This is a genomic window from Micromonospora profundi (assembly GCF_011927785.1).
Taxonomy (GTDB): Bacteria; Actinomycetota; Actinomycetes; order Mycobacteriales; family Micromonosporaceae; genus Micromonospora; species Micromonospora profundi.
In genome coordinates this window covers 2,241,431-2,354,418 of the sequence record NZ_JAATJK010000001.1, presented here as the reverse complement: position 1 = coordinate 2,354,418, position 112,988 = coordinate 2,241,431, and the positions used below count along the sequence as shown (strand labels likewise).

General features: G+C 71.4%; 114 protein-coding genes, 1 tRNA gene, 2 pseudogenes and 1 riboswitch. Of the genes and pseudogenes, 63 read left to right on the top strand and 54 right to left on the bottom strand.

Translation table 11 applies throughout. The features are described from left to right. The first annotated feature begins 866 nt into the window (after positions 1-866). The 7 genes and pseudogenes from F4558_RS10420 (at position 867) to selB (ending at position 10,860) form a co-directional block, all read left to right on the top strand. Positions 867-1,457, top strand: coding sequence for a hypothetical protein (locus F4558_RS10420; RefSeq protein ID WP_167943889.1), 591 nt, complete (start codon positions 867-869; stop codon positions 1,455-1,457). 510 nt (positions 1,458-1,967) lie between these two features. Beyond that, positions 1,968-5,219: pseudogene (gene fdh, locus F4558_RS10410) on the top strand (formate dehydrogenase); the annotation flags it as partial. An 88-nt stretch (positions 5,220-5,307) separates the two neighbouring features. Then, positions 5,308-6,453 (top strand): 4Fe-4S dicluster domain-containing protein, encoded by a 1,146-nt coding sequence (locus F4558_RS10405; protein WP_245241301.1) that lies wholly within the window; start codon positions 5,308-5,310, stop codon positions 6,451-6,453. A gap of 245 nt (positions 6,454-6,698) precedes the next feature. Continuing rightward, the gene (gene nrfD, locus F4558_RS10400) at positions 6,699-7,655 is read left to right on the top strand and encodes an NrfD/PsrC family molybdoenzyme membrane anchor subunit (protein WP_082377755.1); all 957 of its coding nucleotides are present in this window, start codon (positions 6,699-6,701) and stop codon (positions 7,653-7,655) included. Between the two features lie 34 nt (positions 7,656-7,689). Next, a tRNA-Sec gene (locus F4558_RS10395) sits at positions 7,690-7,785 on the top strand. A 19-nt stretch (positions 7,786-7,804) separates the two neighbouring features. Next, on the top strand, positions 7,805-9,103 hold the full coding sequence (gene selA, locus F4558_RS10390; protein ID WP_053661023.1) for an L-seryl-tRNA(Sec) selenium transferase: 1,299 nt from the start codon (positions 7,805-7,807) through the stop codon (positions 9,101-9,103). A 2-nt stretch (positions 9,104-9,105) separates the two neighbouring features. Next, positions 9,106-10,860 (top strand): selenocysteine-specific translation elongation factor, encoded by a 1,755-nt coding sequence (gene selB / locus F4558_RS10385; RefSeq protein WP_167943885.1) that lies wholly within the window; start codon positions 9,106-9,108, stop codon positions 10,858-10,860. Positions 10,861-10,915: 55 nt separating this feature from the next. On the opposite strand, the gene F4558_RS10380 is transcribed toward selB, so the two are convergent. Continuing rightward, positions 10,916-11,950 carry an NAD(P)-dependent alcohol dehydrogenase gene (locus tag F4558_RS10380; protein ID WP_053661027.1) on the bottom strand — a complete coding sequence of 345 codons (1,035 nt, stop codon included), beginning with the start codon at positions 11,948-11,950 and terminating at the stop codon, positions 10,916-10,918. 96 nt (positions 11,951-12,046) lie between these two features. Here F4558_RS10380 and F4558_RS10375 point away from each other — a divergent pair, with 96 nt between their 5' ends. The 4 genes from F4558_RS10375 (at position 12,047) to F4558_RS10360 (ending at position 14,536) form a co-directional block, all read left to right on the top strand. After that, positions 12,047-12,655 (top strand): TetR/AcrR family transcriptional regulator, encoded by a 609-nt coding sequence (locus F4558_RS10375; RefSeq protein WP_053661029.1) that lies wholly within the window; start codon positions 12,047-12,049, stop codon positions 12,653-12,655. 72 nt (positions 12,656-12,727) lie between these two features. Next, positions 12,728-12,925 carry a hypothetical protein gene (locus F4558_RS10370; RefSeq protein ID WP_030492010.1) on the top strand — a complete coding sequence of 66 codons (198 nt, stop codon included), beginning with the start codon at positions 12,728-12,730 and terminating at the stop codon, positions 12,923-12,925. A 71-nt stretch (positions 12,926-12,996) separates the two neighbouring features. Next, positions 12,997-14,301 carry a hemolysin family protein gene (locus tag F4558_RS10365; protein WP_053661031.1) on the top strand — a complete coding sequence of 435 codons (1,305 nt, stop codon included), beginning with the start codon at positions 12,997-12,999 and terminating at the stop codon, positions 14,299-14,301. Between the two features lie 49 nt (positions 14,302-14,350). Further along, a complete protein-coding gene (locus tag F4558_RS10360) occupies positions 14,351-14,536 on the top strand; it encodes a hypothetical protein (protein WP_053661398.1) in 186 nt (61 codons plus the stop codon). A gap of 5 nt (positions 14,537-14,541) precedes the next feature. Here the strand turns inward: F4558_RS10360 and F4558_RS10355 are convergent, their stop codons facing one another. Beyond that, complete coding sequence (locus tag F4558_RS10355; protein WP_312877302.1) at positions 14,542-15,192, bottom strand: HhH-GDP family DNA glycosylase; 651 nt, start codon at positions 15,190-15,192, stop codon at positions 14,542-14,544. Positions 15,193-15,336: 144 nt separating this feature from the next. On the opposite strand from F4558_RS10355, the gene F4558_RS10350 reads away from it, so the two are divergent. Then, positions 15,337-15,543 carry a hypothetical protein gene (locus F4558_RS10350; protein ID WP_053661400.1) on the top strand — a complete coding sequence of 69 codons (207 nt, stop codon included), beginning with the start codon at positions 15,337-15,339 and terminating at the stop codon, positions 15,541-15,543. On the opposite strand, the gene F4558_RS10345 is transcribed toward F4558_RS10350, so the two are convergent. From F4558_RS10345 to F4558_RS10335, 3 genes are all read right to left on the bottom strand, one after another. Next, positions 15,540-16,016, bottom strand: coding sequence for a hypothetical protein (locus F4558_RS10345; RefSeq protein WP_053661035.1), 477 nt, complete (start codon positions 16,014-16,016; stop codon positions 15,540-15,542). The two genes, F4558_RS10350 and F4558_RS10345, sit on opposite strands and share 4 nt — an antisense overlap. Next, a complete protein-coding gene (locus F4558_RS10340) occupies positions 16,013-16,225 on the bottom strand; it encodes a hypothetical protein (protein ID WP_053661037.1) in 213 nt (70 codons plus the stop codon). Before F4558_RS10340 ends, F4558_RS10345 begins: the two co-directional genes overlap by 4 nt. Before the next feature lie 71 nt (positions 16,226-16,296). Then, positions 16,297-17,178, bottom strand: coding sequence for a universal stress protein (locus F4558_RS10335; protein ID WP_053661039.1), 882 nt, complete (start codon positions 17,176-17,178; stop codon positions 16,297-16,299). Positions 17,179-17,290: 112 nt separating this feature from the next. Here F4558_RS10335 and F4558_RS10330 point away from each other — a divergent pair, with 112 nt between their 5' ends. The 15 genes from F4558_RS10330 to F4558_RS10260 all read left to right on the top strand — a co-directional run bounded on the left by F4558_RS10330 (position 17,291) and on the right by F4558_RS10260 (position 28,929). After that, on the top strand, positions 17,291-18,037 hold the full coding sequence (locus tag F4558_RS10330) for an SAM-dependent methyltransferase (protein WP_053661041.1): 747 nt from the start codon (positions 17,291-17,293) through the stop codon (positions 18,035-18,037). Between the two features lie 71 nt (positions 18,038-18,108). After that, complete coding sequence (locus F4558_RS10325; protein WP_053661044.1) at positions 18,109-19,287, top strand: PP2C family protein-serine/threonine phosphatase; 1,179 nt, start codon at positions 18,109-18,111, stop codon at positions 19,285-19,287. A 53-nt stretch (positions 19,288-19,340) separates the two neighbouring features. Next, positions 19,341-19,808, top strand: a complete 468-nt coding sequence (locus F4558_RS10320; RefSeq protein WP_167947354.1) for a MarR family winged helix-turn-helix transcriptional regulator — start codon at positions 19,341-19,343, stop codon at positions 19,806-19,808. Between the two features lie 288 nt (positions 19,809-20,096). Further along, complete coding sequence (clsA, locus tag F4558_RS10315; RefSeq protein WP_053661047.1) at positions 20,097-20,729, top strand: cardiolipin synthase ClsA; 633 nt, start codon at positions 20,097-20,099, stop codon at positions 20,727-20,729. Then, positions 20,726-21,679: a DUF881 domain-containing protein gene (locus tag F4558_RS10310; RefSeq protein ID WP_167943883.1), complete on the top strand. Its 954-nt coding sequence runs from the start codon at positions 20,726-20,728 to the stop codon at positions 21,677-21,679. The genes clsA and F4558_RS10310 overlap by 4 nt, the downstream gene beginning before the upstream one ends. After that, entirely contained in the window at positions 21,676-22,008 is a 333-nt protein-coding gene (locus F4558_RS10305) for a small basic family protein (RefSeq protein ID WP_007460356.1), read from the top strand. Before F4558_RS10310 ends, F4558_RS10305 begins: the two co-directional genes overlap by 4 nt. Positions 22,009-22,018: 10 nt before the next feature. Then, positions 22,019-23,023, top strand: coding sequence for a DUF881 domain-containing protein (locus F4558_RS10300; RefSeq protein ID WP_053661051.1), 1,005 nt, complete (start codon positions 22,019-22,021; stop codon positions 23,021-23,023). Between the two features lie 57 nt (positions 23,024-23,080). Then, complete coding sequence (gene gcvH / locus F4558_RS10295) at positions 23,081-23,461, top strand: glycine cleavage system protein GcvH (RefSeq protein WP_053661053.1); 381 nt, start codon at positions 23,081-23,083, stop codon at positions 23,459-23,461. 217 nt (positions 23,462-23,678) lie between these two features. Beyond that, positions 23,679-24,131: an oxoglutarate dehydrogenase inhibitor Odhl gene (gene odhI / locus F4558_RS10290; protein WP_007071101.1), complete on the top strand. Its 453-nt coding sequence runs from the start codon at positions 23,679-23,681 to the stop codon at positions 24,129-24,131. 50 nt (positions 24,132-24,181) lie between these two features. Next, positions 24,182-24,883 (top strand): transcriptional regulator FtsR, encoded by a 702-nt coding sequence (gene ftsR / locus F4558_RS10285; protein WP_197281691.1) that lies wholly within the window; start codon positions 24,182-24,184, stop codon positions 24,881-24,883. Positions 24,884-25,065: 182 nt separating this feature from the next. Further along, positions 25,066-25,530: a bifunctional nuclease family protein gene (locus F4558_RS10280; protein ID WP_007460347.1), complete on the top strand. Its 465-nt coding sequence runs from the start codon at positions 25,066-25,068 to the stop codon at positions 25,528-25,530. 194 nt (positions 25,531-25,724) lie between these two features. Beyond that, on the top strand, positions 25,725-26,306 hold the full coding sequence (locus F4558_RS10275) for a MerR family transcriptional regulator (RefSeq protein WP_053661057.1): 582 nt from the start codon (positions 25,725-25,727) through the stop codon (positions 26,304-26,306). Between the two features lie 360 nt (positions 26,307-26,666). After that, positions 26,667-27,065, top strand: a complete 399-nt coding sequence (locus tag F4558_RS10270; RefSeq protein ID WP_053661403.1) for a group I truncated hemoglobin — start codon at positions 26,667-26,669, stop codon at positions 27,063-27,065. 2 nt (positions 27,066-27,067) lie between these two features. Next, on the top strand, positions 27,068-28,237 hold the full coding sequence (locus tag F4558_RS10265) for a globin domain-containing protein (RefSeq protein ID WP_053661059.1): 1,170 nt from the start codon (positions 27,068-27,070) through the stop codon (positions 28,235-28,237). Continuing rightward, the gene (locus F4558_RS10260) at positions 28,234-28,929 is read left to right on the top strand and encodes a DivIVA domain-containing protein (protein ID WP_053661061.1); all 696 of its coding nucleotides are present in this window, start codon (positions 28,234-28,236) and stop codon (positions 28,927-28,929) included. The genes F4558_RS10265 and F4558_RS10260 overlap by 4 nt, the downstream gene beginning before the upstream one ends. Before the next feature lie 42 nt (positions 28,930-28,971). Here the strand turns inward: F4558_RS10260 and F4558_RS10255 are convergent, their stop codons facing one another. After that, on the bottom strand, positions 28,972-29,628 hold the full coding sequence (locus tag F4558_RS10255; protein ID WP_167943882.1) for an NAD(P)H-binding protein: 657 nt from the start codon (positions 29,626-29,628) through the stop codon (positions 28,972-28,974). Between the two features lie 92 nt (positions 29,629-29,720). Between F4558_RS10255 and F4558_RS10250 the strand changes: the two genes are divergently transcribed. Both F4558_RS10250 and gcvP read left to right on the top strand, forming a co-directional pair. Then, complete coding sequence (locus F4558_RS10250) at positions 29,721-30,560, top strand: NAD-dependent protein deacetylase (protein WP_167943881.1); 840 nt, start codon at positions 29,721-29,723, stop codon at positions 30,558-30,560. A gap of 60 nt (positions 30,561-30,620) precedes the next feature. Beyond that, positions 30,621-30,719: riboswitch (glycine riboswitch) on the top strand. A 73-nt stretch (positions 30,720-30,792) separates the two neighbouring features. Further along, positions 30,793-33,615, top strand: a complete 2,823-nt coding sequence (gene gcvP, locus F4558_RS10245; protein WP_167943880.1) for an aminomethyl-transferring glycine dehydrogenase — start codon at positions 30,793-30,795, stop codon at positions 33,613-33,615. A 147-nt stretch (positions 33,616-33,762) separates the two neighbouring features. Here the strand turns inward: gcvP and F4558_RS10240 are convergent, their stop codons facing one another. Then, positions 33,763-33,963: a DUF5999 family protein gene (locus F4558_RS10240; RefSeq protein WP_053661069.1), complete on the bottom strand. Its 201-nt coding sequence runs from the start codon at positions 33,961-33,963 to the stop codon at positions 33,763-33,765. A gap of 123 nt (positions 33,964-34,086) precedes the next feature. Between F4558_RS10240 and F4558_RS10235 the strand changes: the two genes are divergently transcribed. Both F4558_RS10235 and def read left to right on the top strand, forming a co-directional pair. Further along, entirely contained in the window at positions 34,087-35,307 is a 1,221-nt protein-coding gene (locus tag F4558_RS10235; RefSeq protein WP_167943879.1) for a chorismate-binding protein, read from the top strand. A 4-nt stretch (positions 35,308-35,311) separates the two neighbouring features. Continuing rightward, entirely contained in the window at positions 35,312-35,821 is a 510-nt protein-coding gene (gene def / locus F4558_RS10230; RefSeq protein ID WP_053661073.1) for a peptide deformylase, read from the top strand. Positions 35,822-35,825: 4 nt separating this feature from the next. Here the strand turns inward: def and F4558_RS10225 are convergent, their stop codons facing one another. Together F4558_RS10225 and F4558_RS10220 are read right to left on the bottom strand one after the other, a co-directional pair. Next, positions 35,826-36,611, bottom strand: a complete 786-nt coding sequence (locus tag F4558_RS10225) for a GNAT family N-acetyltransferase (protein WP_167943878.1) — start codon at positions 36,609-36,611, stop codon at positions 35,826-35,828. Next, positions 36,596-37,369: a sulfite exporter TauE/SafE family protein gene (locus tag F4558_RS10220; protein WP_304438239.1), complete on the bottom strand. Its 774-nt coding sequence runs from the start codon at positions 37,367-37,369 to the stop codon at positions 36,596-36,598. Before F4558_RS10220 ends, F4558_RS10225 begins: the two co-directional genes overlap by 16 nt. A gap of 183 nt (positions 37,370-37,552) precedes the next feature. Here F4558_RS10220 and F4558_RS10215 point away from each other — a divergent pair, with 183 nt between their 5' ends. From F4558_RS10215 to F4558_RS32105, 3 genes are all read left to right on the top strand, one after another. Next, on the top strand, positions 37,553-38,332 hold the full coding sequence (locus F4558_RS10215; protein ID WP_053661077.1) for an endonuclease/exonuclease/phosphatase family protein: 780 nt from the start codon (positions 37,553-37,555) through the stop codon (positions 38,330-38,332). A 112-nt stretch (positions 38,333-38,444) separates the two neighbouring features. Then, on the top strand, positions 38,445-40,544 hold the full coding sequence (locus F4558_RS10210) for a M14 family zinc carboxypeptidase (RefSeq protein ID WP_167943877.1): 2,100 nt from the start codon (positions 38,445-38,447) through the stop codon (positions 40,542-40,544). Between the two features lie 83 nt (positions 40,545-40,627). Next, on the top strand, positions 40,628-41,269 hold the full coding sequence (locus tag F4558_RS32105) for a fasciclin domain-containing protein (RefSeq protein WP_167943876.1): 642 nt from the start codon (positions 40,628-40,630) through the stop codon (positions 41,267-41,269). Here F4558_RS32105 and F4558_RS10200 read toward each other — a convergent pair whose 3' ends face one another. Next, the gene (locus F4558_RS10200) at positions 41,270-42,286 is read right to left on the bottom strand and encodes a tyrosine-type recombinase/integrase (RefSeq protein WP_167943875.1); all 1,017 of its coding nucleotides are present in this window, start codon (positions 42,284-42,286) and stop codon (positions 41,270-41,272) included. It abuts the gene before it with no gap. A gap of 86 nt (positions 42,287-42,372) precedes the next feature. On the opposite strand from F4558_RS10200, the gene F4558_RS31515 reads away from it, so the two are divergent. Further along, positions 42,373-43,107: a hypothetical protein gene (locus tag F4558_RS31515; RefSeq protein ID WP_245241300.1), complete on the top strand. Its 735-nt coding sequence runs from the start codon at positions 42,373-42,375 to the stop codon at positions 43,105-43,107. A gap of 28 nt (positions 43,108-43,135) precedes the next feature. On the opposite strand, the gene F4558_RS10190 is transcribed toward F4558_RS31515, so the two are convergent. Continuing rightward, the gene (locus F4558_RS10190; protein ID WP_167943874.1) at positions 43,136-43,336 is read right to left on the bottom strand and encodes a hypothetical protein; all 201 of its coding nucleotides are present in this window, start codon (positions 43,334-43,336) and stop codon (positions 43,136-43,138) included. 331 nt (positions 43,337-43,667) lie between these two features. On the opposite strand from F4558_RS10190, the gene F4558_RS10185 reads away from it, so the two are divergent. From F4558_RS10185 to F4558_RS10175, 3 genes are all read left to right on the top strand, one after another. Next, the gene (locus F4558_RS10185) at positions 43,668-46,094 is read left to right on the top strand and encodes a PKD domain-containing protein (protein WP_245241665.1); all 2,427 of its coding nucleotides are present in this window, start codon (positions 43,668-43,670) and stop codon (positions 46,092-46,094) included. A 35-nt stretch (positions 46,095-46,129) separates the two neighbouring features. Continuing rightward, a complete protein-coding gene (locus tag F4558_RS10180; RefSeq protein ID WP_167943872.1) occupies positions 46,130-46,639 on the top strand; it encodes a hypothetical protein in 510 nt (169 codons plus the stop codon). Between the two features lie 71 nt (positions 46,640-46,710). Continuing rightward, a complete protein-coding gene (locus F4558_RS10175; RefSeq protein ID WP_167943871.1) occupies positions 46,711-47,463 on the top strand; it encodes a FadR/GntR family transcriptional regulator in 753 nt (250 codons plus the stop codon). 7 nt (positions 47,464-47,470) lie between these two features. Here the strand turns inward: F4558_RS10175 and F4558_RS10170 are convergent, their stop codons facing one another. The 16 genes from F4558_RS10170 to F4558_RS10095 form a co-directional block, all read right to left on the bottom strand. After that, a complete protein-coding gene (locus tag F4558_RS10170; RefSeq protein WP_167943870.1) occupies positions 47,471-48,682 on the bottom strand; it encodes an LLM class flavin-dependent oxidoreductase in 1,212 nt (403 codons plus the stop codon). Then, the gene (locus F4558_RS10165; RefSeq protein WP_053661096.1) at positions 48,679-49,425 is read right to left on the bottom strand and encodes an alpha/beta fold hydrolase; all 747 of its coding nucleotides are present in this window, start codon (positions 49,423-49,425) and stop codon (positions 48,679-48,681) included. The genes F4558_RS10170 and F4558_RS10165 overlap by 4 nt, the downstream gene beginning before the upstream one ends. Beyond that, positions 49,422-50,267, bottom strand: a complete 846-nt coding sequence (locus F4558_RS10160) for an alpha/beta fold hydrolase (protein ID WP_053661098.1) — start codon at positions 50,265-50,267, stop codon at positions 49,422-49,424. The genes F4558_RS10165 and F4558_RS10160 overlap by 4 nt, the downstream gene beginning before the upstream one ends. Before the next feature lie 29 nt (positions 50,268-50,296). Next, positions 50,297-50,812, bottom strand: a complete 516-nt coding sequence (locus F4558_RS10155; protein ID WP_167943869.1) for a flavin reductase family protein — start codon at positions 50,810-50,812, stop codon at positions 50,297-50,299. Next, a complete protein-coding gene (locus F4558_RS10150; RefSeq protein ID WP_167943868.1) occupies positions 50,793-51,659 on the bottom strand; it encodes an FAD:protein FMN transferase in 867 nt (288 codons plus the stop codon). Before F4558_RS10150 ends, F4558_RS10155 begins: the two co-directional genes overlap by 20 nt. Positions 51,660-51,788: 129 nt before the next feature. Next, on the bottom strand, positions 51,789-52,664 hold the full coding sequence (locus F4558_RS10145; protein ID WP_167943867.1) for an HpcH/HpaI aldolase/citrate lyase family protein: 876 nt from the start codon (positions 52,662-52,664) through the stop codon (positions 51,789-51,791). Beyond that, the gene (locus tag F4558_RS10140) at positions 52,661-54,127 is read right to left on the bottom strand and encodes a dihydroorotase (protein ID WP_053661104.1); all 1,467 of its coding nucleotides are present in this window, start codon (positions 54,125-54,127) and stop codon (positions 52,661-52,663) included. Before F4558_RS10140 ends, F4558_RS10145 begins: the two co-directional genes overlap by 4 nt. A gap of 41 nt (positions 54,128-54,168) precedes the next feature. After that, entirely contained in the window at positions 54,169-55,587 is a 1,419-nt protein-coding gene (locus F4558_RS10135) for an MmgE/PrpD family protein (protein WP_167943866.1), read from the bottom strand. Then, positions 55,580-56,434, bottom strand: a complete 855-nt coding sequence (locus F4558_RS10130; RefSeq protein WP_167943865.1) for a cyclase family protein — start codon at positions 56,432-56,434, stop codon at positions 55,580-55,582. Before F4558_RS10130 ends, F4558_RS10135 begins: the two co-directional genes overlap by 8 nt. 28 nt (positions 56,435-56,462) lie before the next feature. Beyond that, positions 56,463-57,662 (bottom strand): CaiB/BaiF CoA transferase family protein, encoded by a 1,200-nt coding sequence (locus F4558_RS10125; protein WP_053661110.1) that lies wholly within the window; start codon positions 57,660-57,662, stop codon positions 56,463-56,465. Positions 57,663-57,760: 98 nt separating this feature from the next. Beyond that, the gene (locus tag F4558_RS10120; protein ID WP_167943864.1) at positions 57,761-59,032 is read right to left on the bottom strand and encodes an MFS transporter; all 1,272 of its coding nucleotides are present in this window, start codon (positions 59,030-59,032) and stop codon (positions 57,761-57,763) included. Then, positions 59,019-60,443, bottom strand: coding sequence for an aldehyde dehydrogenase family protein (locus tag F4558_RS10115; protein WP_167943863.1), 1,425 nt, complete (start codon positions 60,441-60,443; stop codon positions 59,019-59,021). Before F4558_RS10115 ends, F4558_RS10120 begins: the two co-directional genes overlap by 14 nt. After that, on the bottom strand, positions 60,436-62,169 hold the full coding sequence (locus F4558_RS10110) for a thiamine pyrophosphate-dependent enzyme (RefSeq protein WP_167943862.1): 1,734 nt from the start codon (positions 62,167-62,169) through the stop codon (positions 60,436-60,438). Before F4558_RS10110 ends, F4558_RS10115 begins: the two co-directional genes overlap by 8 nt. After that, positions 62,166-63,239 carry an ABC transporter substrate-binding protein gene (locus F4558_RS10105; protein WP_053661119.1) on the bottom strand — a complete coding sequence of 358 codons (1,074 nt, stop codon included), beginning with the start codon at positions 63,237-63,239 and terminating at the stop codon, positions 62,166-62,168. Before F4558_RS10105 ends, F4558_RS10110 begins: the two co-directional genes overlap by 4 nt. Positions 63,240-63,358: 119 nt before the next feature. Continuing rightward, complete coding sequence (locus tag F4558_RS31510) at positions 63,359-64,231, bottom strand: ABC transporter permease (protein ID WP_053661411.1); 873 nt, start codon at positions 64,229-64,231, stop codon at positions 63,359-63,361. Between the two features lie 21 nt (positions 64,232-64,252). After that, entirely contained in the window at positions 64,253-65,050 is a 798-nt protein-coding gene (locus F4558_RS10095) for an ABC transporter ATP-binding protein (protein ID WP_053661120.1), read from the bottom strand. A 175-nt stretch (positions 65,051-65,225) separates the two neighbouring features. Here F4558_RS10095 and F4558_RS10090 point away from each other — a divergent pair, with 175 nt between their 5' ends. Then, positions 65,226-65,846: a cysteine hydrolase family protein gene (locus F4558_RS10090; RefSeq protein WP_053661122.1), complete on the top strand. Its 621-nt coding sequence runs from the start codon at positions 65,226-65,228 to the stop codon at positions 65,844-65,846. Here F4558_RS10090 and F4558_RS10085 read toward each other — a convergent pair. From F4558_RS10085 to F4558_RS10075, 3 genes are all read right to left on the bottom strand, one after another. Further along, complete coding sequence (locus F4558_RS10085) at positions 65,777-66,706, bottom strand: IclR family transcriptional regulator (RefSeq protein WP_082377744.1); 930 nt, start codon at positions 66,704-66,706, stop codon at positions 65,777-65,779. The two genes, F4558_RS10090 and F4558_RS10085, sit on opposite strands and share 70 nt — an antisense overlap. 73 nt (positions 66,707-66,779) lie before the next feature. Then, a complete protein-coding gene (locus F4558_RS10080; protein WP_157553080.1) occupies positions 66,780-67,979 on the bottom strand; it encodes an FAD-dependent oxidoreductase in 1,200 nt (399 codons plus the stop codon). Positions 67,980-67,981: 2 nt separating this feature from the next. Then, entirely contained in the window at positions 67,982-68,773 is a 792-nt protein-coding gene (locus F4558_RS10075) for a maleate cis-trans isomerase family protein (RefSeq protein WP_167943861.1), read from the bottom strand. 172 nt (positions 68,774-68,945) lie between these two features. On the opposite strand from F4558_RS10075, the gene F4558_RS10070 reads away from it, so the two are divergent. After that, positions 68,946-69,779, top strand: a complete 834-nt coding sequence (locus F4558_RS10070) for a GNAT family N-acetyltransferase (RefSeq protein ID WP_197281680.1) — start codon at positions 68,946-68,948, stop codon at positions 69,777-69,779. A gap of 19 nt (positions 69,780-69,798) precedes the next feature. Here F4558_RS10070 and F4558_RS10065 read toward each other — a convergent pair whose 3' ends face one another. The 4 genes from F4558_RS10065 to F4558_RS10050 form a co-directional block, all read right to left on the bottom strand. Further along, positions 69,799-70,713 (bottom strand): hypothetical protein, encoded by a 915-nt coding sequence (locus tag F4558_RS10065; RefSeq protein ID WP_053661128.1) that lies wholly within the window; start codon positions 70,711-70,713, stop codon positions 69,799-69,801. Next, a complete protein-coding gene (locus tag F4558_RS10060; protein ID WP_053661417.1) occupies positions 70,710-72,068 on the bottom strand; it encodes a hypothetical protein in 1,359 nt (452 codons plus the stop codon). The genes F4558_RS10065 and F4558_RS10060 overlap by 4 nt, the downstream gene beginning before the upstream one ends. After that, positions 72,065-72,370, bottom strand: coding sequence for a DUF6403 family protein (locus F4558_RS10055; protein ID WP_053661129.1), 306 nt, complete (start codon positions 72,368-72,370; stop codon positions 72,065-72,067). The genes F4558_RS10060 and F4558_RS10055 overlap by 4 nt, the downstream gene beginning before the upstream one ends. Positions 72,371-72,501: 131 nt before the next feature. Then, positions 72,502-73,230, bottom strand: a complete 729-nt coding sequence (locus tag F4558_RS10050; protein ID WP_053661131.1) for an SDR family oxidoreductase — start codon at positions 73,228-73,230, stop codon at positions 72,502-72,504. Positions 73,231-73,317: 87 nt separating this feature from the next. Between F4558_RS10050 and F4558_RS10045 the strand changes: the two genes are divergently transcribed. From F4558_RS10045 to F4558_RS10035, 3 genes are all read left to right on the top strand, one after another. Further along, a complete protein-coding gene (locus F4558_RS10045) occupies positions 73,318-74,151 on the top strand; it encodes a patatin-like phospholipase family protein (protein ID WP_053661134.1) in 834 nt (277 codons plus the stop codon). Positions 74,152-74,197: 46 nt separating this feature from the next. After that, a complete protein-coding gene (locus tag F4558_RS10040) occupies positions 74,198-74,659 on the top strand; it encodes a peroxiredoxin (RefSeq protein ID WP_053661135.1) in 462 nt (153 codons plus the stop codon). Positions 74,660-74,742: 83 nt separating this feature from the next. After that, complete coding sequence (locus tag F4558_RS10035; protein ID WP_053661137.1) at positions 74,743-75,429, top strand: hypothetical protein; 687 nt, start codon at positions 74,743-74,745, stop codon at positions 75,427-75,429. 6 nt (positions 75,430-75,435) lie between these two features. Here F4558_RS10035 and F4558_RS10030 read toward each other — a convergent pair whose 3' ends face one another. After that, positions 75,436-75,888, bottom strand: a complete 453-nt coding sequence (locus F4558_RS10030) for a MarR family winged helix-turn-helix transcriptional regulator (RefSeq protein WP_167943860.1) — start codon at positions 75,886-75,888, stop codon at positions 75,436-75,438. Between the two features lie 96 nt (positions 75,889-75,984). On the opposite strand from F4558_RS10030, the gene F4558_RS10025 reads away from it, so the two are divergent. The 4 genes from F4558_RS10025 to F4558_RS10010 all read left to right on the top strand — a co-directional run bounded on the left by F4558_RS10025 (position 75,985) and on the right by F4558_RS10010 (position 78,102). Then, positions 75,985-76,431: a MarR family winged helix-turn-helix transcriptional regulator gene (locus F4558_RS10025; RefSeq protein ID WP_053661142.1), complete on the top strand. Its 447-nt coding sequence runs from the start codon at positions 75,985-75,987 to the stop codon at positions 76,429-76,431. A gap of 236 nt (positions 76,432-76,667) precedes the next feature. After that, positions 76,668-77,006, top strand: a complete 339-nt coding sequence (locus F4558_RS10020) for an ArsR/SmtB family transcription factor (protein ID WP_053661144.1) — start codon at positions 76,668-76,670, stop codon at positions 77,004-77,006. Further along, entirely contained in the window at positions 77,003-77,479 is a 477-nt protein-coding gene (locus tag F4558_RS10015) for an SRPBCC domain-containing protein (RefSeq protein ID WP_053661146.1), read from the top strand. The genes F4558_RS10020 and F4558_RS10015 overlap by 4 nt, the downstream gene beginning before the upstream one ends. Next, positions 77,476-78,102, top strand: a complete 627-nt coding sequence (locus F4558_RS10010; protein WP_167943859.1) for a dihydrofolate reductase family protein — start codon at positions 77,476-77,478, stop codon at positions 78,100-78,102. Before F4558_RS10015 ends, F4558_RS10010 begins: the two co-directional genes overlap by 4 nt. Here F4558_RS10010 and F4558_RS10005 read toward each other — a convergent pair. After that, positions 78,099-79,292, bottom strand: a complete 1,194-nt coding sequence (locus tag F4558_RS10005; protein ID WP_167943858.1) for a GNAT family N-acetyltransferase — start codon at positions 79,290-79,292, stop codon at positions 78,099-78,101. The two genes, F4558_RS10010 and F4558_RS10005, sit on opposite strands and share 4 nt — an antisense overlap. Positions 79,293-79,546: 254 nt before the next feature. Here F4558_RS10005 and F4558_RS10000 point away from each other — a divergent pair. After that, positions 79,547-80,281, top strand: a pseudogene (locus F4558_RS10000) (class I SAM-dependent methyltransferase); the annotation flags it as partial. Positions 80,282-80,316: 35 nt separating this feature from the next. Here the strand turns inward: F4558_RS10000 and cydB are convergent. Further along, positions 80,317-81,315 carry a cytochrome d ubiquinol oxidase subunit II gene (gene cydB, locus F4558_RS09995; protein WP_053661149.1) on the bottom strand — a complete coding sequence of 333 codons (999 nt, stop codon included), beginning with the start codon at positions 81,313-81,315 and terminating at the stop codon, positions 80,317-80,319. A 15-nt stretch (positions 81,316-81,330) separates the two neighbouring features. Continuing rightward, complete coding sequence (locus tag F4558_RS09990; protein WP_197281682.1) at positions 81,331-82,746, bottom strand: cytochrome ubiquinol oxidase subunit I; 1,416 nt, start codon at positions 82,744-82,746, stop codon at positions 81,331-81,333. 234 nt (positions 82,747-82,980) lie between these two features. On the opposite strand from F4558_RS09990, the gene F4558_RS09985 reads away from it, so the two are divergent. Then, positions 82,981-83,754 (top strand): lysophospholipid acyltransferase family protein, encoded by a 774-nt coding sequence (locus tag F4558_RS09985; RefSeq protein WP_167943857.1) that lies wholly within the window; start codon positions 82,981-82,983, stop codon positions 83,752-83,754. Between the two features lie 31 nt (positions 83,755-83,785). Here the strand turns inward: F4558_RS09985 and F4558_RS09980 are convergent, their stop codons facing one another. Then, positions 83,786-84,622, bottom strand: a complete 837-nt coding sequence (locus F4558_RS09980) for a nitroreductase/quinone reductase family protein (RefSeq protein ID WP_167943856.1) — start codon at positions 84,620-84,622, stop codon at positions 83,786-83,788. A 332-nt stretch (positions 84,623-84,954) separates the two neighbouring features. Between F4558_RS09980 and F4558_RS09975 the strand changes: the two genes are divergently transcribed. The 6 genes from F4558_RS09975 to F4558_RS09950 all read left to right on the top strand — a co-directional run bounded on the left by F4558_RS09975 (position 84,955) and on the right by F4558_RS09950 (position 93,552). After that, the gene (locus F4558_RS09975; RefSeq protein WP_053661156.1) at positions 84,955-85,722 is read left to right on the top strand and encodes a glycerophosphodiester phosphodiesterase family protein; all 768 of its coding nucleotides are present in this window, start codon (positions 84,955-84,957) and stop codon (positions 85,720-85,722) included. A 17-nt stretch (positions 85,723-85,739) separates the two neighbouring features. Next, positions 85,740-87,131: an MFS transporter gene (locus tag F4558_RS09970; protein WP_167943855.1), complete on the top strand. Its 1,392-nt coding sequence runs from the start codon at positions 85,740-85,742 to the stop codon at positions 87,129-87,131. 57 nt (positions 87,132-87,188) lie between these two features. Continuing rightward, the gene (locus tag F4558_RS09965) at positions 87,189-87,902 is read left to right on the top strand and encodes a thymidine kinase (protein ID WP_167943854.1); all 714 of its coding nucleotides are present in this window, start codon (positions 87,189-87,191) and stop codon (positions 87,900-87,902) included. A 95-nt stretch (positions 87,903-87,997) separates the two neighbouring features. Next, positions 87,998-89,899, top strand: coding sequence for an MFS transporter (locus F4558_RS09960; RefSeq protein WP_167943853.1), 1,902 nt, complete (start codon positions 87,998-88,000; stop codon positions 89,897-89,899). Further along, the gene (locus F4558_RS31505) at positions 89,896-92,889 is read left to right on the top strand and encodes an ATP-binding protein (protein ID WP_167943852.1); all 2,994 of its coding nucleotides are present in this window, start codon (positions 89,896-89,898) and stop codon (positions 92,887-92,889) included. The genes F4558_RS09960 and F4558_RS31505 overlap by 4 nt, the downstream gene beginning before the upstream one ends. Before the next feature lie 3 nt (positions 92,890-92,892). Further along, positions 92,893-93,552: a hypothetical protein gene (locus F4558_RS09950; protein WP_167943851.1), complete on the top strand. Its 660-nt coding sequence runs from the start codon at positions 92,893-92,895 to the stop codon at positions 93,550-93,552. On the opposite strand, the gene F4558_RS09945 is transcribed toward F4558_RS09950, so the two are convergent. Further along, a complete protein-coding gene (locus tag F4558_RS09945; protein WP_053661169.1) occupies positions 93,549-94,007 on the bottom strand; it encodes an Rv0361 family membrane protein in 459 nt (152 codons plus the stop codon). The genes F4558_RS09950 and F4558_RS09945 overlap by 4 nt on opposite strands. Positions 94,008-94,155: 148 nt before the next feature. Between F4558_RS09945 and F4558_RS09940 the strand changes: the two genes are divergently transcribed. Both F4558_RS09940 and F4558_RS09935 read left to right on the top strand, forming a co-directional pair. Continuing rightward, positions 94,156-95,859, top strand: a complete 1,704-nt coding sequence (locus tag F4558_RS09940; protein WP_167943850.1) for an acyl-CoA dehydrogenase family protein — start codon at positions 94,156-94,158, stop codon at positions 95,857-95,859. 29 nt (positions 95,860-95,888) lie between these two features. After that, positions 95,889-97,058, top strand: coding sequence for a PQQ-binding-like beta-propeller repeat protein (locus tag F4558_RS09935; protein WP_167943849.1), 1,170 nt, complete (start codon positions 95,889-95,891; stop codon positions 97,056-97,058). Between the two features lie 3 nt (positions 97,059-97,061). On the opposite strand, the gene F4558_RS09930 is transcribed toward F4558_RS09935, so the two are convergent. The 7 genes from F4558_RS09930 to F4558_RS09900 all read right to left on the bottom strand — a co-directional run bounded on the left by F4558_RS09930 (position 97,062) and on the right by F4558_RS09900 (position 102,025). Further along, a complete protein-coding gene (locus F4558_RS09930; RefSeq protein ID WP_167943848.1) occupies positions 97,062-98,060 on the bottom strand; it encodes a tyrosine-type recombinase/integrase in 999 nt (332 codons plus the stop codon). A gap of 141 nt (positions 98,061-98,201) precedes the next feature. Then, positions 98,202-98,627 (bottom strand): Hsp20/alpha crystallin family protein, encoded by a 426-nt coding sequence (locus F4558_RS09925; protein ID WP_053661177.1) that lies wholly within the window; start codon positions 98,625-98,627, stop codon positions 98,202-98,204. A gap of 102 nt (positions 98,628-98,729) precedes the next feature. Beyond that, positions 98,730-99,224 carry a GNAT family N-acetyltransferase gene (locus tag F4558_RS09920; RefSeq protein ID WP_167943847.1) on the bottom strand — a complete coding sequence of 165 codons (495 nt, stop codon included), beginning with the start codon at positions 99,222-99,224 and terminating at the stop codon, positions 98,730-98,732. Positions 99,225-99,283: 59 nt separating this feature from the next. After that, positions 99,284-99,799 carry a DUF2087 domain-containing protein gene (locus tag F4558_RS09915; RefSeq protein ID WP_167943846.1) on the bottom strand — a complete coding sequence of 172 codons (516 nt, stop codon included), beginning with the start codon at positions 99,797-99,799 and terminating at the stop codon, positions 99,284-99,286. A gap of 64 nt (positions 99,800-99,863) precedes the next feature. Next, positions 99,864-100,466 (bottom strand): GNAT family N-acetyltransferase, encoded by a 603-nt coding sequence (locus F4558_RS09910; protein WP_167943845.1) that lies wholly within the window; start codon positions 100,464-100,466, stop codon positions 99,864-99,866. A gap of 24 nt (positions 100,467-100,490) precedes the next feature. Continuing rightward, on the bottom strand, positions 100,491-100,997 hold the full coding sequence (locus F4558_RS09905) for a DinB family protein (RefSeq protein WP_167943844.1): 507 nt from the start codon (positions 100,995-100,997) through the stop codon (positions 100,491-100,493). Next, complete coding sequence (locus F4558_RS09900; RefSeq protein WP_167943843.1) at positions 100,994-102,025, bottom strand: aldo/keto reductase; 1,032 nt, start codon at positions 102,023-102,025, stop codon at positions 100,994-100,996. The genes F4558_RS09905 and F4558_RS09900 overlap by 4 nt, the downstream gene beginning before the upstream one ends. Before the next feature lie 113 nt (positions 102,026-102,138). Between F4558_RS09900 and F4558_RS09895 the strand changes: the two genes are divergently transcribed. Next, complete coding sequence (locus F4558_RS09895; RefSeq protein ID WP_167943842.1) at positions 102,139-103,689, top strand: ArnT family glycosyltransferase; 1,551 nt, start codon at positions 102,139-102,141, stop codon at positions 103,687-103,689. Positions 103,690-103,716: 27 nt separating this feature from the next. Here the strand turns inward: F4558_RS09895 and F4558_RS09890 are convergent, their stop codons facing one another. From F4558_RS09890 to F4558_RS09870, 5 genes are all read right to left on the bottom strand, one after another. Continuing rightward, positions 103,717-104,943, bottom strand: coding sequence for an MFS transporter (locus tag F4558_RS09890; RefSeq protein WP_167943841.1), 1,227 nt, complete (start codon positions 104,941-104,943; stop codon positions 103,717-103,719). 82 nt (positions 104,944-105,025) lie between these two features. After that, positions 105,026-106,216, bottom strand: coding sequence for a sigma-70 family RNA polymerase sigma factor (locus F4558_RS09885; protein ID WP_312877301.1), 1,191 nt, complete (start codon positions 106,214-106,216; stop codon positions 105,026-105,028). Between the two features lie 77 nt (positions 106,217-106,293). Next, positions 106,294-106,650 carry a YciI family protein gene (locus F4558_RS09880; protein WP_053661190.1) on the bottom strand — a complete coding sequence of 119 codons (357 nt, stop codon included), beginning with the start codon at positions 106,648-106,650 and terminating at the stop codon, positions 106,294-106,296. A 443-nt stretch (positions 106,651-107,093) separates the two neighbouring features. Then, positions 107,094-108,116: a hypothetical protein gene (locus tag F4558_RS09875; protein WP_053661192.1), complete on the bottom strand. Its 1,023-nt coding sequence runs from the start codon at positions 108,114-108,116 to the stop codon at positions 107,094-107,096. After that, positions 108,113-108,469, bottom strand: coding sequence for a PadR family transcriptional regulator (locus tag F4558_RS09870; RefSeq protein ID WP_053661199.1), 357 nt, complete (start codon positions 108,467-108,469; stop codon positions 108,113-108,115). The genes F4558_RS09875 and F4558_RS09870 overlap by 4 nt, the downstream gene beginning before the upstream one ends. Positions 108,470-108,614: 145 nt before the next feature. Here F4558_RS09870 and F4558_RS09865 point away from each other — a divergent pair, with 145 nt between their 5' ends. Continuing rightward, on the top strand, positions 108,615-109,337 hold the full coding sequence (locus F4558_RS09865; protein ID WP_053661201.1) for a hypothetical protein: 723 nt from the start codon (positions 108,615-108,617) through the stop codon (positions 109,335-109,337). Between the two features lie 141 nt (positions 109,338-109,478). Here F4558_RS09865 and F4558_RS09860 read toward each other — a convergent pair whose 3' ends face one another. Next, positions 109,479-110,144: an amphi-Trp domain-containing protein gene (locus F4558_RS09860; RefSeq protein WP_053661203.1), complete on the bottom strand. Its 666-nt coding sequence runs from the start codon at positions 110,142-110,144 to the stop codon at positions 109,479-109,481. 131 nt (positions 110,145-110,275) lie between these two features. Here F4558_RS09860 and F4558_RS31920 point away from each other — a divergent pair, with 131 nt between their 5' ends. Together F4558_RS31920 and F4558_RS31500 are read left to right on the top strand one after the other, a co-directional pair. Further along, positions 110,276-110,404: a hypothetical protein gene (locus F4558_RS31920; RefSeq protein ID WP_255353067.1), complete on the top strand. Its 129-nt coding sequence runs from the start codon at positions 110,276-110,278 to the stop codon at positions 110,402-110,404. Beyond that, positions 110,386-110,553, top strand: coding sequence for a LysR family transcriptional regulator (locus tag F4558_RS31500; protein WP_231640251.1), 168 nt, complete (start codon positions 110,386-110,388; stop codon positions 110,551-110,553). Before F4558_RS31920 ends, F4558_RS31500 begins: the two co-directional genes overlap by 19 nt. Positions 110,554-110,985: 432 nt before the next feature. Here F4558_RS31500 and F4558_RS09850 read toward each other — a convergent pair whose 3' ends face one another. Then, the gene (locus F4558_RS09850; protein ID WP_053661204.1) at positions 110,986-111,546 is read right to left on the bottom strand and encodes a DUF1062 domain-containing protein; all 561 of its coding nucleotides are present in this window, start codon (positions 111,544-111,546) and stop codon (positions 110,986-110,988) included. 302 nt (positions 111,547-111,848) lie between these two features. On the opposite strand from F4558_RS09850, the gene F4558_RS09845 reads away from it, so the two are divergent. Then, positions 111,849-112,358 carry a hypothetical protein gene (locus F4558_RS09845; protein ID WP_167943840.1) on the top strand — a complete coding sequence of 170 codons (510 nt, stop codon included), beginning with the start codon at positions 111,849-111,851 and terminating at the stop codon, positions 112,356-112,358. A 44-nt stretch (positions 112,359-112,402) separates the two neighbouring features. Continuing rightward, a complete protein-coding gene (locus F4558_RS09840; protein WP_209273243.1) occupies positions 112,403-112,978 on the top strand; it encodes a maleylpyruvate isomerase N-terminal domain-containing protein in 576 nt (191 codons plus the stop codon). Positions 112,979-112,988 lie beyond the last annotated feature (10 nt).

Here is a 112,988-nt window from a genome sequence, read left to right as displayed (position 1 = left end):
TCGCTCACCGCGCAACTATCGCCCCGGAATGACTCCCGCGTAGTGGCTGCCCGAGATGGCGGGGTGCGTCGCGGCTGGGGGGCACCGTGCCCGGCTCGCGGTCTTGGGCGGTCCGCCGAGGTGGCCGGGCATGTTGCGGGTAGTCGCGACCGGGGTGGGGCCACCGTGCCCGGCTCCGGGCGGTCAGGCTTGATCCCCTGGGCCGGGCACGGAGGCCCCACCCGGTCCGTGGTCCGCCGTCTCTCGCCTCTTGCTGCGCCCTTGATCGACTCGAGATCATTGATGTCGGGGTGTCCCGATGCGGCGGATACCCCGGTTCCCTTGATATCGAGTGGATCATCGCCGCAACGGCCAGTCTGACCCGACCGGGCCGTGTCATCCTGGGCGGTATGTCCGGTCCTGGGTGGTGTGGGGTGTGACCGGTGGCATCCTCAGGCCGGAATCGTGGCGGCCCCGGCCGGGTTACATACCCTGACGGTCGCAGTACCACCGGCCGCAGGCCACCCCCTCGCGGGGATGCATCGCCTGGCCCGCTCGGCGCCGGGTTGCGCGACTGCTCGGCCCGCTGGACGCCGGGTTGCGTGACTGGCTGGCGCGGGTGGAATGCCTGGCCCGGCCCGGTGGTTGTAGACCTCCGAACGACCGTGGCGCCGGCTCGACGCGGCTGCCGATGGATGGCCCGCCCCGGGAATGGCCCCGGCCCCCGGGTCGTTACACATGGACCGGCCGCTAGAGGCGCCCCCGCGCCCGGCCGCCGTGAATGACTTTCCCCCCTTTGTTGTTTGTGCAGTGCCGGACGAGGTGCTCACACCCGTGCGCCGCCCCCCGGTGTGTGGGTGTTTCCTACCCCCGAAGGAGCTACCCCCATGAACACGATCATTCGTAAGAGCATGCTGTCCGTTGCTGGTCTCGCCTTCGCCGGCGGTATCTTTGCCGGCCCCATCGCCGGCCACAACGCCGCCGACGCTGCGGTGGGTGTCAAGCCGGTGGCGGTGGTGCAGGCCGACAAGCCTGATACCGGCAAGTTGATCCCGCACGGTACGCAGGGCGCGCAGTCGCGGATCGCCCTCAACGACGAGCAGACCGCGAATGTGAAGGCGATCATCGCTGCGACGAAGAAGGCCGGCATGCCTGAGCGGGCTGCGGTGATCTCGATCGGTACGAGTCTGCAGGAGTCGAAGTTGGAGAACCTGGGTCACCTGGGTGACCGCAACGATCATGACTCGCAGGGTTTGTTCCAGCAGCGTCCGAGCTCGGGTTGGGGTACGCCGGAGCAGATCACCGACCCCGACTACTCCACCACCGCGTTCCTGAAGGGTTTGAAGCAGGTTGACGGGTGGCAGGACATGCCGTTGACCGTGGCCGCGCAGACGGTGCAGGTGTCGGCGTACCCGGACGCCTACGCGCAGTGGGAGCAGCAGGCCGCTGACCTGGTCGCCCAGTACTGGAACAGCTGACCCACCTCACAGCACCGCAAGATCCGCTGGCCGGCACCCCACTCCGGGGTGCCGGCCAGCGGCATGTCCACCGCCCGCATACCCGCCGTCGCTGAATCTTGGACAGTTTCCGTTAGCCACGGACGGAAGCTGTCCAAGATTCAGCCCCGCGACGGGTGCGGGTGCCGCGCGACGGGCACAGCAGGTGCGGGTGCCGCGCGGCGGGTGCGGGTTGGGAACAAGGTTGTGGTGGGGCGGGTTGTGGACAGTGTCGGTGTGATCCAGTGTCCCCGGGCCTCACCTAATATCGCCGTCGCGGAATACCGTCAGGCTGGAGCCGCGTCGCGCCACTCGCCGAGAGGCGACCTGCACACCGACACCGGTGCCGCCCCCGACCCACCCGGTCGGGGGCGGCACTGTTTCTGCGTCCGACGACTGGAGCCTGTGCCCGACGACTGGGACCTCGGTTCGCGAAGGCCGCTCGTCTGACCTATGTTCGTGGGGTCGCTCGCGTGGGAGGGGGTGTCGGGGATGGGTCTGCGGACGTTCATCGAGGGTTGGCCGGTTTATCGGCAGCTCACCGGCACGGACCCGCTCGGCCGGGGCGTCGCGGCGCAGTCCACCCGTACGGCAGAGTTGACCGCCCGCACGGAGACCGCCGACAGTGTCGCCCGGTCCGTGTGTCCGTACTGCGCTGTGGGTTGTGGTCAGCGGGTGTTCGTCAAAGACGGGCGGGTCAGTCAGATCGAGGGTGATTCGGACAGCCCGATCTCGCGGGGTCGGCTGTGTCCGAAGGGCTCGGCGAGCAAGAGCCTCGTGACGAGCCCGCTGCGGCAGACGAAGGTCCGCTATCGCCGCCCGTACTCGACGCAGTGGGAAGACCTGGAGCTCGACACCGCGCTCGACATGATCGCCGACCGGGTGCTCGCCGCACGCGAGCAGACCTGGGAGGACGTCGACACGCAGGGCCGCCCGCTCAACCGCACGCTGGGTTTCTCCAGTCTGGGTGGGGCGACGTTGGACAACGAGGAGAACTACCTCATCAAGAAGTTGTTCACCGCGGCGGGCGCGTTGCAGATCGAGAACCAGGCGCGTATTTGACACTCCGCCACCGTCCCCGGTCTGGGGGCCAGCTTCGGTCGTGGCGGTGCGACGGACTTTCAGCAGGACATCGCCAACGCTGACGTCATCGTCATTCAGGGCTCCAACATGGCCGAGGCACACCCTGTGGGTTTCCAGTGGGTGATGGAGGCCAAGCGTCGTGGCGCCAAGGTGTTCCACGTCGACCCGCGGTTCACCCGGACCAGTGCGGTGGCGGACAGCTATCTGCCGATCCGGGCGGGTACGGACATCGCGTTGCTGGGTGGGGTGGTGCGCTACATCCTGGAGAACGAGCTGGACTTCCGGGAGTACGTGCTGTCGTACACCAACGCGGCGACGATCATCAGCGAGCGGTTCAGCGACACCGAGGACGGCGACGGGTTCTTCTCCGGCTTCGACCCGGAGACCGGAAGCTACGTCCAGGACAGCTGGCAGTACGCGGGCCACGAGGACTCCTCGGGCAGCGGGCACACGGCCAAGGAGCGCGACTCCGCAGCGGGGATGGAGCACGAGTCGCACGGTGCCCAGGTGGGCGGGCAGACCCAGCGCGACGAGACGTTGCAGCATCCGCGCTGCGTGTACCAGATCCTGAAGCGACACTTCTCCCGCTACACGCCGGAGATGGTGGAGCGGGTCTGCGGCATCCCGCAGGAGAAGTTCCTGGAGCTGGCGCAGGCGTGGACGCGCAACTCCGGCCGCGACCGCACCGGCATGCTGATCTACTCGGTGGGCTGGACGCAGCACAGCGTTGGTGTGCAGTACATCCGGACCGGCGCGATCATCCAGTTGCTGTTGGGCAACATGGGTCGCCCCGGTGGCGGGATCATGGCGTTGCGGGGCCACGCCAGCATCCAGGGGTCCACCGACATCCCGACGTTGTTCAATCTGCTGCCGGGCTACCTTCCGATGCCGCACCACGCCGATCACCCGACCTTCGACGAGTGGGTCGACAGCATCCGCCACCCGGGCCAGAAGGGCTTCTGGGGCAACGCCGAGTCGTTCGCCGCCAGCCTGCTCAAGGCGTACTGGGGTGAGGCCGCGACACCGGACAACGACTTCTGCTACGGCTACCTTCCTCGCCTGACCGGCGATCACGGCACGTACCAGCAGGTGTTGAACATGATCGACGGGAAGATCAAGGGCTATTTCCTGCTGGGTCAGAACCCGGCGGTCGGGTCGGCGCACGGGCGGGCGCAGCGGCTCGGCATGGCGAATCTGGACTGGCTTGTGGTCCGGGATCTGTTCATGATCGAGAGTGCGACGTTCTGGCAGAACGGTCCCGAGGTGGCCACCGGAGAGATCGTCCCGGAGGAGTGTCGTACGGAGGTGTTCTTCCTGCCCGCCGCCTCGCACGTGGAGAAGGAGGGCACGTTCACCCAGACGCAGCGCCTGTTGCAGTGGCGCGAGAAGGCCGTCGAGCCGCCAGGCGACGCCCGCTCCGAGCTGTGGTTCTTCTACCACCTCGGCCGCAAGCTGCGCGAGAAGCTGGCCGGCTCCGACCTGCCGCGCGACCGCTCGTTGCTCGACCTCACCTGGGACTACCCCACGCACGGTCCGCGTGACGAGCCGAGCGCCGAGGCGGTCCTGCGCGAGATCAACGGGTACGACGTCACGACCGGCCGACCACTGTCGAGCTTCGCCGAGGCCCGCGCGGACGGCTCCACAGCGATCGGCTGCTGGATCTACACGGGCGTGTACGCCGACGGCGTCAACCAGGCCGCCCGCCGTAAGTCCCGGCACGAGCAGGACTGGGTGGCCGCCGAGTGGGGTTGGGCGTGGCCGGCGAACCGGCGGATCCTCTACAACCGCGCCTCGGCCGACCCGGACGGTAAGCCGTGGAGCGAGCGCAAGAAGTACGTGTGGTGGGACCCGGACAAGGGCGAGTGGACCGGCTACGACGTACCGGACTTCGAGAAGACCAAACCGCCGTCCTACCGGCCGCCACCCGGCGCGTCCGGCACCGAGGGCATCGCCGGTGACGATCCGTTCGTCATGCAGGGCGACGGCAAGGGCTGGTTGTACGCGCCCAGCGGCGTCCTGGACGGGCCGCTGCCGACGCACTACGAACCTGTCGAGTCGCCGGTGCGCAACCCGCTGTACCGGCAGCAGGCCAACCCGACCCGCAAGTCGTACGCGCATCCCGTGAACTCGGTGAACCCGAGCCCGCCGGAGGAGCACAACCAGGTCTTCCCGTACGTCTTCACGGTCAGCCGGCTCACCGAGCACCACACGGCGGGCGGGATGAGCCGGACGGTGCGACCGCTTGCCGAGTTGCAGCCGGAGATGTTCGTGGAGGTGTCACCGGAGTTGGCCGCCGAGACCGGGCTGGCGCATCTGGGGTGGGCGCACCTGGTGAGCGGCCGCGCTGTGATCGAGGCGAAGGTGCTGGTGACCGACCGGCTCACGCCGCTGCGGGTCGACGGTCGGACCATCCATCAGGTGTGGTTGCCGTACCACTTCGGGTTCGAGGGTCTGGTGACCGGCGACTCGGCGAACGACCTGTTCGGCATCACCCTCGACCCCAACGTGCTCATCCAGGAGAGCAAGATCGGTACCTGCGACGTGCGGCCGGGCCGTAGGCCCACCGGGTCGGCGTTGCTCGACCTGGTCGCTGACTACCAGCGCCGGGCGGGGATCACTCCGGGAGGGCACGCGCCGGCCGTGACCATTGACAAGGACGGGGAGGCGCGGGGTGCTTCCTGACCCGAACAGCCTGTACGGGCCGCTCGACCCGGCGCCGGACGCCGGCTACGAGGACGCGCCGCCGCGGATGGGGTTCTTCACCGACACCAGCGTGTGCATCGGCTGCAAGGCGTGCGAGGTTGCCTGCAAGGAGTGGAACGGGGTGCCCGGCTCCGGCCTGGACCTGCTGGGAATGTCGTACGACAACACCGGAGCGTTGACCGCGAACTCGTGGCGACACGTCGCTTTCATCGAACAGCCCCGCCCGTCGGGGCATGGGAGTGCGCCGTTCACGGGTACCCCGACCGGCGGGACGGCCAGCGCGGCGTCGGCGACCGTCGCGGCCGGCACTACCGGCCCGACCGGCACTCAGCCGGGCCTGCCGCCCGGTTCACCGCCGGCCGCTGCCCGCATGTCCGTCGGCGACCAGGACGGTGCCGGCGTGTCCGTCGGCGACCACGGCGGTGCCACCGGCGGGCCGGTCGACGTGCTGGGCGCTCCCTTTGCTGCCGGTCCGGCTGGCGGCTCGGCTGCCGGCGCCTCGAATGCCGCAGGCAGGGGCACCGCCGACGCCCCGCCCGCCACCGGCCGGGCTGCCGGTCCGGAGTTTCTGGGGATGCCGGGTGCGCAGCCGCCGGGTCGGGGAACGGGCGCGGAGGGGCGTACGGATTTCCGCTGGTTGATGATGTCGGATGTGTGTAAGCACTGCACGCATGCGGCTTGTCTGGATGTCTGTCCTACGGGTTCGTTGTTTCGGACCGAGTTCGGGACGGTGGTGGTGCAGGAGGACATCTGTAATGGGTGTGGGTACTGCATTTCGGCGTGTCCGTATGGGGTGATCGATCAGCGTAGGGGTGATGGTCGGGCGTGGAAGTGCACGCTGTGTTATGACCGGTTGGGTGCGGGGATGACGCCGGCGTGTGCGCAGGCGTGTCCGACGGAGTCGATCCAGTACGGGCCGTTGGATGAGTTGCGGGAGCGGGCTGCTGTGCGGGTGGCGACGTTGCATGGGCGGGGGGTGTCCGAGGCGCGGTTGTATGGGCATGACCCGAACGATGGTGTGGGTGGTGATGGGGCGTTCTTTTTGTTGTTGGATGAGCCGGAGGTGTATGGGTTGCCGCCGGATCCGGTGGTGACGACGCGGGATCTGCCGGCGATGTGGAAACGCGCAGGCCTCGCCGCACTGGCCATGGCGGCGGCTACCGTCGTCGCGTTCGCCGGGAGATCCTCGTGAGTCCACACCGCCCGCAGGTCGGCGACCTGTTCCGCCGCTTCCGCGACCGCCAGGCCGCCGACAGCGCCCGCGACCGCCAGGCCGCCGACAGCGCCCGCGACCGCCAGGCCGCCGACAGCGCCCGCCGCGGCCCCCAGGCCGACGAGCGCCCAGGCCAAGCCGCCGACCCCAACCGCCAAGCCGTCGACCAACTCCCCGCCCGCAGCCCCAAACGGCGGGGTGGCCGGCGCGGCGGTGGCGAGGACATCCGGGTGCCGGAAGCCGAATTCACCTCGTACTACGGCAGGCCGATCCTCAAGCCGCCGGTGTGGAAGTGGGACATCGCCGCGTACCTGTTCACCGGCGGGCTGGCCGCCGGCTCGTCACTGCTCGCCGCCGGGGGACAGGTCACCGGGCGGCCGGCGCTGCGCCGAGCGGGCCGGGTCACGGCCCTGGCCGCCGTGAGCGCCAGCGCCGTGTTCCTGATCCGGGACCTGGGCCGGCCGGAGCGGTTCCACCACATGCTGCGGGTGGCAAAGCCGACCTCGCCCATGTCGGTGGGCACCTGGATTCTCACGGCGTTCGGGCCGGCCGCCGGTGTCGCCGCGATCGCCGAGGGCGCCGGCCTGCTGCCCCGGCGTGGGCTGCTCGGGCTCGTCGGCCGGGCACTGCCACCCGCCGGGCACGCCGCTGGGCTGGTCGCCGCCGCCACGGCTCCGGCGCTTGCCACGTACACAGGGGTGTTGCTCGCCGACACGGCGGTGCCGTCGTGGCATGAGGCGTACCCCGAGTTGCCTGTCGTCTTCGCGGGCAGCGCGTTGGCCAGCGGCGCCGGCGTGGGTCTGCTCGCCGCGCCGCCCGCCGAGGCCGGGCCGGCCCGGCGGATGGCGGTGGCCGGCGCGGCCCTGGAACTGTACGGCGCGCACCGGGTGGAGACCCGGCTCGGGTTGCTCAGCGAGCCCTACCGGCAGGGCCGGCCCGGTCGGTTGCTGCGCGCCGGTCGGCTGTTGACCGCCGCCGGGGTCACCGGGGCGGTGCTGGGCCGGCGCAGCCGGGCGGTCGGTGCGCTGTCCGGTGCCGCGTTGCTGGCGGCGTCGGTGGTCACCCGGTTCGGCATCTTCTACGGCGGTGTGGTGTCGGCGCGCGACCCGCGTTACACGGTGGTGCCGCAACGCGAGAGGGTGAACGCGCGGCGGACCAGGACGGATCTGCCGGCTGACTGAGCGGCCACGTCGGCGTTGTGATCGAATGTCCGACGGAGGCGTTCAGGCGGCTGGTGCCCCTCCCGGTCTTCAAAACCGGTGTGGTCCGGGACCCGGGCCAGGCGGGTTCGATTCCCGTCCGTCTCCGCCAAGCGGCAGGAGATGAGGCGATGCGCGACGGCGATCCGCGACGTCGGGTGCCCCGCACCGACACGTTGCTGGCCGACCCGCAGTTGGTCGCGGCAGCCGCGTCCCTGGGCCGGGACCGGGTCAAGGCGCTCGTCGTCCGGGCGCAGGAGCGGGCCCGCCGAGGTGAGATCAACCCCGACGAGGTACGGGACGCCGCCGTCGCCGCGTTGCCGGCCCCGGCGCCCCGTGCGGTGCTGAACGCCACGGGCGTCGTGCTGCACACCAATCTGGGCCGGGCGGCGTTGTCGTCCGCCGCTGTGGCAGCAGTCGTGGCAGCCGCCGGTCACACCGACGTCGAGCTGGACCTGACCACCGGGCGACGTGCCCGCCGGGGCCGGGACGCCCTCGACGCGCTCGCCGCCGCCGTGCCCGACGCGGACGCCGTGCACGTGGTCAACAACGGCGCGGCCGCGCTGGTGTTGGCCGCCACCGCGTTGGCCGCCGGTCGGGAGATCGTGGTCAGCCGGGGCGAGCTTGTCGAGATCGGGGACGGGTTCCGCCTGCCCGACCTGCTGGAGAGCACCGGCGCCCGGCTGCGGGAGGTGGGAACCACCAACCGCACCACACTCGCGGACTACGCCGCGGTGATCGGCCCGCAGACCGGCTTCGTGCTCAAGGTGCATCCGTCGAACTTCAAGGTCACCGGCTTCACCTCGGCCACGTCGGTACGACAACTGGCAACGCTCGAGGTGCCTGTGGTCGCCGACATCGGCTCCGGCCTGCTCGCCGCGGACCCGCTGCTGCCCGACGAACCGAACGCGGCGGACACCCTGCGCGCCGGGGCCGCGCTCGTCACCGCCAGCGGCGACAAGCTGCTCGGCGGCCCGCAGGCGGGGCTGCTGCTCGGCGACGCCGAGCTGATCGACAGGCTGCGCCGCCACCCCCTGGCCCGTGCGCTGCGCGTCGACAAGCTCACCCTGGCCGCGCTCGGCGCCACAGTGCACCAACCCGACACGCCGACCCGGATGGCGCTGCACGCCGACCCGGGCGCCCTGCGCGAGCGGGTGGAGCGGTTACGCGACAGGCTCGGCGCCGACGGCCGCAAGGCCGAGGTGGTACCGGCCGTCGCCGTGGTCGGCGGGGGCGGCGCACCCGGTGTCGAGCTGGGCTCGTGGGCGCTGAGCCTGCCCGAACGGTACGCGGCGCCGCTGCGTACCGGAGAGCAGCCGATCCTCGGCCGTGTGGTGCGGGGTCGGCTTCTGCTCGACCTGCGCTGCGTACCCGCCGACGCCGACGAGGCCGTCCGGATGGCCGTGCTGCGGGTACCCGGGGACGACTGAGCATGTTCGTCGTCGCCACCGCCGGGCACGTCGACCACGGCAAGTCGACGTTGGTCCGGGCGTTGACGGGTATGGAGCCGGACCGGTGGGCTGAGGAACGCCGCCGGGGCATGACAATCGACCTGGGTTTCGCCTGGACGACGCTGCCGTCCGGCGCCACGATCGCGTTCGTTGACGTGCCCGGTCACGAGCGGTTCGTGCCGAACATGCTCGCCGGTGTCGGCCCGGTGCCCGCCGCGCTGATCGTGGTGGCCGCCGACGAGGGTTGGATGCCGCAGTCCACCGAGCACCTGGCCGCGCTCGACGCGCTCGGCGTCGCGTACGGCCTGCTTGCGGTGACCCGCGCGGACCTGGCCGACCCGGGACCGGCGACGGCCCAGGCCCTCGCCGAGATCGCCGGGACAAGCCTCGGCGCGGTGGAGGCGGTGGCGGTCAGTGGTCTGACCGGCGCCGGCCTGCCGGACCTGCGTGCCGCCCTGGACCGGCTGGCCGTCGGCCTGCCCGCCCCGGCCGTGGACGACCCGGTCCGGCTCTGGGTGGACCGCAGTTTCACAGTGCGCGGCAGCGGCACCGTGGTCACCGGCACGCTGGGCGCCGGTCAGCTGCGGGTGGGCGACGAGTTGGAGGTGGCCGGCACTCAGGAGACGGTCCGGGTCCGCGGTCTGCACTCGCTGGGCGAGGCCCGGCCGGACGTGGCGGCGGTCGCCCGGGTGGCGGTCAACCTCCGGGGTACGTCGCGCGACCGGATCGGCCGGGGCGACGCGCTGCTCACCCCGGGCCGGTTCCACCGCACCGACCTCGTCGACGTGCGGCTCACCGGTGACCCGGCCGCCGACCTGCCGGCAGCCCTCACCCTGCACGTCGGGTCGGCGGCGGTGCCGGTGCGGGTCCGACCGCTCGGCGCGGACACCGTGCGGCTCCGGTTGGCGCGGCCGCTGCCGCTGCTGGTGGGCGACCGGGCGCTGCTGCGCGATCCGGGCCGGCACCACGTGGCCGGCGGCGTACGGGTGCTGGACGTCGCGCCCCCGCCGCTGGCCCGCAGGGGTGCTGCCGCTGCTCGCGCGCAGGTCCTCGCCGACCTGGACGGTCGACCCGACCTGGCTGGGGAACTGCGCCGCCGTCGACTGGTCCGCGCCGGCACGCTCATCCGCATGGGCGTGCCGGCGCACGGCGAGCCGGTGGCCGGTGACTGGCTGGCCGACCCCGCGCACTGGCGGCGGCTCGGCGACCAGGTGACCGAGGAGGTCACCCGCTACGCGCGGGAACACCCGCTGGAGCCGGGCATGCCTGTGGAGGTGCTGCGGCAGCGCCTGGCACTGCCCGACCGGGTGCTGGTCGAGGCCCTGATCCGACCGCCTCTGCGTGTCCACGCGGGTCGGGTCGGTGCGGCGGGCGTGGCCGATCTGCCCGAGCCGGTGGCCCGGGCCGTGCAGCGGGTCCGCGACGAGTACGGCGACAGGCCGTTCCGCGCCCCCGAGGCGGACCACCTCGTCGACCTGGGCCTGGGTCCCCGGGAGATCGGCGCCGCCGTGCGCGCCGGGGCTCTCCTGCGGCTGGCCGACAACGTGGTGCTGCTGCCCGACGCGCTCGACGACGCGGTCCGGGTGTTGGCCGGGCTGCCCCAGCCGTTCACCCTGTCGGCGGCCCGGCAGGCGCTTGGCACCACCCGCCGGGTGGCGGTGCCGCTGCTGGAGTTGCTGGATCGCCGGGGCGCGACCCGCCGACTGCCCGACGACGCCCGGATCGTCGTCACCTGAGTGCGTCGCGGAATCCCGGGCCTGCCGCACGTCCTGGCCCGGGTCGAGCGCCTGATCAGTCCAGGTCGGACATGTCGAGCACGAAGCGGTAGCGGACGTCGTTTCGCCGGAGGCGGTCGAGTGCCGTGTCCACCTGCGCCGACGGGAGGACCTCGACGTCGGCGGCGATGCCGTTGTCGGCGCAGAACTGGAGCATCCGGGCGGTCGCGGGACGGCCTCCGCTGCCCGCGGAACTGAGCTTCTTGCGTCCGATGAGCAGGTCAGTGGCCTCGACGGTGACCTGGCCCAGGTAGCCGAGGAGGCTGAGGGTGCCGTCCATCGCCACAAGCTTCAGGTACGGGGCGAGGTCGTGAGGTGCGGAGATGGTGTCGATGACGACGTCGAAGGTGTCGCGTGCCGCGGCCATCTGCTGCGTGTCGGTGGAGTCGATGAGGTCGCGGGCGCCGAGCCGGCGGGCGTCGTCGCGCTTGTCCTTGGTGCGGCTGATGGCTGTCGTGGTGGCGCCGAGCGCCACTGCCATCTTGACAGCGAGGTGGCCCAGGCCGCCGAGCCCGGCCACGGCGATGCGACTGCCGGGGCCCACTCCGAGGGAGTGCAGGGGTTCCCAGACGGTGACGCCCGCGCACAGGAGTGGTGCGGCGGCGGCCGGGTCGAGGCCGGAGGGGAGGGGGTAGGCGAACGCGTCGCGGACGACGTACTCGCGGGAGAAGCCGCCCAGTGTGGTCGACCCGTCCTGCCGGTCGGTGCCGCCGTAGGTCAGGGTCGGGAAGGAGTGGCAGAAGTTCTCCTGGCCGGCCCTGCACATGCCGCACGTGCCGCAGGAGTCGACGATGTTGCCAACCGCGACGTGGTCGCCGATCGAGAAGGCGGTCACCTCGGGGCCGGTCGCGGTCACCACGCCGGTGAACTCGTGACCGGGCACCAGGAGTGTTTGCCTGTCGTGGTCGCGCAGGGCGTGCAGGTCGCTGTGGCACACGCCGCAGTAGTCGACCCGCACCGCGATGTCGTCCGGTCGCAGGTCGCGGCGCTGGATGTCGGTACGCCGCAGTGTGGCCGGGCCGGCGGCCCGCCATCCGGTGGTGGTTCGCATGTACGTCAACCTTCCAACAGACTGTTCGGTCTGTTTCAACGTAGACGTGAATTCGCCCTGCGGCAAACCAACCGGTCTGTTTGCTAAAGTGGGAGCATGTCGGCACAGCCCCAGACCTCGCGAGGCGCCGCGACGTACCAGCGCATCCTGGACGCCGCCACCGAGGAGTTCGCCCAACACGGCATCGCCGGGGCACGCATCGACCGCATCGTGTCGGCCGCACGTACCAACAAGGCGCAGCTCTACGCCTACTTCGGTGACAAGGAACGCCTCTTCGACGCGATCTTCCTCAGCTCGCTGGAGCGCATCACCAACGTCGTGCCCATCGACGCCGACGATCTCGCCGACTGGGCCGTTCGCCTCTACGACGAATACCTGCGCCGTCCCGACCTCATCCGGCTGGCGACCTGGACCCGGCTGGAGCGCCGGCCCGCCGGGCACCTCGTCGAGACCCACGAGCACTACGACGATCGCAAACTGGCAGCCATCGCCGAGGCCCAAGCCGCGGGCCGGATCCGCGCGGGCGACCCGTTCGACATCCTGGCCATGGTGATCGCCATGTCCATGGCCTGGTCGCCGGTCAGCAACGTCTACGCGGCAAGTGACCAGGAGCCCGACGACGTGCACGACAAGCGCCGCGCCCTGCTGCATGACTGCGTCCGGAGAGCCACCGCTCCGGCCGAGCAGGATCGACCGCGCCGCTGACCGCTGCCGCTCGCCTGCGCTCCGGTGCTCCAACCGACCCCGCAGTCGGCGACGGTCACCTACGGTGACGGCATGGACCCTTCGGCGGTCTGGCGGGACCGGCAGCACAAATGGCGGATCGAGGCGTACCGCGCGCCGGACCTGCGGTTCGCCATCTACGCCACGAACGGCCCCACCGAGTCGGTTCCGCTGTGGCTGTTCGGCATGTCGGCGCTGGCCCGGTGGCTGATGACGCACTCCATCTCGCTGGACGACCTGGAGGTCGACTGAGCGCCCCGAAACCGGACCAGGGCCGGGTGCGCTGCGGTTGAGTGACCTGAGGTGGCGAACGGGGGTACGCGATGGGCAGCCAGCTCGGGCAGTTGGTGCTGGTGGCCGTGCTGATCCTTGTCAACGCGGCGCTCTCCGGCAGCGAGATGGCGTTGGTGACGCTGCGAGAGGGGCAGCTGCGGCGGTTGGGGCGGCGAACCCGTACCGGCGAGCGGCTGGTGCGGCTGTCGCGCGATCCGAACCGCTACCTGGCCACCATCCAGTTGGGCATCACCCTGGCCGGGTTCCTGGCCTCGGCGGCGGCTGCGGTGTCGCTTGCCCAACCGCTCGTGGCGCCGCTGGGTTTCCTCGGCGCGGCGGCCCGCCCCGCCGCGATCGTGGTGGTGACCGTGGCGTTGACCTTCGTGACGCTGGTGTTCGGTGAGCTGGCGCCGAAACGGTTGGCAATGCAGCGGGCGGAGCGGTGGGCGCTGCTCAGCGCCCGGCCACTGGACCTGCTCGCCCGGGTGTCCCGACCGGCAGTCTGGCTGCTCAGCTGGGCCACCGACGTGGTGGTCCGGCTGGCCGGCGGCGACCCCCGGGCCAGCCGTGAGGAGATGACCGAGGACGAGCTGCGGGAGATGCTCGTCAGCCGGCGTGGGCTCTCGGCGCAGCAGCGGGAGATCCTGACCGGTGCCTTCGACATCGCCGGCCGGACGCTCCGCGAGATCCTGGTGCCCCGGCGGGAGGTGACCACCCTGCCGGCCGACCTTCCCGTAGGCGAGGGTGTCCGTCGGCTGGCCGCCGCCGGACGGTCCCGCGCGCCAGTGACCGGTCCCGGCGGGCTTGACGACGTGATCGGCGTGGTGCACATCCGCGACCTGGTGCAGTCGGGCGTGGGCACTGTGCAGGAGCGGGGGAGGCCGCCACTGCTGTTGCCGGTCACCCTCCCGGTCGCCGACGCGCTGCGCCAGTTGCGCCAGGAGCACCAGCAACTGGCGCTCGTCGTCGACGAGCACGGCGGCATCGACGGCATGATCACCCTGGAGGACCTGCTGGCCGAGGTGGTCGGCGAGTTGTACGACGAGACCGACAGGGACGTACAGGACGTGACACCCGAGCCGGACGGGTCGCTGCTGGTGCCCGGTGACTTCCCACTGCACGACCTGCCCGACCTGGGGGTGCGTCTGAGCTTTCCGCTGTCGCGGGAGTACACGACGGTGGCCGGTCTGGTGCTGGCGCGGCTGGGTCATCTGCCGCGTGCGCCGGGCGAGACGGTGCGGCTGCCCGGGTTGACCATCGAGGTGGTGGAGGTCGCCGACCGGGCGGTACGGCGGGTGCGGCTACGCGGCTTCGTCGTCGACAGGCACGCCGGAGGCCACCCGGACGGTGGATGATCCGTCCAAAACATCCCGAAGTGGCGTCGTGCTGCCTACGGTGCGGTATGTGAAGGACCAAGGTTTTCGCAAGGTGGTCACAGTGCTCGCCGGCCTCGCGGTGATCTACTTCGGCAGCGCGGGCCGCAGCCCCGAGGAGGGCCGAGGCATCTCCGGCGGGGTGATCGTCCTGGCGCTGCTCGCCGCGCTGCTGGTGTGGCACCTGACCCGACCGGGTGACAAGACGGTCAAGTGAGCGCCTCAGCCGGCGGCGACGCGGGTGATTTCGCCTGCGGATTCCTCCCCGAGCGCCACCCGGACCAGTGCCGAGGCGAGGCGGCCGAACTCCGGCCCGTCGACAAGCCCGGCCAGCCGGTCCGGTGAGCCGGGCAGACCGAGCCGCTTCGCGCCGGCCAGCGCGCGCCGGTCGGCGTACGGGCGCAGGTCGGACCAGACCGTCTGTGCCTCGCGCAGGTAGATGTCCGCGCCGGTGGGCCCGATGCCGGGAAACTCGGTGAGCCGTCGGCGCAGCCCGGCCGGGTCGCCCTGAGCCTCCCGGTGCAGCCGCCGCAGGTCGCCGTGCCAGCGGTCCAGGCACAGTCGCGCGCCGGTGCCGAGCATCGTGGCGGTCCGCTCGTCGTAGCGGCGGTAGTGACCCCTGCCGAGCGCGTCGACCCGCTGCTGCCAGGTGGCCGCCTCCATCGCCTGCGGCGTGCGGTAGCCGGCCGCGAACAACTCCCGTGCGGCGTCGACAGCCACGCACGCCCGGATCCGGGTGCTCAGGAGGGTGGCCAGCACCAGCAACTGGTACAGCGGCCCTGGTCGGTCGGCGAGCCGGATCCCGGCCTCCTCCGCGTACGTGTCGCCCCGCCGGTCCAGCAGGACCCGCACCACCGCTCGATCGTCGCCCACACCGGGTGGGTACCCGCCCCGCGACCGGCTAGCCCTCACGTCGGCAGCGAGCCGGTGCGCGGGGCCGGAATGCCGTCGGGCGGGGCGGGTATGCCGGCGGTGGAGGCGGTCGATGCCGCCTGCCGTACCTGGAGGGAGACACTCGTGGTCAACCCGCAGCAGGAGGAGTTCCGGCGTAACGCCAAGGGAGCTACCAGTCAGGACAGCAAGGGGCCCACGCCGACCGGGCACCCGCGCAACAGGGGTTCGTCGCGCGGAGACGCCGGTCGGCCGGTGCCCAAGGGCCAGGTGTCGCCGTACGGCCCGGCGGGTGAGCCGGTCGCCGAGGACGACAGCGACACCCGGGCCTAACTGTCGCGACGTGACGGCCGCCGCAGCCTGTTCCAGGTTGCGGCGGCCGTCAGCCCGTACGCCAGGTGCGGAACGATGTCCGAGACCCAGTCGGAGCGTCCCCACGTCCGCGGGTTGCTGATACCCAGGGCGGTGATGGACCCGTCGGTCATGGCCATGACGCCAGCGCCGAGCACACCGGTGGCCAGTGGCAGTGACTGCCGCCGACCGCCGGCGTAGAGCGCGAACGCCATGCCGGCCGCGATGCCCAGCCCGTAGCCGATCAACGGCCCCAGCCCGGAGCGGCGGGTCGCCGCCCGGGGCTCCGGTCCGAGGTCCACGTGCGCGATGTCGGCCAGCCGGCCGACGGTCTGCTCCGCGGTGGTGCTCGCCGGCCGTGCCCGCAGGGCGATGTCCAGGTAGCCGACCACGTTCAGCGCTGTGCTGCCGACGGCGCCCGCGATGGCGCCGTCGGCCAGGTCGACCCTCCTCACTTCGGATCGCCCGGTTCGCGCTCACCCTTGGGGCCGTAGGTGCGCTCGCCGCGCACGACGCCCCGCTGGCCGCGATCCTCCTGGAGGATCTTGTTGGCGACCTGGTTCGCCTTACCGTCGGGCACCCGCCGTCCGGAGTCGTCGATGGCGTTGCGCAGCCGCGCCCGCTGCTTGTCGTACGCGTTGCTTCCCGGCCGTGGTCCTGGCATCTGCTGCCTCCTTCGTCGCCGTTGGCGTACCGCGGCCGTCTACCCGTCCTGCGGCGGGTCAACCCCGGTGGTCAGCGGGGCGCGCGGACGATGGCGACGGGACAGTGGGCGTGGTGCAGCACGGCCTGGCTCACCGACCCCAGCAGCAACCCGGTCACCTCGCCTCTGCCGTGGCCGCCGACGACGACGAGTTGGGCGGAACGGGACGCCTCGGTGAGCACGGTGCGGGCCCGGCCGCGGGTGGCCACCCCGGTCAGTCGCAGCCCGGGGTGGCTCTCGACCAGCCCGGCCAGCCATCCGGCGAGCACCTGTTCCTGCTCGGCGCGCAGCCCGTCGGCGTCGTACACCAGGGGTTGCATGTCGCCGGGGCCGCGGCTGCCCGGATGGCGGTAGGCGTGCACGGCGTGCAGCGGCACGTCGCGCGTCAGGGCGGTCTCGGCCGCGAATTCGGCGGCGAGTCGGGACGCCGCCGAGCCGTCCATCCCCACCACCACCGGCTCGTCCGGGCGTTGCTCGCCGCGGGTCACGAGGACCGGGCAGTCGGCGTACGCGGCGACCTGCACCGCCACCGAGCCGATGATCAGCGCGGTGAAGCCGCCCATTCCCCGGTCGCCGAGCACGATGAGCGCCGCGCTGGGGGACTCGCCGATCAGCACCGCTGCGGCCTCGCCGTCGATGATCTCGCCGGAGATCGACAGGCCGGGCACGGTGGCCTCGGCTTCGGCCACAGCGGCGGCGACAAGTTCCTCTGCCTGGTGGCGCAGACCGCCGCCGGGCGGCGCGTCCGGAGCGGGGGAGTCCGGCACGTGCAGCAGCGGCCAGATGAAGCCGTGGACGACCCGCAGCGGCCGGTGCCGGCGGGCTGCCTCGGCGGCGGCCAGGCGTACCGCTCGTAGGGACTGCCCCGAGCCGTCCACGCCGACCACGACCGCCGCGCTGTCCGCCGAGTTCACTGTCCACCTCCTGCCCGGCCAGTATCGCGGGCGTGGCGGCTCGGCGGAGCGATACCGCCGAGCGGGTCCGGGTCGGTACGCTGATTGCCGACCGCCGGAGGGAGCGTCGTCGATGGGTGAACCGGCCGAGCCGAGCACCGCCCGCATGATCGACTTTTGGTTGGGCGGGGAGCATCATTTCCCGGTCGACGTGGCCGCCGCGCACGCCTTCGAGCAGGCGTACGGGCCGTGTGCGCCGGTCTTTCGCGAGCTGCGGGCCTTCCTGGGCCGGGCGGTGCGGGCGATGAGCGAGCAGGGCGTGGACGGTTTCCTGGTCTTCGGCGCGGGGGTGCCCACGATGGGCAACGTGCACGAGGTCGCCACCGACGCCACAGTGCTCTACACCGACGTGGATCCGGTCACCATCCGGTTGGGGCAGAGCATCCTCGCCGACAGCGACCGGGCCGGCTACGGCCGCGGTGACGCCACCGACATCGGCACCATCGATCCGTCGCAGCTGCACCGTTTCGTCCCGGGCTGGGGGCGGCGGCCGGTGGGGGTGGTGTTCCTCGGGCTCGCGGCGTTCCTCGACGACGACACGCTGACCCGGACGCTCGACGAGCTGTACGCGGCGGCCGCGCCGGGCAGCCTGCTGGCGGTGGATTTCGACACCGAGGAGTTGGCGGGCTATCCGCAGGCGCTGGCGATGATGGGGCCGGCGTTCCGGATGCGTCCTCCGGCGGCGTTCGCGCCGCTGCTGGGCCGGTGGCGGCCGACGTCCGACGGGATCGTTCCGGTCAACAGGTGGCGACCGGACGGCCCGCCGGTGGAGGTGCCGGACGCGTTCCACGGGGTGCTGGCCACGCGCGACGCCGACTGACCCGCGCCGACCGGCTGTCCGGCGGCGTCCGTATGATGCTTGCCCTGTAGCAAGTTTCTGGAGGAGCGAGCATGGTGGACGCGCCGGACGTGGTGTCGCGCGCGCTGCGGGAGGCCCCACCGGACCAGTTGGCGGAAGCCGCGGACCGGGCGATCCGTTCGGCGCTGGGCGCGGTACGCACCGACGTGTTCGTCGCCGACTACCGGATCAGCGGGCTGTGGCCGGTGCTGGACCCGGATCTGCCGGCGGCAGGCTTCCTGGCCTGCCACAGCGTGGCACAGCGCTGTTTCAGCAGTCAGCAGCCGGTGCGCGACGGCGCCGAGGGCGGCGGGTGTCGGCTCTACCTGCCGCTGACGGTGTGGGGGGAGCGGCTCGGTGTGCTGCTCATCGAGTTGCCGTCGGTGCCCGGCCCGGCCCTCACGGGTCGCGCCACCGACATCGCCGGCGACCTGGCGGTGGCGTTGCGGGCCGCCGATCGCGAGACCGACCGTTACCGCCGGGTTCGTCGGCGTGAACGGCTGAGCATGGCCGCGGAGATGCAGTGGGACCTGCTGCCGGGTCGCAGCGTGGCGCACCGCGCGTTTGACCTGGCGGGTCAGCTGGAGCCGGCGTACACGGTCGGTGGTGACCACTTCGACTGGTCGTTGGACGGTGACCGGCTCACGCTGACGGTGCTCAACGGTGAGGGCAACGGTCTGGCGGCGTCGCTGCTGACCTCGGTGACAGTCAACGCGATGCGCAACGCGCGGCGTTCTGACGGTGGTCTCGTGGAGCAGGCGGAGCTGGCCTCGGACACGGTCTTCTACCAGCACCGGGGGCATCGGCACGTGGCGACGTTGCTGCTGGAGCTGGACATCCCGACGGGGCTGATGCGGGCGGTCGACGCCGGGTCGCCGCACATGTTGCGGATGCGCGGCAAGACGGTCGAGCCGATCAGCCTGGAGCAGCAGTTGCCGCTGGGAATGTTCGCCGAGACCCGTTACGAGGTGCAGGAGTTCCAGCTCACGCCGGGGGAGCGGGTCTTCGTGGTCAGTGACGGCGTGTGGGCCGCGGAGCCGGCCGGCCGGGAGCCGTACGGTCAGAGGGCGATGGCGCGTTCTCTGCGTGCCACGCGGTTGCAGCCAGCGGCCGAAGCGGTTGGTACGGTGATGCGCGAACTGCACGCCTATCACGCGGATTCCGACTTGCGCGACGACGCGGTCGTGGTCTGCCTGGATTGGCACGGTCCGCGCGAGCGGAACGGCGGATGAGGATCAGCGCCGCGCCGGGCGGGCACCAGCGCGACGACGGCAGGGGACATCAGGTGGATCGACCTGTGGATCTCGCCTCGGCGATCGACGCGGCCGCCGAGACGCTGATCGCCGTACTTGAGTCGGCGTCGTTGCGGCATCCCGTGCCGCCGACCCAGCTGCGGGTGCTGGCGCTGATCAGCAGCCGGCCGGAGACCAACGTCAACGGGTTGGCCGAGTTGTTGGACGTGGTGCCGTCGTCGGCCAGCCGGCTCTGTGACCGGTTGGAGGCGACGGGTCTGCTGCGCCGGGTGGCCGACCCGCGGGATCGGCGGGAGGTGCGGCTGGTGCCGACGGCGGCGGCGCAGACCCTGCTGTCTGAGCTGGCGCAGCGGCGCCAGCACGCGGTGCAGGTGGTGTTGGATCGGATGCCGCCCCGGATGCAGCAGGACCTGTTGCAGGCGTTGCATGCCTTCGCCCGGGCGGCCAGCCAGACGGTGCCGGAGCAGCAGCCCGATGCGGCGGCCGTGCAGACGGCCTGAGCGTTCAACCTTGAACTAGCATCCTAGGACGCTCTACGCGTGGTGATCCACGCCACAACAGGTGAACGCCGCACCGATGAGCGAGCAGCGGCACCCGGCGCTCGGGCACGAGCCCGATATAGTGGCAGCGCACTCACCCGGCCCGTGATCATCGAGATCGCGGGCCGCATCAGGGAACGGGTCCCGCCCCGGGGCCGCAGGGGAGCCGGCGTTGCCGGCCCGACAGCGCGTACGACCTCCGCCGCGCCGATGACGGCCGGTGCCGGAGCGTGCCGTGGAGGAGGTTCGGTGTCGAGTCGGCCGGCTCGGGCAGAGCATCCGCGGGACATCGACGACCAGGCCCCGAGCAACCAGGTGCTCACCCTGCCCAACCTGATCAGCTTCGGGCGGCTGCTGGGCGTACCGATCTTCCTGTACCTGTTCCTTGTGGAGCGCGCGGACGTGGCGGCCGTGATCGTGCTGGCCATCGGCGGCACGACCGACTGGGTGGACGGCTGGATCGCCCGCCGGATGCGCCAGGTGAGCCGACTGGGGGAGTTGCTCGACCCGCTGGCAGACCGGCTCTACATCCTCGCCACCCTTGTCGCCTTCACCGTGCGGGAGGTGGTGCCGTGGCAGTTCACCGCGGCGCTGCTGGCGCGGGAGTTGCTGCTGCTCGGCTCGCTGGCGGTGCTGCGCCGCTACGGGTACGGCCCGCCCCCGGTGCACTACGTCGGTAAGACCGCCACGTTCCTGTTGCTGGCGGCGTTCCCGGTGCTGTTGTTGGCGACCGCGGCGAGCGGGGTGGCCACGGCTGCCGCCGCCATCGGCTGGGGCCTGGCCTGGTGGGGTCTGGTGCTCTACTGGGTGGCCGGCGCGATGTACGTGGTGCAGGCGGCACGGCTGGTGCGCGCGGCACGCGGGCCGGGAGCGGCGGCGTGAGCGCGACCCCGCCTCAGCGGCCGGAGCGGCCGCGTCAGGATCGGGTGTACGCGCCGGACTTCCTCACCGAACTGTTCCGCAATCCGCTGGACCCGGGGTACGCCGACGCGGCGACGGCACGCCGGCGCAAGGGTGTGCCGACGCCGGAGCGGGGTTGGCGGGCCTGGTCCGGGCGCTCGGTGAGCCTGGCCGTGGTGGTGGTGCTGGGCTTCCTGTTCGCGGTCGCCTACCGGCAGACGATGGCCGACGAGCCGGGGCGCGCGCAGGCCCGTTCCGGGCTGGTGGCGCAGATCAAGGACCGGGAGAGTCAGACCGACAGGTTGTCGCAGCGTGCGGACCAGCTGCGCGAGGAGGTCAGCCGGCAGCGGGACGCGGCGTTGAGCGGGTCGACGGCGGCGCGACTGCGGGACCTGGAGGCGAGCACCGGGCTGGGCCGGGTGCGCGGCGACGGCGTGGTGGTGCGGTTGGCGGACGCGCCAGGCAACGCGGACGCGGTGACCGGTGCGGGGGCGGGGCCGCCGCGGGTGCTCTACAGCGATCTTCAAGGTGTGGCGAACGCGTTGTGGAGTGCCGGTGCGGAGGCGATCGCCATCAACGGACAGCGGCTGACCTCGACGTCGACGATCCGTTCGGCGGGTGAGGCGATCCTTGTGGATTTCCGGCCGGTGACTGGACCGTACGAGGTGTCGGCGATCGGACCGGGGTCGATGCGTCGCCAGTTCGAGGCGAGCCGTAATGCGGCGTTGATGCGGGAGGTCGCGCAGCAGACGGGCCTGTCGTTCGGTGTGCGGGGCGCTGAGGACCTCACCCTGCCGGCGGCGCCGGAGCCGCAGCTACGCTACGCCAAGCCGTCGGTCAGTCCGAGCCCTTCTGTGTCGGGTGGCCGGTCCGGCAGTCCCGGGTCGTCGGGTCCCTCGGCGACCGCTAGCCCTTCCGGAGGTGGCCGATGATCGCGGTGCTGGCGTTGCTCGCCGGTGTGGTGCTCGGGGTGTGGCTTGATCCCACGGTGCCGGCGGCGTTGCAGCCGTACCTGCCGATCGCGGTGGTTGCCGCGTTGGATGCGGTGTTCGGTGGGGTGCGGGCGAAGTTGGACCGCATCTTCGACGACAAGCAGTTCGTGGTGTCGTTCATCTCGAATGTGCTGGTGGCGGGCCTGATCGTGTACCTGGGTGACCAGTTGGGGGTGGGCGGGCAGTTGTCCACCGGTGTGGTCGTCGTGCTGGGTGTGCGGATCTTCGGGAATGTGGCGGCGATCCGCCGGCACCTGTTCCGGGCGTAGGTTTGATGCGATGAGCGACGAGCAGACGGAGACGGGGACGGGTTGGCCGCAGCCGGCGGGTCCGGCGCGGCCGGGTGGCCCGGCGGGTGAGCCGGACCCTCGGCCGGATGCGCCGGATCCGGACGAGCTGAGTCCGTTGGCGCCGCAGGGCCCGGTGGAGGCGGAGCCTCCGGCCGGGGAGCCTGGTGTGGCGCCTGTCGATGACGGTGCGACGGTGGACCTGAGCGCGGTGTCGCGGTCGGAGGAGCCGGTCGAGCGGTCCGACGGGTTGGCGGAGCCGGCTGTGCAGCGGTCGGGGGAGCCGGTGGTTGCTGGCCGGTCGCGGTTGAGTACGGCAGGGGTGATGATCGCGGCGTTGTTGGCGTTGCTGGGTTTCACCCTCGTGGTGCAGTTGAAGACGACGTCGACGGATCCGACGTTGGGGGCGACGCGGCAGGAGGACCTGGTGCGGATCCTGTCGGATCTGGATGCGCGGGAGAACCGGCTTCAGCAGGACATCCGGGCGTTGGAGGACAGCCAGCGGCAGTTGGCCTCGGGTGAGCAGGGCCGCCAGGCGGCGTTGGACGAGGCGACACGTCGGGCGGACGAGCTTGGTGTTCTGGCGGGGACGTTGCCGGCGGTGGGGCCGGGTCTGACGGTGCAGTTCATCAGTGGGGCCAAGCCGATCTCGGCGACGCGGGTCTTGGACGCGGTGCAGGAGCTGCGGGGCGCTGGCGCGGAGGCGATGCAGATCTCCGGTGGTGACCGGACGGCGGTCCGGGTCATCGCGTCGACGTACTTCCTGGACGGGGAGAACGGGTCGTTGGTGGTGGAGGGGCGGCGGTTGGCGCCGCCGTTCACGATCACGGTGATCGGTGATCCGGCGACGATGCGTACGGCGTTGAACATTCCTGGCGGGGTGGTCGCGTCGGTCCGGGGTGACGGCGGTAACGTGACGTTTGGGGAGCGTGAGGTTGCCGAGGTTTCGGCGCTGCACGCGCCGATCAGGTTGGAACACGCCCGTCCGGTCTCCTGACCGGCGCGGCCGCGCCGGGCCGGTGGTCCGGGGCACCGATGGATGAGGACGCGTCTGGTGATTCCCGAGGATCTGCGATACACCGCCGAGCATGAGTGGGTGGCGGGTGAGGGCACGGGTTCGGCCCGGGTCGGCATCACGCACTTCGCGCAGGACGCGCTTGGCGACATCGTGTACGTGCAGTTGCCTGAGGTCGGTGCGGTGGTCGCGGCCGGTGATTCGTTGGGTGAGATCGAGTCGACGAAGAGTGTGTCGGAGATCTACGCGCCGGTGGCGGGTACGGTGGCGGCGCGCAACGAGGCGCTTGGCGACACGCCCGAGTTGATCAACTCGGATCCGTATGGTGCGGGTTGGTTGGTGGAGATCACGCCGAATGACCCGACGGCGTTGGACGGGTTGCTGACTGCGGGCGCGTACCAGAAGATCACCGAAGGCTGAGTGTGCTTGATCCGGCGGGCGGGTTGTCTGCGCGCGTCCGGTTGCCCTGCATTTCGGCGCTGGCTAGGCTCGCCCAGTCGACCGAGAAGAAACCATTAGTTGAGCGTTGCGGAATTGCCTTCCCGGGCACGGGGAGCCAGCCGCCGGGTGTTCGAGTGCCCGGCGGCCAGACCCGCCATTACCCGACGCCGACCGAACAGATCCGTGAGGTGGTCCCATGACGCGGCCAGACGACGAGTTCCCCCCGCTCGACGTCACTTCGACGCTCAATCTCGGCTCGCTCGACGAAGTGCTGGAGGGCCCGGACACCGACGTGGTGCCGAGCCGGATGTCCGGTTCGTTGCCGCCCGGTATGGCGCTGCTGGTGGTTCGTCGGGGTCCGAATGCGGGTGCCCGGTTCTTGTTGGACCACGATGTGACGACCAGTGGCCGGCACCCGGACAGTGACATCTTCCTGGACGATGTGACGGTGTCGCGGCGGCATGCTGAGTTCCACCGGGACGGTGGCACCTTCACCGTGCGGGATGTGGGCAGCCTCAACGGCACGTATGTGAATCGTGAGCGGGTCGAGGCGGCCACGTTGAGCAATGGTGACGAGGTTCAGATCGGTAAGTTCCGGGTGGTGTTCATCGCCGGTCCGCGCCCGGAGGAGGAGGCCGGCCGGGGGTGAACGAGCCTGCGGCCTCCACGCCACCCGGGGCGGCCCGGTCCCAGCCGTTGATGAGCATCGGTGAGGTGCTGGGGCAGTTGCGGGTGGATTTCCCGGACACCACGATTTCGAAGCTGCGGTTCCTCGAGGCCGAAGGCCTGGTTGAGCCGCAGCGGACGGCGGCTGGTTACCGGAAGTACAGCTGGGACGATGTGGCGCGGTTGCGGTTCGTGCTGTCCGCGCAGCGGGACCGGTATCTGCCGTTGCGGGTGATCCGTGAGCAGTTGGCGGAGTGGGATTCGTCCGGTGAGCAGCCGGGGCGGTCGCGGCCTTCGTTGGTGGCGGTGGGTCCTGATGGTGCGGTGCCGGGTCGGGAGTCGGCGGAGCCGGCCGAGTCGTCGCAGGTGCGGCTCGGCCGGGCTGATCTGGTGGCCCGTAGTGGGATCGACGACTCGACGTTGGTGGAGTTGGAGCGCCTCGGTGTGCTCGTGTCGGATCCGCCCGGCTGGTACGACGGGGATGCGTTGATCATCGCGTCGGCGGTGGCGGGGTTGGCGGCGTACGGGTTGGAGCCGCGGCATCTGCGGGGTTACCGGAGTGCTGCCGATCGTGAGGTCGGTTTGTTCGCTCAGTTGGTGGCGCCGTTGGCGCGGCAGAGTGATCCGGCGGCGCGGGCGCGGGCTGCGGAGACGGCGCGGGAGTTGGTGGCGTTGTCGGAGCAGTTGCATGCGGCGTTGGTGCGGGTGGGTCTGCGGTCGACGTTGGGTCGGTGATGTGCCGGCTGGGCGGTGGCGGAGCGGAAAGATCTCTTTCGGGAAGAGTGCCGTAGGCTTGCCGGGGTAACCCCTTTCTGGCGCGGGCGTGGTGCTGTAGCGCATGGGACGGCCGTGTTGCGGTCCGTGTACCGTGCAGGGAAGGGCGCGGTGCGTAGGTTGACGACGACACGGAGGCGGCGGTGCGCGAGCTGAGCGTGGTCGGAGTTCGGGTGGAGCTGCCCAGCAACCAGCCGATCGTCCTGCTCAGGGAGGTCGAGGGCGACCGCTATCTGCCGATCTGGATCGGCGCGGTCGAGGCCACGGCCATCGCTTATGAGCAGCAGGGTGTGAAGCCTGCCCGCCCGTTGACGCATGATCTTCTGCGGGACGTGTTGGCGGCGTTGCAGGCGCCGTTGCAGGCGGTGGAGATCACTGAGCTCAAGGAGAACGTGTTCTACGCGGATCTGTTGATCGGCGATGGGGTGCGGGTGTCGGCGCGGCCGAGCGATTCGATCGCGTTGGCGTTGCGGGTTGGTGCGCCGATTCGTTGTGCTGAGCAGGTCCTCAGCGAGGCGGGGATCGTTATCCCTGACGAGCAGGAGGACGAGGTGGAGAAGTTCCGCGAGTTCCTGGAGCAGGTGCGTCCGGAGGATTTCGCGGGCTGACGGGGCTCGGTTCCCGGGTGGGTGTCACTGTTGGTGATGCCCCGGGGCGGGTTGGTGATCTTTCTCGGGTGGCTGTGCGGCGTGTCGCGCCTGTTTCTCCGTGGTAACTCCTGAGCGTGGCGATAGGGTTGCCGTGTCGAGGGGTGCGCGTCCCGGAAACGACGCGTCGCCGCACTGACGGGGAGGTTGTCCGGATGCACGAGCCGCAGGATTCCGATCCGGGTGCACAGTTGAGTGAGCCGGGTGTCTCGGCGACTGAGAGTGATGGCTCGGTGGGCTACCGAGGTGTGACGGCTTGTCACGCGGTGGGCATCAGTTATCGGCAGTTGGATTACTGGGCGCGGACGACGCTTGTGGTGCCGAGCGTGCGGGACGCCTCGGGTTCGGGGACGCAGCGGTTGTATTCGTTCCGGGACCTTGTGGTGTTGAAGGTCGTGAAGCGGTTGTTGGATGCGGGGGTGTCCCTGCAGAACATCCGTAAGGCGATCGAGGCGTTGCGGTCGCGTGGTGTGGAGGATCTGGCGGGGATCACGCTGATCTCTGATGGGACGACCGTGTACGAGTGCCGGTCTCCGGAAGAGGTGGTCGACCTGTTGCAGGGTGGCCAGGGTGTGTTCGGGATCGCGATCGGTGGGGCTTTCAAGGAGATCCAGGGGTCGTTGTCGCATCTGCCTGCGGAGCCGGCGAGTGGCCCTGCGGAGCCGGCGGTGGCGTCCGAGGTGGAGTCGGTGGCCGACGAGTTGGCGGCCCGGCGGGCGCGGCGGCGCGCGGGCTGAGTCCCGTCCCCGCTGTTGCGGGTTCCTTTCGCAGTCCTGTGATCGACTCGCCTTTCTGGAAATCGCGGTGTCGGGGCGCCTCGGGCGCCCCGATTTCCGGGAAGCCGAGCCGAGGCGGTGGTGTTGCCCCGGGTCGGGTCCACTGTGGGGTGCGGTCATGGGCCCTGACCTGGCCGTGGTGACGCTGCGTGTGTGGCGTTGTCGGGAATCGGATAGGGGGGCCCTGACCGGGCGTCAGCGGCACGCTATCGTCCGACACGGTCCATCGGTGTGGCGCCGTGGCGTGAGGGTGGTGCGCCGGTGGCCGTTGCCCCTGCGCGCTGACCCGGCGCGACCCCTCCATTCCTGGAAGGAATGACCGTGACGGTTACGCAAGAAACCGCTCCCTCCTCGCACTACGACCGCATTGGCGGTGCGAACGCTGTGAAGGCGGCCGTCGAGCTGTTCTACGACAAGGTGCTCGCCGACCCTGAGCTGGCGACCTACTTCACCTCTGTGGACATGGCGGGTCAGCGGCGGCATCTCGCGCTGATGCTGGCGGTGGTGCTGGGTGGCCCGGACGAGTACGCGGGCCGTGGGTTGGCCGAGGCGCACCAGCCCTTGGGTATCACTGCGGAGCAGTACGCCAAGGTCGGTGGGCACCTGAGCGCGGCGTTGACCGAGCTGGGGGTTCCGGAGGACATCCTGACCGACGTGCAGGCTGTGCTGGCGCAGGTTCAGGACCAGGTGGTGGCCGCCGGGACGCGTCCGGGCGCCTGAGCGTGGACGCGGCCCGACTCAAGCAGAGCTGGTCGCTGGTCGCCGGGCACGGCGATCAGGTTCCGCTCTTTTTCTATTCGACGTTGTTTCTGGCTCACCCGGAGACCCGGCAGATGTTCCCCACGAACATGGCCGGTCAGCGGGACCGCCTCGTCACCGCGTTGGGGCACATCGTGTCGCATGTGGACCAGGTGGACCAGCTGGTGGGTTATCTGCAGGATCTGGGGGCGGACCACCGGAAGTTCGCGGTCCGCGCCGAGCACTATCCGGCGGTCGGTGAGGCGCTGCTGGCGACGTTGCAGCATTTCCTGGCGGAGCAGTGGACCGACGAGTTGGCCCAGGACTGGGCCGCGGCGTACGGGCTGGTCGCGCAGGTGATGACGGAGGCGGCGCAGGCGGCGGAGGCGGTGAATCCGCCGTGGTGGGTGGCGGAGATCGTGGCTCACGAGCGGCGGGCGTTCGACGTGGCGGTGTTGACGGTACGTCCGCAGTACCTGTTGCCGTTCACGCCGGGTCAGTCGATCGGTGTGTCGCATCCGTCGGTGCGGTCGTGGCGGTACTACTCGCCGGCGAACGCGCCCCGCGCGGACGGCACGTTGGAGCTGCATGTGCGGGCCGCGCCGGGTGGTGCGGTGTCGTCGCGGCTGGTGTACGGGTCGTCGGTGGGTGACCGGGTGCACCTGGCCGCGCCGGTGGGGGAGCGGTTGGCGTTGTGGTCGGCCGGCTCCAGCGATCTGTTGTTGCTGGCGGCGGGCACCGGCTGGGCGCCGGTGAAGGCGTTGGTGGAGCAGGTCGCCGCGGAGGGTTCCCGCCGTCGGGTGGACCTGTACGTGGGGGCTCGTTCGCGCAGCGAGTTCTATGACAGCGACGCGATCGACAAGTTGGCGTCGTCGTGTCCGTGGTTGACGGTGACGTATGTGGTGGGTGCGGATGTGAACCGGCCGGGGGAGTTCGTGCACGCGGTGGACCGGGCGTTGAGCGATGCTGACTGGCGTTCCCGGCACGTGTACGTGTGTGGGTCCGACGAGATGGTGTCGCATTCGGTGCAGGCGTTGGCGCGGGCGGGTTTCCACGCCGGTCAGGTGCACCACGAGGGTTTGGGCGCGCAGTGGTACGGCCCGGCGTGGCGTACGGCGGTGCGGCAGCAGTCGAGTGAGAGGGGTGAGCAGTGAGCGCGACCCCGATCAGCCGGTACGACGGTGTGCAGGTCTCCGGTGGTGTGCAGGTGCGGATGACGGCCGACCGGGTCCGGCGGTGGGAGTTCGGTGCGGCGCCGTTCGCGAGGCGCGGCTATGACAGCGCCGACGTGGATCGGTTCCGGGTGCAGGTCGCCGACGAGTTGGATTTGATGGCGACGCAGATCGCGAATCTGCGGGCGGAGAACGAGCGCCTCACCGACCGGGTGGAGTTGCACCGGCACGGGGTGATCCCGAGCGCGGGTGCGGTGGCGAAGACCCCTGCGGCGAAGGAGGTGAATCTGCTGTCGGCGGCGCAGCGGGAGGCGGAGCAGATCATCGCGCAGGCGCACGACTACGCGCGGCGGGTCGCCGAGTACGCCCGGGTGCAGTACGAGAGTTACATGCGGGCGGCCGCGGAGGAGGCGAAGCTGGAGGCGGAGCGGGCGGTGGCGGACTACCGCGCGTCGGCCGGGCCGAGCTTCGACGATTCGGTGGCGACCCGGGAGGCGTTGCGGATCTTCGGGGAGATGATGGTGTCGCACATGCAGGCGGCGGCGCGTCATCTCGACGAGGGCAGTGAGCAGTTGGCGCGGACGATGGATCGGATCGCCGCGCAGACACCGGGTGCGCCGTTCGTGGACGGTGCGCCGGGTCAGACGGCGTTGCCGCGGCACCACCAGCGCTGAGGTGTGTGACCGGTGGGGTCCGCTGATGACGGACCCCACCGGTCAGGTGCGGGCGGCGGTGACGGCGTCGGCGATGGGTGTCGGCCCGGCGACGAGTTCCAGTGTCGCGCCGACGGTGTGGGGTGCGTCCAGGAGCGCGGCGAGGACGAGGGCGACGTCGGCGCGGCTGATGGCGCCGCTACCGGCGTGGCGGGTGAGGGTGACGTGGCCGGTCGGGTCGTCGTCGGTGAGGCGGCCGGGGCGCAGCACCGTCCAGGCGAGGTCGCGGGCGCGCAGGTCGTCCTCGGCGGCGCGTTTGGCCAGCAGGTACGCGGCCCACACGTCGTCGGTGCCGGGGCTTGGTGGCTTGTCCACGCCCATGGAGGACACCAGCAGGTAGCGGTGGACGCCGGCGTGGGTGGCGGCGTCGGCGAGGAGCGCGGCGGCGCCCCGGTCGACGGTGTCCTTGCGGGCGGCGCCGCTGCCGGGGCCGGCTCCGGCAGCGAAGATCACCGCGTCGGCGCCGTCGAGGTGCGCGGCGAGGTCGGTGACGTCGGCGTGTTCGAGGTCGCAGACGACGGGGGTGGCGCCGGCGTCGCGCAGCGCGGGCGCCTGGTCGGGGTTGCGGATGAGGCCGACAGGGGTGTCGCCTCGGTCGGCGAGGTGACGCTCCAGCAGTCGGGCGATCTTGCCGTGGCCTCCGGCGATGACGATGCGCATCGTTTCAACGTACCGGCCGGGGCCGGTCGCGGCTCGTGCACGGCCGAGGGCGGGGTTGGTCGGCGGTGGGCGGGTTGAGGCAGCATGGTGGGGTGACCGACAGCCTCGATGCGTTGACCTCGCTGCTGGCAGGCGGGCGGGTGGTGGTGCTCAGCGGGGCGGGCCTGTCCACCGAGTCGGGTATCCCGGATTACCGGGGGCCCAGCGGGGTGGCCCGCCGGCACACGCCCATGACGTTCCAGGCGTTCACCGGCGATGCGCTGGCGCGGCGGCGGTACTGGGCGCGCAGCCATCTGGGGTGGCGGTTGATCGCGCGGGCCGCGCCGAACGACGGGCATCGGGCGGTGGCGCGGCTGCAACACGCCGGCCTGGTCGACGCGGTGATCACCCAGAACGTGGACGGGTTGCACGGCGCCGCCGGCAGCGCTCCGGTGGTGGAGTTGCACGGCCGCCTCGACGAGGTGACATGCCTGGACTGCGGCAACCTGACCTCCCGGGAGGAGGTGGACCGGCGGCTGCGCGAGGCGAATCCGGACTTCGTGGCGCAGGTCGACGCGGTCAACCCGGACGGTGATGTGGATCTCCCCGACGAGCAGGTGGCGGGGTTCCGGCCGGTGGACTGCGGGATCTGTCAGACAGGCATGCTGAAACCGGACGTGGTGTTCTTCGGCGAGACGGTGCCGCCGCAGCGGGTGGCGCGGTGTTTCGACCTGGTGGAGCGGGCGCGGGCGTTGGTGGTGTTGGGCTCGTCGTTGACGGTGATGTCGGGTCGCCGGTTCGTGATCCGCGCGGCGAACAACGGCATTCCGGTCGCGATCGTCAACCAGGGGCCGACCCGTGGTGACGGGTACGCCACGGTGTGCGTGGACGCGCCGTTGGGCGTGGTGCTGCCCGTCCTTGCCGAGCGGGTCGCCGCCGGGGCGTCGGTGTGATGGTCCGGGGGTAGGACATCGGTTGGAAACACCGGCGCTGGTAGCGTTGACCACGCCGGTAACACCCACGTGGGAGAGACCGCCCGACAGCACCCGGGGCGGCGCCGAAGGGGCAAATCCTCCCCGGAACCTCTCAGGCAAAAGGACCTCGTGGGCAGGCACTGTGGAGCGCCCTGTGGGGTGCGACAGAGGGGGAGGCCGACACGTCGACCTCGCCCCGGGAGTGCCACTGATGACCGTTGAGCAGTTCGCCACCCGTCACATCGGTCCCGGACCGGACGATGAGCGCCGCATGTTGGAGGTCGTCGGGCACGGCTCGGTCGACGAGCTGATGGACGCGGCGATTCCCGAGGTGATCCGCTGGCACGGCACCCTGGACCTGCCGGAGGCGGCCACCGAGGCCGAGGCGATCGCCGAGCTGCGGGCCCTGGCGGCGCGTAACACCGTGGCCGTGTCGATGATCGGCCTGGGCTACCACGGCACGCACACCCCGGCGGTGATCCGCCGCAACGTGCTGGAGGACCCGGCCTGGTACACGGCGTACACGCCGTACCAGCCGGAGATCAGCCAGGGCCGGCTGGAGGCGTTGCTGAACTTCCAGACCATGGTCACCGACCTGACCGGGCTGGCCACCGCGAACGCCTCGATGCTCGACGAGGGCACCGCCGCCGCGGAGGCCATGACCCTGGCCCGTCGGGCGTCCAAGAGCAAGAGCCGTGTGTACGTCGTCGACGCCGACACGCTGCCGCAGACCATCGCGGTGATCGCCAGTCGGGCGGAGCCGCTGGGCATCGAGGTGCGGGTCGTCGACGTCGACCACGATGAGCTGCCGCAGGAGTTCTTCGGCCTGCACCTGCAGTACCCGGGGGCTTCCGGGGCGATCCGTGACCATTCCGCGCTCGTGGAGGCCGCGCACACCGTAGGGGCCCTGGTCACCGTCGCCGCGGACCTGCTGGCGTTGACGTTGCTGCGCGCGCCGGGGGAGATCGGCGTGGACATCGCCGCCGGCACCACGCAGCGTTTCGGCGTACCTATGGGCTTCGGTGGGCCGCACGCCGGTTACCTGGCGGTGCGCTCGGGCCTGGAGCGGATGCTGCCCGGCCGCCTTGTCGGTGTGTCGCGTGACGCCGACGGCAACCCGGCCTACCGGCTGGCGTTGCAGACCCGTGAGCAGCACATCCGGCGGGAGAAGGCGACGAGCAACATCTGCACCGCCCAGGTGCTCCTCGCGGTGATGGCCGGCATGTACGCCGTCTATCACGGCCCGGACGGGCTGCGGGACATCGCGACGCGTACCCATGACATGACGGCGCGGCTCGCGGCCGGGCTGCGCGCCGGCGGCGTGCGGGTCGCAGACGTCGCGTTCTTCGACACGATCACCGCGACCGTGCCGGGCCGGGCGGAGCAGGTCGTCGCGGCCGCCGCCGAGCGTGGGGTGAACCTGCGGCTCGTCGACGCCGACCGGGTGGGCATGTCCTGCGACGAGACGACGACTGTGGCGCACCTGGAGGCGGTGTGGGCGGCGTTCGGGGTGCCCGCGTTCGACGGCGATGGCGACACGGCGCTGCCGGGCGACCTGGCGCGGGCGAGCGACTTCCTCACCCACCCGGTGTTTCGCAGCCACCACTCGGAGACGGCGATGCTGCGCTACCTGCGGCGGCTGTCGGACTTCGACTACGCCCTGGACCGGGGCATGATCCCGCTGGGGTCGTGCACGATGAAGCTCAACGCGACCACCGAGATGGAGCCGATCTCCTGGGCGGAGTTCGCCAACATCCACCCGTTCGCGCCGGACGCGCAGACCGCCGGCTACCGGGAGATGATCGGCCAGCTGGAGTCGTGGCTGGCCGAGGTGACCGGCTACGACGCGGTCAGCGTGCAGCCCAACGCCGGGTCGCAGGGTGAGCTGGCCGGACTGCTGGCGATCTGCTCCTACCACGCGTCGCGGGGCGAGTCGCACCGCGACGTGTGCCTGATCCCGTCGTCGGCGCACGGCACCAACGCGGCGTCGGCGGTGATGGCCGGCATGCGGGTCGTCGTGGTGGCCTGCGACGACGACGGCAACGTCGACCTGGTCGACCTCGACGCGAAGATCGACAAGCACCGCGACGCGCTCGCCGCGATCATGGTGACGTACCCGTCGACGCACGGCGTGTACGAGACGGGCATCGCGTCGCTGTGCGCGAAGGTCCACGACGCCGGCGGCCAGGTGTACGTCGACGGGGCCAACCTCAACGCGCTCGTCGGTTTCGCCAAGCCGGGCAAGTTCGGCGCGGACGTGTCGCACCTGAACCTGCACAAGACGTTCTGCATCCCCCACGGCGGTGGCGGCCCCGGTGTGGGTCCGGTGGCGGTGCGCTCCCACCTGGCGCCGTTCCTGCCCGGCGACCCGCTCGGCGCGCACGCCGACGCCACGCCGGCGATCTCGGCGGCGAAGTACGGGTCGGCGGGGATCCTGCCGATCCCGTGGGCGTACCTGCGGATGATGGGCGCGGCCGGCCTGACCCGGGCCACCGGTGTCGCGGTCCTCGCCGCGAACTATGTGGCGGCGCGGCTGCGCGGGCACTATCCGGTGCTGTACGCCGGCAACAAGGGCCTGGTGGCGCACGAGTGCATCCTGGACCTGCGGCCGTTGACGAAGGCGACGGGGGTGAGCGTCGACGACGTGGCGAAGCGGCTCATCGACTACGGCTTCCACGCCCCGACGATGTCGTTCCCCGTGGCGGGGACGCTGATGGTGGAGCCGACCGAGAGTGAGGACCTGGCCGAGCTGGACCGGTTCTGCGACGCGATGATCGCGATCCGCGCGGAGATCGACAAGGTGGGAGCCGGGGAGTGGCCGGCGGGGGACAACCCCCTGGCGAACGCGCCGCACACCGCGGCGATGGTCAGCGGTGACGAGTGGCCGCACCCGTACCCGCGGTCGGTGGGCGCGTACCCGGCGGGCGTGGACCGGGCGGGGAAGTACTGGCCGCCGGTGCGGCGCGTCGACGGCGCGTACGGCGACCGGAATCTGGTCTGCTCGTGCCCGTCGCCGGAGGCGTTCGAGGACTGACACCGCCGGAGGCGGTCAAGACCGGCGACGGCGGGCCGGGGCGGGCGGTGTGCCGCCCCGGCAGCCGCGCTGACCTGGGCTCGGGTGTCCCGTACCGGGGGACTAGCCTGGGTCGGCGGCGGCGATTCGGTGACGCTGGGTGGTCAATCAGGCCGCGAGGGCGTGTCGGGCGGGGCCGCGGTGCGGGGCGATGCTGCTGCCGTCGGGGAGCAGCTCACCGGTGTCCTCGAAAACGATGACACCGTTGCAGAGCAGGCTCCAGCCCTGCTCAGGGAAGCAGGCGAGGACCCGGGCGGCGTCCCGGTCAGTGGCTTCGGCGGAAGGGCAGGTCGGCTGGTGCTGGCACATCGGGTTCTCCGGACTGTGGGGGCACTGTGTCATGGTTCACATGACCAGTGACGCACAGTACCAAGTGAAAGTGTCCAGCATCGAGCAGGTGTCGGTCTTGTGTACGGGAAATCCACTGAACGGATGAGGAAGATCAGTCCATACGGCGTGGAAACGCTCCCAGAGGTGCTGGTCGATGCGCCCGCCGCCCCCGCTGGGTGCCGCGGGGCGCTCGTGGAACGCGCCCGTCTGCACTGGCGCCGCACCGACGGAGGCGACCCCGCCGCGCTCGCGCAGGAGTTCCTCGCCGCGCACGGGCTGCCCCTGCACGACCTGGCCCGACCCACACCCACCGGCCACCGCACCGACACCGGGCTCTGCGGCGCCGCCCTGTACCTGTCCGCCGCCGCCGGCGCGTACCTGACCGGCGGCCCACAGGGCAACGCCGAGCCCGCGCCCACCCTGCCCGACCTCGCCGTCGTCGTCTACCACCACCGCCCGAGCACCACACCGGTCAGCGGCCCACCCGCCGGCTGGTGGCTCGGCGACTGGGCCGAGAGCTGGACACCCGCCCAGCACGCCCACGCCGTCGACGCCGTCCGCGCCGCCATCGGCCGCGGCGACGTCTACCAGACCAACCTCGTCGGCCACGCCGCCGCCCGCTACACCGGCGACCCGATCCCCGCCCTGCGGCGCCTCGGCGCGCTCCCCGGCGCCCGCTACGGCGGCGTGCTCACCGGCGACGGCTGGGCCATCGGCTGCGCCTCACCGGAAACCCTCATCGAAGCCCACGACGGGCAGCTGATCACCCGACCCATCAAAGGCACCCGCCCCGCCACCCCAGCCGGCCGCGCCGAACTGCTCGCCAGCGCCAAGGAACGCGCCGAACACATCATGATCGTCGACCTGGAACGCAACGACCTCGCCCGCGTCGCCCGCACCGGCACCGTCGTTGTCGACGACCTGTTCGCCGTACGCCGCTGGTGTGACCTGTGGCAGGCCGAGTCGACAGTCCGCGCCCACGCCGCCGACGGCCTCGGCCTGGCCGACCTGCTGCGCGCCACCTGCCCCGGCGGCTCCGTCACCGGCGCACCCAAACACGCGGCCCTCACCCAGATCGCCGCCCTCGAACCCGTCGGCAGAGGCGCCAGCATGGGCGCGCTCGGCTGGATCGCCCCCGGCCGCGTCGACCTCGGCCTGACCATCCGCACCGCCGCCGCCGACGGCGAGAAGCTGCACACCTGGGCCGGCGGCGGCATCACCTGGGACAGCGACGCCCACGCCGAGGTCGCCGAAGCCGCGGCGAAAACCGCACCGATCCGCGCGACCCTCGCCGGGCGACGGCCACCACCGCCGATACGCTGACCCCATGACCATGCGGCCCATCCGGATCATCGGCGACCCCGTCCTGCGCACCGAATGCGAACCGGTGACCAGCTTCGACGCCGAGCTGCGCGCCCTCGTGGCCGACCTGATGGACACGCTGCTCGGCGCACCCGGCCGCGCCGGCGTCGCCGCACCCCAGATCGGCGTCAGCGCCCAGGTGTTCGTCTACGACGCCGACGGGCACCGCGGCCACCTCATCAACCCCACACTGGAACTGTCCGACGAGCTCCAGGACGACGAGGAGGGCTGCCTGTCCATCCCCGGGCTGTACTTCCCGACCCGACGCGCCCTGCACGCCACCGCCCACGGCGTCGACCAGCACGGCGAACCACTCACCATCGAAGGCAGCGGCTTCCTCGCCCGCGCCCTGCAACACGAGACCGACCACCTGCGCGGCACCCTCTACGTCGACACCCTGCGCGGCGACATCCGCCGCCGTGCCCTGCGGGAAATCCGCGCCGGCCGGTTCGACTCGCCCAGCCGCCCCCGCTGACCGGCTACCGGGCCGTCAACACACACTCGTCGTAGTCGGCCACCCGGGTGAACCCCACCCGCTCGTACAGCCGCACCGCCGTCGTGTTGTCGGCCTTCACGTTCAACGTGACGTGCTCGACGCTCTCCCGCAGCCGGACACACAGCGCCGCCACCACCGCCGCGCCCAACCCCCGACCCCGCCACCGCGGATGCGTCGTCACGTTGCCCAACGCCGCCACCCGGTAGGCCCGCGAGAACACGTGCACCCCCGCCACCGCCACCAGCTCACCGCCGTCGCGCACCCCCAGGTACTGCCCGGTGTCCAGCATCCGCGCGTCGAACCAGTTACCCGGGTACGCCCGCGCGTACAGCTCGCGCAACTGCGGCAGATCCGCAGCACCCAACTGCGCACCGGCCGGCGTCACCGCCGCCAGCCGCGCCGGATCAGTCAGCGCCATCCGTAGATGCCGACCGACCGAGCCGACCCGGAACGACCCGTCCAGCGCCCCGGTGAGACCGGGGGACAGGTGCGCGTACAGCCGGGCCGGCAACACCGGCGCCGCCTCGGTCAACAACGCCGCCAGCTCCGCGCGCCCGGCCGGCGCCGCGAACGCCACAAGCGTCGGCGGATCCACACCGTGATACAGCAGGATCACCTGCTCGCCCCGACGAAACCACGACGTGTACGGCCAGAAGAAATCGTCCAGATCACCCAACTGGTACGCGTGCAACACGGGATCCCGCCCCAGCAGCCGCGCCAGAACCGCCCGGTCGTGCTCGGCCACCACCGGCATCAGCGGGCCATCCACTGGTCGTAGCCCAACTTCGCCACCAGCGCCAACACCACCACCAGCAGGACCACCCGCACGAACCCCGAGCCGCGCCGCAACGCCATCCGCGCACCCACCACCGCCCCGGCGATGTTGCACACCGCCATCGCCGCGCCCAACAGCCACCACACGTGCCCGGTCACCCCGAACACCACGAGCGCACCCAGGTTCGTACCCGCGTTGACCACCTTCGCCATCGCCGACCCGTGCACGAAGTCCGCGCCCACCACCATCGTGAACGCCAACACCAGGAACGTGCCCGTACCCGGCCCGATCAACCCGTCGTACAGGGCGATGCCCACCCCGGCCACCGCGATCACCACCGCCACCCGTACCGGAGTGCGCCGCGCCGGCTGCGCCACCACCCCCAGCCGGGGCCGCAGCAGCACGAACAACGCCACCGACACCAGCACCACCAACACCACAGGCCGGTACGCCGACGCCGGCACCGCGCCCGCCAACGCCGCACCCACACCCGCGCTGAGCACCGCGAACCCTGCCGCCGGCCCCACCACCCGCCAGTCGATCTTCGTGCGCCGCGCGTACGTCGCCGCCGCCGTCGCCGTACCGAAGATCGCCGCCAACTTGTTGGTGCCCAACGCCGTCGCCACCGGCAACCCCGGCGCCGCCACCAGCAACGCCGGCAGCAGCAGCAACCCACCACCGCCGACCACGGCATCGACCCACCCGGCCATCGCGGCAGCGGCCAGCAGCGTACTCAGCGTCACGGCGTCCACGGCCGGCAATTCTCCCCACCCAACGCCCCTGACCGGCGCGTTAGTGGCCAGCCTCACCCCGTCACCGACCCCGCGCCCGCCGCAGCCACACCCCCAACGCGCCGATCGCCACGAACACCAGCACCGAACACAGCAGCAGCTTCACCACCGGGCAACCATGCCACGGGGACGTAGGGTGCAGGGGTGCGCCTGGCCACCTTCAACCTGCTGCACGGACGGTCCCTCACCGACGGGCTCGTCGACCCCGACCGCCTCGCCGACGCCGTCCACGCCCTCGACGCCGACGTCCTCGCCCTACAGGAAGTCGACCGCGACCAGAGCCGCAGCGGCCACCTCGACCTCACCGCCATCGCCGCCCGCGCCCTCGACGCGCCCCACCACCGCTTCGCCGCCGCCGTCGTCGGCACCCCCGGCGAACAGTTCCGGCCACTGCGCCACGACGACGACGGACACGGCGAACCCTGCTACGGCATCGGCCTGATCAGCCGCCACCCCGTCCGCAGCTGGCACGTCACCCGACTCAAACCCGCACCCGTACGATCCCCGGTCTACGTCCCCGGCCCCGGCGGTGGCCTCATCCTGCTGCACGACGAACCCCGCGTCGTCCTCGCCGCCGTCCTGGACACCCCCCACGGCCCACTCACCGTCGCCGCGACCCACCTGTCCTTCGTCCCCGGCTGGAACGCCCACCAACTCCGCCGCACCATCAAGGCGCTACGCGCCCTGCCCGGCCCCCGCGTCCTGCTCGGCGACCTCAACCTGCCCGCCGGCCCGGCCCGACTCATCACCGGCTGGCGCCCCCTGGGCCGCCGCCCCACCTACCCCTCCGGGCAGCCCCGCGTGCAACTCGACCACATCCTCGCCGACCGGCACGCCCTCGCCGAACTCCCACCGGTACGCGCCGTCACCGCCCCGCTGTCCACCATCTCCGACCACCGCCCCCTGCTGGTCGACCTCGGCTGAAAGCGGGCACTTCCGCCCGGCGAGCCGCAAGATTCGCTCAAGATCATTGCATCGACGTACTCCGACAACCATGCTGAGCGGGTCGCGCCACGATCAACTAGTCGGAGGCCACATGAGACGCAAGCGACCCACCCTCATTGCCATATCCACAGTCATCGCACTCACGCTGACCATCTCACCCACCCCCGCCAACGCCCAGAGCGCCGCGCAACCCAACCAGGTCGCCGACCTCACCGTCCGCCAGAGCGACGGGTACGCCACCCTCGCCTGGCAGCACGTCGACGGCGCCACCGACTACCAGATCGAACGCACAGCTGTCGACGCCAACGGCAACCCCACCGGCGCACCGACAATCGTGGGCATCTGGCGACCCAACCGCCAGGTCAACCAGCAATCACCCACCTTCGCCGACGCCGGATTCAACCCCGGCGACCGGTTCCAGTGGCGGGTACGCGCCCGCGCCGGCACCACCGAACAGCCCTACTCCGAGCCGGTCGTCGCCACGACCACCGCGCCCTGGGGCAACCCCGACACCCCCGGCGAGCAGCTGCGCACCCAGTGGGAGACCACCCGCGGCGCGCAGTACACAAACGACGTCAACGAGTACGCCTACACCGAGGCCATCGACGCCCTCAGTGACCGCGTCCGCGTCGTCGAGCTCGGCCGCACCCTGCAGAACCGGCCCATCAACATGATGGTCTTCGGCAACCCGCCGGCGGCCACCCCGGAGGCCGTCGCCGCCACCGCACCCGTCGCCATCAACTGCAACGTGCACGGCAACGAGCCCGGCGACCGCGAAGCCTGCCTCATCATGGCCCGGCAACTCGCCTTCAGCACCGACCCCCGGATCATCGACCTGCTCAGCCGCACCAACGTCCTGATCGTCCCCACCATCAACGGCGACGGTCGGGCCAACAACACCCGCGGCAACGCCGCCGGCCAGGACCTCAACCGCGACTACTCGCTGATCCGTCAGCCCGAGACCACCGCGTACATCAAGATGGTCCGCGACTACCGGCCCGTCGCCGGCTACGACGGCCACGAGTACGGCAACGCCCGCGCCGGTGACCTGCCGATGCTGCCGCCGCGGCACCAGAACGTGCCCCAGTCCATCTTCGACCAGTCCCAGGACATGATCGAAGGCCACATGTACACAAAGGGCGCCGAAGACGGCTGGTGGGCCTGCCCCTACGGCTGCGAAGGCGGCAGCACCGTCGGCAACAGCGAGGAAACCATCCTGCGCAATACCCTCGGCCTGAAGAACGTCGCCAACTCCCTGCTGGAGCTGCGCAGCTCCGGCGGACAGACCCGACCCGACGAGGGCAACACCGCAAACAACCGGCGCCGCAAGACCTACTCCGCGCTGTGGACGTTCCACCAGTTCCTCGACTACCACCGCGCCAACAAGGCGGAGATCCTCGCCTCCCGCGCCGAGGGCATCGAGGGCCAGGCCGCCAACAACGGCCGCCTCGTCTTCCGCGGATCCCGACCGATCCCGGCCTACCCTGCCCCGCACCCGGGCGACAGCCCGCCGGGGCTCGACGCTCCCCGCGCCGACCTCATCCTCGACGACGCGCCGTGCGCCTACAAGCTCACCGAAGCGCAGTACAACGGCACCCGCACCGACGGCCCCGGCGGCGTCGGCGCCACCGTCGCACAGCGCATCGCCGCACACGGCTGGAAGGTCATCAAGACCGCCGACGGCTACTACGTGCCCCTCAACCAGCCCGAACGCGGCCTGATCCCGCTGCTGCTGGACACCAAGGGCGTGGAGAAGCTCGTCGACGGCGAGCGCATCTACCCGAACCTCACCGGCCGGCGCAACGGGCCGCTGACCATCTCCGGCTTCACCTGCGCCGACGACGCCACCATCAACGGCCCGGTCACCATCCGGGCCGGCGCGGCACTCGTTGCGACCGGAACCACAATCAGCGGTCCGGTCACCGCCAACGGCGCCGCCGGTGTCCTGCTCGCCGACGGCACCGTCAACGGCCCGGTCCAGATCGCCAACACGACCAACGCCGTCTCCCTGATCGACGTCTCGGTCTCCGGCCCGGTCAACATCACCGGCACCGGCGCCGACGTGCCACTGCTGGCCGGCAACACCATCCGCGGCCCGCTCAACTGCACCGCGAACAGCACCGCCCCGACCAACCTCGGGGTCAGCAACACCGTCCACGGCCCGCGCAACGCCCAGTGCGCGGCACTGTGACACCCAGCTAGCCGTACCGGCGGCGCGGGCATCCAGCCCGCGCCGCCGGCACACCCATCGGCCCGACACCTTTGGAGTACGCCGTGTCGCAACCCGCCACCTCGAACGGCACCCGACCGCGGCGCTACCGCCTGCTCGCGCCCGCCCTGCTGCTCGCCCTCACCGCGTGCAGCAGCACCTCCGCCGACCCTCGCCCGGTCGCGGTAGCCGAGATCACCGGCCCACTCTGCGCCGCCCTGCCCACCGGTGACGACCCCGGCAACCCGACATTCCTCGCCGGTCAGCCCGTCGACGAGGCGCTGCGCTGGATGCCCACCCTCACCACATTCGAGGCGGCCCTACGCGCCAGCGGCGTACTCACCGAACTGCCCAAGGACGGCCTCACCGTCCTCGCGCCGTCCGACGACGCCTTCGCCGCGAAGTTCTCCGAGGACAACTGGGACGACCTCATGGTCCGACACACCGACCAGCTGCGCCCCCTGCTCAAGGCACACCTCGTCGCGGGAACCCACTCGATCGACGACCTGCTGAAGGCCGGCACCGCCACCACCCTCGACGGCACCACCATCACCGTCACCGGCACCGCCCCCACCGTGCGCCTCGCCGACCGCGCCGACACCGTCTGCGCCGACTACCGGGCCACAAACACCCGCATCCACATCATCAACGCGGTCCTCGGCACCCTGCCCACCACCGCCAACGACTCCGACCACAAGGCCCACTGATCACCGCGCCGCCGGCTCCTCCCGGCCGGCCGGCAGGAGCGCCGCCAGAGCACGGTTCGTCCGGTTGGCCCGCACCGCGTCGCGCTGCTGCCCGGCAGTCACCTCGATGTACGTCTGCGACGACGCCAACGACGCGTGCCCCAACAACCGCATGATCTCCGCAGCGCTCGCCCCGTCCTCGGCCAACCGCGTCGCGAACGTGTGCCGCAGCGCGTGCAACCGCGCACCCCGCGGCACCCGGTCACCGATGCCCGCCCGCCGGTAACACGACTCCACCAGATACTGCAGCCCACCACGGCGCAACGGCTCACCGCGCCGGTCCACGAGCAACGCCGAGTCGGGGCGTACCGACCGGGACCCGAAGCGCCGCGCCCGACTGTCCAGATAGTCCACCAGGACACGGTCCAGATCCGCCTCGATCGGCACCACCCGGGGCCGCCCGCCCTTGCCGGCCACCTCGATCCGCCGCTCACCGGGCCGGCCACCCAACGAGTCGACACGCAGCGCGAGCAGCTCCGCCAGGCGCAGCCCGGCGCAGAGCGCCACCGCCAACACCGCGACGTCCCGCTCCGGCCACGGGTCACGCTGCCGGCCCTCGTCACGGGCTGCGGAGGCCAGCAGCACCTCGGGGGTGTCCGCGCCACGCAACGGCTTGGGCTGGGGGAGTAGCGCCCGGGGACGCCCGACCGCCGGCATCGGATTGCCCGCCACGACACCGTCGGCGACCAGGAATGTGAAGAAACTGTTCCAGGTGGACCAGGCCCTGTGCACCGACGCGGCGGCCCGGGGCGCGGCGAACCGGGCGAAGGCCGCCCGCATCACCCGGGGGGAGAGGTCGGTGATCGACAACGCGTCGAGGGGGAGGGGAGTGGTGGCGTCCTCGGCGACCAGGGCGGCCACCGCGTGCAGGTCCCGCCGGTACGCCGCCAGGGTGTGGGGGGAGGGCTTGCGGGTGGCGCGGGCGGTCAGGAACTCCTCGATCAGAACCATGAGCGATTCGTCCTTTTTGTCATGCATAAGGGATATTATGCATGATTTTCGCGTTGCTCGGAAGGGGGGAGAAGGGGAGTGGCGAGCGGGCTGGGGCACGTATCGTGCGCGACATGACGTCGCCCGTCGCCGCATGTCCCGACTGCGGTCGACCCGGCATGCCGACGGTGTACCGGGAGCCGTACGACACTGCGGAGTGGGTCTGCGCCGAAGGGCACCGGTGGCGGGCTGTTGACCGGCCCGGGTGGGCGCCGTGGGCAACGCCGGCCGCTGTCAGCGGTGACCGCGCGTCGACCCCGGATCTCGTGGACGTCGTCAGGGACGGGCGGAGGTGGCGGATCGGCACTGCCAGCGACGTCGCCTGGATCGCGGGCCGCACCTCGTCCGGCGGCCGGTCCGTCACCACGGCGATTCCTGCGGTGTTCGAGGCGTACGCCACCTTCCATCCGCCCGACGACGTCAGCTTCGACGCCCACGAACGTGCCGTCGTCGACGAGTTGACGGCACGTACCCCGGATCAGCCCTGGTGGCTGGGCTACCTGGACACCGGCGCCCACGACATCGTCTTCCCGGACGCCGCGAAGGTGTCGCTCTACTGGGGCTGGTCGTACGTGCTCGTCGAGGCCGGGCCCGAGCAGGCGCTCACGTGGCGGACCGGGCACATGCGCGGCGACGGGCGGTTGCCCGACCTGTTCTTTCCGGCGGATCGCTCCTGGCTCGTCTCCGCCCTGTGGGACGACACCTGGACCGATGTCGGTGGCAGCGCCGCGCTGCTCGCGGGCCTGCGGCGCAACCCGTTGGTCACGGCGCGGCTCGTCCAACCTGACGAGGCCCTGACCCGCCAGTGACCCCTTCCGAGGGGACCGCGAAATCACGCTACTTTACATAATGTGCATTATCGAATCTCAGCGTGAGGCGGGTCAGAGCCTTTTCCGCGATGCGTCGGCCCAGGCCGCTCGGCTGGTCGGAGCCGGTGAGCGCGACGACCGGGATGGCGCTGTCCAGTAGTTCCCGGCGGACGCGTTCGGTCTGCTGGACGAAGCGTTCGTCCGGGCCGGGCGATGGGTCGCTCGTCATCCCCGGCTCATCCTCGGTGTGGCGCGGCTGTCCCCCCTGCGGCTGGTCATCATGGTGCCAGAGCCGGTGATCAGGTGATGGTGGACGCATCTGATCATGCGAGTGCGTCTCGGACGTTAATGCATATCCATGTAGCTCACTTTCTGCGTAGCATCCGTTACGAACCCGCCGGAGGCATCGGTGCCCCCGCGGGTGGCACGGGGGTGCCTCTACCCCGCCGCAGTTCCTACCGGAACCCACGCACCGCGGCGGTCCTATGGTCCGGCGACGGCTGCGTGACGGCTGTCAGGAGAACGTGTTGGCATTCAGCGGGTGGCATCGCCTGGTGGCGATGTTGGCGATCAGCACACTGGGGGTGGGACTGCTCGTGGCGCCAGCCTCGGCGGAGCCCACCTCGACGACGTACGGGCCGGACAACCCGGTCCGCCTGGAATCTTTCTACGAGCCCACCCCCGACGGGCGGGCGGCGGCCGACCTGTCGGCACCTACCTCACGCGCCCCGCTCGCCTCCAGCTCCGTCCGCAGGCCACCGGCCTCACCGGACGCCGACGGACGAGCCTCGGAGTGCATGGACCAACCCGGCGTCGGGAGCGTGGAGGGGCGTACCCACAACCGGTTCCTATGGTGCCAGTCCATCTTCGTGGGCAGCAGGGTCTACAGCATCGACCGCAAGGTGTACGTCGGCCAGGCGGTCTTCGCCATGAACGCCGTGGCGTACGGCCGGGACGACGGCAACCGCACGGTGGAGGTCTTCTTCCGGTCCGTGCCCGGCAGTCTGCGGTATCTGGAGGGTGACCGGGGCGAGTTGGCCAACGCCATCATGATGGTGTTCGCCGACTGCAAGCAGTGGCTCACCGGCTGCTCGGCGGGTGGACCGTCGGCCGCGAAGAGGTTCGCCGACTGGAACGTCGACGGATCCTGGCATTCCTGGACGATCGCCTCGTCCGAGTTCCAGGGCGTGGGGCCGGACAAGGTCAACCGGCACGACTGGGCGCTGACCATCGACGCGTACGCGCCTGGCACGCCGGACGCCGGTGGGGAGGCGCTGCCGTCGCACCGGATCCGTTGTGACACCGCGCAGGTCGGGTTCTCCACGCGGCCGAAGGCCTGCATCATGGACGACGTCATCCCCCACCTGCAGTACTCGTTGCAGAGCGCGAACTACGCCCAGGTTTCGGCGCACGTTCACTGTGCGATGACCCCGGGCTGTCAGACCTGGCCGGGGCCGCGTAGCGACCGGGTGATTCCCGGCCGGTACACCGGTAGCCGCGACGATCCGGGCCTGCATCGGATCACCGAGGATTTCCCTGTCGACGCGTCGGACAACAGGACGTTCTACTCGAAGAACTCCTCGGCCAAGAATGCTGCGTGCGCGACGCTGCCGGCGTACATCCTGGACCGGACGACCCAGCAGTGCGACGAGTTCCCCTTCGCCTCGACCATCGAGGGGGCGGGTAAGGGTGACGGCAACTTCTCCGTCCTCGGGGTGACAAGCCGGCACAACAGTTGCGCCGGTAACGCCCTGGCCAGGTACTACCGGCAGGACCGCATCCTGGTCTGGCAGCCGGGGTTGCCGAACGAGGCCCTCGACACGTACTACGTGGAGATCACCGACGTGCCGACGAGCAGCACCGACGAGTGCCTGCCGCCGCAGGACGACCCGGCCGAGCCGAACTCGCCGCCGACGGCGAACGCGGGGCCGGACACCACAGGCGACGAGGGTTTCACGATCGTGCTGGGTGGCTCGGTCAGCGACCCCGACGGCGGGCCGCCGACGGCGCAGTGGACGTACGCGCTGGGCCCGGACGCGGATCCCGGCATGTCCTGCACGTTCCACGACTCGCGCAGCGCCAACACCACTATGCGGTGCAACGACGATGGAGCGGTCACTGTCACGTTGACGGCGTTCGACGGGGTGAACGCGGCGGTCAGCGACAGCGCCCTGGTCACCGTACGCAATGTCGACCCGAGGCTGCGGCGGCTCGGCGAGCTGGCGCCACCGAGGGTGGCCGCGGCGGAGGATGTCGAGTACGGCATCACCGCGCCGCAGCCGTGGCAGGTGTTCCGGGTAGGCGATGCGGTGCCGTTCAAGGCCCGTTTCCTCGATCCGGGTGACAACGACACCCACTCCTGCGCGATCGAGTGGGACGACGGGCAGACCAGCACCTTCGACTCGTACGCGGACCGGTGCGAGGCGACGCACACCTTCACCCACCCGGGGATGTACACCATCAAGCCGACGATCACCGACGACGACGGTGGTGCGTCGCCCGCGGCGAGCGTCATGGTGATCGTGTACGACCCGAACGCCGGGTTCGTCACCCAGGGTGGCTGGCTGAACTCCCCTGCCGGCGCGCTGGTCGACGAGCCTGCAGTGCAGGGGCGGTTGATGGTGGAGTTCAACCCGAAGTACCTGCCTCGGGAGCCGGGGCCTGCGCCCGGTGGCGGCAAGGTGGCCGCAGCGCTGCGGGGTACCGGGTTCGACCTGGCCTCCACCACTCTCGAATGGCTTGTGGTCACGCCTGATCAGAAGGCCGCCGTGAAGGGCACCGGCACGATCGGCGGGGCGGCCGGGTACGGCTTCGTGGCCTACGGCGTCGACACGCCGGACGCGGTGCGACTTGTGGTGTGGCCGCTGTCGGCGGGGCACTATCCGCAGCAGACACTGGTGTATGACAACCGGCCTGGGAAGAGTTACGACCTGGATCTGAGCGATCCGCAGCCGCTGGGTGGTGGATCGGTGCAGGTGCACGACTAGCGCCACCGACGCCCGTACCGTGATCGGGGGGTTCGATGACCGTTGCCTTCGACGGCCTGCTGAGTGTGTCCTACAGCCAGGCGTACGTGGTCAGCGACGACGATCCGCCCGATCCGGTACGGGCGTTCGCCGGCCAGCTCAACGGCCTGTGCGGCGCCCGCGTCCCCGGTGCGCTGTTCCTGGTGACCGGCCGGCACACCGGTAAGGTCGCTTTCCGGGTCGAGGTGGTGGACGGGCCGCCACCTGTCGACCCGGGGTGGGAGGAGGTCGTCGAGGTCTCCTTCACGGCCCTCTCCGGCGATGTGCATCTGATGGATTGGCACCAGGGGATGTATCCGCTGCCGTTGCGCGAGTCAGTCAGCTACCGGGTGCGTTACTGCGCCAGGGGTATGGACGCGGGCAAGACGTACCTCGGTGAGCTTGAAACCGTCCTGGACCACTACCTGTTGGTCTTCTGGCCGGCGCCGGTGGAGGCGGACCGGATCGTGCGGCGGACCAGCCGGATCGCGGCGTACTGGCACGACGAGGGTTTCCTCGTGGGTTGAGCTGCGGCTCCCCCGTCACGTGGCGGCGAAGGAGTCGTGGCGGCAAGATCGTGGGCCCGTAGGATCGGGGCATGTCTGAGGCCCAGCCTGCCCCGCGGTTCCGCCAGCGCGCGGCGAAGATGGGTGAGCTGGTGGCCCGACAGATCCTCGAGGACATCGTCGAGCAGGGGTTGTCGGCCGGGGCGGGGCTGCCCACCGAGGCGCAGATGATGCAGGCGTACGGGGTCAGTCGCGGGACGCTGCGGGAGGCGCTGCGGATCCTGGAGATCAACGGGCTGGTGCGGGTACGCCCGGGTCGTGGTGGCGGCCCGATCGTGGGGGCTGTCGATCCGCACACGTTCGGTCGGACGATGGCGTTGTTCATGCAGATGGGCCGGACCCGGTTCGGTGAGCTGGTCGAGGCGCGCGTGATCATGGAGCCGTTGATGGCCCGGTTGGCGGCCGAGCGGCGCGATGCGGCGCACCTGCGGGAGTTGGCCGAGTCGATGCGGGAGCACGCCACGTTGGAGGAGCGTGACGAGGCCAGCTATCTGGCGGTCATGCAGCGTTTCCACGGTGTGGTGGCGGGGTTGTCGGGCAACGGGGTGCTGGATCTGTTCGGTAGGGCGTTGAAGGAGATCTACACCGAGCGGGTGGTGGCTGCCGAGCGTCGTCCGGAGCGGTGGGAGGACGTGCGGCGGGAGCACCAGGCGGTCGCGGCGGCGATCGCCGACGGGGACGCGGCGCGGGCGGAGATGTTGATGCGGGCGCACATGGTCGCCCTTGCCGATCACCTCGAACGTGACTACGCGGGTCTGCACGACGAGGTGATCGGCTGGTGGTGATCTCCGGTCAGGACAGTGCGCTGGAGAGGACCGCCTGCACGGGTGTGGTGTCGTTGTCGACGCGCCAGGTGGTGTCCTTGTCGTGCCAGTCGGCGCCGAGGGCGGTGACGGCGGGCATGACGTCCTTGGCGAACAGGGTGAGGTGGTCGCGTACCTCGTTGCTTGTCATGTCGCCGGCGTGGTTCATGAGGATGAGGTGTCCGGCGCCGGTCTGTTCGTAGAGGCGGTGGATCTGGGCGGTGACCTGGTCGGGGGTGCCGATGAGGAGGATGCCGGCGTCGATGAGGTCTTCGTAGCTCATGCGGCGTACGGCGCCGAGGCGGCCCTGGAGGGCGGCGACGGCGGATGCTGGCGGGAAGTAGCCGGGTGGGCTGGCGGCGCCGAGTCGGAGTTTGCCGGGCTTGAGGTAGTAAATGAGTTTGCGGCCGATTTCGCGGGCCTTGGCTTCGGTGGGTGCGACGTGGCACAGGGCCATGTAGGCGAAGCGGTCCGGGCCGGGTTCGGGGAGGCCTGCGGCGACGGCGGTGCGGCGGTAGAGCCGGAACGAGGTCGCGGTGTCGTCGTAGGTGCCGAGCAGGTTGCACAGGGTGTAGCCGTGTCGGGCGGTCCATTCGACGAGTCGGGTGGAGGTGCCGCTGATCCAGATCGGTGGGTGGGGTTGCTGGTACGGGCGGGGCCACACGCTGACGTACCGGTAGTGGTAGTGGCGGCCCTCCCAGGAGAAGACGTCGCCGCTGGTCCACGCTTTTTTGATCAGGTCGTGGGCTTCGATGAACATGTCGAGGTTGTGCACGGGGTTCTGGTTGGACGGGAACGTTTCGCCCTGGACGCCGCGGACGAAGCCGCAGTCGATGCGGCCGCCGCTGACCGAGTCGAGGTAGGCGATCTCCTCGGCGACGCGGATGGGGCTTTCGCGGTGTGGCAGTGGGGTGCCGAGGATGAGGACCCGGCCGCGTCGGGTGCGGTGCAGGACGGAGGCGGCGCTGAGGGTGGCCGAGACCTGCAGGGTGGACGCGGACTGGTGGTGTTCGTTGACCATGAGGTCGAAGCCGAGTTCGTCGGCGAGTTCGTACTCGTCGAGGTAGCGCTGGTAGAGCTCGTGGCCGAGGACGGGGTCGTAGTAGCGGTTGGGCATGAAGTACTTGAGGCCGCGGTTTGCCTCTTCGGCCTCGGGTGCGATGTACGGGTAGGGCATTTCGGTGAAGTGGTAGAGCTTCACTGGGCCTCTCCGATCAGGAAGGACCGGACCTCCCGGTGGAATGCGTGGGGGCGTTCCAGGTAGGGGTAGTGCCCGGCGTGCGGCAGCTCGACGAAGCGGGCCGAGGGCAGCAGGTCGGCCAGTGCGGCGCTGTGTCGTGGGGGTACGAGCCGGTCGTGGGTGCCGGCGATCACGAGGGTGGGCATGGTGATCAGGTGCAGCCATCGGCGTAGTCGTGGGTCGTGCAGGAAGGGTTTCCAGGCGTACCGGGACAGGGCGGCGCGGTCGGCGAAGGCCCGTTCGTAGTCGTCGTCGGTGAGGCCGGGTGGGTAGCCGGGCATGCGCAGGTCGTGGCAGGCGGTGGGTTCGGCCCAGCCGAGTTCGACGATTTCGGTCGGGTCGAGCAGGAGGATGTCGGCGAAGTCGGGTTCGGTGGGTCCGGACAGTTTCACCCCGTACGGGCTGACGAGGGTGAGGGTGGTGAACAGGTGTGGGGCGCGTACGGCCATCTCCAGGGCGATCCAGCCGCCGAAGCCGGCGCCGGCCAGGTGCAGGGGGCCGTGTGGTGGGTCGGTGACGGGGTCGGACAGGTAGTGCTGGGCGAGGTCGGCGACGCTGTCCCAGTCCTGTGCGGTGTCGTCAAGTGGTGTGCCGAAGCCGGGGTGTCGGGGTACGGCGACGTGCAGGTCGTCGGCGAGCAGGCCGAGGGCGCCGATTGTTCCGGGGAGGACGTCGGCGTCGTGGAGGAACAGCAGGGTGCTCATGGTGTGGTCCTCCCCCGGCTGAAGAAGGTGTGCAGGAGGGTGGCGACGGCCTCGGGTTGGTCGAGGTTGGGTGCGTGGCGGGCGTCCATGCGGCGCACGTGTACGTGGGGGGTGAGGTTTTCCAGGTGGCGGCCCCAGTCGGGTTCGAGGAGGTCGTCGCGGGTGGCCTCGACCACGAGGATGGGGACTGTGGTGTCGCGCAGGGGTGCTGGCCAGGTGTCGGGGCCGGGTTTGGGCAGGGTGGGGTGTTGCAGGCGGGGGGCCATGCAGGCCTGGACGTGGCCGGGTTTGCGGGTGTTGGCGTAGCGCACCTTGACGGTGTCGTCGAAGCCTGGGTATTCGTCGGTCATGAGGGCGACGAGGCGGCGTACGTCGTCTTCGGTGCCGTCGAAGCGGCCGAGTTCGGTGGTGCCCTTTGTGGAGCGCCAGGGGCCGCCGGTGCCGCAGATGCTGACCGCTGACAGGGCGGGCAGCGCGGGTGTGGGTGTGGCGAGTGCGCGTAGCAGGAGGGATCCGCCGAAGGACTGGCCGGCGAAGTGGGCGGCGTCGACGTCGAGGGCGGCGCAGAACGCGGCGAGGTGTGCGGTGCGGAAGGAGTACGGCGAGCGGTCGAGGTAGACGACCTTGTCGGTGTCGCCGTAGCCGAGCAGGTCGGGTGCGAGGACCCGGTAGTGCTGGGCGAGCAGCGGCATGACCCGGGACCAGCTGCCGATGGCGTCGCCGCCGAATGCTCCGTCGTGGACGAGGACGACTGTGCCTTCGGGTTGTCCGGGTGGTGTGGATTCCCAGTAGCGGGTGGTGAAGCCGCCGGCGTTGATGGTGTGGGTGCGTGGTGGGGTCATGGTTCTGCCTCGCGGTGGGTGGGCTGTGGTCAAGGGCTGTGGGGGTGGAAGGTGCCGTAGCGGCCGTTGTGGTGCAGCAGGGGTTCGGCGTCGGTCTGGGCGCGGGCGTGCAGTACCTCGCCGCAGAGGATCCAGTGGTCTCCGCCCTGGTGGATGGCGGTGGTGCGGCATTCGAGGACGGCGGTGGTGCCGGTGGCGAGGGTGGGCACCGTTGTGCGGCCGGTGACGATGGCGGCGGCGAGGTCGTCGAGGTCGCGGCCTCGGCTGGCGAAGGCTCGTGCCCAGGCGGCGCGGTCGGCGGCGAGGTAGTTGATGCTGAACCGGCCGGCCCGTTCGGCCAGCGGCGCGACGCCGGTCTTGGTGTCGACGGCGACCATGGCCATTGGTGGTTCGCCGGACAGGGATGTGGCCGAGGTGCAGGTGACGCCGGTGATGCCGCCGGGTCCGCCGGGTATGAGGAGGATCGCCACGGGCGCGGGTACGCGGCGGAAGGCGGCCCGGAACCGTGCGGGTTCGACGAGGCGGTCAGGGTTTGTGGGGTTCATGTGCCGCTCCCCTGTCGGTGCGGGTCAGCCAGAGGTGGTGGACGTCGGTGCGGGTGGTGAGGTGTGCGGCTGTGGGGCTGCCGCCGATCACGGCGGCTGAGGCGACCCAGTCGGCGCAGGCGCCGGTGCGGGCCAGGACTGTGCTCTGGGTGATGTCGGAGGTGGCGGGTCGGCCGGTGCGCGGGTCGATGAGGTGGTGGCCGTTGGTGCCCCAGCGGCGTTTGCCGATGCCGCTGGTGGCGACGCCGCCGTCGCGAACTCGCAGGACGTGGCCGTTGGGCAGGTTGACGGGCCAGCCGTCGCCGTCAGGGCCGGGGCCGCGGCAGGTGACGTCTCCCCCGACGCTGGCGGCGGAGTTGGGGCCGAGCCAGGTGACGATGTCGTCGGCCCACCGGCCCTTGGCGAGCGCGCCGACGTCGATGCCGTATCCGGGTGCGAGGCGGGCGGTGTCGCGGCGTAGTTCGAGCAGTTCGGCCAGGGGTGGCACGGGGGTGGGTGTCGTGGGTGGCGCGGTCGGTGGTGTGCCGGTGGTCCAGGAGCGGACGTAGCCGGCGGCGAGGAGCCGGGGCAGCATCGCGGCGTTCACCAGGTTGGCGCTGGCGGCGGCGACGGCCAGGGCGTGGCGGAGCATGGCGTGCAGGTCCGCGGAGACGGGGTGCCAGCGACCGGCGGCGGCGTTCAGGTGGGACAGTTCGCTGTCGGGGCGGAAGCGTGAGTAGCGCCTGTCGAGGGCGTGGAGTCGTCGCTGGACCTCGGCGAACGGTGTGGCGGGTGCGCCCTGGCTGGCGAGGGTCACGTCGCAGGTGAACACCGAGCAGGTGTAGCGCTGTGTGGGCGCGGTGGTCATGCGTGTGCTCCCTTCATCACCAGGTTTAACATGCTAAACATGATGATGTTTCGGGAGCAAGGGGCTGTCCAGGTGGTTCCCCGCCCGACCCGTCGTCGTTGACGGGTCGGGCGGGTCACCGTCGGCGGGCTACCGGCCCGCCGAGTCCCGGTCCAGCACCTCCCGGGCGCTGCGGGCGACCGCGGCGTCGATCAGCCGGCCGTCGGCGGTGACCGCCACTCCGGAGCCGCTGAGTTCGGCGGACGCCAGTCGGTCGACGATGTCGCGGGCCGCGTCGATCTCGGCAGTCGTCGGCGAGAACACCGCGTTCACGACGGGCACCTGAGCGGGATGGATCGCCGTGCGGCCGCGGTAACCCTGACGCAGCAACAGGCGGCTTGTCGCCTCGAGCCGGTCCGGGTCGCGCAGGGCCGTCTCGGTCGGGCCGACCGGCGGGGCCAGGCCGACCGCCGCGCACGCCAGGACGATGCGCGAGCGGTGCGGCCACAGCTCCTCCCGGTCCGGGCCGGGTTGCAGGCGCAGCTCCGCCGCGAGGTCCGCCTCGCCCAGGCCGAGACGCTCGACGCGGGGTGCGGCGGCCACGGCCTCGGCGTGCAGCATGCCGCTGGCCGTCTCCAGCAGCGCGAACACGGCTGTCGACCCGTGCGGGACGCCACTGTCGCGTTCGGCGTCGCCGAGCAGCCGGTGCACCTCGGCCAGCAGGTCGACGTCGGCCTTCGGCACGACCACACCAATCAGTCGTGGGCCGACCACCGCGGCGATGTCGGCGGCCGGCGTGTCCGCGTTGAGGCGTACCCACCACTGCACGGTGGCGGGGGCGTCGGCGAGGAACGCGCCGACGCTGGCCCTGGCGGTGGCCTTGTTCGCAGGTGCGACAGCGTCCTCCAGGTCGAGGATGCAGGCGTCGGCGCCCCGGGCAGCCGAGCGGGCCATCTTGTCCGGCTGGTCCCCCGGCACGTACAGGTAGCTGCGGGCGGTGGGCAGGGGCGCCCCGATGGCCGTCACGGGCGGGTGGGACGGGAGAGGTACCGGCCGCGCGGCTGCCCGACCAGGGCGCCGTCGCGCAGGATCTGCTCGCCGCGCAGGAACGTGTCGGTGACGCGAGCGGTCAGTTCCATCCCCTCGAACGGCGTGTACTCCTGCGTCGACAGCGAGTCGTCGGCGCGGACCGTCCAGGTGTGGTTCTCATCCAGCAGGCAGAAGTCGGCGTCCAGCCCTTCGGCGATGGCGCCCTTGGTGGCCAGGCCGTAGCGGCGCGCTGGCGCCCAGGAGGTCAACTCGGCGACGCGGGCGTACGACAGGCCGCGCTTGGAGCCCTCGCTGACCAGGCCGGGCAGCAGGTACTCGGCGCCGCCGAAGCCGGACTTGGCGACGAAGATGTCGTCGGCCGGCTCGCCGAACTTGGTTTCGGCGCGGCAGCAGGCGTGGTCGCTGACGACCCAGTCGAGGTGGCCGTCGAGCAGGTAGCCCCACAGCGCCTCCACGTCCTCGCGGGGACGCAGCGGCGGGTTGACCTTGCCGCCGAGGCCGTAGGCGGTGTCGATGTCGGCAAGCAGGTGGCCGATCGTCACCTCGCGGCGGAAGTCGACGTGCGGGAACGCCTTGGCCATGCGCAGCGCCGCGTCGACGGCCTTCGCCGAGGTCAGGTGCAGCAGGTTGATGGTGGGCAGGCCGGTCTCGTGGGCGAGGTAGGAGGCGATGCTGATCGCGAGGCCCTCGGAGTGCGGCGGCCGGGAGGCGCTGTAGGCGGCAAGCCCGGTGAGGGCGCCCTCCTCCTCGACGAGGCGGGTGTACGCCCGCATGATCTCGGCGGTCTCGCAGTGCAGCGACAGCGAGATCTCGTCGGCCAGGTCGGGGAACTGCTCGCGGGCGGCCTGCACGCCGCGCATGACGAACTCGAAGTGCGCGTAGTCGTAGCGGGCGTCCGGCGGGATCATGAGGAAGGAGCTCTGGTCGGTGGAACGGCCGTGCAGGCCGTGGCCGCCGTAGAACATGAACACCTTGAACGAGGTGACGCCGTGGTCGCGGATCAGCTCGGGGATCTCGTCGATGTGCTCGCTGGTCATGGGCGCGACGTGGAACGCGTAGTCGACGTAGGACTTGTGGTCGGTGGCGTTGCGCACCTCGGGGAAGAACTCGCGGTACGGTCCGCCGCGGTTGAGGTAGTACTGCCCGGTGCGGATGTAGTTGATGGCGGAGGTGACGCCGCCCTGCGCGCAGGCGCGGCTCTCCGTGGCGGTGTCCTCGGCCAGCGGGTGGTAGATGCCCCAGTGCTGGTGGGCGTCGACGACGCCGGGGAAGGCGAGCTTGCCGCCGCCGTCGACGACGGCCTTCGCGCCGGTCGGGTCGATCTTCGGGGCGAGGCGGGCCACGCGGCCGTCGCGGACGGCGATGTCCAGCGCCGCCGGTTCGGGCTGGTCGTGCCGCACCACTCTGACGTTTTTCACTACGAGGTCGAAAGGTTCCACTGTGTGCTCCTGTGTTGGCGGACAGCGAGTCGGTGCCGGCGTCAGTCGGCCTGTAGTCGGGTCAGTGGGAGCAGCAGGTCACCGACGTCGGTGACGTCGGCGAGGCCGAGTACCGCGGCGACGACCTGGTCGGCGGTGTCGGAGTCGACACGTCCGGCGACGTTGTCCCGGAACTTCAACGCCAGTTCCGCGTCGGACAGGGGTCGCTGCGGGCCGCCGCGGTTGGTCAGCACCTCCTCGCGCCAGGTCTGCCCGTCGTCGGTGCGTACCGTCACGATGGCCGGGAACTGGTGCGGGAAGATCGTGTTGCACTCGTCGTCGGGGACGACGTCGACGCGGGCCATCAGTGCCCGGCGCTGCGGGTCACGGGCCAGGTCGTCGGTGAAGTCGCCAAGGCCGAGCCCCAGTCCCCCGCCGCCGAGCAGGCCGGCGACGACGGCGTACGGGCCGCTGAACTGCGCCTGGTAGCCGGTTTCCGGTGCGCGTTTGGTGGTGATCGGCTCACCGATGGTGCGGATCACCGCTGCGGGTACCCGCAGTTCGATGTGGGTGATCCGGTCCACGGGCACGCCCGCGGCGCGCAGGGCCAGGCCGGCGTCGATGGCCGCGTGGGTGAAGTGGTTGGCGGGGTACGGCTTGAAGAAGATGTCCGGCACCGCCCACCGCTGGCCGAGGCCGTCGGTGATCTGGTCGTGGTCGGCTTCGCCGCGCAGGAAGGCGGTGAAGAAGCCGAAGCGGCCCTCCAGGACGGTGGGTGGCCCGGTGAAGCCGCGTCGGACCAGGTCGGCGGCGGTGACGGCGCTGTGGGCGGCCCAGCCGCAGTGCAGCCGCTTGACAGTGCCGCCGGTCCGGTTGGCCTCGATCACCCCGGAGGCCATGGAGGCGGTGACACCGAGGACGTCCAGTAGGCCGTCCTCGTCCAGGCCCAGGAGCATGCCGGCGGCCACGGCGCCGCCCATCGCGCCGCAGATGGAGGTGGCGTGCTGGCCGTGCTCGAAGAACACCGAGTTCTTCAGCGCCGGGTCGTAGCCGGCCATGCCCAGCCGTACCGTCGTCTCGATGCCGACGGCCACGGCGTTGGTGAGGGCCGCGCCGTCGGCGCCGGCGGCCTGGGCGGCGGCCAGGGCCGCCGGGACGACGGCGGCGCTGGGGTGCAGCACCGAGGGCAGGTGGGTGTCGTCGTAGTCCAGCGAGTGCGCCAGGACGCCGTTGCCGAACGCGGCCTGCGCCGCGGGCACCGCGTCGGGTAGCCCGACGACGTGGGCCTGGGCGCGTCCGCCCTGGTCGGCGACGAACTCCAGGGCGGCGCGGCTGGTGGGCAGCCGGTGCGCGCCCACGCACAGGCCGAGGATGTCCAGGACCCGTTGGCGCACGCTGGCGGCGACGCGCTCGGGCACCGGCTCGTCGCCGGTGCGGGCGGCGAACGCGGCGAGTTGCCGGGCCAGGGTCTGCTCAGACACGGGCGACCACGGCCAGAGGGCGCACGGGTGAGCCGGTGGCGCCGAAGATGGCCAGCGGCGACAGGACGAAGAGGAACTCGTGGACGTTGTCGGCGGCCAGCTCCTCCAGCGCCATCGTCTCGATGATGTAGACGCCGCGTTCGACGAGCAGCACGCGGTGGGCGGGCAGGACGCTGTGCCCCGCGCCCGGTGGCAGGCACTCGAAGGCGATGGTGTCGGCCCCGACGGCGTGGACGCCCTGGTCGGCAAGCCAGGTGGCGCCGGCCTCGCCGACTCCGGGTACGCCTGTGGTGTGCCCGATGTAGCGGGTGCGGTCCTCGTGGTCGAACAGCCTGCCCCAGCCGCTGCGGACCAGCGCCACGTCGCCGGGGCGCAGCGGGGTGCCCTGCCGGTCGGCGGCTGACGACAGGTCGGCGGGGGTGATCTCGTATCCGGGCTCGCAGCCGTCGGGCAGGCCCAGGGCGGCGGGGACGTCGAGCAACACGCCGCGGCGCACGATCGGGGCGATGGTGTGCGCGCCCAGGTCGGGGTAGCGGCCGCCGCGGCCGGCGTCGGCGGCGTCGGAGCCGTCGAGCAGCCGGCCGTCCTGCGAGACGTGGGAGAACGCGTCGATGTGGGTGCCGACGTGGGTGCCCATGGTGATGATGTCGTTGGCGGCGGAGCCGCCGTCGGGGCGTACCGCGTCGCCGTGCCGGCGGGGCAGGGCGTGCCAGAACGGCGGGTGGTTCGGCGACTGGGGCATGCCGATGGTGAGGCGGCGGCCCAGGTCGTACACCCGGACCCCCGCCTCGACGGCGGCCAGGAGCGCGGCCGTGCCGGCGTCGCTGGTGATGTTCGTTGTGGTCACGACAATCCTTAATCGGTGGTGACGACCGTCAGGCCACGATCTCCCGCGAGCGCAGCTCCGCGACGGCGTCGGGAGCGCAGCCGAGTTCGTTGACGAGGAGGTCGTCGGTGTCGGCGCCGAGCGGCCGGCCGGTGAAACGGATCCGGCCCGGTGTGTCGGACATGCGCCACAGCACGTTGTGCATGAGGACCTCGCCGAGGTCGGGGTCGGGGACCTTGACGACCATCTTGGCGGCCTGGACGTGTTCGTCGGCCACGATGTCGCGGGCGGTGTAGACGGCGGCGACGGCGGCGCCGGCCTCTTCGAAGGCGCGCATGACCTCGTCGCGGGTGCGCTCGGCGATCCACCCGCCGACGTACTCGTCGAGCAGGTCGGCGTGCGCGGCGCGTTGCCGGCCGGAGGCGAACCACGGCTCGTCGATGACCTCGGGGTGACCGACGAGGCGCAGGACCCGCTCGGCGATGGACTGCGCGCTCGTGGACACGGCGACCCAGTCGCCGTCCTTGGTGCGGTAGGTGTTGCGGGGGGAGTTGTTGGTGGACCGGTTGCCGTGCCGGTGCTCGACGACGCCGAGCTGGTCGTAGACGGTGGGGCCGGGGCCGACCGCCATCATGATCGGCTCCAGCAGGCTCATGTCGACGACCTGGCCCTTGCCGCCGTTGCGGTCGCGGGCGAACAACGCCGTCATCGTGGCCGACGACGCGGCGATGCCGCAGATGCTGTCGGCGAGGCCGAACGCGGGCAGCGTGGGCGGGCCGTTCTCGTCGCCGGTGAGGTGGGCGAAGCCGCTCATCGCCTCGGCGAGGGTGCCGAAGCCGGGTCGGCTGGCGTACGGGCCCTGCTGGCCGAAGCCGGAGATGCGCACGATGACCAGGCCGGGGTTGACCTCGTGGAGCTTCTCGGGGCCGATCCCCCACCGCTCCAGGGTGCCGGGGCGGAAGTTCTCCACCAGCACGTCGGCGGTGGCGGCCAGGCGCAGCAGCAGGTCGGCGCCCTCGGGCGCGGACAGCTTGAGGCCGAGGGTGCGCTTGTTGCGGGAGATCTCCTTCCACCACAGCGGTACGCCGTCCTTGGCGTGGCCGTGTCCGCGCATGCTGTCTCCGGCAACGGGGTGTTCGACCTTGATGACGTCGGCACCGAAGTCGCCGAGGATCTGGCAGCACAGAGGGCCGGCCAGGATCGTCGAGGCGTCGATGACGCGGAGTCCGGTCAGCGGTCCGTCGTGCACTGGGCCTCCCCAACTCAGTCCGTTCGCTTCAAACGAACGGTGTTTCGCTCAGCAGAATAGGTTGGAATACAGTTCCAGGTCAACGGCGACGCGCTCCGTCATCCCTGCTGGACAGGCCCGTCGGCGTCACCGCGTCGGGTCAGCCGACCGCGCAGGACCACAGCGGCGGCCACCGCGGACCCGGCCGCGACGAACGCGCCGGCAGATGCCGAGAACGTGTCGCCCAGCCAGCCGTGCAGCATCGCGGCGCCCGGCCGGATACCGAGGAAGCACATCGACCACAGCGCCATCACGCGGCCGCGCACCGCGTCGGACAGCCCCTCCTGCATGGTGGCGTTGACGTCGCTGACAGCGAGCAGGTAACCGGCCCCACCCACGGCGATGCCGACGGTGGCCAGCACCGGTCCCGGGCTCACCGCCAACACCGCCATCCCCACGGCCAGCGCGGCCACACCGACCGCGCCCGTCTTGCCGCTGCCCACCGTGCGCCGCAGCCGGCCCACGAAGATGGCGATCAGCGCCGAGCCGACGCCGAAGAAGGTGATGAAGACACCCACCAGCAGGTCACCGCCGCCGAAGCTCTCGGCGAACAACGGCGACAACGTGTTGATCGGCTCCATCGCCAGGCCGATCAGGGCCACGGCCACCAGGCATCGCACCAGCACGGGCCGGTGCCGTACGTAGGCGACCCCGCCCAACACGCCCAGCCGGCCCCGCGCGCCGGCAGCCGGTTTCGGTAGCCGCACACCGCGCAGCGCCAGCGCGAACGCCAGGAAGCTTGCGGCGTTGACGGCGAACGCCGTACCGGCGCCGGCCACCGCGTACGTGGCCGCCCCGGCCACCGGGCCGATGGCCCGCGACAGGTTGAACGTCAGCGAGTGCAGGGCGATCGCCTGCGGCACGTCGGCGCGGCCCACGATATTGGGCACCAACGCCTGCGCGGCCGGACCGGTGATCGCCTGACCCACCCCGGACAACCCGATGAACGTGAGCAGCAGCCCCGGGTTCAACGCGTCCAGGAAAGCCAGCAGCGCGAGCACCGCCGCGGCGGAACCGCCGAGCGTCTGCCCCACGATGATCAGCCGCCGCCGGTCGACACGGTCGGCCAACGCCCCGATCACCGGGGCGAGGACCAACTGCATGGCGAACTGCAGGGCGGTGACCAGACCCACCATGAACGCCGAGCGGGTCAGCGCGTAGATCGTCAGGATCGCCGCGACGTTCTGGAACCACGTGCCGGTGTTCGACGCCAGCGACCCGAAGAAGTACGGGCCGAAGCGGCGGTCCCGCAGTAGCGCGAGACCGCCGCGGCCTCTCTCGTCGGCTGGCGCGTCGACCGGTGACCCGGTCGGGCGGTCAGCCTGCCGCACCAGCGCCTCCCATGCCGTACCCCTGCGGGGTGCCGCCGGTCAGCGAGGTCCACACCGACTTCGAGCGCAGGTAGAGCCGGGCCGCCTCGGTGCCGTTCTCGCGGCCGTACCCGGACAGGCCGACACCGCCGAACGGCACCAGGTCGGACATCACCCGGTAGGTGTTGATCCACACCGTGCCCGCCCGCACCTGCCCGGCGAACCGGTGTGCGCGGGCGATGTCGGCGGTCCAGATGCCCGCAGCCAGGCCGAACTCAGTGTCGTTGGCCAGCCGCAGCGCGTCGGCGTCGTCGCGGAAGGACGACACCGCGAGGACCGGCCCGAACACCTCCTCGCGCAGCAGGCGGGCGTTGTCGTCCAACCTGTCGAACACCGTCGGCGCCACGTAGAAGCCGTTGCGCAGCCGCTCGGTGTCCGGCAGCGTGGCCTGCGCGACAAGCCGACCCACGCCGCTGGACTCGGCGATGAACGCCGCCGTCTTGTCCCGCTGCACGGCGGTGATCTGCGGACCCAGGTCCGTCTCGGCGTCGAACGGGTCGCCCACCCGCAGTGACCGCACCCGCTCGGCCACCCGGTCCAGCACGTCGTCGTAGATCGACTCGTGCAGGACCAGCCGGGAGCCGGCGATGCACATCTGCCCGCAGGAGGCGAATACGCCCAGCACCACTGCGTCTACGGCCTGGTCCAGGTCGGCGTCGGGGAAGAGGACCTGCGGCGACTTGCCCCCCAGCTCCAGCGCCACCGGGGTCAGGTTGGCCGCCGCCGACCGGGCGATCGCCTTGCCGGTGTCGTGGTGGCCGGTGAACACGATCAGGTCGACGTCCGGGTGCGACACCAGTGCCACGCCGGTCTCCCGGCCACCGGGCAGCACCCGTACCAGCCCGTCGGGCACGCCCGCCTCGGCCAGCAGGCCGGCCAGCCGCAGGGCCGTCAACGGCGTCTCCTCGGCCGGCTTGAGCACGCAGGCGTTGCCGAAGGCGAGCGCCGGGGCGATCTTCTTAACCGCGAAGAAGAACGGCACGTTCCACGGGATGACACCGGCGACGACGCCGTGCGGCTCGGGCACCGTGTAGGTGTGGTACTCCGGACCGACCGGGATGGTCTCGCCCCGTACCTGCTCGGCCCAGCCGGCGTAGTAGCGGAAGCTGTTGGCGGCCCGGATCGCCTCCCGGCGGGTGTCGCTGAGGATCTTGCCGGTGTTGCGGGTCTCGGTCTCGGCCAGCTCGTCGATGCGGGCCTCGATGAGGTCGGCGACCGCGTGCAGGATCCGGCCACGGTCGCTGCCGGTGCGGCGGGCCCACGCCGGCTGGGCGGCACGCGCCTCCCGGACGGCGGCGTCCACCTCGGCAGGCGAGGCGGGCGCGATGTGGGTCAGGACCCGGCCGTCGATAGGCGAAACGACATCAGCCATCGGTGTTCCCTTCGTCGTGAGCCGGGCGTGCCCGGCGTGCCGGGTCCATCGACCCGGTGAGATGCTCGGGCACCCAGACGTCCAGCACGGCCGGGACGCGGTCGCGCGCCACCGCCGTACGGGCCCGGTCCAGGGCCGCGGTGAGGTCGGCCGCCCGCACCACCTGCTCCCCGTAGCAGCCCTGCGAGCGGGCGTGCGCCGCGAAGTCCGGCGACGGGGTGAGGTGGCCGCCGAGCACAGTGGGTTCGGTGACGGCCAGGCCGTCCGGGTAGTGCGCGGCAAGGGTGGTCGTGCCGGTGCGGTAGCCGCCGTTGTTGACCACCACGGTGACCACCGGCGCGTCGTGCTGCTGCTGCAACCACAGGCACGAGTCCGGCGAGCCGAACAGGTACGAGCCGTCGCCGGTGACCGCCACGGCGTGCGCGCCGCCGGCGGCCATGCTGGCGCCGGTGGCCGCCGCCACCGACCAGCCGAGGCTGGACCCGCCCTTCTCGAAGAGGGTTCCCGGCTTCGTCCGGCGAACCGGCGCGGTGTCGAACACCTCCCAGGTCAGCAGGTCGTCGGGGCGCAGGTGCCGGTCCAGGGCCGCGGCGATCAGCGCGGGCGTGGGAGCACCGGAGACCGCCGCGTTGCCACCGGCAGGTCGCGGCGCGGCGGCCGGCGGCCGTTGCCGCCGCCGGCGTACGGCGTCGGCGTCGCCCGGTCCGGCCGCGCCGACCTCGGCCAGCACGGCGGCGAGGAACGCCGCCGGGTCGGCGGTGGTACGCGCGTCGGCGCGCAGCTCGTACAGCGGGACGCGACCCTCGATCGGGTCGGGTCCGGCCCAGCCGATCCACGCGTCCTCGTGGGGACGTTCCACGGCGGGCATCCACGGCACCGGATGGTCCAGCACGACGATGACGTCGAACTCGTCCAGTGGCGCGGTGGTGTGCCACGGGTTGTCGTCGGGCAGGTTCATCCGGTAGCGGGTGGCGCGTACCTCCACGCCGAGGGTGTCGGCCAACTCGGCCAGCAACGTCACGGCGTGCGGGTTGACGCCGACGCGGTCGGTGACGATGACGGGCCGTCGGGCGGTCGTGAGGCGGCGGGCCACCTCGCTGACCACACCGTGGTCGCCCGGTCCCAGGGTCGGGATGCCGAGCCGTTGGGCGCTGGGGACCGGGTTGCCGACCGGGATCGGGTGCCGGCCCACCTCTTCGGGCATCGCCAGGTAGACGGGGCCGCGCCGGGGCGCGAGGGCGACCTGGAAGCCACGCGCCACCACCAGGGCGGCGTCGTCGAGGGCGGACAGCTTGTAGTCCCACTTGACGTACTGCCGCACGATCGAGCCCTGGTCCCAGCGCTGCTGCTTCCAGAACACCGGCGAGTTGCGCGACTCGGCGCGGGTGGGCGGATAGCCCGACATGATCATGATGGGGTGGTCGCCCCACATGGCGTTGTGGATGGCGCCGCCGTGGTGCAGCAGGCCGAGGTCGGCGTGGGCAGCGGTCATGGAGGGCTGGCCCGTGACCATCGTCTCGCCCATCGCCGCGGTGAGGGCGACGTGTTCGTGGGGGCAGGTGATGATCTGGGGGGTCGGCTCGCCCTGGTGCCGGGCCTGCGCGCTGGCCTCCTGGAACGAGGTCAGCTCGGAGCCGCTGTTGAACCACAGCCGTCGCACACCGCTGGCCGCGGCCGCCGCCAGGACCGCGGAGGCGGCGCTTGCGGCGGCCGGGCCGCCGGTCACAGGTTCCTCGCGCGCTCGAGGTAGCTGCGGTTGATCAGTTTGTCGATCGGCGCCGCGGACTTCACCAGCTTGGCCTTGACGAGGCTCTCCTGACCCTTGAGCCAGGTCTGCTCGTTCATCTCCAGGGCCTTGTCCGGGCCGGCAGCCAGCCAGCTCTCCACCAGCAGTGGCAGCTCGGCACGGGCCTGGGCCGGGTCGGCCTCCGGGTTGTACTTGCGCAGGTCGTTGATGACCTGATCCCAGTTCGCTTCCTTGCTGGCGTAGTCGATGGCCTTGAGCACGCCGGCGAGGAACTTCACCGGCATGTCGCTGCCCGACTCGACCATCTTGGCGCTGGTGTTGTACGAGTCCGACGGCATCGGTGCGAAGTCGTCGGTGCTGAAGAAGACGACCTCGCCGACGTCCTTCTGGATGGTGGCCCGGTCGGTGTTGACGCAGATCCACGCGTCCACGTCGCCTTTGCGGGCCAACTCGTACGCGGCGGTGCCGACACCGGTGACCGGACGCTTCACCGACTTGGGGTTGACCCCCGCGTTGATCAGCATGACGTCGAGCAGGTTCTCGGTGGCGCCACCGGTGGAGACGATGCCGCAGGTGCGTCCGGCCAGCTCGGCGGGGTTGCGGATCGGCTTGTTCGGCAGGGACACCACCTCGAACTGCGACTTCTGCCGCACGCTGGCGATGCTGACGAACGGCGCGTCCTCGTTGGCCACCGCGATGATCGCGTTGATGCCGTTGGCCCGGGTCAGGTCGGCCGAGCCACCCAGCACCGCCTGGATGGCGGTGGCGGTGCCCTGCCCACCCTTGATGTCCAGGGCGAGGCCGAACTCGGAGAAGAAGCCGCGCTCCTTGGCGACCATCGTCTCCACGAAGCTCAGCGTCATGCCGGAGGCGGTCATGTACGAGCCGTTGAGGCTGCCGTCGGCGTTGACCTTGTCGTCGTCGCCGCCACAGCCGGTGAGCAGCAGGGTCATGCCACCGGCGGTGGGCAGCAGAAGCCCGGCGGTGGTGCTGGCCCGAAGGAACGAACGCCGCGAGACCGGCGCGCCAATGGAACGGTCGTTTCTCATGAAGATCTCCCGGTGCGGAGGAGGGGGATGAAGGTGTGCGACGGAGAAAGGCAAGGCGTGACCTGCCCGCGCCGCGTCGCGGCGCCGACCAGGGATCGGGTGTGGGAGGAGCGGACCTGTCAGGGGGTACGGCGTGGCTGCACGGACTCGTGCCAGGGGATCAGCAACCGGCGGGCGCCGGTCACGATGCTGTAGAGGGTGAAGCCGAACAACGCCATGATCAGGATCGCGCCGAACAGTTTGTCGACCTGTAGGCCGTTCTGGAGGTTGACGGCGTACCGGCCGAGGCCCTTGTCACCGCCGAGGTACTCACCGACGATCGCGCCGATGGTCGCCTGGACGACCGCAAGCTCCATGCCGGCCAGGATGAACGGCATCGTGTACGGCAGGTCGGCCCGCCAGAACCGCTCCCAGCGGGACGCCTTCAGCGTCGTCATCAGGTCGTGCATCGAGCTCGGAACCGAACGGACGCCGAACGAGGTGTTGATGAGCAGCGGGAAGAACGCCAGCAGCGCCGCCATGACCACCTTGGACGACGGGCCGAAGCCCAGCCAGAGGATGAACAGCGGGACCAGCGCGACCTTCGGCACCACCTGGGTGGCCACGATGAACGGCCGGGCGATGCGGTCGAACAGCGGCGACTTGCCGATCATCAGGCCGAGCCCGACGCCCAGGACGATGGCCAGCGCCAGACCCATGATGACCTCGTAGAAGGTCGTCCAGATGTGGGTCTGCCACACGAACGGGTCGGTGATCTGCTCGATGAAGGACTTGAACACCGCCTCCGGCGCCGGGAGCACGAACCGGGACAGGTCCGTGACCTCGACGTAGACCTTCCAGGCGACCAGGAACAGCGCGATGAGCAGAGGGCTGGTGTAGAAGGACAGCCAGCGGTTGTTGCGCAGTCGCTGCGACAGCGTCAGCGGCGGGGGGCGTAGCTGTTCCGCGGTGGGCGACGTCGGCGCCGGGTGGCGCTGATCTGTAGTGGTCACGTGCGACACCTCAGTTGCTGATCAGGCCGAGACGGCGGGTCGAATGTCGTTGTCCTGCTGCACCTCGCCGATCTGGCGGCGCAGCTCGGTCGCGAGGGAGCGGAACTCGGCGGACTCGGTCATCGCGAGGGTGCGCGGACGCGGCAGCGTCACCTCGGTGATGGAGTGGATGTGACCGGGCTTGGTCCCCAGCATCACGATGCGGTCGGCCAGGAAGACGGCCTCGGAGACGGAGTGCGTCACGAAGACGACAGTCTTGCGGTTCTCCAGCCAGATGCGCTGCAACTCGGCGTTCATCATGTCGCGGGTCTGCGCGTCCAGGGCGCCGAACGGCTCGTCCATGAGCAGCACCTGGGGGTCGTGCGCGAGCGCCCGGGCGATGGAGACCCGCTGCCGCATACCGCCCGAGAGCTGGTGCGGGAGCTTGTTCGCCGCTTCGGGCAGCCCGACGAGGGCCAGCATCTCGCGGACCTTCTCCTCGCGCTCCCGGCGGCCCACGCCGGCCATCTCCAGCGGCAGGGCGACGTTGGCGCCCGTCGACCGCCACGGCATCAGCGTGGCTTCCTGGAAGACGAAGCCCAGCGGGCGGTCGGCGTTCTCCTGCCGGTCGCCGTGGTCGATTCGCACCCGCCCCACGGTCGGGCTCTCCAGCTGACCGATGATCCGCAGCAGTGTGGTCTTGCCGCAGCCGGAGGGGCCCAACAGCACCACGAACTCACCGTCGGCGATGTCGAGTGAGACGTCGCTCAGCGCGAGCATCGACTGGCCACCGGCGCCGGCGAAGACCTTGCTGACGCCCTCCACTTTGATCGCACTCATGGGTACCCCTGTCACCGGCCGGTCCGTGAAATTCAACGCGGGTTTGTTCGCTTGTGCAGTACGGCGTTCTGTTGGAGGGAACGTAAGCTATGTTCGGCGGCGAGGTCAATGGTCCGCAGGGCCCGACTCCATACGACTAGTTCCCTACTAATCGCCCAACTCCGGAGAAACGCCCATGGAACACCTGCCGCAGCGCACAGCGGTGCTGGTCATCGACATGCAGAACGACTTCTGCTCCCCCACCGGGGCCATGGCGAAGCTCGGCGCAGACGTCGGCGTGAACACCGAGCTGGCCCGCCGGCTGCCGGGCTTCCTCGACCGGGCGCGGGCCGCGGGATGCCTGGTCATCTGGGTGCGGCAGGCCGCCCACGAGCAGCTCGTTTCACCGGCCCGGCGGGCCCGCGCCGAGGCGATGGGCCGCAGCCCGCTCAGTGTCTGCGCCGCCGGCTCCTGGGGCGCCGAACTCGCCGAGGGTCTGCGCCCCGAGCCGGGCGACTGCCACCTGGAGAAGACGCGCTACAGCGCGTTCGTGGGCACGCCACTGCACAACCTGCTTCGCGCGCACGGACGTGACCACGTGGTAGCGGTCGGGACGGCCGCCAACGTCTGCGTGGACTCCACCATCCGCGACGCGTACATGGCAGACCTGGCCGCCACGATGCCGACCGACCTGGTCGGCTGGACCCGCGCGGACCTCGCCGAGGCGGCGATCCGCAACCTGGGCTTCTACTTCTGCGAGACGACGACCTCGGCCGAACTGGTCGCGGCGTGGTCCGCGAGCGACCGCGTCGCCTGACGCCGGGGCGCACGCTTGCGCTCCACCGGCTCCGGCTCCGGGGCGTCCTGCGTCGCGGAGGGCTGGTAGCCCAGCTCGGCGCTGACCTGGCGGGCCGCGTCGGCCACCAGGTCGCCGTACTCGACAAGCAGCTGCGCCGAGAAACGGTCCTGAGGGCCGCACAGTGACAACGACCCGTAGACCTCGCCGGAAGCCAGCCGGATCGGCGCGGCCACACTCACCGCGCCGGCCTGCCGCTCGCCCCGGCTCACCGCGTAGCCCAGCTCACGGATCTCCCGCAGATCGGCCCAGAGCTGCTCGACGGACGTGATGGTGGCCGCGGTGACCGATACCAGCTCATGGGTGGCCAGGTATTCGGCGATCTCGGAATCGGGCAGCGCCGCCAGGATCGCCTTGGACGACGACCCGGCGACAAGCGAATGGCGGGAACCGAGCGTGACCGACATCCGGATCTCGTGCGGCGAGAGCACCTGGTCGGTGTAGACCCGCACCCACCCCTGCCGCATCGACAGGGTCGCCGTCTCCCCCGTGGCCTCCACCAACCGCCGCATGTGCCGGTTGGTGATCGCCTGCACGTCGATGGCGCGCAGGGCGGCCAGCCCGACCGCGAGGGCGCCCGGCCCGAGTCGGTAGCGCCGGGTGCCCTCGTCGAACGTGACGAACTGGTTGGCCGTCAGCTCCTTGAGGATGCGGTGGGCCACCGCCTTGGGCAGGTTCAGGACCCGGGCGACAGTCGACACCCCGATCATCTCCGGGCTGCGTTCGGCGAGGAGGTCGATCACGGCCAGGGCGCGACCCAGGCCGCTCGTCGTGTAGCGATGACCGTCCTCCGACTCGGACGTCGGCACGCTGATCCCCATTCAGATCACCTCTCGAGGTGCATAGGAACGACGCCAGCGGTTGACCGATCTGGCTGTGATGAACGCCCGACGTCTAGTGCTGGATCCCGAGCATACTGACACGGCGGAGGTAGTTTCGGGCGTCCTCGGGGTTGTCGGCGAGCGCCCGCAGGCGCAGCAGCCGCTCGCGGCGACCGGCCAGTTCGACACCGTCGGCCGAGGTGCGGTTCTCCGTCGTGGTCGGCTGGACGAAGCGCTCGGCGATCGACCTGCGACGTTGCGCGTACTCACTGGTGGCCGTGTCCGGGTCCGGCTCGGCCAGCGCGATGGCGACCGCCACCGCGTCGTGGATGCCCGAGTTCAGACCCATGCCGCCGGTGGTGCTGCTCAGGTGGGCGGCGTCGCCGGCCAGCAGCACCCGGCCGATCCGGAAGGACTCCGCGAGCCGCTGGTGGCTGCGGTAGGTCTGGTGCTGGCTCAGCGGCAACTCGCGGGCGTCGGGCGTGCCCCCCAGCAGCAGGTCCACGGCGGCCAGGAAGGCCGGGTGCGTGCCGGACGGGGGCTCGTCGTCGACGCCGGTGCCCGTCGACAGCGCCGCACGCCAGATGTCGGGGGTCCTGATCAGCGAGAAGCGGCCCTTCGGGCCGGACCAGTAGCCGACCGCGCCGAGATCGGGCACCGCGTCCTCGAAGCGGAACGGGGTGGCCACCACAAGGCTCAGCGTCGGGTACGTGAAGCCGGGGAACGGAACGTCGAGCAGTTTGCGGGCGGTGCTGTGCGCGCCGTCGGCGGCCACCACCCACTGGGCGCTCACCACGCTCGGGGCGCCGTCGACAGTCACGTCCAACTCGACATGCGTGTCGTCCTGACGCAGGCCGACCACGTCGTGCCCGAACCGGATGTCCACGTTCGGTGTCTCGGCGACCGCGCGGCGCAGCAGCCGGACCAGCTTGTACTGCTCGTACTGCAACCGGAACGGATACCGGGTCTCACCTTCGAGCGCCTCGTAGGAGAAGCAGGCGGACTCGGTCAGCTCCAGGTCGCGGTAGTCCAGCCGGTGTACCCGGACCGCCTCCTTGAGCAGCGGGGCGGCCAGGTCGAGCTCGTCGAGCAGTTCGGTCGTCGGGGGGTGAACGGTGGAGCCGCGCCACTCCGACCGCACCTCGTCCGGGCCACGTTCGAGAACGATCACCGGGATGTCCCGGCGGGCCAGGGCGAGGGCCGTCACCATGCCCACCGGCCCGCCACCGAGAACGACGACTGGGGCTTGCACGGCGTGACTGGTGGACGCCACGTTCACTCCTTCCCGCCGGCGACAACGCCGACGATTCCGGTCGAGGGGGATTGAGTCAGGGTGGCGGCCAGGTGCCGCAACGCCGGGCTGGGTGATTCGCCCGCCAGGTGGGTGATTCCGGCGGTCTCCAGCAACTGCCAGGCGCCGGCGAGGTTGGACGACAGCACCGGGACGGGTGTCTGCGGCAGGACCTCGTCGAGGACGTCCAGGCTGGGTGCGCCCGTCCCGGTCAGCAGCACCGCGTGCCCGGGCGGGAAACCGTCGTCGGCGAGCGAGCGCAGGGTCTGCCGCACGGTGTCGCGGACGGTGGTCGAGCTGAGGTCGTAGATGGCGCCGGTGCCGGGCACCGGTACCGGCGTGCCGACGCTGCGGCCGTTCGCGCGCCAGAATGCCGCCGCCTGCTCGGTGAGCCAGTCCGGGTACGGCGAGATCAGGGTCAGTGACCGGACCGCGAGGCGGTCGAGCACCTGCCGGACCGCGTTCGCCGCCCCGAACACCGGTGCGCCGAGCCGCTCGCTCGCCGCCTTGTCGGTGCGGTGCACGTCGCCGCGACCCGGCCGGTAGTAGCAGCCGGTGCAGGCGACGTAGGTGGCGCGCAGGTCGAGGCCGTCGAGCGTGGCGGCGGTGTCCGGCAGCAGTTCGGCGTAGCGGTCCAGCCGCTGCGCGAGTGAGCCGTTCACGACAGGCAGCCGGGCGACGTGGTAGCGGACCCGCGCCGGCAGCAGGCGACGGAGTTCCGGCTCAACAGTGGGGTTGGCGGGTGGAACAATGATGCCCAGAGCTGCCTCGACCATTACAACCGCCAAATCGTTCGACTGAGCCGTACGCCGTTCTACGTACTGGAACGATAGGGGCTGCGGTGGGGTCGGTCAACCCATTGCGGCCGACGGCTCGCACCCAGTGACCAGGCAGTTGTGGCACCACCCGCCCGCCGGCGGCACCACCGCCGTGGCAGTCTGGTCCCCCGTGACAGCCGACCAGACGATGCTCGCGCTCGCCGAACAGACCGAAGCCGAGTTCATGTTCCAGTACGAGGCGGGGGCGCCCACCGACGTCCGGGCCGCGCTCGGCATGACGGCCACCCGGATGGGCGGCGGGGTGGTGCTGTCCATGCGACACGACCCCACCGGCTACTGGAGCAAGGCGCTCGGGTTCGGCGTCGACGAGCCGGTCACCGCCGACCTCATCGCCGCGGTGTGCGACTTCTACCGCGCCGAGGCGACACCCGCCGCCGTCCTCCAGATCGCCCCCGACCTGCTACCGGCGGACTGGGACGACATCTGCGCGCGGGAGAACATCACCGGCGGCAGCACCTGGGTGAAGCTCGCCGCCGAGATCGACACGCTCCGACCCGGCCGCACCGACCTGCGGGTCGGCCCAGTGCCTCCGGACCTGCACGGTCAGTGGGCGTCGGTGGTGCTGCGCTGCTTCGGCATGCCCGAGCAGCACCTCGGGCCGATGCTCGCCGGCGCCGTGCGCGACCCGCGCTTCCACCCGTACGCCGCCTGGGACGGCGACGAGATGGTCGCCGCCGCCAACCTGTTCGTCCACGGCACGGTGGCCTCGCTCAACACCGGGGCGACAGTGCCGAGCCACAGGGGTCGCGGCGCGCAGTCGGCGCTGCTGACGGCCCGGGCGGCCGCCGCGGCGCGGGCCGGCTGCCTGTGGGTCGTCTCCGAGACCGGCCGACCCGACCCGGGCTCGTCCAACCCGTCGCTTTCCAACATGCTCCGGGTCGGCCTCACACCGCTGTACGAGCGGCGCAACTGGGTGTGGCGGGCCGAGCCGGCCGGGTCGTGAAGCCGGCCGGAAGTCACCGTCACCGACTTGCCTGCGCCGCCCGCCGGCTCAGCGCGTCGACATGATCGACGAGTTGGCGTACGGCTGCGTCGTCGCCCGCGTCGACCGTCTCGATGCGGTCGAGCAACCCGGCGTAGTCCGACGTCAGCGCCAGGTACCGCCTGCCGAAGTCCTCCTCGGCTCCCGTGACACCTCTGCGGCGGCGCGTCGCCGCGTACCGCTTGTCGAGGTCGATGATCTGCTGAGCCAGCACGGCCGCGCCGGCGCCCAGCGCGCTACGGGCGTCGGCGTGCTCGTCGCGGCGGCGCCGGCGGACGGCTGCGAGCCTGCCCGCCCGGCGACCCGCCACATAGAGCGTGGTCGAGCCGATGACGACGGCCACGATCGCCGCCCCCGCGAGCAGGAAACGCGGCAGCGACGGGCTGATCGTGCGCGTGCCGTCGGGCACGGTGCCGGCCTTCACCAACAGGTCGTAATTGACGGTGATGACCTTCAGCGCGTCCAACGGGCGGTCGACAAAATTGTCGATGCCCCGGCCGATGATCGACTCCGCCACGGCGGCCCGGCCGAAGTTCTCGTCGTCGCGCCCGGGCAGCAGCGCGCAGCCCCACGTGTCGTAGTCATCGCCGTCGCGGCTCAGCACCAGCACGACGTTCCCGTCGGCGGCTCGCACGACCTGGCGGCAGCCCTTCCGCAGGTCGGCGCCCGGCTCCAGCAGCAGCACGACAAGGCGGCGGTTGCCGATGATCCGTTCGGCCGCGGCCCGGTCCAGGTCGACACCTGGTGCCGCGTAGACGGAGGACGTGCGGACCTGGCGGGCGGCCGGACCGTCGAGCACCCCGCCGGTCCACAGTGCCCAACCGGCAAGCACCAGGCAGGCAAGCACGGCGAGACCGAAGGACGTGCTTGCCAGAGCACCGAGCGACTTCTTCACGACAACCTGCCCTGTAGGTAGAGCTCCGGCCGGTAACTGATCAGGCCCGACGTTCGGGCGCTGTCGTCCAGTTCGTCGGCCGCCTCCTTCAACAACGACAGCACGTGGTGCTCCGGCAACTCCTCGTCCAACGCGGCACGCGCCGCTTGGAGCTTGACGATGCCCCTTGTCAACGCCGGGTTGCTGCGCGCGTCGGTCAGCAGGGACATCTCGACGGCGAGCGCCGTGAGACCGGCCAGCCGGGCCGGCGCTCCGTTGCCCCGCCGGATCCCCGTGCCGTTCGACCGGCGCAGCGACCGGACCGACAGGGCCAGGAACATCGCCACGCAGCCCGCGAACAGCCACGGCAGCGCGGGCAGCGCCACCCGCAGCGGGTCGACCGGCCGGTACGGCAGCGGACGGTCGAACAGCCCCGCGTAGCGAATGTCGGTGACCCGGTTCAGGTAGACCGCCAGCACGTGGTCCTGCGAATAGTCGTACTGGCTGATCCGGTCGGCGAAGTGGCCGTAGAAGCTCGCCCCGGCCACCTCGGCGAAATCCGCCGCCGGGCCGTGGTATTCGATCCAGTTGCCGTACATCACGATGATCGGGGTATCCGGGAACAGGCCGGTCAGGGCCGGCCCGAAGCGGGGCAGGGGTTCTCCGAACGGCTGCGGCGGAAGCGCCACGTACAGGGCGCCGTCCGGGAACGCGGTCTTCGCGGCCTTGCCCGGCACCGCGGTGAGACTCGCTCCCGCGGCGGCGTGCAGGCCCTTGGTCCGCAGGTCGGCGGCGACGGCCGCCAACTCCGGACCGCTCGGCTCGCGCCAGCGCAGCACGTCGTGGTCGGCCGGGGTAGGCACCTCCCGCATCCCGGCGATCAGTGCCACAAGCGAGCCCGTCACGTCGGCGGTGGCGAAGTGCGCACGCCAACTCGGCAGGTCATCGGGTACGGCCCGGTAGATGTCGCCGGACACCTCGGTGCCGATCACCGTGATGGTGGCGTTCTCCACGTCGCGTACCCGGCGTTGTTCGTCCTCGTCGAGCCAGGGCGGCGCGACCAGGATGCGGACCGGGAAGTCGCCGGCCACCTCACGGACCTGCTGCTCGTCCCACCCTGCGATCGAGCCGGGCAACCGCACCACGGGGCTGGCGTCCACCAGCGCCGTCATCTCCTCCACCGACGGCACGGTCGGATCGGCCGCCTGGGGAGCCGGCCCCTTCGGGGCCGTCACCGATTCGGCCGGCGACCGACCGTAGCTGACGTCGGCGCCGTGCTGCTGCTGGGCACCCAGGAAGATCACCAGGACGACCACGGCGATGCCCAGGAGCACCCAGCGCAGCGCCTCGTAGCGGCGCGACCGGCGGGCCGTCACGGGTGCCCCCGCCACAACCGGTCGGCCTGCTGGGCCTGGTGTTCCGCCGTCCGGGCGGCGGAAACCCCGCCGCGTGCGGCGGCGATCAGCTCGGCGCGGGCCAGCAGGTGCTCGGCCGCCGGCACTGGGTTCGGCGCCGCGTCCCGGCTGATGGCCGCGCTGTCGATGGCCGCGCGGGCGGCCGACCAGGCGGTCCGCCGCTTGCGGTCCCGTGCCCGCCGGGCGGGGGCCAGTGTCGTCGCGAGCCCGGCGCCCACCAGCAGGACGCCGCCGACCAACCAGACGAGGAGGGTGTGGGACATGCGCTCCAACCATCGGACGAAGGGGTACGGGGGTGTCGCGGGGTACGACCGAGTCTGACCGATGCTGTCGAGCCGCCGCGCACGAGTCCCCTGGCAGCGCGCCGCACGAGGGGGCGACGGACCCGTCGGGGTCAGAGACCGCCGGCGACGCGCAACACAGTGCCGGTGGTGTACGAGGCGTCCGGACCGAGCAGCCACGCGATGGCGGCGGCGACCTCGTCGGGTTCGCCGGCCCGGCCCAGCGGGATGCGGCCGGCCGCCCGGTCGGGACGGTCGGGCACCCCGGAGACGGCGTGGATGTCGGTGCGCACGATGCCCGGAGCGACGGCGTTGACCCGGATGCCACGTGGGGCGAGTTCCTTGGCCAGGCCGACGGTGAGGGTGTCGGTGGCGCCCTTGGCCGCGGCGTAGTGCACGTACTCGCCGGGGCCGCCGAGGGTCGCCGCCGCGGAGGACACGTTGACGATGGCCCCACCGTCGGTCATCCGGCGGGCCGCCTGCTGGGCACAGAGGACGTACCCGATGAGGTTGACGTCGACGACGCGGCGCAGGTCCTCGACGCGCAGCTCGGTGAACGGCCCGATGGGGCTCGTGACACCGGCGTTGTTGACCAGGCCGGTGAGCGGGCCGAGCCGCGCGGCGGCGGTGAACAGCTCGTCGACCTGGTCGGGGTCGGTGGTGTCGGCGCACACCGCGACGGCTGAGACGCCGGTGGCCCGCAGGTCGGCCACGACCGTCTCGGCGGCGGCGTGGTCGCGGAGGTAGCACAGCGCGACGTGGTGCCCGGCAGCGGCGAGGCGGCGGGCGGTGGCCGCGCCGATGCCCCGGCCGCCGCCGGTGATGACGGTGACGGGTGCCATGGTGCCTCCGCTGGTCTCCTGGGCCGCGTACCGGTCGCGCCGACGCTACCGTGACCGACGCGGGCCGGTCGTCGAGAGGAGAGTCACATGGAGCGGGCATTGGTGCTCGGTGGTGGCGGGGTGACCGGCGTGGCCTGGGAGCTGGGGCTGCTGGCCGGGCTGGCCGAGCGGGGCGTGGACGTCTCCGAGGCGGATCTGGTGGTGGGCACGTCGGCGGGTTCGGTGGTGGGCGCGCAGGTGTGCTCAGGGCTGCCCCTGGAGCAGTTGTACGCCGAGCAGTTGACGCCGCCGTCGGGCGAGCGGCCGGCACGGCTGGGGTTCATGACGCTGGCACAGCTGGTGTGGGCCGGCGGGCGGACCCGGGACGCGGTGCGGTCACGGGCGCGGATCGGGGCGATGGCGGTGGCGGCGCGTACCCCGTCGGAGGCCTCGCGCCGCGCGGTCATCGAGGCCCGGCTGCCGGTGCGGGAGTGGCCGGCGCGACGGTTGCTGGTGACCGCCGTGGACGCCGCCTCGGGCGAGTTCGTGGTGTTCGACGGCGACAGCGCAGTGTCGCTGGTGGACGCGGTCGGGGCCAGTTGCGCGGTGCCCGGGGTGTGGCCGCCGGTGACGATCGGCGCACGCCGCTACATCGACGGCGGGATGCGCTCGGCAGTGAACGCGGACCTGGCGTCCGGCGCGCGGCGGGTGCTGGTGATCGCGCCGACGTCGGTGGCGTTCGGCCCGATGCCCCGGCTGTCGGCGCACGTGGCGGAGTTGCGGCAGGCCGGGTCGCGGGTACTGGTGGTGACACCGGACGGGGGCGCGCGTAAGGCGATCGGCCGCAACGTGCTGGATCCGGCGCGTCGGGCCGGATCGGCGCGGGCCGGCCGGGCGCAGGCCGCTGCGCTCGCGGATGAGGTGGCGGCGCTGTGGGCGTGATCGCTTACGCTCACCGCCTGTCCCGACTGACGAGCGGAGGTGCGCGGTGGCGGGTGTGACTGTCGGCGACGTGGTGGAGGACTTCGAGCTGCCGGACGAGACGGGGACACCACGGCGGTTGTCGGAGTTCCTGGCGACCGGTCCGGTGGTGCTGTTCTTCTACCCGGCGGCCATGACCCGTGGCTGCACGGCCGAGAGCTGCCACTTCCGGGACCTGGCTGCGGCGTTCGCGGCGGTGGGCGCGACGCGGGTGGGCATCAGCCGCGACACCGTGGAGAAGCAGGCGGAGTTCTCCACGCTGCACGATTTCGACTATCCGCTGTTGTCCGACGTGGACGGGACTGTCGCGGGGCGGTTCGGGGTGCGGCGGCGGCTGCCGCTGGGTCCGCTGAGCACCAAGCGGATGACGTTCGTCATCGGCACGGACCGGCGGATCATCGAGGTGATCCACAGCGAGGTCAGCATGAACGACCACGCCGATCGGGCACTACGGGCGCTGGGCGGCTGAACGGGCGCGAGCCCCGTGCGGCGGCTGTCGCAGCGGGCTGGTATCAAGACACCAATCAAACAGGTGTACGGAAGAGGGTTGCGATGGATGCCGGCCAGGGTTTGTCCACTGACGAGGTGCAGAGCCTGCGGGATGCGTTGGCGGCCGGGCGTAAACCGCGGGTGGTGTTCACCGCCTCGGCGGGCCAGATCGCCGGCCAGGTGGGCCAGGTCGTCGAGCTGACCGACCCGGAGGTGTCCGACGAGTTCGTGGTGGTGCGCTTCGGCCGCGACGAGTTGCCGTTCTCCCCCGCCGACCTGGCGATCGCCCCCAAGGGCGCCGGTCGTCGGGTTGTCGAGCCGAAGCCGGAACCGCCGACGCCGGAGCCCTCTGCGGCACCGGAGCCGGAGTTCGTGTTGGACACGCCGCGGGTGCCGGCGCAGCGGCGGGAGGAGCCGAAGGTGGAACAGGTGGAGAAGCCGCCGGCACGGCGGACGGTCAAGGCGACCAAACCGAAGGGCCCGGCGGGGCTCACTGTGACGCTGGCGTACGCCGACGGCGAGTGGACTGTCGCCGCGCAGCAGGGCAGCAAGGCGCTCGCGAAGCCGTACGTGGTGAAGCCGGCAGAGGCGCTGAAGATGGTGGCGCTCGTCGACGTGCCCGGTGTGCAGGAGGCGGTGGAGCAGATCCTCGGCACCGAGCGGGCCGAGGCCGAGCAGCAGGCCGAGAAACTGCGCGCCGAGTTGGCCGAGATCGAGGCACGGTTGGCGGAGCTGCGCGAGGCCCGCTGAGGCGGGTCAGCGCTGGCTGTGGTGCTCCAGCAGCCGGGTGAGCAGGCGCGTCAACTGCGTTCGCTCGCTTTCGGACAGCGGTGCGAGCAGGTCGTCCTGGACACTGCCGACGGTGTCTGCCAACTGGCGGGCCTGGTCGGCGCCGGCGGCGGTGAGGCTGATGACGTTGCGGCGACGGTCGGCCGGGTCGGGGGCGCGGACGACGAGCCCCCGACCGGCCAGCTCGTTGATGGCTGCCACGACGTCGCTGCGGTCGATGGCGCAGCGCCGGCCGAGGTCGGCCTGGCTGGCGGGGCCACCCTCGGCCAGCGCGGCGAGCAGCCGGAAGTGGTAGCCGCGCAGGTCGTACGCGGCGAAGCCTGCGGCGACGAGGCGGGCGGCGTGGCCGGCGGTCTGACTGAGCAGCCAGCTCGGGGTGGTGCGTAGCCCGGCGGGCGCCTGTGGGGAGCTGGACTCCATGGGCGGCAGCCTAACAGCAATCGTTGGTGCGACCCACGATGCGTGTTACGTTGGGGCAGCCAACGTTGGGCCTGCCAACGTTTCGAAGGAGGCGTCATGTCCACTCCCACCCTCACCGGGCAGGTCATCGGCCAGGCCCACTACGCCACCCGGGCCCTGCTGGAGCGAGCCGTCGCCCCGCTCGGGCTCACCTTCGGGCAGGTGCTCGCGCTCAACGTCCTCGCCGACGGCGCCGTCGAGCGCACGCGGATCGCGCACCGGATCACCAGCACCCTCAAGATCGACAAATCGGCGGTGCACGAGGTGATCGCGGGCCTGCTCGACGCTGGCCTCGCGCGCCTCGACGAGAGCGACGCCGAGGACCCGCGCGTGCGGCTCACCGACACCGGCCACGCCACCCAGCGCCGCGTCTCCGCCGCCGTCGCTGACATCACCGCTCGGCTCTACGGGGACATCCCGGCCGACGAGGCGAGCACGGTCGCCCGGGTCCTCACCCTGGTCACCCAGCGGGCGAACGCCGACCTGGCGGCAACCCCGGCCTGACCGGCGGGTCACCCTCCACCATCGGGCGAGTCGCCCGACCTCAGCCCGTCGAACCGGAATGGGCCGGGTCGTACGGCCGGCGGCCGACCACGCAGCGACAACAGTGTTCCGCCATGCCGTCCGCGTTGTGCCAGTCGTGGTCGCCGCAGTCGGTCGCGCCCCTACTCGGCTATCCCCCGGGGGCGCCGAATACTTTGCCCTTGCGCTAAGTTTTGCCGCAGACAACACTTAGCCGCATGGCACAGTATTCGGCACGGCAGGACGGCGTGTTCGTCGCCCTCGCCGACCCGACCCGGCGTGGGGTCATTCGACGCCTCGGCCGCGGTCCGACGAGTGTCGGCGAACTCGCCCGCGAGTTTCCGATGACCCTTCCCTCATTCATGAAGCACGTACGGATGCTCGAGGCCAGCGGGCTGATCCGCACGGTCAAGTCCGGCCGGGTGCGCACCTGTGTGCTCAACCGCGAGGGCCTCGCCGTCGTCGACGACTGGATGGCAGAGCAGCGCCGGATCTGGGAAGGGCGCACCGATCGCCTCGAACGCCTCGTTACCGATCTCAAGGAGAACCAACAGTGAATCCCGAGCTGGACCTGACCCTGGAGCGGGTCATCCGCGCCCCCCGCGCTGCCGTGTGGAGCGCGTGGACCGACCCGTCCCGCTTCGAAAAATGGTGGGTTCCGGCTCCGGCCCGTTGCCGCGTCGACCGCTTGGAGGTCCGGCCCGGTGGCGCGTTCGTGACCCGGATGAGCGACGACGGGGTGGAGTTCGTCCCACACCTCGACGCGACATTCCTTGTGGTCGACGAACTCGACCGGATCGTGTTCACCAACGCGATCGACAGCGCCTGGCGCCCGGCGAACACCATCCCGGTCCGCATGACCGCCGAGATCACATTCAGCGATCATGCCGACGGCACGGACTACCGGATCTGTGTCCGCCACGGTGATTCCGCCGCGCGCGCCCGGCACGAGGAACTCGGCTTCGCGGACGGCTGGGGCTCGGTCGCCACACAACTCGCCGACATCGCCGAAAATCAGGTCACCCGATGAAGATCTCCCTCACCGAGTTCGTCACCCTCGACGGGGTCAGCCAGGGTCCCGGCTCGCCGACCGAGGACACGAGCGACGACTTCACCCGGGGCGGCTGGCTCGTGCCCTACCTCGATACGGTGTTCGTCCAATGCACCTCCGACTGGCTCGATCTCGCCGACGGTCTGCTGCTGGGGCGTCGGACCTACGAGGCGTTCGCCCGCGACTGGCCGCAGATCACCGACCCGAACGACCCCTTCACCGAACGGATGAACTCACTCCCGAAGTACGTTGTGTCCAACACCATCACGCAGGGTAGTTGGCACCCCACGACCGTGCTCCGCGGCGACCCGATCGAGACCGTTGGGAGGCTCAAGGCACAGCCGGGACGAGAACTCCAGATCCACGGCAGTACACGACTCGGCAGGGCACTGTTGTCCGCCGGCCTCGTCGACACACTCCGACTCGCCGTCGCCCCCACCGTGACCGGCTCCGGGCGGCGGTTGCTCGACCACCCGAGCACACCGGTCGGCCTCCGACTCGTTCACCATGAGGCGACGGCGAACGGCCTGCTCCTGCTTGAGTACCAGCATGTCGGCGCCGCCCCGGTGGGGGAATACGAGGGCGTCACCGCCTTCGTCTAGAAGTAGTCGAGCATCTGCGCCGGGCCGCCGGCGCCCAGCAGGTCCAGGGCGTCGGGTCGTACACCTGTGGCGTGCAGCAGGCCCGCCTCGGCGACCGCGCGGGCGCGGGCGGCGCCGGCGTAGAGCAGGGCGAAGCCCCGTACGTCCAGGTGCAGGTCCGGGTCGCCGCCGACCCGGGTCAGCTCGGCTGCGCCGTCGGCGACTGTCAACCGCCAGGTGCCGGTGTTCCACTCGGCGAGCGGGTCGGCGAGGGTGAAGTCGACAGCACCCCGGGTGTGGGCGGGCCAGCCACGTGCGCTCACCGCCCGGGCGACGTCCACCGGCCTGTGCATCCACAGGTTCCGCTTGTGTTCGCGGGCCGACTCCAGCGGCAGGTGGGTGCTGACGGCGTCGCCGTCGAGGAGACACAGCCGCAGGGTGGGCGCGACGCTTGCCCAACTGCCGAGCACGCCGACGAGTTCCCGGGCGGCCTCGGGGGTCACGGCCAGAGCCTCGTCGACGGTGAGCACGGAGTTGGCGTCGTAGCCATGGCCCCGCTCCCAGCTGGCGTAGCCAACCAGGTCGCCGCCGTCCTCGACGAGGGTGAGCGCGTCGCCGGGCAGACCGCCGTCGGCGGCGGAGACGTCGAACAGCTCGCCCCGGCGCGTGAGCATCCCGTTGCGGTACCGGCTGACCCGCTCGTACAGGGCGGTGACGGCGGGCAGGTCCGCGGGAGTGCCGGCGCGGACGGTGAGCCGGGGATCCGGCCGGTGCCGGGGCAGCGCGGCGGTTGCCACATCGAGGGTACGCAGCACGCCTGCCGCTTCCCAGCCACAGGCGCGGTACGGGGCGGCGACTGTGGGATACAGGGCGCTCAGTGCCGCACCGCGCTCGTTGGCGCCGCGAAGCAGTGCGGTGAGCATCGCGCGGGCCGCTCCCCTGCCCCGGGCCTCGGGGGCGACGGCCACCCCGCCCACGTCGGCGGCCGATACTGCCCGCCCACCCCACCACTGGTCGTGGTGCAGGTCGACGGCCTTGCCGACGAGCCGGCCGTTGTCGTCGAACGCGCCGTAGCGGGTCATGCCGGGCACGTCGACCGTGGTGCGCGGATGGCGTTGCTGCGGATCGGAGCCGAACGCGAGGCAGCCCAGCGCCCAGGCGTCGTCGAGGTCGTCGACGGTGAGTTCGCGGACGTGAACGGTGGCGGGCATCGGCACACCGTAGCGGGACGGCCCGTCGCCGGCCGCTCATTTTCGGCCGGGTAGCGGTCACCCTCCGGCCAGCGCGACGCGCATCCGAGCAGGCCGGCACGCGCCCACGCGAGAACGGCCACGCAGGAGAACGGCCACGCAGGAGAGCGGACGCGCAGGGGCTTGCGGCCCGACACCTCAGGACATAGCGTTCCGACGTATCGACCCGATACATCGTGCCGACACTCAGGAGAGGTGACGACATGGCCAGCGGGCAGTTGTACGACACCATCGGCGCCACGTACACAGTGACGCGGCGCACCGACCCGCGGATCGCCGCGAGGCTCTGGGCGGCGCTCGGCGACGCGCGGACCGTTCTGAACGTCGGCGCCGGCACCGGCTCCTACGAGCCCACCGATCGCGACGTCACCGCTGTGGAACCGTCGGCGCTCATGCGGGCACAGCGCCCCGTGGACGCGCCGCCGTGCGTGGCCGCCGTCGCGGCGAACCTTCCGTTCGAGGATCAGTCCTTCGACGCCGCGATGGCTGTCTCCACAGTGCACCACTGGCCGGACCCGATCGCCGGGCTATGCGAGATGCGGCGGGTGGCCCGGCGGGTGGTGGTGTTCACGCACGACGACAGCGCCGCCGGATGGCACCGTCGGTTCTGGCTCACCCGCGACTACCTGCCCGAAGCCGCGAACCTCGTCGCCGGCCGACCATCGCTGGCCGAGCAGGCCCGCTCGATCGGCGCCCGCATCGAGCCGGTGCTCATCCCGTGGGACTGCGCCGACGGTCTCTTCGAGGCGTACTGGCGCCGGCCCGAGGCGTATCTGGACGATCGCGTACGCCGAGGGCTGTCGCTCTGGGCCAGAGTCGGCCCGGAGGCCGAGGACCGGGCGGTGCGCAGCCTCCGGGCGGACCTCGCCTCCGGGCGGTGGACCGAACGCAACAGCGACCTCGTCGGCCTCGACGCGGCGGAGCTCGGCCTTCGCCTGCTCGTGGCCTGACCGACCGCCGCGGCGGTCGGTCAGGGCCACGTCCCTCAGTGCTGCGGGATGTTGCCCACGCCGATGCGCTTGCGGAACACCCAGTACGTCCAGCCCTGGTAGGCCAGCACGATCGGGGTGAAGATCACCGCCACCCAGGTCATGATCTTCAGGGTGTACGGGGTGGAGGCCGCGTTGGTGGTGGTCAGGGTGCCCGCCACGTCCAACGTGGACGGCATGACGTTCGGGAACAGCGCGGCGAACAGGGTGGCCACCGCCAGGCCGATCGCCACGGCGGTGCCGGTGAACGCCCAGCCCTCCCGGCGTACCTTGGCGGCGGCGAGACCACCGAGCAGGGCGACGGCCGCGCCGACGGCGAGCACGACGGCGGCGGGGCTGGAGCGGATGCTGAGCGTCCAGGTCAGGAAGCCCACCGCGAGCACTGCGGTGCCGACGCCCAGGCGCACGGCGAGGGCGCCAGCGCGCTCTCGGATGTCGCCCGTGGTCTTCAGGGCGATGAACACCGCGCCGTGGGTGAGGAACAACGCGAGGGTGGTCGCGCCACCGAGTAGGGCGTACGGGTTGAGCAGGTTGAACAGGCCGCCGACGTACTCGTGGTCGGCGTCCAGCGGCACGCCGCGCAGGATGTTGGCGAACGCGACGCCCCACAGGATCGCCGGCAGCAGTGAGCCGACGAAGATGGCGGTGTCCCAGCGGCGCTTCCAGGACGCCTCGGGGCGCTTGTGCCGGTATTCGAAGGCCACGCCCCGGGCGATGAGGGCCAGCAGGATCAGCAGCAGCGGCAGGTAGAAGCCGGAGAAGAGGGTGGCGTACCACTCCGGGAAGGCGGCGAACATGGCGCCGCCTGCGGTGATCAGCCACACCTCGTTGCCGTCCCAGACCGGCCCGATCGTGTTGATCATGACGCGGCGTTCGCGGTCGTTGCGGCCGAGCACCGGCAGCAGCATGCCGACGCCGAAGTCGAAGCCCTCCAGGATGAAATAGCCGGTGAACAGCACGGCGACGAGGAGAAACCAGATGGTGGTGAGGTCCACGATGGGGCTCCGGGATCAGTAGGCGAAGGCGAGCGGACGCTCGGCGTCGTCGTGGGTGTCGTCGATGGGGGGCTGTTCGCTGACGTCGGGCACGCCGGCCTTGGCGTAGCGCAGCAGCAGCTTGACCTCGATCACGGCGAGGGTGGCGTAGATCAGCGTGAAGGCGGTGAACGAGGTCAACACCTCGCCCAGCGAGACGCTGCGGGACACTCCGTCGCGGGTGAGCATCTCGCCGAAGACGATCCACGGCTGGCGGCCCATCTCGGTGAAGATCCAGCCGAAGGAGTTGGCGAGCAGCGGCAGCACCGGCATGGCAAGCCCGGCGCGCAGCAGCCACTTGCTGCTGGGCGTACGGCCCTTGCGCTGGCTCCAGAGCACGACGAGTGCGATGGCGGCGGCGGCCAACCCGAAGGCGATCATGAAGCGGAAGCTCCAGTAGGTGATCGGGATGATCGGGGTGTAGCTGCCGGCGCCGTACTGGGCCGTGTACTGGGCCTGGAGGTCGTTGATGCCGTGCACGGTGCCGTTCGGGTCGCCGGTGCCCAGGTACGACAGCAGGTACGGGATCTTGAGGGCGAACACCTCGCGGCTGCCGTCGAGGCTGCCGATCGTGAGCACGGAGAACGAGGCGGGGCTCTCGGTGGTGTAGAGGCCCTCGGCGGCGGCCATCTTCATCGGCTGCACCTGAGTCATGATCTTGCCCTGGATGTCGCCGGTGATCACGACGACGGCGGAGGACACCAGGACCACCCAGGAGCCGAACTTCGTGGCGAAGCGGTACGCGCCGGTGTCGGCGGAGTCCCGGTTGCGGATCACGTGGTACAGGCCGACGGCCACGACAAGCGAGCCGGCGACAAGGAACGAGCCGGCAAGCGTGTGCGGGAAGGTGATCAGTGCGACCTTGTTCGTCAGCACCGCCACGAAGTCGGTCAGTTCGGCGCGGCCGGTCTCCGGGTTGAGTCGGAAGCCGACCGGGTTCTGCATGAACGAGTTCGCCGCGAGAATGAAGTACGCGCTGAGGTTGGTGCCGATCGCGGCGGCCCAGATGCTTGCCAGGTGCAGGCGCTTGGGCAGCCGGTCCCAGCCGAAGATCCACAAGCCGATGAACGTGGATTCGAGGAAGAAGGCGACGAGCGCCTCGATGGCCAGGGGCGCGCCGAAGATGTCGCCGACGAAGCGGGAGTAGTCGCTCCAGTTCATGCCGAACTGGAACTCCTGCACGATGCCGGTGACCACACCCATCGCAAAGTTGATCAGGAACAGCTTGCCGTAGAACTTGGTGAGCTTGAGGTAGCGCTCGTTGCCGGTGCGGTGCCACATCGTCTGGAGGATCGCTACCAGCACTGACAACCCGATGGTCAGCGGCACGAAGAGAAAGTGGTAGACGGTGGTGACACCGAACTGCCACCGGGCGACGTCCAACGCGTCCACCTGAAACCCCCAGCTATTCATACTACGAGACGTAGTAGATACTACTGCTCGTCGTAGCGAAAGAGGCAGGGCCGGGGGGCCCGAACCGGCCCGGGACCAATGACCCTGATCACCCCGGCCGCCCGGCCCACCCGGCCGGTGTGCCGCCCAGCCCCTTCGGCCCGGACGCCCGGCGTGATCAACCGGCCGACCCGCCCTCGCGGCCCCACCGCCGCGTGCGACGATGGCGCGCTGATGAACACCGCACACTCCCCCTGGCAGCCGCCGTTGATCTGGCGCGGCGCCCAGCTGCTGGCCCGGGCCGTGGTCGCCCTGGTGGCCCGCCTGGAGGTCACCGGCGACGTCCCGGCGCACCTGCGTCGAGGGCCGCTGGTGCTGGCCGCCAACCACATCAGCCCCTTCGACCCGGTGGCGCTGGTCGCCGCCTGCCAGATCCGCGGCATCTCCCCCCGCGTCATGGCCACCGCCGGCCTGTTCCGCGCCCCTGTGGTCGGCACCCTCATGCGCCACGCCGGCCACATCAGGGTCGACCGGGGCACCAGCGCCGTGCACCGGGCACTCGACGCCGCCACCACAGCCGTCGCCGCCGGATCGGTGATCCTCATCTACCCGGAGGGGCGCATCGGCCTGGACCCGGGCATGTGGCCCGAACGGGGCAAGACCGGCGCCGCCCGCCTCGCCCTGGACTGCGGCGCACCTGTCATCCCTGTCGCCCAGTGGGGCGCCCACGAGGTGCTGCCCTACCGGGCTCCCCGGGGGATGCTGCGCGGCCTGGCCCGCCTGATACGGCGCCGCCCGGTGATCCGCGTGCACTTCGGCGAACCCGTCGACCTGGGCGAGGTCAACGCCTCCGACCCCGGAGCAGCCCGCCGGGCCACCGACCGGATCATCGACGCGCTCACCGATGCCCTCGCCCCGCTGCGCCCCGACGAGCCCGACACGCCCCGGTACGTGGACCCGGGGCGCCCGAGCGACACCAGCCGCGTACACCGCCGACGGCCGGGCTGACCCACCTCAGGGCCAGCCCGACCGGTACGCGTCAGGCGGCGGCGTTCAGCAGCGGCACGAGCTGCTCCTCCTCGTACGCCAGGTGCGCCCGTACCTGGTCGGTGAGCCGGGCCACCTCGCGGCGCAGCACCTCCCGGTCCGGCTGTGGCGTACCCAGGACAATGCGCAATTCGTCAAGCGCCGCCGCCACCGCCCGGTGCTCGTCGGCGAGCCGGGCCAGCACGGCGGCCAGGTCGGGCCGCTGGTCGGCGAGCCAGGCGAACAGGCCGGCATCCTCGCGCTCATGGTGGCCGTGCAGTCCCTCGCACAGGCTCAGGCAGTTCACCCGCAGTTGCGCGCCGACGTGCGGCCCGGCCCTGTCGACCTCCTGCTGGATCAGCGCGAGTTCCCGCCGGAACGCGTCGTGCACGGCGATCAGCGCCGTACCCGGCGGGCCTGGTGGAGGGGTCGGCGGACCCGGCAGCGGCTCCAGCGCCACCACCGGCAGCGCGCGCCCCGCCCGGTCCTGGTACTCGCCCCAACCGGGGTCGGCCGCCACCGCCCGGGCGAAGACGGCGTCCCGTTCGGCCCCGGTCAGCACGTCGGCTCTGGCGCGATAGGTGAAGACCCCGTCCTCCACAGTGACCTGCGGATCGGCCAGCAGGTTGCGGAACCACTGCGGGTCACGTGGCGCCCCACCGGCGGACGCGATGACCAGGACCCGCTCCCCGCCGTCGGGCAGATAGCCCAGCGGGGTGGTGTGCGGGGCGCCGGTACGCGCCCCGGTGGTGGTGAGCAGCAGCAGGCGGGCGTTCTCGAACCAACCGCCGACGCGGCCGCCGTTGGCGCGGAACTCCGCGATGATGTCGTCATTGAAGCTGTGTGGCACGTGACTCCCAGGAAACAGGGGCTCGCCGCGACACGGCGCGGCGAGCACGGGCAGACAGGAATGGCCGGCCACGCGGCGGTGACGACACGACGCGTGAGCGCGAACCCGAGCACGGAGGAAGGGCGGAGACGGGCGGGCCTCGGGCCCGCCCGGGGGTCACTCGCCCGCCGGGTGCCCTGTCCGTTTGTGGCCAATGGCCGACCCGGCAGTCACGGCGCCGAATCTAGTGTCCGCCCTCGCGCTGCGGCAACCCGATTTCGCCTGTGCATCGTTGCGGCGATCGTCGCCGGCAGGCCACCCGTGGTCCACCGGCGGCAGGCATACTGCGTCGCGTGCTGACCCGACCCGGCTACCTCGACGCGCCAGGGCCGCTGGCGTTCGCCCACCGTGGCGGCGCCGCCGAGGGCGACGAGAACACCACCGAGGCGTTCGCCCGCGCCATCGGACTGGGCTACCGGTACGTGGAGACCGACGTGCACGCCACCGCCGACGGAGTCGCGGTGATCTTCCACGACCCGACGTTGCGACGGGTCACCGGTGAGTCGGGGCGCATCGCCGACCTGAGCTGGGCCGACCTCGCCTCGGTACGCGTCGGCGGCGCCGCCGTCGTACCCCGGCTCGACGAGGTCCTGGGTGCCTGGCCGCAGGTCCGCTTCAACATCGACGTGAAGGCCGACGGCGGCGTCGAGCCGACGGTGGCCACCGTGGCCCGGGCCGGCGCCAACGACCGGGTGCTGCTCGCCTCGTTCAGCGACGCCCGGCTGGCCCGGCTGCGCGCGCTCACCGAGGGGCGGGTGGCCACCGGCCTGGGCATGCGCGCAGTGGCCCGACTGCGCCTCGCCTCACTGCACGGCCGCCCGCTGCGCCTGCCCGAGTCGGTGGTCGCCGCGCAGGTGCCACCACGCTACGGACGGGTGCCAGTGGTGGACCGCCGATTCCTTGACTACTGCCACCGTCTCGGCCTTCAGGTGCACGTCTGGACGATCGACGAACCTGCCCAGATGCACGACTTACTTGATCGTGGTGTGGATGGCATCATGACCGATCACGTCGGCCTGCTGCGCGACGTCTACCGCAGCCGCGGCCACTGGGCCGCCTGATCGTCGAAGGACCCCCGATGGCCGAAACCGTGACCCCCACGGTGGACGACACCCCGCCCCCGGCGAGCACCCGCCGCGAGCGCAGCGGCTGGTACATCTACGACTGGGCGAACTCCGCGTTCCAGACCACTGTCATCACCGTGTTCCTCGGCCCGTTCCTGACCACCGTCGCCGAGCTGGCCGCCGGCTGCGAGTTGGGCGCCGACACCTGCAACGGGTACGTCTACCCGTTGGGCATCAAGGTCGCTGCCGGGTCCTACTACCCGTACCTGATCTCGCTGTCGGTGTTTCTCACGGTGTTCGTGCTGCCGGTCATCGGGGCGATCGCCGACCGGTCGGCGCACAAGAAGCGGCTGCTCGGTGGGGCCGCGTTCACCGGCGCCGGCGCGACCATCCTGATGGCCTTCGTGACCGGCGACCGCTACCTGCTCGGCGGTGCGCTGTTCCTGATCGCCAACATCTCCTTCGGCGCGGCCATCGTTGTCTACAACTCGTTCCTGCCGCAGCTCGGCGGCCCCGACGAACGCGACGGCATCTCCAGCCGCGGCTGGGCCCTGGGCTACCTCGGCGGCGGTCTGCTGCTGGCCCTCAACCTCGTCGCGATCACCCTGCTCGACAAGGGCGACGACCCGCAACGCACCCTGGACCTGGCCCGCTGGTCGATCGTGTCCGCCGGGGTGTGGTGGGCGCTGTTCACGCTGGTGCCGCTGCGCTGGTTGCGCGAGCGCCCCAGCGTCGCGGCACTGGCCGGCGGCGGCAACGTGCTCATCGACGGGTTCCGGCAGCTCGGGCGCACCATGCGGGAGATCAAGGCGTACCCGCTGACGCTGTACTTCCTGCTCGCCTTCCTCGTCTTCAACGACGGCATCCAGACCGTCATCACCCTGGCCAGCCAGTACGGCACCGAGGAGCTGCGGCTGGAGCAGAGCACGCTGATCATCACGATCCTGCTCGTGCAGTTCCTCGCCTTCGGCGGCGCGTTGACACTGGGCGCGCTTGCCAAGCGCATCGGCGCCTGGAAGACAGTGCTGCTCAGCCTGGTGCTCTGGACCGTGGTGATCCTCGCCGCGTTCCGGCTGCCCGCCGAGGCGCCGGTGCCGTTCATGATCCTCGGTGCCGCCATCGGCCTTGTTCTCGGCGGCAGCCAGGCGCTGAGCCGGTCGCTGTTCAGCCAGCTCATCCCCGCCGGCAAGGAGGGCGAGTACTACGGGTTCTACGAGATCAGCGACAAGGGCACCAGCTGGCTCGGCCCGCTCGCGTTCGGCCTGGTGTTCCAGCTCACCGCCTCCTACCGGGTGGGTCTGGTCTCCCTGCTGATCTTCTTCGTGGTCGGGTTCCTGCTGCTCCTCGCCGTACCGATGCGCCGGGCCATCATCGCCGCCGGAAACACGCCGCCCCGGGTGCTCTGAGCACGCCGCCCATCGGCCGACCTATCCAGGTCGGCCGATGGGCTAGGCTGCCCGACCGTGACCGACGACGCCGCCACCGCCCCCACCTGCCTGGCCCACCCGCACGCCGGCCCGAACCACGCGGCCGGGTGCGCGGCGGCGAGCGGGTCCGACGGGCGTCCCCTGCACGCCGCGGCGCTGAAGTTCTTCTGGGGGCCGATGGACTGCGGCAAGTCCACGATGGCGTTGCAGATGAACTACAACCACGCCCGGCAGGGACGCCGAGGGCTGGTCACCACCCGCATCGACCGCTCGCTGGGCCCGCAGGTCACCACCCGCATCGGCCTGGCCCACGAGGCCATCGAGGTCACCGACGACCTGGACCTGCGGGCACTCGTGCGGGGCCGCTGGGCCGACGGGGTACGCGTCGACTACCTGATCTGCGACGAGGCCGGCCTCTACTCCGTCGAGCACGTCGAGCAGATGGCCGAACTCGTCGACAGCTACGACGTGGACGTGTTCGCGTTCGGCCTGGCCACCGACTTCCGGTCCTGCCTGTTCCCTGCCGCGCAGCGGCTGTTCGAACTGGCCGACGAGGTGGCCCGCATCCAGGTCGAGGTGCTCTGCTGGTGCGGCCGGGAGGGCCTGCTCAACGCCCGGGTCGTCGACGGGCAGGTGGTCCGCGAGGGCGCGCAGGTCGTCATCGGCGACACAGCGGCCACCGCCGACGTGCGCTACCAGGTGCTCTGCCGGCGGCACCACCGCACCGGCGACCTCGGCCCGCGCGTGTAGACCGCCCTCGTCGGGTGCACCCAAGAGAACGATGGTCATTGATTGATCGGTCCGCGATACTGCTGTGATCCACACGTCACCACACGGGGTGAACGATGAGCGATTCCGCAGACGGATCGGCGTACCTGGACTTTCTCTTCGTCGAGGGGGAACGCCTCGGCTGGGTCTTCCGCGACAGGCACCTCTACTGCCACCGCTTCCCCGAGCCGTACCCGGTGCCCGGACAGGTAGGCGACGGTGTCTACTTCAACGCCGCGACGGCGAGCGTGGACAAGTGGCGCCGCATGCGGAAATGGGTGAGCATCGGCTTCGGCGTGATGGTGGTTCTTCTCTGTCTCGGGATCATCGGTCAGGGGCCGACCTCCGATCTTGGTGTGATCATCCTGCTGGGGCTCGCGGTGATGATCGGTGGCGCCTTGCTGAGCTGGTTCAACAGCCGCGCCGCCGAAGACGGGCCGGTGCGGGAGCGCGAGCGGCAGTCGCGACTCTACGAGGCCGAGTGCGCGGATTGGGAGGAGCGCCGCGCGCAGTTCGACGCCGCGGAGCGGAGGCGGGTCGACAGTTATCTCGAATGGGGCGCCGCCCTCATGCCGCCGACGACCCGCCGGGTCGACATCGTCGGTGGCAGCGCCTGGGGCTGGGAGGCCCTGCTGACCGTCATGGGCACCTCGATGCTCCGGACCACGGGCGCGATGACCCTCGTGGACTTCTCCGGCGAGCCCACCTGCCACGAACTCGTCTGGCTGGCCAGAGCGGCCTCGATCGACGTCACCGCCATCCGCCTGCCCGATCAGGTGGGCGAGACCACGCTGCTGTCCGAGGCAGACGGACAGGGCCTGGTCGACAGCCTCGTCGAGGCGATGCACGGTGACGCCCCCGCCGGGCGGCGGGCCGACCGCGCCCAGGACGACCGCATCCTGTCGAGCGTCTGCCGGGCACTTGGCGAGGACGTCACGATCCCCAGGATCGCCGCGGCGGTAAGCGTCCTGCTCGACGAGCCGGGCGACTTCCCCGAGCTGAGCGAGGCCGAGCGGGAGCACATCGGCGACGCGCTCTTCTCCGACGAGTTCCGGCGCCAGACCCACCTGAACCTGCGGCGGATCGAATCCCACCTGCGCCCGCTGCGCGACCTGTTCACCGCGACCGGCCGGAGAGAGGACCAGCACGATCTGGGCAAACCCGGGCTGACCTGCCTCGTCTACGAGAACACCGCGCACAACGTCCGGGAGGAGTTGCTCAAGGAACTGGTGTTGCAGGGGTTGATCCAGCGGCTCGTCTCGCCGGAGCCGTTCGTCGGCCCGTTGGTCATCGCCGGCGCGGACGACCTCAACCACCGGCACATCGACCGGCTGAGCGACATGTGCATACGCCGCGGAGTCCGACTCGTGGTGATGTTCCGTCATCTGCGGGACTCGGCGGTTCGCGCCGTGGGCGGGGACGTGGTGGCGTTCATGCGCCTGAGCAACCACGAGGAGTCCGCGCGTGCCGCCGACTTCATCGGCAGGCAACACACGTTCCGCCTCAGCCAACTCACCCGTACGCTCGGCGGCAGCCAGACCCACTCCCAGGGCAACACCCTCGGATTCTCCGACCAGATCAGCAGTGGCCCCGGGCCGAGGAGCGTCAGCGTCGGCCGGAACTGGACCCACACCAGGACGGTCGCCGACTCCGGGAACTGGAACGAGTCCCAGAGTGAACAACGGTCCTACGAGTACGTGGTCGAGCCACGGACTCTTCAGGACCTGCCGGACTACGCGTTGATCGAGGTCACGCAGGGCACGGGGAGACTGTCGGTACGCAGCGTGGAGTGCAACCCGGACATCGTCTCCCTCCCCCGGGTCACCACCAATCCCCTGCCGGATCTGCCTCTCCCGCATCCGTCGCAGGCCGCGGTCCAGCCGTCCGGTGAGCCGCCGCGCACCCTGCCCGGCCAATCGCACCCCGCCTACGACGAGTCGAACTGGGCCGATCAGCGCTACCCGGAGGAATGGCGGTGACGTCTCCGGGCGACCCCCGGCGGACCCTACGCGGCTGGCTCGACACCATGCCGGCACACCGGATCGTGGAGCTGCCACGAGTGCCCCCGCAGATGGACCAGGTACGCGGTGATCCGGGGCGCCGACAGCGGTTGGCCGCCGTCGTGGCCGCGTACCACGCGGGTGCCGTGAGTGGCGGCAGCGGCCCGGTCGTCGTCGGCTGGTGCCGGCCGAACGCGCAGAACGGCGTCCACGTCTTCACCGGCGGCGGTGTCGAAGCCTCAGGTGCCGGTCGGCGCCGGTCCAGCCTCTTCGCGGGCTCGGTCGGCGTGGCCTACCCCGCCGGAGGCGTGACCGCGATGCTCGATGCACTGCCCTGCTGGACACGGATCGTCGGGATGACAGACGGCTTGATCGAGGAGCGGGACGACCGGGATCCGCGCATCGACCTACGCCCCCGCCTCGACGACTGCCTGCTCGGCGCCTGGCAGGACGCCTTCGCCTGGCTGCTGCTCGCCGACCCGGTCCCCGCCGACGAGGTGGCGGAGCAGGCCCGGCATCTCGCCGTTCAGGAACGCGACGCCACGGCCCGAGGTTCGTCGCCCACACAGGCCGTACGCGCCCTGCGGCTCCGGCGCCGGCACCGGGAGTTGGCCGCCGCTGAGACGCTCGGATGGTGGCGGATCCACCTGTTGGCCGCGGGTACCACGCCGGGAGCCGCCGCCGCCGTTGCGGGCCTGCTCTGCGCGTCGGCAGACCTGCACGGCCTGCCCTACGCGCTGGCACCCACCCGCGAGCGCGGCGACCTGACCGACCTGCTCGGCCGGACCGGACTGGCCACCCGGGCCGACGAACCGGCAGCGCCCGCCGGCCCGGGTGGCTCGTTTCTCGGCAGCTCCCCGCTCGTCGCCGCCCTGGCCGTCGCCCCGACGGAGGAGGTGCCCGGAGTGCGCCTGACCGTACGGTCGGAGTTCGACGTCACCCCGGAGACGACCGCCGGCGAGGTCCGGCAGCAGCCACCGGCAGTGGTCGCCGCCGGTACGGACCGGCAGCCACCTCCGGTCCGTGCCGAGTCGCTGGCGATCGGCGCTGTGCTCGACCGGCACGGCACAGTGGGTGACCCGTTGCGGCTGCCGATGACCAGCCTCAACCGGCACACCTTCGTCTGCGGCGCGACCGGGGCCGGCAAGTCGCAGACCATCCGGCACCTGCTCGAACAGGCCACCGCCGCAGGGCTGCCCTGGCTGGTGATCGAGCCCGCGAAGGCCGAGTACCGGCGGATGGCCAACCGGCTGCCGGGGGCGGGCGTCGTCGTGGTCCGCCCCGGCGAGGGTACGGCGCCGCCGGCGGGGTTCAACCCGCTGCGACCGGTGCCGGGCTTCCCGTTGCAGACCCACGCGGACCTCGTCCGTGCCCTGTTCCTCGCCGCCTTCGACGCGGACGAGCCCTTCCCCCAGGTGCTCGGGGCCGCCCTGGCGCTGTCGTACGAACAACTCGGGTGGGACCTGGCCCTTGGTGAACCGCGGCTACCCGGGCACCGCCCGCGCTATCCGACCCTCGGTGACCTGCAACAGGCGGCGGAGGAGGTGGTGGGCCAGATCGGGTACGGCCGCGAGGTCACCGACAACGTCCGCGGGTTCATCCGGGTCAGGCTGGGCAGCCTGCGGCTGGGTACGACCGGCGGTTTCTTCGAGGGCGGCCACCCCATCGACGTCGCGCGCCTGCTCGACTCGAACGTCGTCTTCGAGATCGAGGACGTCGGCGACGACCGGGACAAGGCGTTCCTCATCGGTGCCCTGCTCATCCAGGTGACCGAGTACCTGCGGGTGCGCGACCGCCGGGAGGACCGCGACGCCGGGGTGGTCCTGCGACACCTGAGCGTCATCGAGGAGGCGCACCGGCTGTTGCGGCGCGCCGACCGCCCTGGCCCGGCCGCGCACGCGGTGGAGCTGTTCGCCGGGCTGCTGGCGGAGATCCGCGCGTACGGTGAGGGCTTGGTGATCGCCGAGCAGATCCCGGAGAAGATCGCCCCGGACGTCGTCAAGAACACCGCCGTGAAGGTCATCCACCGGTTGCCCGCGCGCGACGACCGGGACGCCGTCGGCGCGACTGTCAACCTCACCCAGCGCCAGTCGGAATTCGTCGTGACGCTGCCGCCCGGTGTCGGCGCGGTCTTCACCGACGGCATGGACCACCCGGTGCTCGTCCGCGTGCCGGACGGCACCGACCGTGAGACGACCGCGCGGGCTGCCACCGCCGATCTGTCGGAGATCATCGGGCGTCGCAGCGCCAGTTGCGGCACTGCCTGCCTGGCCGAGCCCTGCACCCTGCGGGACATGCGCCGGGCGCAACTGCTGCTGGCGGACCTGCCCTGGCTGAGGCTCTGGGGCGAACTGGCGGTGCTGGGGCACCTCACCGGCTGGCCCACCCCTGCCATCCGCGCGGAACTGATCCAGGTTCTGCGGATGGTGCCGGTACGGCTGCGCGAGTGCGCTCTCTCGCACGCTGTCGACGGCGCCGTCGCCGTCCGGTCCGCGCACCTGTCGACAGGCTGCGACCCGGACGAGCTGGTGCGGCATGTGGTCGACTCGCTGCACTGGACGGCGTTCGGCGGCGGGCGCTGCGCGGAGCAGGAACCGGATTTCCTGGCGCACCGGTACCGCTGGGTGGTGCTGCGCGACGACCTGCGGGCCGAGGCAGCCCGCCCCGAAGGCTCTGCGCGAGCCTCCGAGCAGGTGCGACGGTACGGCGTGGAGATCCCGGGCCGTACCGTGACCGAGCAGCTCGCAGTGGTCTCGGAACTGTTCGACATCGACCAGCGGGACCGGGAAGCCTGCCGGGCAGTGGCCTTCGGGTCCCGTATGCCGTCGCTGATCGAGACGGCCGTCGGCACGGAGTACGACACCCCGTCCTGGCCCGACCGCCTCGCCGAGGCCGTCGACACCCACTTCGCGGCCTGCCGGTGGCCGATGCGGGTCCTCGCCAACGGCGCGTACGACAGAAAGGTGTGATCGGTGAGTCCACGCTGGGACGGCCCGCAGCACGCGGCCGAACGGCCAGACGATGACGACCGCCGCGATACGCGACGGTCGGAGAGCACCGAGCAGGGCGAGGATCGTGACCGGGCGGACCCGCCGCCCGAGCAGGGCGAGGATCGTGACCGGGCGGACCCGTCACCCGAGCAGGGCGAGGGGTCCCACGCTGAGCGTCCCGACACCTGGGCGGAGACGGCGGAGCAGCCGGACCGGGCCGAGGAACGGGCGGCGACCGCCGAGGCGGCGCAGGCCGAGCGGACGCGAGGCGCACACTCTGTGGTCGACACCGTGAAAGCATCCGTCGGGGCGTTGGTCGTAGCGGCGGCCAGCGTCGTCAACGTGCAGGCGACGGAGAACAGGCTGTTGGACGCGGTGGCGGAGCCCATCAGGGGGATGGTGCAGCGTACGCAGCAGCGAAAGAAAGAGCAGGAAGCGCTTGAGAACGCCGAACCCGATGGCGACCCGGAGCATCAACGGCCGCTGGGCGGGGGGAGTGAGCAGACGGTAGAGCAGGTGGATGACCCCGCTGATGGCCTCGATTCCACCGACGCCGGTGAGATGACCATCGAGGTGGATCTCCCCGGCGACGGTTCTCCCGATGGGCGTGGCACGGACGCCGACGACGACACACCGCGCTAGAAGGGGTCGCCGCACACCCGCCAGCCGCCGCTCTCGCGGACCACCGGCAGGCGACGTTCCTCGTTGAGCCCGCCGTCGCGGGTCAGCTTCACCGTCACAGTGCCCTGTGGGCGTCCGCTGCGGGTGGCCACCGACACGTCGGTGATCTCGTAGTCGGTGACCATCGGGGGCGTACGCACCCAACTGGTGAAGCCGATCGGGCTCCACTTGCTGCGCGCGTCGGAGCACAGCCGCTCGTACGCCTTGTCGCTGTCGCCGAGGGTCACCTCGTTGAGGAACCCGTCGGCGGTCTCCCGGATCGGGCCGGCGGCCTGACGCACGGTTTGCAGGTTCCACACGCCCAGCCCGGCCACCCCGACGCAGCACAGCGCCACGCCGAACCCGACGACCGCCAGCCCGGTGCGCATCGGGCGGTGCCGCCGGGCCGGTCGGCTCCACGGCTGGCCGGCACCCACGATTAACGACCGTAGAGAACACCGTCCCTCAATTCGGGACAAGTCGGAAACTGGGTCCGTCCGGTGCGCGGCTGTGCCCTGTTCGCGGCGGCCACGGATCGTCTACCGTCGGCGCACATCCCCCCGAGCAGTGCCAGGGAGCCGACCGATGAGCCGTTTCGTGCAGCCGGTACCACCGCCCACCGACCCGTACGCCGGTGATGCCCTGCTGCGGTCCTGGCTGGAGCGTCACCTCGGCCCGGCCGGGCACGCCGCCGCCAAGGGTCGCCTCGCCGACCTGGCCGCCGACGTCGTCGGGCCGCTGCGGGCGGCGCACGCCGACGCCGAGGCGCATCCACCCACGCTTGTCCGCTACGACCCGTGGGGCGCCCGCGTCGACCGGATCGACACGTCGGCGGGCTGGCAGGCCCAGCGGGAGGCCGCCGCCCGGCACGCCGTGGTGGCGCTGCCCTACCTGCCGGACGCGCGCGGCACCTGGGGCGCCGCCGCGCGGGTGGTGCAGCACGCCCTCCTGCACCTGTACGGGCCGGAGTCGGCGACGTTCTCCTGCCCGGTGGCGATGGCCGACGGTGCGGCGGCGCTGCTCAGCATGCCCGACGTCGACGCCGGGATCCGGGACGCGTGGCTGCCCCGGCTGATCTCCACCGACCCGGCCACCGCCATCACCAGCGGGCAGTGGATGACCGAGGCGCAGGGCGGCTCCGACCTGGGCCGATCGAGCACTGTGGGCCGGCCCGCGGCGGACGGCTCCTGGCGGCTGACCGGCGAGAAGTGGTTCTGCTCCGCCGCCGACGCGGCGATGGCGGTGGCGCTGGCCCGACCCGAGGGCGCCGGACGCGGCAGCCGGGTGCTCGCACCGTTCCTGGTCCCCCGCTACGCGGCCGACTCACCGCTGGCCACCAGCGCGGCACCGGACGCGCCCGCCCCCGGTGTGACTGTGCACCGGCTCAAGGACAAACTCGGCACCCGCGCGCTGCCCACCGCCGAGATCGGCCTGCACGACGCGTACGCCGTACCGCTGGGTGACCCCGCGGTGCCCGGCCTGGTGCGGGCGATGACCCTGGTCGTGGTGACCCGCGTGCACAACGCGGCCGCGGCGGCCGGTGGGATGCGGCGCGGCCTCGCCTACGCCCGCGCGTATGCCGACGTGCGGCACGTCGCCGGTGGCGCGTTGGTGTCCTCGCCGCTGCACCGGGCCACCCTGGGCACCCTCGGCGTCGACGCGGCAGGTGCGTTCGCCCTGGCCGGGCACGCGTTCGCGCTGCTCGGGCGGGTGGAGGTCGGCGCCGACCCGGAGGCCGCCGCGGAGCTGCGCATCGTGGCGCCGCTGGCGAAGCTGGCCACCGGGCGGCTCGCCGTCAGCTCGGCGAGCGAGTACGTGGAGAGCTTCGGCGGCGCCGGCTACGTGGAGGACACCGGCGTGCCCCGGCTGCTGCGCGACGCGCAGGTGCTGCCGATCTGGGAGGGCACCACGAACGTGCTGGCCCTGGACGTGCTGCGCGCGTTGACCCGGGAGGACGCCGGCGCGCCGCTGCTGAGCCGGTTGGCCGCCGCCGTCGACCTTGCCCGGCCGCTGTCGCCGGCGCTCGCCGACACCCTGGCCACGGCCACCGCTCAGTTGGGCGAAACGATCGCGGCGGTGACCGCCGACCCGGGCGCGGAGGCGGTGCTGGCCGGTGCTCGCGGCCTGGCGCTGCGCCTGGCGTACGCGCTCACCACGGCGCTGCTCGTCGAGCACGCCGCGTGGGGCGACGAGCAGGCGGAACTGGTGGCCCGGCTGTGGGCGCGACGCTGGCTGCGGCACGAGGAGATCGCCGAGGACGCCCACCACCACCTGGACCTGCTCTGCTGACCGGTCGACGGGAGCGGAGGTGACGGCCGGTGGATGTCCTGATCGACCTGGGCGAGTCAAGGGGAGCGCCCGCCCAGGATGAACGACCCCCGGCTGCGCCGTCGCGACCCGGGCGGGTGGCGCTGGTGCTGGCGGTGTGCGCGCTGCTCGGCGGATCCACCGCGCCGGCGCGCCTGCCGTCTCAGGCGGGGCCGCCGGTGCCCGGCCGCTCCACCCTGCTCGTCGCCGGTGAGCTGCTGCTGGTCGTCGATCCGGATGCCGGCCCGCCGACAGTGAGCGCGTACGACGCGACGGCACCGCACCGCCCGCCACGATGGCGGGTTGCCGTGCCGGACGCCGCGGGCTGGTCCGCGCAGGCCGCCGGTGACGTGCTGCTGCTCACCGAGCGCGACCAGGCGCGTCAGGTGCTGGCGACCGCCGCCCGGTCGATGCGCGACGGGAAGCCGCTGTGGCGGCGAGCCGAGCGCATGTACGCGGCCGGCGACGCGGCGGTGGCGGTGAGCGAGGTCCGCAGCGCGTCGGAACCGGGGCGTCGGGTCGAGGGGGCGGTGCGGGGTGTCGACCTGACCTCCGGGGCCACCCGCTGGTCAATGTCGGTGCCGTCCACAGCCGTGGTGCAGGTGCTGCCCGGCCCACCCGCGCGAGTACTCGTGGTGCAGGACGACGGCCTGGTGCGGCTGCTCGACGCCCGCGACGGCGTCGTACACGGGCAGGGATCGCTGCCGCCGGCCGACTTCGGCCCGGACAATCCGCAGGCCATCGGCGGTCACCTGGTGTTGCGCCACCCGACCGGCACGGCGGCGGCCGTGACCGCTTACGACCTGCCGGGCCTGACGCGGCGTTGGGAGGTTCCGGTGCCGCGCGGCGAGCTGACACCGCGCAACTGCCAGGAGCTGGTCTGCGCGCAGGACCGGCACGGCCGGTGGGCGCTCGACCCGGCCACGGGGACACGGAGTTGGGTGTGGCCGGCCGGGACGCGATGGCACACCGTGGCGGGCTCGCGAGGTGGCACCGACGCCTTGGTGCTGCTCCAGCCGGCGGCGGACGGCCACCGCGTCCTGGTGGCCACAGTCGGTCGGGACGGCCCTCGGGTACGCGGCGTCCTCCCGTCGGGGGTGACGGACTGTCGGCGTGCCGGACCCCGGTTGATCTGCCGCGAGACGGACGCCCGGGTGACGGTGTGGCCGCTCGACACGTGACCGTCAGGCGCGGCGGCGGGAGCGCGCCGCCCACACCGCGTACGCCGGGTCGCGGTCGAGGTTGTGCCGGTCCCGATCGTAGCGGCGGGTGGTACGCGGGTCGGCGTGACCCATCGCGTCCTGCACGTCCTCCAGGGGGACGCCCTCGGATCGGGCGGTGGTGGCGAAGGCGTGCCGCAGCGAGTGTGGGGACAGCCGAGCCCAGGCCGGAATGCCGGCGGCGCGGGCGAGCCGGCGGACGATCCGGAACACCGAGTGCCGGTCCAGCCGGGCGCCGCTGGCGGTGACCAGCAGAGGCCCGGTCAGCTGCGTCACCGGCACCCCGGCGGCGGCGGCCCGCTGGGCCAGGTACGCGTCCACCGCGTACCCGGTGCCGGGGGTGAGGGCGCGGCGGCGCTGCTTGCCGCCCTTGCCGACGAAGCGCACGCTGCGGTGCCCGCGTTCGGTGCCCAGGTCGGTGAGGTCCAGCGAGACCAGCTCCCCGACCCGCAGGCCCAGGTCGGCCAGGAGTGCGATCGCCGCACGGTTGCGCACGGCGGTCGGGCCGGTGTCCGCGTCGGCGGCACTGAGCAGGGCGTCGACCTCGTCGGCGCTCAGGCCGATGGTGGCGGAGTGGTCCCGGTCGACGCGGGGCCGGTCCACGCCGGAGACCGGATTGGCCGGCACCCCGCCGAGTTTGACGAGGAAGTCGTACCAGCTGGACAGCGCGGAGAGCCGCCGTGCCACCGTCGCCGGGGTCAGTGGGCGGCCGCTGCGGGCCACGACCGTGGACTCCAGCTCGCGCGCGTACTCGTTGATGTGCAGGAACGAGACCCGCAGCGGGTCGAGGTCACGGCCGGCGCACCAGCGCAGCCAGCCGGTGACGTCGCGTCGGTAGGCGTCGCGGGTGTGTTCGGACAGTCGGCGGTTACGCAGCCACGCCTCGGTGACGTCGACGGGCGCGCTGGGCAGCGCCCGTCGGGCGGTAGGGCGGGTGAGCGCCGGAGCGTCGGAAGACACCATGTGAAAAAGCTTCTCAGCGGTGGATGGGATTGCCATGAAGGCGCGCCGACAACGCTCACCTCTCCCATGCCCGCCCGCGCACGACAGCCGGCGGCCGGCACCTGAACCAGGTGCCGGCCGCCGCGGCTGGCGCGATGTCTGTCAGGCGTTGATCTGGCGTCGCGCGTCGCCGTTGGCCTTGATGGTCACGCGGCGGGGCTTGGCGCGCTCGGCGACCGGGATGCGCAGCGTCAGCACCCCGTTCTCGTAGCCGGCCTCCAGCTTGTCGGTGTCCAGGGTGTCGCCCAGGAACAACTGCCGGGTGAACGTTCCCATCGGGCGTTCGGCGGCGACCAGTTCGACGCCGTCGCCGGCGGGCCGGCGCCGCTCGGCGCGGACGGTGAGGACGTTGCGCTCGACTGTGCAGTCGATGCTGTCCGGGTCGACGCCGGGCAGGTCGAACGCCGCGTAGAAGTAGTCGCCGTCGCGGTAGGCGTCCAGGTGCATCGCCGCGGGACGGGCTGCCGTACCGAAGAACTGCTCGGCGAGCCGGTCGATCTCGCGGAACGGGTCGGTACGCATCAACATTGTCATGCCTCCTCGGTTCTCCTGGCCGAAGGTGTTGAGTTGAGTCGAGGTGACTCAACTTCCTCTTCTTATTTACCGCGTCCTGCGGCAGTCGTCAACTGCTCACTCCAGCGGTTTTTCAAACCAGTGCTCGGCGTACGGGCCCCGCGAGTACGCGGGGATCTCGACGTAGCCGTGCCGGGCGTACAGGGCGCGGGCCTCGACCAGGTCGGAGCGGGTGTCGAGCCGAATGCGGTCGGCCCCGGCCGAGCGCGCCCGCTGCTCCGCGGCCGCCAGCAGCACCGCTCCCCCACCAGCGCCACGATGCGCCGGACGGACGTACACCCGGGTCAACTCGGCCCAGCCCGACTGCCAGCGCAGCCCGGCGCAGCCGGCCAGGTCCGCGCCGTGGTGAGCGACAAGCAGCAGCCCGCCCGGGGAGGTCAGGTCGTCGCTGGGCAACTCGGCCAACGCCGCGTCGACCTCGCCGGGTCGATCCGGACGGCCGTAGTAGCGCACCACCATCTCCGTCATGTATTCCCGCAGCAGCAGGACAGCGTCGGGATGATCGGGTCGGCAGATGCTGGTCAGCCAGGTTGATTCGGCGGTGGTGATCATCTGCCGATCATCACCGCCCGGTCAACGGCATTTCGACGGCTGCCGGGGCGCAAGGACGATCAGAGCCGCTGGTAGACGCCGTGCTCGCGGGTGAGCAACTGCTCATCGATCAGATACCGGCGCAGCGTCGCGTGATCCGACCCTCCGGCGGCGCACCACGGCTTGAGTGCCTCGTCCACGGCCCGCTCGGGATAGCGTGCGCCCGGCTCGAACGAGCGTTCCGCGATGTGTGCCAGCAGCACCCGCCGCCGGCCCCGCTGCGCCGGTAGGCCCACCAGGACGTCTCCACGCAGGAAGGTCCGCAGCACCGGGTCGCCGCCCGGTTCGGCCTCGTCGGCCGGGCGGCTGTCGCGCGCCGCAGCCCGCAACGACGCCTCGTCGACAGTGAGCGCGCCGTCCGCGCCGGTCACGAGGCCCGCGTCGGTCAGCCGGCGGACCCCGGTGAGCACCACCCGTGCCGCAAGGCCGGTCCGCTGCGCGACGGCGGTCGCGCTTGTCGCACCCAGCACGATCGCCGCGAAGATCCGTCGCCGTCCGTCGTCGGCCAGGGCCCCGGCCAGAGCATGCGCAGTCACGCCGGTCACCCTCCCATCGGCGGTACGTCGACAGCCACGCAATTTCCGGCGCCCCGGGCACCGGTCATGTCCCCGATGCTGCCGTTTTCGGCTGCGAAGCCAGCCGTGCATGCAGGTGCATGTCGTGCCACCCGTCAGCGTGGCGAACAGACTCACGCAGTACGCCCTCCACGGTGAAGCCGGCCTGGGTGGCCACCCGGCACGACGCCGCGTTGGCGGTCGAGTGCTCGAGCGACAGCCGGTGCAGGCCAGCCCGCGCGAAGCCCCACCAGGCCAGTGCGAGCAGCGCACCGGTGGCGATGCCCCGACCACGCGCGGCGGGCACCACCCAGTACGACACCTGCGCCGACGCCTCGGTCAGCAGCACACCCCGCAACCCCACCTGACCGACCAGACGGTCGTCGGCGTCGACGATCGCCCAGCTCGCGTCCGTCTCGTCGCGCCAACGTCGCGCCCACTGCGCAGTCCACGCCCGCGCCTCGTCGTCACCGTCCAGGCGACGGACGTGCCACCGCTGGATCGCCGGAGAGTCGAAGGCGGCCCGCACGGCCGTGGCGTCATCGTCGCGCCACGGCCGCAGCATCAGCCCGGGGCGTACCGGAAGGTGGGGTTGCTCTTGAGCGCTGAGGCTCCCGACGGGCAGGGCGGGTGCGACGAGCAGCGGCATTCGCCCATCATGGAGTTGACGGGCTCACTCGCCGGTCGGGCCGCCCGCGAGTTCCGCGACCACGTCGAGGTGGCCGAGGTGGCGGGCGTACTCCTGGACCAGGTGGAACAGCACCCGCTCCAGCGACGCCGGGCCCGCGCCGTTCCAGCGCGGCCCCGGCGCGCCGATCTCCGCCAGGTCGTGCGCCGTCACCACAGCAGTGGTGTGCGCGCCCTGCGCCCGCAGCGCCGCCACCAGATCCGCGCAGGTCTCCTCCGGGGCGACGTACCAGCGGTCCCCACGGCGGTCGCCCCACGGCTCGGCGACGTCCCGGCCCTGGAAACCCCACTCGATCCAGCGCAGCTCGACGTGACGCAGGTGCGTGAGCAGCTCCAACGGCGTCCACCCCGACGGCAGGCGGCTCCGCCACAGCTCCGGCTCCGCCAGCGCGGACACCTTCGCCACGACGGACTCCCGGAAGTAGTCCAGGTAGGTCAGGAACACCTCGGCACGGCCGCCGGCCGGGTCGGTGGGCTCGGGAAACGACGTCATGACACGGTCGGCAGGTCCCGACCGCGCTGGCGCACACCGGCGGCGCCGTACGGGTAGTCGCCCACAAGCGGGGCGCTCGCCTCGTCCAGCAGTCGCGTCTGCTCGGCGTCGAGGGTCAGGTCGGCGGCGGTCAGGTTGTCGTCGAGCTGTTCGATGGTCCGCGCACCGAGGATCACCGAGGTGACCGCCGGACGCGCCGCCAACCAGGCCAACGCCACCGCCGACATCGACACACCGCGCTCCCCGGCGACCTGACCCACCGCGTCGAGTACCCGCCAGGTGCGCTCGTCGGCGTTGCGACCGGCGTACGCCTCGACGCCGCGCTCCGGATTCTCGCCCAGGCGGGTCGCGCCGGTGGGCGTGCTGTCGCGCTGGTACTTGCCGGTCAACCAGCCACCGCCCAGCGGCGACCACGGCAGGATGCCGATGCCTTCGTTCTCGCAGACCGGCACCAGCTCGAACTCGATCTCCCGGGCCAGCAGGTTGTACTGCGGTTGCAGGGTCACGATCGGGGTGAGGTTGAGGTGCTGGGTGAGCAGCGCGGCCTTCTGCAACTGCCACCCCGTGAAGTTGCTGACCCCCGCATAGCGGATCTTGCCGGCGCTGACGGCGTCGTCGAAGAAGCGCAGCGTCTCCGGCAGCGGAGTCAGCGGGTCCCAGGCGTGCGCCTGGTAGAGGTCGACGGCCTCGACGCCGAGCCGCCGCAGGCTGGCCTCCAGCGCCCTGGTGAGGTGGACGCGGGACAGGCCGGCGTCGTTCGCGCCGGGGCCCATCGGAAACCGGCCCTTCGTGGCGATGACCAGGCGATCCCGCACATCGGACCGTGCACGCAGCCAACGGCCGACGATCTCCTCGGAGGTGCCGGCGGAGTAGACGTCGGCGGTGTCGATGAACGTGCCGCCGGCCTCGACGAACCGGTCCAGCTGGGCGAAGCTGCCCGCCTCGTCGGTTTCGGCACCGAAGGTCATGGTGCCCAGGCACAGGGTCGAGACAACGGTGCCGGTGGCACCCAGAGTGCGATAACGCATGTCGTCCTTCCAGTTCGTGGAACAAGCCGATCTTCGCACCTGTCGCGCGCACGCGCCGACCGGCCGAAGCGCGCGGGCACCCGCGCGGGCACGTCGCGGGGGATGATGTGCAGGTGAGCGAGCCCGCCGTCGACACGGCCCGACCGCACCCGCCGGAGCGGTCGGCGCGGCCGGAGGTGTCACCGGAGCCCGGCCCGCGTGCCGTCGGCCCGGTCGTGGTGGCCGCGATCACCAGCGTGACGCTGCTGCTGCTCGCCGGCCGCTACGGCTATCACCGCGACGAGCTCTACTTCCTGCTCGCCGGCCGCCACCTGGACTGGGGCTACGTCGATCAGGGTCCACTGGTCCCAGCGCTGGCCCGCCTGCTGGACATGATCGCCCCGGACAACCTGGTGGTGCTGCGGACGCCCTCGGCGATGATGGCCGGCGGCGCGGTGCTGCTGGTCGCCGCCATCGCCCGCGAGTTGGGCGCCGGCCGAGCCGCGCAGACCTTCGCCGCGGTGCTGGCCGCACTGTCCGGCATCGTGCTCGCCAACGGGCACCTGCTCAGCACCACTACCGTCGACCTACTGGTCTGGCTGGCGGCAGCATGGTGCGTGGTGCGGTTACTGCGCACCGGAGACACCCGTTGGGCGCTCGGCATCGGGCTGGCGCTCGGCGTGGGCATGCTCAACAAGGTGCTGCCCGCGCTGCTGGCCGTGGGTCTGATCGCCGGGGTGGCCATCGCCGGGCCACGTCGGCTGCTGCGTGACCGGTGGGTGCTCGCCGCCGGGATCGCCGCACTGCTGGCCGCACCGAACCTGATCTGGCAGGCCGTACACGGGTTCCCGCAACTCGGTGTGGCAGCCTCCATCGCCGACGGCGACAGCTCCTACAGCGGCCGCCTCGACGCGTTCATCCTCCATTTCGTCATCATCAGCCCGTACGCCGTACCGATCTGGATCGCCGGCTTCGTCGCGCTGCTGCGCCGGCCGCAGTGGCGGGCGTACCGGGCGGTGGGTTGGTCCTGGTTGGTAGTGGTCGTCGTCGTGCTGGTCGCCGGCGGCAAGGGCTACTACGACGCGCCGTTGATGCTGGTCCTCACCGCCGTCGGCGCGGTGGTGACCACCGCCTGGGCGTCGCATGGGTCCGTCTGGCTGCGTCGAGGGCTGCTCGCGGCAGGTGTGCCGCTGTTCCTCCTGCCCAGCATCGTGCTGCTGCTGCCGGTGCTGCCCGCCGAGCGGCTGCCCGCGTTCGTGGTGGACGTCAACTACGACGCTGGTGAGACCATCGGCTGGCCAGCGTTCGCCGACTCGCTCGCCGCCGTCCACCGTGGGCTGCCGCCGGAGGAGCGTGCGCGGGCGGTCATCCTCACCGGCAACTACGGCGAGGCCGGCGCGGTGGCCCGGTACGGCCCGGCCCGTGGCCTGCCCGTCGCCTACTCCGGGCACAACAGCATGGTCGACTTCGGCAGGCCACCCGCCGAGGCCGACGTGGTGATCGCCGTGGGCTGGGAGCGCCCCGATCCGCTGACCGCCTGGTTCGACGCGTGCGCGCTCGCCGGGCGGGTGGACCAGCGGGTCGAGGTCGACAACGACGAGAACGGTGGCCCGATCTACGTGTGCCGAGGGCTGCGGCGTCCGTGGGCGCAGATCTGGGACACCGAGGTACGCCGCACCGGCTGACCTGTTCCGCGGTACCGTCGACCCCCTCTACACGGGGATCTTCGCGTCTGCGCGCCCGCTCGTGGGGCGTACGCGGTTACTCGTCGCCCGACCCGCGACCAGGGCGACCGCGAGGAGCAGCGGCACCAGCGCGGCCAAGGTCCAACGCAGGCCGACATGGTCGGCGAACCAGCCGATCACCGCAGGCGCGAGCAGGATGCCGGTGTAGGTAAGGGTGGTGAACCGGGCGACCACAATGGCCGCGCCAGGGCCGGCGCTGTCAGCACCCAGGCTGCCCACGACACCGAACAACACGGGCAAGGGGGTGGCCAGTCCAGCGCCCACAAGCGCGAACCCGGCAATGGACAGCGCCGGCCACGGACTTGCCAGGGCCACGGCCACACCCACCGCAGCGACGGATGTGCCGACCTGGAGCAGCCGCGTCGCCGACGTCCGCTCCTGGAGGCGGTCACCGACCAGCCGGCCCGCTGTCTGGAAGATCGCGAACAGCACGTAACCCATGCCGGCCGCACCCAGCGACGCGCGTAGGGTTTCGTGCAGGTAGACACCGCTCCAGTCGGCCACCCCGGCCTCGACGGTCAGCACGATCGCGCCCATCACGCCGAACAGCACCACGCGCAGGCTCCACCCGGCCCGCCAGCCGGCGCGGACACCGACCGGCGTCGCGTCGGTCCCGCGATCCGCGGCGGCCGGCAGCAACATCCGACCGCAGACGGCCGACAGCGGGATCAGCACCCCCGCCAGCAACAGGTAGTGCACGGTACGGGACATCCCGATGTGCGCCGCGCCCGCTCCGAGCAGCGCGCCGGCAACCGCGCCGATGCTCCACGCCGCATGGCAACCGTTCATGATCGGCCGGCTCAACCGCTGCTGTACGGCCACCGCGTGCGCGTTCATCGTCACGTCGAGCATGCCGTGCACCGCGCCGAACGCGAGGTGCACCAGGATCTGCCACCACAGGTCGGGCGCCACGCCGACCCCCACCAACAGCAACGGCAGCACCACTGTGGTGCCCTGCACGATTACCCTGCTGCCGGTACGGGCCACGACGTTGCCGACGGTCTGCATCATGATCACGGCCGCGATGCCGAACATCGCGGACAGCAGACCCAGTTGCCCAGGTGTCAGCCCGAGGTCGATCTTCAACGAGGGCGTCCGCACCGCCAGGCTGGCGATCAGCAGCCCGTTGATCCCGAACACCGCCGTGACAGCCCAGCGTGCTCGGATCGTGGCTCGACTTGGCGGCGTCTGCATACCCTGCTCTCCTCTAACGCTTCGTCATCGTGCCTGACACCGGGATGACGAACGACGGAAACGTCTTTCGGACAGGCAGCCCTCAGACGTGATCTCGGATCTCCCTGAGACGACCGGCGAGGAAGGCACGCTCCACCTCGTTGCCCGTCAGTGCGAGCGCCTCCTCGTACGCCGCCTCGGCCTCGGCCCAGCGCTGGAGGCGTCGCAGGAAGTCCGCGCGGGCGGCGCTGAGATAGCCGTAGGTGGCCATGGCCGGCACGTCGAGCAACGGTTCGAGGGCGGCGAGGCCGGCCTCCGGCCCGTCACGCATACCGAGCGCCACCGCCCGGTTGAGGTCCACGACCGGCGACGGCCACAGCGAGCGCAGCACGTCGTACAACGCGACGATCTCAGCCCAGTCCGTGTCCGCCCAGCTCGGCGACTCGGCGTGCACAGCGGCGATCGCCGCTTGTACGGCGTACCGGCCGGGCGGCTGCCGACGCAGCGACTCCACCAGCAGGGCGACACCTTCGTTGATCTGGTCGGTGTCCCACCGGCTGCGGTCCTGCTCGGCGAGCAGCAGCAGGCGCCCATCCGCGCCCACCCGGGTCTCCCGCCGGGAATCGATGAGCAGCATCAGCGCCAGCAGGCCGGCCACCTCACCGTTCTGCGGCAACAGCACATGCATCACCCGGGCCAACCCGATGGCGCCGTCGACCAGGTCACGGCGGATCAGTGACTCGCCGACCGGCGCGGCGTGCCCGGTGGTGAAGACCAGGTGCAACACCTCGAGCACCGCGTCGACCCGCTCAGGAAGCTCCTCCCGTGCCGGCACCCGGTACGGGATCCGGGCGGCGCTGATCTTCTTCTTGGCCCGGGTGATCCGAGCCGCCATTGTCGTCTCCTGGACGAGGAACGCCCGGGCGACCTCGACGGTGGACAGACCACACAGCAGCCGCAACGTGAGGGCCACCTGGGCGTCGCGCGACAACGCCGGGTGACAACAGGTGAAGATCAGACGCAGTCGGTCGTCGTCGACCGGCGCCTCGACACCTTCCTCCGGACCAGGCACCGCCTCGTCCACTACGAGCAACGGCAGGGCACGCCGCAACACCGAGGCGCGGCGCATCCGGTCCAGGGCACGGTTGCGCGCCACGCTTGTCAGCCACGCGCCGGGCCGGGCCGGCACGGGGGTCCTGCGGCCCCACGTCTGCAACGCCTGGGCGTACGCGTCCTGCACGCACTCCTCGGCCAGGTCCAGGTCACGGGTGTAGTGCACAGTCGCTGCCAGCACCGCGGCCCATTCTGCCCGGTGTGCCCGCGCGACCACCTCGGCGACGCCCCGTGACGCCGCCGAGGTGTCCCCAGCGCTCAGCCCACGTCCACGAGGGGCCGGACCTCGACCGCGCAGTGCGCCATCTTCAGCTCGGGAAGCAGCTGCGCGAGCGCGAGCGCGCGGTCCAGGTCGGAGGCCTCCACCACGTAGTAACCGCCGAGCCCCTCCTTGGTCTCCAGGAACGGTCCGTCGGTCGGGGTGGCCCGGCCGGCCAGATCGCCGTGCAGGGTCGTCGCCGTCGCGCCCGGCTCCAGCTGGTGACTGCTCAGCACCGCTGAGCCGGCTGCCGCGACAAAAGCGGCGTGGCCGTCATCCAGCCGCTGGGTCTCCTCGGCAGTCATGGCGGCCCACTCCTGCTCATTGCCGTAGATGAGAAGCATGTACTTGGCCATGTGTCAGGTCCGTTGGTCTCGGGGCCCGGTCGGCCCGTCCACTGATACGACGAACGAGCTCCCCGCTCATCGACACCGTGAACCACGGTAATGGCGAGCACACTGTCAGTGGCAGGCACGCCAGGCGACGGTGCAGGACGCATCGGAGCGTTGGAGTCGCGCAACTCGCCGATCGGGAAGCCGGTGGGGTCCGCGCCGCCGTACAGCCACTGCCGTCGGCGCCCCAGCGCCGGTGCGCACATAACTGTCATTATGATGCTTCGACGTTTTGCCCGGTTATGCCGGAGTTAATTAATGGATTACTGTTAATGACAATCTAGTAATGAGCCGATGACTGTTCCAGAGCGGCCGCGCAAGGCTGGCAGGTGATGGCCGGGGCAAGCCTCAGCGAGATGGCCGTTGGCTGACTGGCGGCAGTGTCCAGGCCCGGTGCCGGCAGACTGCTACCGCTTCGCGCTGTCGCTGGGGAGGGAGTCCGCCGACGTACGCCCTTCGGCGGCGGCCTGCGTGAAGGTGACCCGTCGGTGGACAAGCACCGCAACCGCCATGACGATCGCCGCCGAAACCGCCACGATGATCGCGGCTGTGGCCAGGGTCGTCCCGTCAGCGTTCGGCCCGCCGCCGTAGAAGCTGACGGCGAATTCCTCGGCAAGCGGATGCAGCCACAGCATGCCGATCGGACAGAGCAGCACCAGCAGCGCCCAGGCACCACGAAGGTCGTTGCGCGCCGCAAGCCGTACACCCACGAGCAACGTCACAAACAGAAGTGCCATCCCGGCGCCGGGCAGAACCTGCCCGGCGGGCCAGCCGTAGTACACGGGAAGCACGTCGCCACCGTTGCGGGCAACGGTCGCCGCTACGGGCAGAGCCGCGGCGGCGCCGGTGACGGGCAGCAGCCGTATCCACGAGGGCGGCCGGCCGGGAACGCCGAGCGCCACGAATCCGAGGCAGACCTGGGCGAGGAGCACGAACAGCGGAGGCCGGGGCCGGTCGACGACGGCGGCAAGCGGTACGACGGCGACGGTGAGAACAAGGGCGAGAACGATCGCCAGGCGGGTCCACCGGCCGGGTGCCACCACGTACACCACCGCGGCGAGCAGCCAGGCCGCCCACGCGCCGAGACCGAGCGAGACGGACATGCCGTGCTGCTCGAAGCCGAACCACGCCGTCGTCCACGGATTGACCTCCAGCATGGCCCAACCACCGGCGAGAGCCGTGGCGGTCACCAACGCCAGCGTCGCGGCCAGCCGCACGCCGGGGCCGATTCCGGTGGCGCCGACCGCACGTAGGCGCTGCTGTAGTCCGCCACCGGCCACGTCGGCGACGTCGGCTACCGAAGGCCACCGCCGGTCCGGTGGGCACAGTGCGAGGTACGTGTCCGCGATCTCGGTGCCGCGCGTATCGCGGTAGCCGGCCGGATAGAAGATCCGGATCAGTCGCAGATAGCGGCGTTCCAGGTCGCTCATGCGATCCCTCCGCTGAGTCGGGGCGTACCTCGACGGGTACGTGCGTTCAACCGCGCGGTTGCCGCCTCGACGTTGCGGCGCATCCGCTCGGTCTCGCTGGCGAGCAGGTCACCGCCCTGCTCAGTGAGCCGGTAGTAGCGCCGCAGCCGGCTGTCCACCACTTCCTCCCGCTCCACGGTGACCAGCCCCGCGTCGAGCAGTCGGTCGAGGGCGCCGTAGAGCGTGCCGGGGCGCAGCGACACGCGGCCGTCGGAAAGCTGGGCCACCTCGGTGATCAGCGCGTAGCCGTGCAGCGGCTGCGCGGCCAACGCCGTGAGGATCAGGAACGTGGGTTCGCGTACCGGTGTCTCCACGCCCTCAATGTATCGGCTGCGAAGGTATAACAGCAGACCTCCCAACGCTCGCCTGGGATTCCGGGGCCCTGGGGTCGGCGACGTGCCGAGGTCACCTCGGCGCGCCGGACGGCAGCAGCACGCCACCCTGCTCGAAGATCGACGTGTGACGACGACTTCGGTTACGCGCCAGACGGCCGACTCGCCCACACTGCACTACTACGTGGTGCACGACGGTGCTGGCGTGCCGGAAGGGCTGTTGGTGGAGGAGTTCCTGCTCGCGGCGGACTACTCCACCGTCGGCTTGGTGAGCGGTGGCTGGAGCCGACCGGAGGGCCGCTGGTACGAAGCATCGGCCACCAGCTGGCGCATACGCGTTGACGCCGTGCTGCGCAAGCGGGTGACGCCGGTCGGCCGCCCTGCGGCGGCTGCCCTCTATCAGAACCTGTGTGGCGCGGACCTGCCGGACGAGGACGCTGTGCGGGCATTCTTCGGTGCTTCTCCCGCTCAGCCGCCGCCATCTTCCTTGCGGCTGAGCGATTCCGGGCCCCGGCCAGGGTTCCGCGAGACGCGCGTCTACCGAATCCTGTTCACCGACGAGCTGAGCGCGGACGGCCTCGCGGCACTCAGCGAAGCGTGGCAGATGCCGATCACCGGAGACCCGGCGGATCCCGAGGTGCGCGTCTTGGGCGAGGTGCGCCGTCAGGTCTCCGGCGACGCCTTTCGGTGGGAGCTACGCCGGGTCGCTGCGGGTGCCGCCTACGGACTGGACGTGGCCTGCGATCTTCTCGGGGAGCGCGATGAAGCGGTCGGTGTACTGCTGCGCGGCCTGACAACGCAGATGCGCCAGCAGGGGATGATCCCTGTCACCGTCGACCGGTTCCGTTAAGGCCGGCGTCGGTGGCCGTACGCAGCAGCGACCGCTCGGATTCCAGAAAGACGGCGCAACTGCGGCCTGCTTGACGGGCCGGTGTTGGTTCTCCGGAGGCCACGCGGTGTGGCTCTCCGGAGAACCTCTCGGGACCTGGGGTCAGGCCGTCCGCTCGGCGGGGCCGCCGTCGACTGCCTCGGTGGCGGTCTCCTCGCCCGCAGGCTTCTCGGCGGGAGTCTCCTCGCCCGTGGGCTTCTCAGCGTCGCCGGCGGGAGATGCCTCGTCCTCCCCGGCGGTGTCGCCAGGCTCTTCCGCGCTGGCGGTGTCGGTCGTTTCTTCCCCGCCTGCGGTGTCGGCAGGCTCGGCGGCGGCCGGCGTGGCATCCTCAGCCGGGGTGGCGGGCTGCTCGGCGGCAGCGGTCCCGGCCTCCGCCGGCGCGGCACCGAGGGATTCCGCGCTGACCGGGGCGGTGACCTCCACAGCGGACGCGGCCGGCTCGTCCTCCTCGCCGTCTTCGTCCGCCGACTCCTCCGCGCCTTCGTCCTCCCCGCCTTCGTCCTCCGACTCTTCCGCGTCCTCGTCTTCGTCCTCTGAGGCGTTGGCGGAAGCCGGCCGCGGGCTGGGCCAGGTGAACTCGATTTCGACGGAGAGCTCGCCGTCCTCGTCCTCGATCTCGAACTCACACTCGACCTCGTCGGGGACCCGCACGGTGCCTGCGGCGCCGAAGAAGATCCGCCCATCGGATTCCAGTTGACTGGCGAGTTGGCGAAGCCAGGCGGCCAGATCGTCGCGCGACACGTTGCGGGAGTCCTCGAAAATCTCCATGCGATCATGCTCCCACCCGCCATCAACCCCGCTGCGGGCCGCCTGCCGCCCATCCCGCCAGCACCCGCTGACAGCAACGGCCGGGGGCGCCCGTCCAGCACCCGCTCCGCACGTCGTTATGCCGCAGGTGCATGACGCGTAGGCTTCGAAAACTGCTTCCCGATCTCGACCTGCGGCTGGTCCGGTACTTCACTCTCGTCGCCGAGCACCTGAACTTCGCCCGCGCGCCGAAGAACTCCGGGTGGCCCAACCCTCGTTGAGTCGCCAGATCCAACGGCTGGAGAACACCTTCGGCGTACGCCTGCTGGAGCGCACCAGCCAGGGCAGCCGGCTCACCGCCGCCGGCGCCGCGTTCCTCCCTCAGGCGCCTGGTTGCGCTCGGCGGCGGGGAGCGCGCGGAAGTCGGTGATCAGGCGACCGGCGAGTGGGTTGTTGACCGTGGAGCCTGGTGTCTTCCGCACCGACTTCCTCGACGCCAGCTCGCTGTCGACAGCCGCACAGCGCATCGGTGCCTACGACGGCACCTCCGCCCACGCGACCCTGGAGTGGAGCGACACCGCCAACCACACCCAGCTCGGGGACCCCGTTGAGGGGCGCGGCCCTGATCTACGAGGTCACCGGTGGGGACAAGCTTCCCGGCCATCTGGCCCTGGGCCGTGACGCGATCGAACGCCAACTGGTCAAGATCGGCAGCATTCAGGACGACCTGGCGGCCTGGCGGGACAGGTCCGCAGCCACGCCTGCGACGACGCCGCCTGACCCCCAGACCTGGGAAGACGGGCAGGTGACGCGCGGAGCCCGTAGCCGGGCGGGCCAAACGGCCCGCCCGGCTGGGTTCTCGCTAGTCCCCCGCCAGCACGGTGAAGGTGAACCCGGCGCTGGTGGACCGGTGCAGCGCAACGTCGCACTTGACCCTGCGCCGTACGTCGTTCCTGCTGAGGCCGAGCCCCTGGGCGATGAGCCGTTCCGGGCGTACCGGCACGGGATCTTCGAAGGCGACCGCTACCCGGATCGGCCACGCTTCGTCGGACACTGCGGTCGGGACGTCCAGACGCCAGGCGCCCGTCCAGTCCAGGGTGAAGTGGCAGCGCCGGGCGAGCAGCGGATCCAGCAACCGGGACGCAACAAGGTCTGCGTCATTGACGCGGTATCCCTCGAGTTCGTCCGGATCGAAGGAGCTGACCGGCGTTCGCTCGTGCACTGTGAGTTTGCTGGTGCGATCGCAGGTCACGCAGCGGACCAGCAGCCACACGTCCAGCAGTTTGCCGTTGGCGTTGACGCGGAATCTGCCCTGGCCGGTGGTGGCCGACTCTGATCGGCAGTCCACGCAGCGCAACGACAGCAGGGGCAACCTGGTCCGACGAACGACCCAGGGCAGCACGATATGCGGTGGTGAAGACATGACTCTCCAGACCTGACAAAGAGGCCGGTCACAGGCGGCCTCGAACGCTGGATGGCCGGGCGCACAGGGGCAGCCCGGAAGAGCCGACGGCACGGTCGGCTACCGGTGAGCGTGAAAGTGTCAGGTCTACAGAGCGGGCGGGGTCACGCGATATGTCCTCACTGGTGGGTTGGCGGCAACCTATGCGAGGGCGAGGGGCAAGCTCAAACGGTTTTCGGATTCCCCGACCGACTCCGGAGCGCGCGCCGATCCTCTGAGCGCGCGTTGACCCTCGACCCGGTCGAGGGCTCAGCATCGGCGGTATGGACGACAACGACCAGCCGACGCCCGATCCCGTCATGGCGCGCATCATCGACGCGGTGCAGCTCGGCCAATCCGGTACGCCGACGCAGGCCCGCCACCTGCTCACCGAGCTGTGGGACGAGATCGGCCCGACCGGCGACGCCCTGCACCGCTGCACCCTCGCCCACTACCTCGCTGACCTTCAGGACACTGCCGAGGCCGAGCTGGTGTGGGACGAACGCGCGCTGGCCGCAGCCGCCGACCTCACCGACGAGCGTGCCCGGCGACACGACGACGACCTGCGGGTACGGGGGTTCCTGCCCTCGCTACACCTGAACCTCGCCGACGTACACCGGCGGCTGGGTCACGTCGGGCCGGCCGGCGAGCATCTGGCCACTGCCCGTCAGCTCGTCGACGCCCTGCCCGACGACGCCTACGGCGACATGATCCGCGCCGGGATCCGTGGTGTCGCCGAAGCGCTGGAGGCGGGTTCGACGCGACACCTCGGCACCGTGCCGTCGGCCGGCTGACGATTCCGGTTGCGTCGTCGTGGCGCCGCTGCAAGGGTCGGCGCATGTCAGCGGTGACCAGCGCCGACCTGCTCCGGGCGGCCGACGAGATGACAGGGGTGCTGCACCCGCAGCGGGAGCGCGACTGGTCGGTGCCGGCCGGCACGCTGACATGGAGCTGCTGGACCACCGCCGCGCACGTCGCGCACGATCTGCTCGCGTACGCCGGGCAGGTCACCGGCCTTCCGCAGGACGGCTACCTCCCGTACGACCTGCGGGTCTCCCCCACCGCGAGCCCGGCGGAGGTGCTCGTCGTGGTGCGGGCCTGCGCCGGGCTGCTCGCCGCCGCGGTCGACGCCGCCGGGCCGGACGTGCGGGCCTGGCATTTCGGGCCATGCGACCCGGCCGGCTTCGCCGCGATGGGCGTGGCGGAAACCCTGCTGCACACGTACGACATCACCGCTGGGCTGGGCGTGCCATGGCTGCCCCCGCACGGGCTGAGCGCGTTGGTGCTGCGGCGGCTCTTCCCGGACGCGCCGGACGGCGACGCACCGGACGTGCTGCTGTGGATGACCGGACGCGGCGAGCTGTCGGGACGGCAACGGCGCACCTCCTGGATTTGGCGGGCAGCCGTCGACTGACTCAGGGAGC

Bases quoted from the DNA above. Each gene is read 5' to 3' on its own strand.
- F4558_RS10420 (WP_167943889.1), top strand. From the start codon at position 867: ATGAACACGATCATTCGTAAGAGCATGCTGTCCGTTGCTGGTCTCGCC.
- F4558_RS10405 (WP_245241301.1), top strand. From the start codon at position 5,308: ATGGGGTTCTTCACCGACACCAGCGTGTGCATCGGCTGCAAGGCGTGC.
- selA (WP_053661023.1), top strand. From the start codon at position 7,805: ATGCGCGACGGCGATCCGCGACGTCGGGTGCCCCGCACCGACACGTTG.
- selB (WP_167943885.1), top strand. From the start codon at position 9,106: ATGTTCGTCGTCGCCACCGCCGGGCACGTCGACCACGGCAAGTCGACG.
- F4558_RS10380 (WP_053661027.1), bottom strand. From the start codon at position 11,950: ATGCGAACCACCACCGGATGGCGGGCCGCCGGCCCGGCCACACTGCGG.
- F4558_RS10375 (WP_053661029.1), top strand. From the start codon at position 12,047: ATGTCGGCACAGCCCCAGACCTCGCGAGGCGCCGCGACGTACCAGCGC.
- F4558_RS10370 (WP_030492010.1), top strand. From the start codon at position 12,728: ATGGACCCTTCGGCGGTCTGGCGGGACCGGCAGCACAAATGGCGGATC.
- F4558_RS10365 (WP_053661031.1), top strand. From the start codon at position 12,997: ATGGGCAGCCAGCTCGGGCAGTTGGTGCTGGTGGCCGTGCTGATCCTT.
- F4558_RS10340 (WP_053661037.1), bottom strand. From the start codon at position 16,225: ATGCCAGGACCACGGCCGGGAAGCAACGCGTACGACAAGCAGCGGGCG.
- F4558_RS10330 (WP_053661041.1), top strand. From the start codon at position 17,291: ATGGGTGAACCGGCCGAGCCGAGCACCGCCCGCATGATCGACTTTTGG.
- F4558_RS10325 (WP_053661044.1), top strand. From the start codon at position 18,109: ATGGTGGACGCGCCGGACGTGGTGTCGCGCGCGCTGCGGGAGGCCCCA.
- F4558_RS10305 (WP_007460356.1), top strand. From the start codon at position 21,676: ATGATCGCGGTGCTGGCGTTGCTCGCCGGTGTGGTGCTCGGGGTGTGG.
- F4558_RS10300 (WP_053661051.1), top strand. From the start codon at position 22,019: ATGAGCGACGAGCAGACGGAGACGGGGACGGGTTGGCCGCAGCCGGCG.
- odhI (WP_007071101.1), top strand. From the start codon at position 23,679: ATGACGCGGCCAGACGACGAGTTCCCCCCGCTCGACGTCACTTCGACG.
- ftsR (WP_197281691.1), top strand. From the start codon at position 24,182: ATGAGCATCGGTGAGGTGCTGGGGCAGTTGCGGGTGGATTTCCCGGAC.
- F4558_RS10275 (WP_053661057.1), top strand. From the start codon at position 25,725: ATGCACGAGCCGCAGGATTCCGATCCGGGTGCACAGTTGAGTGAGCCG.
- F4558_RS10255 (WP_167943882.1), bottom strand. From the start codon at position 29,628: ATGCGCATCGTCATCGCCGGAGGCCACGGCAAGATCGCCCGACTGCTG.
- gcvP (WP_167943880.1), top strand. From the start codon at position 30,793: ATGACCGTTGAGCAGTTCGCCACCCGTCACATCGGTCCCGGACCGGAC.
- F4558_RS10240 (WP_053661069.1), bottom strand. From the start codon at position 33,963: ATGTGCCAGCACCAGCCGACCTGCCCTTCCGCCGAAGCCACTGACCGG.
- F4558_RS10235 (WP_167943879.1), top strand. From the start codon at position 34,087: ATGAGGAAGATCAGTCCATACGGCGTGGAAACGCTCCCAGAGGTGCTG.
- def (WP_053661073.1), top strand. From the start codon at position 35,312: ATGACCATGCGGCCCATCCGGATCATCGGCGACCCCGTCCTGCGCACC.
- F4558_RS10210 (WP_167943877.1), top strand. From the start codon at position 38,445: ATGAGACGCAAGCGACCCACCCTCATTGCCATATCCACAGTCATCGCA.
- F4558_RS10200 (WP_167943875.1), bottom strand. From the start codon at position 42,286: ATGCATGACAAAAAGGACGAATCGCTCATGGTTCTGATCGAGGAGTTC.
- F4558_RS31515 (WP_245241300.1), top strand. From the start codon at position 42,373: ATGACGTCGCCCGTCGCCGCATGTCCCGACTGCGGTCGACCCGGCATG.
- F4558_RS10190 (WP_167943874.1), bottom strand. From the start codon at position 43,336: ATGACGAGCGACCCATCGCCCGGCCCGGACGAACGCTTCGTCCAGCAG.
- F4558_RS10185 (WP_245241665.1), top strand. From the start codon at position 43,668: ATGTTGGCGATCAGCACACTGGGGGTGGGACTGCTCGTGGCGCCAGCC.
- F4558_RS10180 (WP_167943872.1), top strand. From the start codon at position 46,130: ATGACCGTTGCCTTCGACGGCCTGCTGAGTGTGTCCTACAGCCAGGCG.
- F4558_RS10175 (WP_167943871.1), top strand. From the start codon at position 46,711: ATGTCTGAGGCCCAGCCTGCCCCGCGGTTCCGCCAGCGCGCGGCGAAG.
- F4558_RS10165 (WP_053661096.1), bottom strand. From the start codon at position 49,425: ATGAGCACCCTGCTGTTCCTCCACGACGCCGACGTCCTCCCCGGAACA.
- F4558_RS10160 (WP_053661098.1), bottom strand. From the start codon at position 50,267: ATGACCCCACCACGCACCCACACCATCAACGCCGGCGGCTTCACCACC.
- F4558_RS10155 (WP_167943869.1), bottom strand. From the start codon at position 50,812: ATGAACCCCACAAACCCTGACCGCCTCGTCGAACCCGCACGGTTCCGG.
- F4558_RS10150 (WP_167943868.1), bottom strand. From the start codon at position 51,659: ATGACCACCGCGCCCACACAGCGCTACACCTGCTCGGTGTTCACCTGC.
- F4558_RS10115 (WP_167943863.1), bottom strand. From the start codon at position 60,443: ATGGCTGATGTCGTTTCGCCTATCGACGGCCGGGTCCTGACCCACATC.
- F4558_RS10105 (WP_053661119.1), bottom strand. From the start codon at position 63,239: ATGAGAAACGACCGTTCCATTGGCGCGCCGGTCTCGCGGCGTTCGTTC.
- F4558_RS10095 (WP_053661120.1), bottom strand. From the start codon at position 65,050: ATGAGTGCGATCAAAGTGGAGGGCGTCAGCAAGGTCTTCGCCGGCGCC.
- F4558_RS10090 (WP_053661122.1), top strand. From the start codon at position 65,226: ATGGAACACCTGCCGCAGCGCACAGCGGTGCTGGTCATCGACATGCAG.
- F4558_RS10085 (WP_082377744.1), bottom strand. From the start codon at position 66,706: ATGGGGATCAGCGTGCCGACGTCCGAGTCGGAGGACGGTCATCGCTAC.
- F4558_RS10075 (WP_167943861.1), bottom strand. From the start codon at position 68,773: ATGGTCGAGGCAGCTCTGGGCATCATTGTTCCACCCGCCAACCCCACT.
- F4558_RS10055 (WP_053661129.1), bottom strand. From the start codon at position 72,370: ATGTCCCACACCCTCCTCGTCTGGTTGGTCGGCGGCGTCCTGCTGGTG.
- F4558_RS10050 (WP_053661131.1), bottom strand. From the start codon at position 73,230: ATGGCACCCGTCACCGTCATCACCGGCGGCGGCCGGGGCATCGGCGCG.
- F4558_RS10045 (WP_053661134.1), top strand. From the start codon at position 73,318: ATGGAGCGGGCATTGGTGCTCGGTGGTGGCGGGGTGACCGGCGTGGCC.
- F4558_RS10035 (WP_053661137.1), top strand. From the start codon at position 74,743: ATGGATGCCGGCCAGGGTTTGTCCACTGACGAGGTGCAGAGCCTGCGG.
- F4558_RS10030 (WP_167943860.1), bottom strand. From the start codon at position 75,888: ATGGAGTCCAGCTCCCCACAGGCGCCCGCCGGGCTACGCACCACCCCG.
- F4558_RS10025 (WP_053661142.1), top strand. From the start codon at position 75,985: ATGTCCACTCCCACCCTCACCGGGCAGGTCATCGGCCAGGCCCACTAC.
- F4558_RS10020 (WP_053661144.1), top strand. From the start codon at position 76,668: ATGGCACAGTATTCGGCACGGCAGGACGGCGTGTTCGTCGCCCTCGCC.
- F4558_RS10010 (WP_167943859.1), top strand. From the start codon at position 77,476: ATGAAGATCTCCCTCACCGAGTTCGTCACCCTCGACGGGGTCAGCCAG.
- F4558_RS10005 (WP_167943858.1), bottom strand. From the start codon at position 79,292: ATGCCCGCCACCGTTCACGTCCGCGAACTCACCGTCGACGACCTCGAC.
- F4558_RS09985 (WP_167943857.1), top strand. From the start codon at position 82,981: ATGAACACCGCACACTCCCCCTGGCAGCCGCCGTTGATCTGGCGCGGC.
- F4558_RS09970 (WP_167943855.1), top strand. From the start codon at position 85,740: ATGGCCGAAACCGTGACCCCCACGGTGGACGACACCCCGCCCCCGGCG.
- F4558_RS09960 (WP_167943853.1), top strand. From the start codon at position 87,998: ATGAGCGATTCCGCAGACGGATCGGCGTACCTGGACTTTCTCTTCGTC.
- F4558_RS09940 (WP_167943850.1), top strand. From the start codon at position 94,156: ATGAGCCGTTTCGTGCAGCCGGTACCACCGCCCACCGACCCGTACGCC.
- F4558_RS09930 (WP_167943848.1), bottom strand. From the start codon at position 98,060: ATGGTGTCTTCCGACGCTCCGGCGCTCACCCGCCCTACCGCCCGACGG.
- F4558_RS09925 (WP_053661177.1), bottom strand. From the start codon at position 98,627: ATGTTGATGCGTACCGACCCGTTCCGCGAGATCGACCGGCTCGCCGAG.
- F4558_RS09920 (WP_167943847.1), bottom strand. From the start codon at position 99,224: ATGATCACCACCGCCGAATCAACCTGGCTGACCAGCATCTGCCGACCC.
- F4558_RS09910 (WP_167943845.1), bottom strand. From the start codon at position 100,466: ATGCCGCTGCTCGTCGCACCCGCCCTGCCCGTCGGGAGCCTCAGCGCT.
- F4558_RS09905 (WP_167943844.1), bottom strand. From the start codon at position 100,997: ATGACGTCGTTTCCCGAGCCCACCGACCCGGCCGGCGGCCGTGCCGAG.
- F4558_RS09900 (WP_167943843.1), bottom strand. From the start codon at position 102,025: ATGCGTTATCGCACTCTGGGTGCCACCGGCACCGTTGTCTCGACCCTG.
- F4558_RS09890 (WP_167943841.1), bottom strand. From the start codon at position 104,943: ATGCAGACGCCGCCAAGTCGAGCCACGATCCGAGCACGCTGGGCTGTC.
- F4558_RS09880 (WP_053661190.1), bottom strand. From the start codon at position 106,650: ATGGCCAAGTACATGCTTCTCATCTACGGCAATGAGCAGGAGTGGGCC.
- F4558_RS09875 (WP_053661192.1), bottom strand. From the start codon at position 108,116: ATGAGCGACCTGGAACGCCGCTATCTGCGACTGATCCGGATCTTCTAT.
- F4558_RS09860 (WP_053661203.1), bottom strand. From the start codon at position 110,144: ATGGAGATTTTCGAGGACTCCCGCAACGTGTCGCGCGACGATCTGGCC.
- F4558_RS31920 (WP_255353067.1), top strand. From the start codon at position 110,276: ATGACGCGTAGGCTTCGAAAACTGCTTCCCGATCTCGACCTGCGGCTG.
- F4558_RS09850 (WP_053661204.1), bottom strand. From the start codon at position 111,546: ATGTCTTCACCACCGCATATCGTGCTGCCCTGGGTCGTTCGTCGGACC.
- F4558_RS09845 (WP_167943840.1), top strand. From the start codon at position 111,849: ATGGACGACAACGACCAGCCGACGCCCGATCCCGTCATGGCGCGCATC.
- F4558_RS09840 (WP_209273243.1), top strand. From the start codon at position 112,403: ATGTCAGCGGTGACCAGCGCCGACCTGCTCCGGGCGGCCGACGAGATG.